The following is an 88,578-nucleotide window of genomic DNA, read 5'->3' as shown; positions in this document are numbered from 1 at the left end:
CCTTGATGACGGCCACGCCGCCGGCCAGCTTCGCCAGACGCTCCTGGAGCTTCTCGCGGTCGTAGTCGGAGTCGGTGATGAAATGCGGGGCGATGTATCCCTTGTCGAAGCGCATGCCCTCGGTGAGCTCGAGCTCGAGACCGAAGGTGTTGCTCTCCTCGACGGTGATGACGCCTTCCTCGCCGACCTTGTCCATCGCCTCGGCGGTCATCTCGCCGATCTGCGGGTCGCCCGCGGAGATGGAGGCGGTGGAGGCGATCCGCGCCTTCCAGGCCGACCAGTCCAGGCGTGTGGGACAGGCGCTGCGCTCGCGGCCCGCCGACGAGCCGCTCGGCCGGGCCGTCACCGCGGCCGTGATCGAGCTCTACGCCGATCCGGGGCCCGACAAGGCCGGCCTGCGCATGATCATGTCGACGCCCGAGCTGGAGGGCGAGGCGCTGAGGGCGTTCACCGTGGCGGAGGGTCCGCTCGCCGAGGCGATCGCGACGCGCACCGGCGCCGACCCCGGGCGTGACCTGTTCCCCGCCGTCACGGCCGCCGCGGTCGCCGGTGCCATCCGCGTCGCGGGGCGGCACTGGCTGGAGCCCGGCAACACCGAGTCCTTCGCCACCGTGCTGCGCCGCGCCCTGTCCTGCGTCCTGCCTGTCGCGCCGCCCGAAGGCGCGCCCGGTCACTGACCCGCCGGACGCCGGGTCCATCGTCACGGACCGGACGCCGGGTCCATCACCCCGGGCGTCGCGATCGCCGTTGCGGCCTCCGAGGCGACACACTTACCGGTGTGACCCAACCGGAGATGACCGCGGACGATGTCCTGGCGTTCCTGACCCTGACGGACGGCCTGGGCGTCCGCGTGTGGCTGGACGGCGGCTGGGCGGTGGACGCCTGCCTCGGTTCCCAGACGCGGCCGCACGCCGATCTGGACATCGCCGTGCAGGAGCATGACGTGCCCGCGGTCGTCGGCTCTCTCCGCGATCGCGGGTACCGGCCGGTTCCCCGGGACGACACCACCGCGTGGAACTTCGTCGTGGGAGACGACGAGGGACATCAGATCGATTTCCACGTCATCGTCCTGGACGCCGACGGCCACGGTGTCTACGGCCCGCCCGAGAACGGGCATCGTTACCCGGCGCAGGCCCTGGCCGGCGTGGGCCGGGTCGGCGGTCGTGCGGTGTCCTGCGTCGGTCCGGAATGGCTGGTGAGGTTCCACACCGGCTACGCCGTCGACGACGATGACTGGGCCGACGTCTCGGCGCTCTGCGAACGGTTCGACATCCCCGTGCCCGAGGACTACCGGCGGTTCCGGTAGCGGCCCCTCGGCCCGCCTGGCTCACCTTCGCACTCGAAGCCGTACGCCGGTACCGGCCACCGGGGGACGGGCTTCACGTCAAGGCCGGTGCGACCCGGTTGAACAGCCGGCCGGCGAGGTCGACCCCCACGACCGCGCCGTCGGCGTCGCGGGTGAAGAAGCCGCGCTGCCCCTGGAAGGCGCCGCCGGTGATGATGTACTCGTCCCCGTCGCCGGGCAGCAGGCCGAAGTCGAACGGCGCGTGGTCGGCGGGCAGCTCGATGTCCGCCGCGGCCCGGATCTCCGGCTTGATGAGGACCTCCAGCCGCAGCCCCGTCCCCCCGGCGGTGACGGTGAACGTCATGGCGTCGTTCTCGTAGCTTCCGGCGACCTGCCGGGCCCGCGCGTCGTCGTAGGGGAGCGGCTCGGGGTCGCGGTCGGTCACGCCCAGGTAGGTCTGGAGCGCCCAGCGGACGACGGCCTGGTTGAAGGGGATGCCGTCCGGGCCGGCGTTGGACAGTGAGACGACGGCGAAGTCGTGTTCGGGCACGATGAGGAGCTCGGCGAACTGGCCGTTGGCCGACCCGCCGTGCCCGACGGTGTGTACGCCGTCGACCTCGCGCAGGAACCAGGCGATGCCCAGGGCGTCGCCGAGCGAGCTGGCGCGCAACGCGACCGTGGGCTCCCTCATCCGCCGCAGCGACTCGGCGGCCAGGACGAGATCGCCGCTGCCGCCGCTGCCGGCGTGGCCGTCACCGAGGTGGAAGCGGGCCCAGCGCAGCTGGTCGGTCACCGAGGAGGCCAGGCCCCCGCCGGGATTGTCGGCGCGCCAGTGCTTCCAGGGCCGCGCGACCGACAACGTGCCGTCCTCGCCGCGGTCGTGTCCGGCGGCGAATCGCCGGGTCATCACGTCCGCGGGCGCGAAGAAACTGTTCGACAACCCCAGCGGCTCGAGGAGGAGGGAGGTGAGGGCCCGCTCGTAGGGCAGGCCCGTGACCTTCTCGATGATCCGTCCGGCGAGGTTGTAGCCGGCCTGGCTGTAGGAGGCCCGCTCACCGGGGCGTCCGATCATCTCCAGATCGGCCATCCTCGTCACGTAGGCGGCCAGCGCGTCGTCGCCCTCGCCGGTGTCGGCGATGACCCCCCAGTCCAGGCCCGCGGTGTGGTTGAGCAGGTTCAGCACGGTGATGTGCGACGCGGCCGCCTCGTCGGACAGGGTGAGCTCGGGAACGTAGCGGCGCACCGGTGCCTCCAGCTCGACCCGCCCCTGTTCGACCAGGCGCATCAGCGCGGTCGCGGTGTAGGTCTTGGTGACCGAGCCCAGCACGTGCAGCGTGTCGCGGTCGACGGGCAGCGGGTTCTGCACGCTCGTCACCCCGTGACAGGCGTAGATCTCCCGGCCGTTGGCCCACACCCCGACCGAGACACCGGGGATGCCGAACCTCGTGGCGGTCGCCTCGACGAACTCCGGCAGCGTCTCGTGTGACATGTCGTTTCCCTTCCACTTCGCCTCGCGCCCGACGCCGGGGGCTCTGGCCCTCACAGCGACTTGCACTATGTTCAAGTGGAACGATAGGGAAGACTTGAACATAGTGCAAGAACTTCTTGAACTATGTTCAAGACGTTCGGCGCGGTGATGTGAGCTTCAGGGCGCCGCGGGCCGCCCGCTGGGGGACGCCGGCTAACGGGTCACCTTCTGGAGGAAGTCGGTCACGTTGACCGCGGTCCTGTCGATCTTCTCCTCGAGCGTGAGCGACTCGGGCATCCGCCCGCCGGGCCCCGCGTCCTTCTTGCCGCGCAGATAGAGGGAGCAGGCCAGGTCGGTGCAGATGTAGGCGCCCACGGAGTCGCTGTTGCCGCCGGTGCGGCGGGCGGTCATCAGCGACACGCCGTCGCCGGTGTGGGTGGTCAGGCAGAGCGAGCACATGCTGCGCCGCATGTGCCCGGTGCCGGGGGTGGCCCGTCGCAGCGCCACCCCGACCAGCCGGTCGCCGTACTCGGCGACCAGGTAGGTGCGGCCGGGGGACGCGGGGTCCCGCCAGCCCAGGAAGTCGAGGTCCTCCCACGGCAGGGCGTCGAGGTTCCTGGGGACGGCGAGGCGCTTGACCTCGCCCTTGGTGCAGTTGACGAAAGAGGCACGGATCTCGTGCTCGGCGAGCGGTCTCATAGTCGAGAAGCTAGCTTTCATATAACCAGATCGCAAACTATTATGTGTTTACCTAGAGGTCCTAGGAAAAGGAGATGGTTCGTGGCGCGTGCCGGAGTGACCGTCGAGCGGCTGGCCGAGGCGGCGGCGGAGCTGGCCGACGAGGTGGGGCTGGAGAACGTGACCGTCTCGGAGGTCGCGCGCAGGTTCGGCGTGAAGGACGCGAGCCTGTACTCGCACATCAGGAACGCGCGCGAGCTGCGGGTCCGGGTGGCCGTGCTGGCGCTGGCCGAGCTCGCCGACCGGGGTGCGGCGGCGCTGGCCGGCCGCGCGGGCAAGGAGGCGCTGGTCGCCTTCGCCGACGTCTACCGCGACTACGCCAGGGAGCATCCGGGCAGGTACGCGGCGGCGCAGGTCGAGCTCGACCCGGAGACGGCGAGGGCGAGCGCGGCGCGGCGGCACTCGGACATGATGCGGGCCATCCTGCGCGGCTACTCGCTGGGGGAGCCCGACCAGACCGACGCGGTCCGGCTGCTGGGCAGCGCCTTCCACGGGTTCGTGAGCCTGGAGCGGGCGGGCGGCTTCCGTCACCATCCGCGCGGCGCGGACGAGTCCTGGGGCCGGATGCTCGACACGCTCGACGTCGCGCTCCGCAACTGGCCGGCGGACGCGGGCGATGCCGGGACGAGCCGCGCACCGTGAGGGCGATCGGGGCCGTGGCCGGCCGCGACAATACTTAAGTCTTGACTTATATAAGTTGTTGGTGAAATCCTCGGTGCCGTGCGGGACTTCGGGGCCCCCGGTGGTCCGGTGCGACGCCGGACGCCGGAGCCGCTCGCCGGCGGTGAGCGGAGCGCGGGTATCGGGACGCCGCCCGGGTGCGTACACCTCCCCGCGAAGAACTCGGCGAAGAACTCTGCGAAGAACTCAGCGAAGAACGAGGAAGACACGTGATCGACATCGTCAACCAGATCAACGCCACCCACCGGGAGATCGGCGACCTCGCGGTCGCCACCGGCGCGGGGCGGTCACTGCTCCTGCGCCGCGCCTACGACGCCTCGATCGAGGATGTGTGGAGCGCCTGCACCGACCCTGACCGGATCGGCCGGTGGCTGGCCCCGATCGACGGCGACCTGCGGCCCGGCGGCACGTTCCGGCTCAAGGACAACGCCGGCGGGACGATCCTGCGGTGCGAGGAGCCCCACCTGATCAAGGTGACCTGGGTCCTCGGGGAGGGCATGGACACCGAGGTCGAGGTCCGCCTCGCACGCGGCGAGGGCGGCGGAACCGTCCTGGAGCTGGAGCACGCCTCTCCCGCCGAGATCGTCGACGAGCTGGTGCGCACCTACGGGCCCGGCGGCACGATCGGGATCGGCGGCGGCTGGGACCTCACGCTGCTCGGCCTCGACCTGTTCCTGAACGGGACCGCGTTCGACCCCGGGACTTGGGAGGACACGCCCGAGGCGAAGGAGTTCGCCACCCGCAGCTGCCACGCCTGGGGGCCCGCGGTCCAGGCCGCCTGGGGGACCGGTGACGACGACCTCGCCGCGGCCGTCGCGTTCGGGGTGCGGCACTTCGCCCCCGAGGCCGCGGGGGAGGGCGACGGCTGATCGCCCGCCCGGCCCGAACCGGCCCCCGCGGTCGAGGATCAGGTGGTCAGGGCCGCTCGTCCAGCGAGATCGCACCCGTCGGGCAGACACCGGCCGCCTCGCGTACGGCGGCGTGCAGCGGTTCGGCGGGGGCCGGGTCGAGCAGGACGACGATGCCGTCGTCGTCCCCCTGGTCGAACACGTCGGGGACGAGCAGCACGCACTGCCCCGCGCCGCAGCACCTGCCGGTGTCGACGGTGACGTTCATCTGTGATCTCCTCAGTCGTGCAGGGAACCGCCGCCGTCGACGGACCAGGTCTGGCCGTTGATCCATCCGGCGTCGTCGGACAGCAGGAACGCGGCCGCGGCGGCCAGGTCGGAGGGCCTGCCCAGGCGGGTGCTGCGCGTGCCGGCCAGGCCGGCGGCCTTGAACTCCTCGCTCATCTGCGCCAGGCCGGTCTCCGACAGCACCATGCCGGGGGAGACGCCGTTGCAGCGGACGCCCTCCTTGCCCCAGCGGGAGGCGACGTGCCGGGTGAGGGCGTTGACGCCCGCCTTGGACGCGGCGTAGGCGGGACGCAGCGGCTCGCCGACGAAGGCGGCACTGGAGGAGGTGTTGACGATCGCGCCGCCACCGGCGGCCAGCAGCAGCGGGATCGCGGCGCGGCAGCTGTGGGCGTAGCCGATGAGGTTGACCTCGAAGGTACGCCGCCAGACGGCCACGTCCATCTCCGACAGGTCCCCGTCGCGGCCGATCGTGTCCAGGGACAGGTCGGCGCCCACGTTGAACACGCCGTCCACGCCGCCGAACTCGGCGACCGCCCGCTCGAACAGCGCCCTGACCGACGCCTCGTCGGACAGGTCGAACCCGGCGGCGACCGCCGTGCCACCCGCGGCGGCGAGGCGCTCGACGGTGGCCTCGGCGCCGGCGACGTTGACGTCGCCGACCAGGACGCGCGCGCCCTCCTCGGCCAGCCGTTCGGCGGTGGCGGCACCGATGCCGGTGGCGCCCCCGGCCACGACGATCCTCTTGTCCTTCAGTCCGCGCATGGGGGGTCCGTTCTCCGAGGTGGGGGATGTGCGGTGGAGGGGTCCGTTCTCCGAGGTGGGGGATGTGCGGTGACGGGGGCCAGCCAGAGGCCGGTCAGGGCGTCGATGAGCCCGACGGCGACGGCCTCCCAGCTCGCGTGGGGCGTCGACCCGCCCTCGTGCAGGGCGCGCTCGCGCTCGGCCAGGGTGTGCGCGAGGAGCAGGCGGGTCATGTCGCCGCGCTCGACGTGCACCTCCTCCGGCAGGTCGGGCAGGAACCGGAGCATGCCGTCCAGGGTGCGCCGCATCGACGGTGCCGCCACAGACTCCTCGGTGACGATCTGGCGCAGCGCGGGCACGGTGGTGACCTGGGCCAGGCAGCGGGCCCGCCAGCTCGGCACGCCCAGCGTGTCGAGGTGGTCGGTGGCGGGGCGCACCAGGCAGGAGATCCACGCGCGCAGGTCGGCGGAGCCGTTCCTGACGTCGCCGATCGCCTCCAGCATGCGCAGCCGCCGCTCCTCGGTCTCGGTGGTGTAGCGGCGGATGATCGCCCGTACCAGGTCGGCCTTGGTGCCGAAGTGGTAGCCGACGGCGAAGTTGTTCGCCTGCCCGGCGGCCTGGCCGATCTGCCGGTTGGAGACCTCGCTGACGCCGTGCTCGGCGAACAGCCGCTCGGCGACGTCCAGGATGGCCCCGCGCGTCTCCTGCGCCCGCTCCGTCCTGCCGGGCACGGTCGTGCCGGGCACGGTCGTGCCGGGCACGGTCACCATCGGACCGGAACCCTCTCCAGCCCGCCGACCACGAGACCCTCGCGGCGCCTGAGCTCGGCGACCGGGACGGCCAGCTCCAGCGTGGGCAGCCGCTCCAGCAGCACGCCGAGCACGGTCTGCAGCTCGGTGCGGGCCAGCGCCTGCCCCAGGCAGGAGTGCGGGCCGGCGCCGAAGGTCACGTGCGGGTTGGGCGAGCGGTCCAGCCGCATCTCGTCGGCACCCTCGAACTGCCGCTCGTCCCGGTTGGCCGAGGCCATGCTGCAGATGACCGTCGTGCCCGCGGGCAGCTCCTCCTCCGCCACCGTGACCCCCTCGCTGAGGTAGCGCGGCATGCCGAAGCCGGGATTGGCGTCGAACCGCAGCACCTCCTCCACCGCCGAGCGGATCAGCGCGCGGTCGGCCAGCAGCGTCTCCCAGCGGGAACGGTCGGCCAGCAGCATCGACACCATCTTGCCGATCATGTTGGCGGTGGTCTCGTGCCCCGCCACCAGCAGACCCTTGGCCGTCATCACCAGCAACTGCTCGGTCAGCCGCCCGTCCAGCCCCTCGACCAGCGCGGCCAGCTCGCTCAGCAGGTCCTCGCCCGGCTCGGCCCGCTTGGCCTCGACGTGCGCCACCAGGTAGGCGTCGAACTCGCCCTGGGCCGCGTCGATCTCCTCCTGGCCGAACCTGGTCATGCTGAGCATGGTGTCCGACCAGTACGCGAACCTGTCGCGGTCGGAGTCGGGCACCCCGAGCAGGTCGCAGATCGCCCACACCGGCAGCGGGAAGCCGACCGCGCCCACCAGGTCGGCGGGTTCCCCCTGGGCGGTCATCCGCTCGACCAGCTGCTCGGCCATCGCCCGGATCCTGGGCTGCATCGCGATGACGCGCTTGGCGGTGAACGCCTTGCCCACCAGCTGCCGCCACGCCCGGTGCGTGTCGCCCGTCATGCCGCCGCCGCTGTCACCGCTGCGGCCGAACACGCCGCCCGACTCGTTGGCCGTCACCCGCGCCGCGCCCTCGGCGTCGAGCTGGCGGGTGAAACGCGGGTCGGACAGGATCTCCTTGACGTCCCGGTAACGCGTCAGCAGCAGCGCGGTGTCACCGCTGGCCAGCCGGATCGGCGCGACCGGGCAGCCCTCCCGCAGCTCGGCCCACTCCCGCGGCGGCTCCAGCGCGCCGGGGTTACGGAAGGGGTATTCGGGCGCCTCGGCGCCGGGCTCGCTCAAGATCGTTCTCCCCTGAGTGTCGCGGTCAGCGTCATTTAAGTCGCATGACTTATTTAAGTCAAGCGACTCAAGCCGGCCGCCTGCCGGACATCGCCGGTCGGTGCCGGCGCGCCTTGTGGGGGGACCGCGCCCGCAGGCTCACTCCAGCCGGGTGACCAGGCGTTCGGGAGCGACGGCCCGGTAGGCGTCGGTGACGATCTCGGCGATCTCCGCCCAGTCCTGGGGGACGTCGAGGTACACGCCGAGCCAGCCGCGGTGACCGACGTACGGCGGGCGGAAGAAGCGCCCGGGAGACCCGGACGACAGGGCCTCCTGGACACCGGGCGGGGCGGCGCACCAGAAGGCGAGCCGGTCGTCGTGATGGTGGTCGGCGTACATCACGAACATCTTCCTGTCCTGGACGAACCAGGCGGGCTCACCGTGACTGAGCCGTTCGCCGGTCTCGGGAAGCGCGAGGCAGAGCCGGCGCAGTGACTTCAGCGGATCATCGGCCATGACCAGACGGTACTTCGCGATGCGAGAATCGTGGGTCGTGACCGACAACCGTATTCCTCCACCCTTCATCGGCGACGAGCGCGCCATGCTGAACAACTGGCTCGACTGGCACCGCGAGACCTTGGCCGTCAAGTGCGCGGGGCTCTCGGAGGAGCAGCTCCGGGAGCGCTCGGTGCCACCGTCGACCCTGTCGCTCCTCGGCCTGGTCCGTCACATGGCGCACGTGGAGCGCGCCTGGTTCCGCCGCGTGCTGAACGACGAGGACGTCCCCCTCCTCTACAAGACCGACGACCCCGACGCGGAGTTCAACGACGTGGACACCGCATCCGCCCAGGAGGCCTTCGCCACCTGGCAGGCCGAGATCGAGATCGTCCGCAAGCTCTCGGCCGACGTGCCGCTGGACGCCGTCGCGAAGCGGCAGCGCCACGGGCAGGACTGCTCGCACCGCTGGATCCTCGTCCACATGATCGAGGAGTACGCCCGGCACAACGGCCACGCCGACCTGCTGCGCGAGCGGGTCGACGGTTTCACCGGCGAGTAGGCGTCCTTTCCCGGAGGTCGCCCCGGTCCGGAGGCGACGGCGCGCCACCCGGACACCGGCACCCGCCGCCGGCCGGTGCGCGCCGGAACCGTGACGACACGCGAGGAGGAGACAGGCGATGAGATGGTCGAGGCCCTCGATCGGGCGGCACCTTCGGGCCCGGTTCGGTCCCGTGACCCGGCTGCGCCGGCTGGCCAGCAGCCCGCGCTCGCGCGTGTGGCGCGCCGAGCTGGCCGGAACCACCGTGGTGGTCAAGCAGATCGTCGGCGGCACGGACGCCGGCTCGCGCTTCCGGCGTGAGGTGACCGCGCTGCGGCTCGCCGCACGGGCCGATCCGCCGCTGGTACCCGAGGTCCTCGGCACCGATGCCGGCCACCGGATCCTGGTCCTGGAACATCTCGACGCCACGGACCCGGCCGACGACTGGGCGATCGGCTACGCGGCGGCGCTGGCCCGGCTGCACGCGACGACCGATGCCGCCGACGCCGACGCGCTGCCGCGCTGGTCCCCGCCCGGACGGGATGATCTCGACGCGTTCCTCCGCCTGGCCGGTCAGCTCGGTGTCACGGCGGAGCCCGCGGTCCGCGCGGAGTTCGACGGCGTGCTCGACCGGCTCGGCCAGGCACCGGGGAACGCCTTGCTGCACGGTGATCCCTGCCCGGGAAACGACCTGCACACCCGCGACGGGGTTCGTTTCGTCGATTTCGAGCAGGCCGCGCTGGGCAACGGGCTGACCGAGCTGGCCTACCTGCGCGTCGCCTTCCCGACCTGCTGGTGTGTCACCGCCACCCCTTCACCGCTGCTGCGCCGCGCCGAGGAGGCCTACCGCGCGGCCTGGCGTACCGCTACCGGCGCCGAGCCCCGGGGCGACCTCGCCGACGCGTGCGTCGGCTGGCTGCTGCGCGGCGACGCCCTCGTCGAACGGGCCCACCGCGACGGCACCGACCACCTGGCCAGGGTGACACGTCGTGACTGGCGCTGGGGTACGGCCACGGCCCGCGAGCGCCTGCTGCACCGGCTGGGCGTCGTCGGCGAGATCACGGCCGGCGACGCGGGCCTCGCGGGCATCGGCGGCCTTGTCGCGACGACGCGCGGCCGCATGCTCGATCGCTGGCCGTCACTGCGGCCGCTCTCGCCGGATCGCCCCCCGGGCGACCACGGCCGCCGGAGGATCATCGGCGGATGAACAGGATCATTGTCGCGAGGCGACTCCCGCGAACCGCATGACCGCGATGCGGGCACGAATGCCCGCGACCTGCGACCTGCGACCCGCGACCCGTGACCCGTGACCTGCGACCCGCGACTCCGCGACCTCGCGACTCCGTGACCCCGCGACCCGCGATCAGCCGCCGAGGCGCTCGTACACCGCCGTGGCGACGACCAGGTCCTGCCAGGACATGCCGGTGGATTTGAACAGCACCGGCCGGTCGAACTCCACCGACGCCGGGTCGGTCACGATCCGGCGCATCGGGATGAGGCGCGCCGCGTCGGTGTGGCCCTCCCCGATCGCCTGGATGATGTCGCCGGCCTCGCGCAGCGCGGTCGCGACGTCGTCGACGACGACGTGCGCCCGGGCCGTCAGCGCGCCGTCGACCTCGCGGGCACCGGGCTCGTGCGAGCCGACGGCGATGACGACGGCCCGGTCCCGGATCGAGGCCGAGTCGAAGAGCGGTTCGCGGGCGGTCGTGGCGCAGACGACGACGTGCGCCCGGGCGACGGCCCGCGCGGCCCGCGCGCCGCCGGAACCGGCGACCGTGACCGGCAGCGCGCCGTGGACGGGCACGTCGACGCGCCTCGGGTGGCGTACGAGATAGGTCACCTCGGAGAGGTCACGGTGCCCCGACAGGGTGTCGAGGAGGGTGTCGACGTGCCCGCGTCCCTGGGGGCCCGCGCCGAAGACGGCGACGCGCAGCGGGTCGCGTTCGCGGCGCAGCAGCGGCAGCACCGCGGCGACCGACACCGCCGGCGTGCGCAGCGTGGTCAGCGCGACGCCGTCGATCAGGGCGACCGGGGAGAGTCCCTGGGCGTCGAAGAGCAGGTAGAGGCCCTGAATGCGGGGCCGGCCGTGCGCCGGGTTGTCCGGTGCCACGCTCACGACCTTCACCCCCGCGTGAGCGCCGCTCTCGGCGGGCATCAGCAGCAGCTGCCCGCGGGCGACGGGGACGACGGTACGGGCGGGGTCGGCGGCCGGGTCGAGACCGCCCCGCAGCGCGGCGGCGACGGCCTGGACGGCCTGGCGGGGGCCGAGCAGCCGCCGCACGTGGTCACCGTTGATCACCGGAACGTGGTCGGTCATCGCAGGACGAACCCGGGGAAGAGCTCGTCGGCGGGGTCGGCCACGAACAGGTGCTCGCCGGTCCTGTGGGCGCCGCCGGAGACGACGGGGACGACCGCCGCCCGCCCGTCGGCCGTCACGTGCCGCAGGACCCGGGCGTGGAAGCGCGATCCCACGATGGAGTCGTGCACGAGGTGGCGGTCGTCGCGCAGGCGACCGGCGGCGCTCAGCACGGCGACACGGGAGGCCGTGCCCGACCCGCACGGGGACCGGTCGACCTCCCCGTCCGCGAAGATCGTGACGTTGCGCTGGTGCGGGTTGCCCTCGGCGTCCTCACCCAGGTCGTCGTAGAAGATCGTGCCGTAGACGCCGCTGAGCCGGTCGTCGCCGGGGTGCCGGGCGTACTCGCTGTCGTCGAGTGCCCACTTGATCTCGCGGCCGGCGGCGATGAGCCGGTCGAGGTCGCGCGGTTCCACGGCCAGCCCGACCGCCGAGGCCGCCACGTGCGCGTAGATGGCCCCGCCGTAGGCGACGTCCGCCCGGACGTCGCCGCGCGCGGTCGGCACGGCGACGTCCTCGGCGATCACGTAGCTGGGCACGCTGACGAAGTCGACGCCCCTCACCCGGCCACCTGCGGTGCGCACCCGCGCCGTCACCCGGCCGGACGGCACGTCGATCACGACATCCGTGACCCCGGAGGGATCGGCCTCGACCAGGCCCGACTCCACGGCCCACGTTCCGAGCGCGATCGTGCCGTGCCCGCACGCGGTGGAGAACCCGTCCTTGTGCCAGAAAAGGACGCCGAACAGCGCGCCGTCGTCGTCGGGCGGGGTGATGAACCCTCCGTACATGTCGGCGTGCCCGCGCGGCTCGAAGCACAGCATCCGGCGCAGCCCGTCGACGGCCGGGTCGGAGGCGGCGAGGACCCTGCGATCGGCCACCGTCCGGCCGTGGATGGCGACCGGCGGCTCGGCGACGATGCGGAAGGGCTCGCCGCCGGTGTGGTAGTCGACGGTACGGACATCGGACTGCGACATTGCGAGGCCCATCTGCCGGTGATCGGGTCCACCCGGATCGTACTGCCCGACCTCCGTCGTGATCTTCATCTCCTCCCCTGAACCCCGTCGACTGTCATCTTTGGTTGACGGCCAAGCGGCTCATCCACCTCAACTGGACGATCTCCGTCGAGGACGTCGCCGAGGCGGCCCGGACGCGGGCCGGGGGCACCGGGGTCGAGCAGGCCGGGGTGTTGCGGGCGTCGACCTGGGGCGACGAGCCCTGACCGGCGAGCTCTCGACCGACGAGCGGCGTTCCCGCCGTTCGCGGTTCGGTAGGGTACGGCGGACCCCGCCACTTGGCAGATGTGAGGTGACGCCATGCCCGCCCAGCGTGCGGACGCTCGTCGCAACTACGCACGCCTGCTCGCCGTGGCCGAGGAGGCGATCGCCACGCACGGCGCCGACGCGTCCCTGGAGGAGATCGCCCGCGTCGCGGGAGTCGGGTCCGCCACCGTGCGCCGGCACTTTCCCAGCCGCCACGCGCTGCTGGAGGCGGTCTTCCGCGAACGGGTCGAGACCCTGTGCGCCCGCGCCCGCGACCTGACCGGCGGGGCCGACACCCGGGCCGCGCTGCTGGAGTGGCTGGGCGCCGTCACCGCGGACGCCGCGACCATCCGGGGGCTGGCCGTCGCGCTGACCCGCGACCGGGCGGCGGGCCCCGACGTGGTGCACGAGCACTGCTGCTCGGCGCAGCTCACCGAGGCGGGCGACCCGCTGGTGCGCCGCGCCGTGGACGACGGCGCGCTGGCGCCGGGGGTGACCATCACCGACCTGCTCGCCCTGGTCACCGGGATCGCCCTGGCCACGGAGCACCACCCGGACCCCGCCGCCGAGGCGGACCGGCTGCTCGGCCTGACCGTGGCGGGGATCAGCCCTCACCGAGGGTGAGCGGGCGCGCCCACCGGCGTCGAGACGCCCGGCCGACGGCCGTCTACGGCGACCACGGCGACTTCACCGCCACGGCCGGGGATCCACGGCGGCGCGCCCCGGAGGGCGGACGCCCCGACCTCGCCGAGGCGTCGCCGCGCAGGACGGAGCGCGAGATGCGCGCCGACTTCCTGCCTGCCGACCTCCTGTCCGCCGGCCGGTGCCTGGAGTGACGGGTCGTCATGAACCACTCTTGATCACGACTTTTCCCGCTATGGATCCGGTGTGGAGGTTAATGCGGGAAAGACAAGGGCATCAGGGGCGTACGGCATGAGTTTCCGATAAATCCATATATGCCGGTTATATGACCACATCGTCATCGACAGTCGCGCCGTCACCGTGGCACGCGCCCCCACCGAGTCAGGAGTGAACCGGCCGCGCGACCTCACGACGAGACGTCCTTCCGGAAGACGAAGCCGCCGAGTTTCTCCCCGAATCCTTCATCTGAGTTTTTCTTCGCCATGGGAGATCGTGATGCAGCTTCCCGCGCCCCGAGGTCCCCTCACCGCCACGCTCTTCGAGCGCCTGAGGCGACCCCCGCACACCTTCGACCCGCCACAGGTACCGGCCGGGGAACCGGTCGTCGAGGACGAAGATCTCCAGCTGGCGCTCTTCGCCTGCTACGAACTGCACTACCAGGGCTTCGAGGAGGTACGGCAGGAGTGGGAGTGGGAGCCGTCGCTGCTGGCGGCCAGGAAGGCGCTGGAGCGGCGCTGGGAGGACGGCCTCGCACGGGTCGTGCCGCGCCCGCCACTAGCTCCGGAGATGCCCATGCGCCACGCCCTGGCCGAACTGATCGCCGCCGACGAGGGGCCCCGCCTGTCGGCGTTCCTGGCCAGGCGGGCCGACCTCGGGCAGTTCCGCGAGTTCGTCACGCACCGGTCGATCTACCACCTCAAGGAGGCCGACCCGCACACCTGGGCGATTCCCCGGCTGAGTGGCGCCCCCAAGGCGGCGCTGGTGGAGATCCAGGCCGACGAGTACGGCGGCGGGCGCGTCGAGCGGATGCATTCCGAGCTGTTCCGGGCCACCATGCGCGGTCTGGACCTGGACGACTCCTACGGCGCCTATCTCGACCGGGTCCCGGCGGTCACGCTGGCGGTCTCCAACGCCATGTCGCTGTTCGGGCTGCACCGGCGCCACGTCGGGTCGCTGCTGGGCCACCTGGCGGCGTTCGAGATGACCTCCTCGGCGCCCAACCACCTCTACTCCCTGGGCCTGCGCAGGCTGGGCGGGGACGATACGGCGAGGCGTTTCTTCGACGAGCACGTGCAGGCCGACGCCGTACACGAGCAGATCGCCGCGCACGACATGTGCGGCGGCTTCGCGACGCAGTACCCCTCGCGGGCCGGTGAGGTCCTGTACGGCGCGGCCTGCGCCCTGACCCTGGACCGGCTCTTCGCCGAGCACGTCATGGACCGCTGGGGCCGTGGCGCGTCCTCGCTGCGCGAGGTGGACGCGATGGCGGGGAGCAGGTGACAGAGCCGGACCCTGACCCGGACCCTGACCCGGACGTCGGCCTCGACTTCGCCGGCGGCAAGGTCACCGGGCCGGGCCGGGGAGCGGGCCGTCCGCGGCCGGACGGCCCCGGCGACCCGGCTCCGCGGGGCGGGATCTTCCGCGCCGGCCGCCGGACACAGGTCGCCGCGCACCCGTCCCGCCCGCTCAGGGCCCGCTCTCAGGCCGCCGCGCCGGGCTCGTCCGAGGCCGCGCGGAGATCGGGTTCGCCCGCGACCGGCAAGGTCGCGTCGGGCTCGCTCACGGCTGTCCGGAGGTCGAAGGCGTTCACGACCCGCGGAGCCGTATCGGTTTCGTTCACGACCCGTGGAGCCGTGTCGGCTTCGTTCACGACCTGCGGAGCCGCGTCGGGCTCGCTCGCGGCCCGGAAACCGGACCGCTTGTGCGAGCCGTCGCAGAACGGCTTGGACGAGGATCGGCCGCAGCGGCACAGCGCCACCGTCGCCCGGCCGGGCTCGATGACGGCGCCCTCCTGAGTGAGCAGCGTGTACGGCCCTCGGATCAGCAGTGGCCCGTTCTCGCAGAAGGTCACTGTGACCGAATCATCCATTTTTGGAGGCATATACACCTTTATGCCCGGCGTGCCCCCGGAGTAACGCCGATCGCCTTCCCCTCGGAGCTCCTTCGGGGCTCGGGCCTCGGGGCCCTCCGGCGCCTCAGGAGAGCTTTTCCTTGAGTTTGCCCAGCGGGCCGGTCTCGGTGCCGAGGGCGGGCTTGGCCGGCTCGCCCTGGGAGCCGTCGTAGGTGGCGTACAGCAGGGGGTCGGGGGGCGGCGCGCTGGCCGGGCCGCCGAGCGGCTGGGGGTCGAGGAGGTAGGAGAACTCGTGGCGGCCGTCCGGCTGGATGCCGGAGGCCCAGCCGCCCAGCGTTCCCTCGGTTCCCTCCGACAGGTCCCAGATCGCCGAGGCGTGCTCGGCGTACTCCTCGTCGAACAGGTCGTTGGGGACGATGACCTCCTCCAGGCCGTCGGTCTGGAGCTCCTCGATGGCCTTCAGCCACATGTTCTGGTGCAGGGTGTCGCGGGCCAGGTTGAACTTGAGCATGTCACGCACGCCCGGGTCGTCGGTCATGTGGTAGAGCCGGGCGGTCTGCAGGCGGCCCTGGGCCTCGGCGGCGACGTTGGCGCGGAAGTCGGCGAGCAGGTTGCCGCTCGCCACGATGTAGCGGCCGTTCCACGGATAGCCGTTGCTGTCGGCGGGCAGGGGGCCGCATCCCGCGACGATGACCTGCTGGGGGTCCATGCCGCCCAGCACGGCCCCGACCACGGGGTCGGCGGCGGCCATCTTCGAGGTCGCGGTGGCGGGCGCGCCCTCCAGGAGCCGGGCGATCATGGTGGCGATCATCTCGACGTGGCCGATCTCCTCGGTCGCGACGTCCATGATCAGGTCCTTGTACTTCCCGGGCATCCGGCAGTTCCAGCCCTGGAACAGGTACTGCATGGTGACGGTCATCTCGCCGTAGGCGCCGCCGATCAGCTCCTGGAGCTTGTGGGCGTAGGCCGGGTCGGGCTTTTCCGGCTTGGCCTCGAACTGCAGATGCTTGGTGTGCAAGAACATCGACCGCTCCTCGTGTCGGGCTCCGTGTCAGAGCCGCACGGAGACGCGCGTCGCCCGTCGACGAGAGAGCGCGACCCCGCTGGTGGATCTGGTGGGGGTCATCTGTGAATCCCACCAGACCCGTCGGCGAGGTCGCAGCAACGACACACCAGTCTTTATCGCCCACCTCCTAAAATCCCGGCCACAAACACACGGTCCTCGTCCGGTACGCCCGGAGCCTGGGCGACAGCGGAACGGTGACGACGCGCGGTGCGCACGCGAGGGCACGAACAGTTCCGTATCTCTCGGATGCGACACCAGCAGGATAGATGGTGTCGTGATTGCCAGCCGATCTGGCTTTCTGTGCCCGCATGCGCGAAGGTATCGTGGTGGTCCGTGACGACGTTTCCGATCGGTGAGGCCGCCGCGCCGGCGGGTGAACGCCGGGCGGTGTCGCCGATGAGCCGCCGGGCCACGGGCGGGCCGGGCGCGGTGGCGAGGACGGTCGCCGTGATCGGTTCCACCGGCGTCGTCGTGGAGATCGCCGACCTCGCTCGCGTGGCGAGCCAGTAAGGAGTCCTCGTTGTTCAGGCGCGTTTCCCGGTGGGCCGTCACGGTCCCCCTCGCCCTCGCCCTGGCCACCGGCCTGTCGGGCTGCGGCTCCAGCGCCCCGGCCACCCCCGCCTCCCCGGCGGAGCCGGGCGGGGCCACGACGCTGACGGTGTTCGCCGCCGCGTCGCTGACCGGCACGTTCACCGAGCTGGGCAAGACCTTCGAGGCCGCGCACCCGGGCACCACGGTGCGCTTCAACTTCGGCTCCAGCGCCACCCTGGCCCAGCAGATCGTCGCCGGCGCCCCGGCCGACGTCTTCGCCGCCGCCAGCCCGGCCACGATGAAGACCGTCACCGACGCCTCCCTGGCCGCCTCGCCGGCCACGTTCGTGCGCAACGGCCTGCAGATCGCCGTCCCGGCCGACAACCCGGCCAGGGTCGACGCCCTGGCGGACCTGACCGACCCGAAGGTCAAGGTCGCCCTGTGCGCCGAGCAGGTGCCCTGCGGCGCCGCCGCCGTCAAGGCCCTGGACGCCGCCGGGCTCAAGGTCACCCCCGTCACCCTGGAGCAGGACGTCAAGGCCACCCTCACCAAGGTCGAACTCGGCGAGGTCGACGCGGCCCTGGTCTACAGGACCGACGTCCTCGCCTCCGGCGGCAAGGTCGGCGGCATCGACTTCCCCGAGGCGGAAAAAGCGATCAACGACTATCCGATAGCCTCGCTGTCCAAGGCGCCCGCCCCCGAGGCGGCCAGGCGGTTCGTCGACCTGGTGCTGTCGCGGCAGGGCAGGGAGGTGCTCACCAAGGCCGGTTTCCTGGCTCCCTGAGACGCGATGACGGCATCCCTCCCGCCGGAGGGGGTGGCGAGCGAGCGGCGCGCGGAGGGCACGAGTACGGCGCGCGGGTGGCGCGGGGGCGACACGCGGAAGGCATGAGTGCGGCGCGCGGGCGGCGCGGGGACGACACGAGCATGGCGAGCGGGTGGCGCGGGGGCGACGCGCGGAAGGCATGAGCATGGCGAGCGGGTGGCGCGGAGGCGACGCGCGGAAGGCGCGGGCGCGAGCAGTGGCCTTTGTCGCCGCCCGGCAAACGGACTACCCTCGCCCGTGTCCAGTCCGAACGGGCCTTCGAGTCCAGGAGCCGCCGCGCGAGAATGACCACACCCGCCGCATGCCACGCCACCCCGACGGGCGCGTTTGTGCGAGCCACACAACTCCGGCCGCGAAACACGCTTAGTCCCCACCATTCCGGGATCCGGGGGCAGCCGAGAGTATGTACCCCGGTTGCGGCGGGGACGACCGCCGTCTTCACCGTCTTCGAAAGGCCCGCTCAGTGTTCAGTCGTGTCGCCATCGTCAACCGTGGTGAAGCCGCCATGCGGCTCATCCACGCCGTTCAGGACCTAGCAGCGGAGACGGGCACACAGATCGAGACCGTCGCCCTGTACACCGACTCCGACCGGACGGCCACGTTCGTCCGCGAGGCCGACATCGCCTACGACCTGGGGCTCGCCGCGAACCGGCCGTACCTGGACCACGCGGTCCTGCGGAAGGCCCTGGTCGAGACCGGTGCGGACGCGGCCTGGGTCGGCTGGGGCTTCGTGGCCGAGGACCCGGCGTTCGCCGACCTGTGCGCCGAGATCGGCGTGACGTTCGTCGGGCCGGGCGCCGAGGCGATGCGCAGGCTGGGCGACAAGATCGGCTCGAAGCTGATCGCCGAGGAGGTCGGCGTGCCCGTCGCGCCCTGGAGCCGGGGCCCGGTGGAGACGCTGGAGGAGGCGAAGGAGGCGGCGGAGCGGATCGGCTACCCGCTGATGCTGAAGGCGACCGCGGGCGGCGGCGGCCGAGGCATCCGGATGGTCGCCGACGCCGACGAGCTGTCCCGGGCCTACGAGCTGACGCGCCAGGAGGCCGCGCGCGCGTTCGGCAGCGGCGTCGTGTTCCTGGAGCGCCTGGTGACGGGCGCCCGGCACGTCGAGGTGCAGGTCATCGCGGACGGGCAGGGCACCGCGTGGGCGCTGGGCGTGCGCGACTGCTCCGTGCAGCGGCGCAACCAGAAGATCATCGAGGAGTCCGCCTCCCCGGTCCTCGACGCCGGGCAGGTCGCCGAGCTGAAGGCGGCGGCCGAGCGGCTCGTGCTCGCGGTCGACTACAAGGGCGCGGGCACCGTCGAGTTCCTCTACCACCCCGGTGAGCGGCTGTTCGCGTTCCTGGAGGTCAACACGCGCCTGCAGGTCGAGCACCCGATCACCGAGATCACCACCGGCGTCGACCTGGTGAAGGCCCAGCTGCACGTCGCGGCGGGCGGCAGGCTCGAAGGCGACGCGCCGGCGGAGTGGGGGCACGCCGTCGAGGCGCGCCTCAACGCCGAGGACCCCGACCGCGACTTCGCCCCCTCGCCCGGCCGGATCGCGCGGCTGGCGCTGCCCAGCGGCCCCGGCATCCGGGTGGACACCGGGTTCAGCGAGGGCGACACGATCCCCGCCGACTTCGACTCGATGATCGCCAAGATCATCGCGCACGGCCGCGACCGTACGGAGGCGCTGGCCCGCCTGCGCCGCGCGATGTCGCAGACGACCGTCATCATCGAGGGCGGCGTGACCAACAAGGGCTTCGTCCGCACGCTGCTCGACGAGCCCGCGGTGATCGACGGGTCCGCCGACACCGGCTGGATCGACCGCGTGCGCGCCCAGGGCGCCCTCGTCTCGCACCGGCACTCCGCGATCGCGCTGATCGCCGCCGCCGTCGAGGCCTACGAGGACGAGGAGGCCGTGACGCGGCAGCGCTTCCTGACCACCGCGCACGGCGGACGTCCCCAGTCGCAGCACGAGAGCGGACGCGCGCTGGAGCTCAAGCTCCGCGACGTCGGCTACCGCGTCCGGGTCGCCCGCACCGGCGGCCACCGGTTCCGCGTCGGCATCTCGGCGGGCGGCCCCGAGCACGCGGCCGACGTCGACATCGAGCGCTTCGACGAGCACAGCGGCCAGATCACCGTCAACGGTGTCCGCTTCAAGGTCGTCATGAGCACCCACGGCCCGATCCACCTGGTCGAGGTCGACGGCGTCACCCACCGGATCAGCCGCGACGAGGGCGGCATCGTGCGCTCGCCCGTGCCCGCGCTCGTGGTGGCCACGCCGCTGCAGGCGGGCGACGAGGTCGAGGCCGGGGCCCCGCTGCTCGTGGTCGAGAGCATGAAGATGGAGACCGTGCTGCGCGCGCCGTTCCGCGGCCGGGTGCGGGAGCTCGCGGTGTCGGTCGGCAGCCAGGTGGAGGCGGGCGCCCGCCTGCTGCGCCTGGAGCCGCTGGGCGACGGGGCGGCCGGTCCCGTGGCCGAGGTGCGTGAGGTCGAGCTGGACCTGCCCGCCGAGCCGGTGGGCGTGCCCGCGGCCGAGCGGGTCGCGCGCGGGCTGCAGGACCTGCGCAGCCTCCTGCTGGGCTTCGACATCGACTCGCGGGACGAGAAGCGCCTGCTCGACGGCTACCTGGCCGCGCGCGCCGAGCTCGCCGACAGGGGCGAGCACGAGCCGGCCGGCGAGGTCGAGCTGCTGCGCCTGTTCGCCGACCTGAGCGAGCTGAGCCGCAACCGGCCCGCCGGGGAGGAGTCGAAGCCCGACTCCTCGGTGCACAGCCCCCGCGAGTACTTCCACACCTACCTTCAGTATCTCGACCCCGACCGGGCCGGGCTGTCGGAGAGCTTCCGGCAGCGGCTCACGCACGTGCTGTCCCGCTACGGCGTCGAGGGCCTGGAGCGTACGCCGGAGCTGGAGGACGCGGTCTTCCGGATCTTCCTGGCCCAGCGGCGCGCGTCCACCGACGTCGCCGTGGTGACGACCCTGCTGAGCCGGTGGACGAAGGAGCCGCCGCCCGCCCAGGCGGACCGCGTCACCGTCGGCCTGGCGCTGGAACACCTGGTCGCCGCCACCCAGGTCCGGTTCCCCGCCGTCGCGGACCTGGCGCGCGGCGTCGTGTTCGCCTGGTTCGCCCAGCCGCTGCTGCGTCGCACCCGCGCCAAGGTCTACACGGCCGTACGCAAGCACCTGCGTCACCTCGACCGGCACCCGGACGCGCCCGACCGCGCCGAGCGGATCTCCGCCATGGTCGCCAGCGCCGAGCCGCTGGTCCGGCTGATCGGCCAGCGGATCGGCCGCGAGGGCACCGACCCGGTGCCGCTGCTCGAGGTGCTGAGCCGCCGCTACTACGGCAACCGCGCGCTCAGCGGCATCCGGGTGAGCAAGGTGGCGGGCTGCACGTTCGTCGTCGCCGACCACCGCACCGCGACCGGCGACGGCCGCGTCCTGGCCACCGCGGTCGACTTCCTGGCGCTGGCCGACGCGGTCAAGGCGGTCGGCGAGTTCGCCGGTGACGGCGAGCTGGTGGCGGACATCTACCTGACCTGGTCGGACGGGCCGAGCGACCCCGACGAGATGGCCGCGCGCCTGCGCGAGGTCATGGTCGCGCAGCAGCCGTCGCACCTGGTCGGCCGCATCGTCATGACCGTCGCGGGTGACAGCGGCGCCGTGATGCACCACCACTTCACCTTCCGGCCGTCCGCGGAGGGCTTCGTGGAGGAGCGCCTGCTGCGCGGCCTGCACCCGCGCATCGCCGAGCGCATGCAGCTGGAGCGGCTGCGCGACTTCGACCTCACCCGGCTGCCCGCGCCCGACGAGGAGGTCTACCTCTTCCGGGCCACGGCACGGCAGAACCCGTCCGACGAGCGCCTCGTCGCCCTGGGGCAGGTCCGCGACCTGACCCCGCTGCGCGACGACGAGGGCAGGCTCGTCGCGCTGCCCGCGGCCGAGGACGTCCTGGCCACGTGCCTCGACGCGATCCGCCGGGCCAAGAAACCCGGCGCGAAGGCGTCCGCCACGAACCGGATCGTCATCTACGTGTGGCCGCCGAACGACCTCTCGCCGGACGACCTGAACACCGTGGCGAGGCGCGTGCTGCCGACGACGGCGGGCGCGGGCCTGGAGGAGGTGCTGTTCCTCGGCAGGCGCCGCGACGGCGCGACCGGCGAGCTCGTCGACATCGCCGTCCGGATCGGCTACGACGTGGGCTCCGGCGTGCAGCTGTCCGTCGTGCCGCCGCCGACCGAGCCCATCGAGCCGCTGGACGACTACCGCCAGGAGGTGCTGCGCGCCCACAGCCGGGGCACCCACCACCCCTACGAGCTGACCGGCATGCTCGCCGGGCCGTTCGGCTCGTTCACCGAGTACGACCTGGACGAGCGCTCGGAGCTGGTGCCGGTGAACCGGCCCAAGGGGCGCAACACCGCCGCGCTCGTCGCGGGTGTCGTCAGCACGCCCACGCCGCGCCACCCGGAGGGCATGACCCGCGTCGTGCTGCTGGGCGACCCGACCAAGGCGCTCGGCGCGCTGTCTGAGCCCGAGTGCGCGCGGGTGATCGCCGCGCTCGACCTGGCCGAGCGGATGCGGGTGCCGCTGGAGTGGTTCGCGCTGTCCGCGGGCGCCCGGATCTCGATGTCGTCCGGCACCGAGAACATGGACTGGGTGGCGGCCGCGCTGAAGCGGATCGTGAACTTCACCCAGGACGGCGGCGAGATCAACATCGTGGTCGCGGGCATCAACGTCGGCGCCCAGCCGTACTGGAACGCCGAGGCCACGATGCTCATGCACACCAAGGGCATCCTGGTGATGACACCCGACTCCGCGATGGTGCTGACGGGCAAGCAGTCGCTCGACTTCTCCGGCGGGGTGTCGGCCGAGGACAACCACGGCATCGGCGGGTACGACCGGATCATGGGACCGAACGGCCAGGCACAGTACTGGGCGCCGGACATCCGCGGCGCGCGCGAGGTCCTGATGTCGCACTACGACCACAGCTACGTCGCGCCGGGGGAGAGCGGGCCGCGCAGGACGGTCACCGGCGACCCGGTGGACCGCGACGTGTCGACGTTCCCGCACGCGGCGCCCGACAGCGACTTCACGACGGTGGGCCAGATCTTCTCGGCCGAGTCCAACCCGGACCGCAAGAAGCCGTTCGACATCCGCACCGTCATGCGCGCGCTGTCCGACCAGGACCACCCGGTGCTGGAGCGGTGGGCGGGCATGGCCGACGCCGACACCGCCGCGGTCCAGGACGTCCACCTCGGTGGCCGGCCGGTGTGCCTGCTGGGCATCGAGTCCCGGTCCGTGCCGCGTCGCGGGTTCCCGCCCACCGACGGCCCGGACACCTACACCGCGGGCACCCTGTTCCCGCGCTCGTCCAAGAAGGCCGCCCGGGCCATCAACGCCGCCAGCGGCAACCGCCCGCTGGTCGTGCTGGCCAACCTGTCGGGGTTCGACGGGTCGCCGGAGTCGATGCGCAAGCTGCAGCTGGAGTACGGGGCGGAGATCGGCCGCGCGGTGGTGAACTTCAAGGGCCCCATCGTGTTCTGCGTGATCTCGCGGTACCACGGCGGCGCGTTCGTGGTGTTCTCCAAGGCGCTCAACCCGAACATGACCGTGCTCGCGGTCGAGGGCTCTTTCGCCTCGGTGCTCGGCGGCGCCCCGGCCGCCGCGGTGGTCTTCGCGCGCGACGTCGACAAGCGGACCGGCAACGACCCCCGCGTGCTCGCGCTCGCCGCCCGCGTCGCGGAGGCCCCGGCCGCCACGCGGGCCGCGCTCGCCACCGAGCTGGCCGAGCTGCGCTCGTCCGTACGGGCCGAGAAGCTCACCGAGGTCGCCACCGAGTTCGACCGCGTGCACAGCATCCAGCGGGCGGTCGAGGTCGGCTCGGTGGACATGATCATCAGCTGCGCCGAGCTGCGGCCGAGGATCATCGAGGCGGTCGAGAAGGGCCTCGCCCGGCAGGTCTGACCCGGTCCCGAGGCCGTTTTCAGGCGGGGGATCCCGGGGCGGCGCGTGTCGTGCCGCCCCAGGATCGCAGGGGGTACGAAGTGAATGCCGGGCCATGGACCTGACGTGATCCCGGCCGTAGCGTCAAGGGGTGATCCCGGAGCGGTTACGGCCGTGGACAGACATGATCGTCAGTCTCGGCGTCCTGGTTGTCTTCGTCGTCTACATGATCGTCATCATCGCGAGCCACTCGGTTCCCCTCGACTCCGGGTGGCGCTACTTCCCGGCCGTCGGGATGGCGCTGCTCGCCCTTCAGCTGCTGCGGCAGCATCGCGCCGACAAGCGCCCCTACCGCGCTTCCCGGCCGGTCCTCCCCCTGCTGCTCCTCCTCGTCCTTCCCGTCGCCGTCGCCACTCTGGTCATCGGTCTCGTCGGAACCTCCGACAGCATGTGCACCTCGGGCGCACCGTGCTCCCAGGCCACCGAGTGGCGCATGGACGACGGCGGTTACTCCTGGCACCGGACCGACGGCGACGCCGGCCGGGCGTGGGTTCCCGCGTCCGAGGAGGAGTACGTCGTCAAGGCGGGGCGGCAGATCCGGCAGGGTGCCGTCATCGGGGTGATCGCCTTCACCCTGGCCTTCCTCGCGAGCGAGGGCACCCGGCTCCTCCCGGGCAAGGACGGGTCCGCGGAATCCGACGGCAGGGAGGTCGGAGCCTAGGGCCGTGCCCGTTCGGTGAGTGCTCGCCGGATCCGCCGCCACGTACTCCGAGGGTCGTCACGACGACCGAGATCGCTCGCGGAAGGATGGTTCACGAGCGACGATTCCGCCTCGGGATGAAGGTCTCATCCTCTGACCCCCCTCACCGACTGTTGACCTCCGCGAGGACTCCCATGACCCACGACAGGACGCCGTCCGACATGAGTGATCCGCAACCGAAGGCGAATCTCCGCCGGGCGTCCGGCATCTGGCCGCTGATCCACGCCGAACGGGCGGCCCTCGCGGCCGACCTGGCGAACCTGACCGAGGAGCGGTGGACGACGCCGTCGCTGTGCGCCGGACTGACCGTGCGCGAGGTGCTGGCGCACCTGACCGCGGCGGCGAGCCTCACCCCGGTGCGGTGGCTGGCGGGCGTGATCCGCTGCCGGTTCGACTTCGACAGGCAGGTCGCCATGCGGCTCGCCGAACAGCTGGGCGCGACCGCGGCCGAGACGCACGACAGGTTCCGCCGCGTCGTCACGAGCACCACCAAACCCCCTCTGCCGGCCGTGGCGATGCTGGGCGAGACGATCGTCCACGCGGAGGACATCCGGCGCCCGCTGGGCATTCGCCGCGACTATCCGATCACGACCCTCACCCGCCTGGCCGAGTACTATCAGGGCTCGGACCTGGTTGTCCTCGCCAAAGGACGGATCGGCGGCCTGCGGCTCGCCGCCGACGACGGCCCCTTCGCGACCGGCTCCGGCGCTCTCGTGTCCGGGACCACCCTGGCGCTCATGATGGCGATGACCGGGCGCACGACGTACTGCGACGAGCTCGACGGCGACGGCGTCGCGATCCTGCGTGACCGCATGTGATGACCTTGCATGCGATGAGGCCGCGCGGCATGACGTCGCATGTGATGAGGCCGCATGTGATGAGGCCGCATGTGATGAGGCCGCATGGGATGACGTCGCATGGGATGACACGACCCGGGGCGACCGTGCGTCCGGTGGTCGCCGGCGCCGGCGTCGAGAAGCGATGATCATGGGGACGCGCGGAGATCCCTCGTACGGGTAGCATCCAGGCATGGAGCCGGTGATCATCGCTTCCGTCCTGACCCTCCCGGCGCTCGCGCTCCTGCTGATCTCGTTTCATGACGAATCCGGCGCGACCGACACCCGCAACCACCTCTCGGGCATCCGCACCCGGCAGACCCTCGCCTCCCGCGAGGCCTGGAACGCCGCCCACGCGTGGGCGAGGGCGCCGATGCGCCGGCTGGCGACGGCGATGGGGCTGCTCCTCGCGGCCTCCATCGCCGCCGGCGTCCTGTTCGACCTCCCGGAGACGGCCGGCTACGCGATCCTCGCCGTGCAGTTCGCGCTCCTCGTCGGCGGGCTGCTCCTGATCGGCCGGCGTGCCGACCGGGTCGCGGCCGAGGTCAACGGCCGCGGTGAGGCCCCGCCGCCCGCCGCCTGACCCGCGGGGGACGCCTCATGGCTGGTCAGCCGACGCTGGTGATGACGGCGAAGCGCGCGCCGTGGGGGTCGGAGACCACGGCGAAACGGCCGACGCCCTCGATGTCGGCGGCCGGTGCGACGAGGTCGCCGCCGAGCTCCCGGACCCGGTCCACGGACGCGTCACAGTCGGCCACCTCGAAATACGGCAGCCAGCGCGGCCTGTCGCCCGCCTGGAGCGGCTTGACGCCTCCCAGACCCGGGTTGTCGCCCTCGGAGGTCGACAGCAGGAGGTAGGGCATGTCGCCGAACGTGATGTCGTCGACGCTCCAGTCGAAGACCGCCCGGTAGAAGGGGCGGACGGTCTCCGGGTCGGGGACGTACAGCTCGAGCCAGGCCAGGGAGCCGTTCTGGGTGACGAGGTCCAGGCCGCTGGTCTCGCCCGGCTGCCAGACGGCGAACTCGGCGCCGCCGGGGTCGGTGAACCCGGCCATCCGGCCCTTGGTGAAGACGTCGTCCGGCGCGATGCGCACGGTGCCGCCCGCCTGCTCGACCGCCTTCGCCGTGGTGTCGGCGTCGGGGGTCTGGAAGTAGGGCGTCCACGCCGAGATCGCCCCGTCCTCGCTGAGCGGCCCGACGGCGGCGACGGTCTTGCCGTCGAGCTGGAAGAAGCCGTAGTCGCCCGCGTGGGGACCGGCCGACTGGAGGCTCCAGCCGAACAGGGGGCCGTAGAAGGCGGCGGAGGCCTCGGTGTCGGGCGTGCCCAGGTCGATCCAGTTGGGGGCGCCGGAGACGTAGGGGATGGTGAGCATGACCTCTTCCTTCGGTGCGTTCACGTGCCGGAGACCTGTCGTCCGGGCTTCCGCGTGCGGGGGCGAAACCATCGGACCGGTCGCCCGTCAGCCTGCCAGACCCCACCGACAGTTCCCCGCCGGCAGTTGCCCGCCGCCCGTACCCGCCGCGCGGGCGGCATCACGTCCCTCCGGCGGCACGCCTGCCCGTTTCCGGTGCGGCGGTGTCGAGGGGTGGCGCTGTCAGGAGGGTTCACGCCGCTGGTCGCCCGGCGGGCCTCGTACGGGCGCTCAGGTGAAGCGCCGGTAGGTGATGGGTGACGCGCCGGCCACGTTCTGGATCTTGACATGGTCGCCCGTCTGCGGGGCGGCGATCATCTTGCCGTCGCCCATGTAGACCGCGCAGTGGGTGGCCGGATCGCCGAAGAAGACGATGTCGCCCGGCTGCGGCGGGCCGCTGATCGGCTGGCCGCTCGCCTGGTACCCGGCGGCGGTGTTGTCCCCGATCTTGATTCCCGCCTCGTTCAGCGAGGCGTGCACCAGGCCGCTGCAGTCGAACGTGTCGGGCCCGTCGGTGCCGAAGACGTAGGGCTTGCCGAGGTGGCTCCGCGCGGCGGCCACGATGTCGGCTCCGGTGCCGTCGCCGGTGACCGTGTACGGGATCGCCTGGCCTCCGCCACTCCCGCTCCCGCCGCCCGATCCGCCGCCCTGGCCTCCGGACGACGGTCCGCCGCCGCCGTTGCCGTTGCCGCCCCCGCCGCCGTCTCCGCCGCCCTGCGAGCCGGAGTTCGTACCGGCGAGCGTGGTGCGGAACTCCTCCTCGGGCACCGGCACCCACCGGGTGGTGTGCCCGGGGCCGGGGACGAAGTCCTGGTCACCCGCGGCCGGGATGGCGGAGAACAGCGCGGTGTCGCCGAGATGCTTGTCGATCTCACGCCGCGCGGTGGACAGCGCGGTCTCGGCCGTGTCGACGTGCCCCTGTACGCGGGACACCGCCATCTCGACCTGCTGGCCGATGCTCGTCTTGAGCTGCTCCTCGGTCGCCTGCGGGTTGCGGCGCCGGTACTCCGCCACCCAGGTCAGCAGGTCACCGCAGACGCGGTCGGCGTTCGACTTCGCCGTCTCGACGGCGTAGGCGGCGAGGTCCAGGCAGCCCGCGCAGTCGCCCAGCGCGTCTCGCAGGGAGGAGCCCGCACTGTTGTAGCGCCGCATGTACGCCACGAACGCGTCGGCGGAGGCGCCCCTCCAGGCGACGTCCACCTGGTTGACCGCGTTGTTCAGGAGCCTGAACGGCTCGGTGGACGAGTCGGCCGCCTTGCGCCACCGGACGGCGATCGCCCGGATCGCGGCGGGGTCTCCGTCCGTCTTCTTCGCCAGCGCGACCAGGGCCTGCCCCCCGGGCAGCGCCGCGACGGCGCCCATGTCGGTCATATGGCTGGAAGGTGGCTCGTGGTGCCCCGCTCGGCCGAGGTCACGTTGTCCTCGATCGTGTCGAGAGCGCGCTCGACGCCGTCGAGACGGCTCTTCACCGTGCCGAGCTCGCTGTCCGCGTGCCCTTCGACCCGGCCGATCGCACCGGCCAGCTCCTGGGCGCCGTCCAGGGTCCCGAAGAGCGACGACCCCGCGCCGCCCGTGGCCGGGAAGTCGTCGCCGACGGTGGCGAGCTTTCTTCCCTGGGTGTTCACCGCGGTGCGCAGCTTGGCCAGCGCCTCGCGATTCAGATCAAGGTTTCCCACCGGAGCCGGCTCCCTCCGCCGCCGCCGAGAGACCACCTGCTCGGACGCCGGTCTGGCTCGTTGGCCGGTTTCCTGCCCACCGTCCGGCCATATCTACCAAGAAGTGATCATATCCACCGGACGACGGTTATCGCAGTACAAAAGCGCATCCGTCATCCAAGGCGGTGCTCGTACACCTTCCGCAGTTCCTCGACGCGGCCCTCGGGCCGGGGCCCGGGCTGGTCCTGGACGGCCGAGAAGAGTGTCTCCAGGTGCGCCTGCCAGGCGGCGAGCACCGTCGCGCGGAGATCGGCCAGTCGTGCGGGAACCGTCTGCGTCAGCACGACCCGGGTGCCCTGCTCGGGATCGTGCGCGAGCTCCCAGTGCACCCGCCCCGCGGGCTCACCGTCGTGAAGCCACTCGTACTCCAGGACGCGCGGTGCCCCGGCCTCGGTCACCGGGCCCGCGGGCACGTACGGGTTGGTGAACCAGGCCGGCGGCTCCGCGCCCGGCCGGGGGGCGTCCCGCCCGACGAGGATGTCCCACACCTCCTCGACGGGCTTCCACATCAGGTCGCGCGCGAACCTCACGAGGTGACCGTCGCCGCTCTCCCGGGTCTCACCCTCGGCGAGCCCGAAGGCCTCGACGTAGGCCCCGATGCGATCGGCCCAGTCCGAAGGCTGTTCGGAGGACTCGCCGTCCAGCCTGGCCAGCAGCGCGGTCAGGCAGACGTCCCAGCCCGCCGCGGTGCGGCCCGCGGTCAGCCTGCCGGTCCACCCGCCTCCCAGCGTGTGGGTGAGGACGAGCAGGCAGCCCGATCCGTCGGGGAGCAGCTCGAAGCGCAGCACGTCCCGGTTCCATCGGAAGGCGTACACCTTCGGAGGGTCGAGTTCCAGGATCCGGCCGTGGGTGAGGTCGTCCCCGCCCTCGAAGGTGAAGCGCATCTCGGCGCCGACGACCTGCTCGGTCTCCACCGCCGCCGGGAACCAGTGGACCATCTCGGCCGGGTTGGTGACGGCCCTCCAGACCTTCTCGGGGGAGTGGGCCAGCCGCCGCTCGAAGCGCAGCGTCGGCCGGCCGTCGACGGTCCGCAGGGTCGCCTCTCGCTCTTTCATATGCCACCTTTTCTGACGTTTCATCAGGTCTCTTCCGGCATGGTGTCGAGGTGGCGTTCCAGCGCGTCCAGGCTGGTCTCCCACATGCTCCGGTAGGGCTCGAGCCAGGCGGCCATCTCGGCGAGCGGTTCCGGTCGCAGCCGGTACCACCGGCGTTGGGCGTCGTGCCTGACCTCGACCAGGCCCGCCTCGCGCAGGATCCTCAGGTGCTTCGACACCGTCGGCTGGGTCAGCGCGAGCCGCTCCACCAGGTCGCCCACGGGGCGCTCGCCGGTGCGGAGCAGGTCGAGGATCTCCCGGCGCCGGGGCTCGGCCAGCACTTCGAATGTGGTTGCCACATCGGCAATATAGCCGGATTGGCATATAAGCTGTCAAGGAGCACGAAGACGGTGCGGGCGCCGCGCCTGGCACGGGAGGGAAGTGCCGTGGTCCGACCGGTTTCCGCACGGATGGCGAGGTGTCGACACGGGGGGTGACGGGGTGATCCGGGCCGTGGTCGCCGGGGGGTCAGCGGGAGAGGGTCTCGATCCTCCGCCGCCTGGCCAGGACCAGCACCACGATCGCGTAGAGGCCGAGCTGCACCACCGTTCCCGCCAGGGTCTGCCAGGGCACCGACCCCTGCTTCAGCGCCTCCGACAGGGTCCCGTCGGCGCCGCTGACCCCGAACGCCAGCACGTTGTTGACCACGTGCAGGGCGATGGCGGCCTCCAGGCCGCCGGTCCGCACCGCCAGCCAGCCCATCAGCGCCCCGAAGGCGAAGACGTCGACGATGCCCCAGTCGACGTAGGCGTGTACGGCGGTGAAGCCGACGGCGCTCAGCAGGATGCCCGGCCACGGGTTGGAGAGGAAGGCGCCGAACGCCTGGATCAGCCACCCCCGGAAGACGTACTCCTCGGCGGCGGCCTGGAAGGGCACCAGGAGCAGGGTGACGACCAGGGCGGGCAGGAAACGCTCCCAGCCGATCCAGCCGAACATGTCGCCGAGATCCTTCCCCGAGACGACGTAGGTGAGGGCGACCGCGGCCTGGCCCAGCGCCACGGCGCCGATCGCCACCGCCGCGCACCACGCCATCCACCGCCACCGCAGGCGGCCCGTGACCGAGGAGAGGGTGCCGGGCGGGCGCCGCTGGATCCACGCCACCACGCCGTACACGATCGGCAGGACGACCGCGATCGCGAGCAGGTTGATCCCCAGGTCGACCACAGGGTCGGTGAAGATCTGCCCGCCGGACCCGCCCATCTCGGCGCCCGCGACCACGCCGACCGTCGCGCCGCCGAGGATGACGGCGAGCCCGGCGATCATCAGGCCCGCGAGTCCCACGATCGTGCCCAGCACCGGCCGCCACCAGGCGTGCAGGCGGTTGCGCGCCAGCCGGTCGTAGCGGCTGCCGGGCGGCGCCGGCACCAGCCAGGGGTCACGACGGGGCGGGGGCGGGAAGTGCTCCATGGGCACGCCGAACGGGTGAGGGGTGGCGGGGACGCCGGGCGTGCCGGGAGGGCCGGACGGATGGGAAGCGCCGGGGGCGCCGGACGTGCCGCCGTGAGCGCCATGAGCACCGGGGGTGCCGGACGTGCCGGACGTGCCGGACGTGCCACCGTGAGCGCCGTGAGCGCCGGACGTGCCGCCATGAGCGCTGTGAGCGCCGGGAGGACCGGGCGGGTGGGGCGGCGGGCCGGGAGGCTGGAGGGGCTCCGCCCCGGGCCGGGGGTCCTGGGGGACGTGCATGGCTTCGTTCCGTTCCGATGGGTTCACGGAGTTCATGAGGTTCAGGGCGGGACGCGCCTCATCGAGCTCGATGCTCCACGCCGGGTTCCCCGTACCCCTCCCGGCACAACGACACCCGGTGCCGTTCGGTTCCGCGCGGCCTCTCCGGGGGTTCATGGGTACCCGGCGAAAGCCCCGGCCGCGAGCTCCCGGAATCCGGTTCGACCTGGTGCTTCGTGGATGGATCCCGCCGGGCGGGGTAGGTCGCCGATCAACGTCCACGACCGGCCGGCGACCCCGGGGCCGAGGCCGGCGGCTCCACACCGGAGGAATCGAGATGAGTGAATACGAGCGTTCCCGTACGATCGCCGCGTCGCCGGAGGCGGTGTTCGAGCGGGCGGGCGACCTGGACAGCCTCGACGAATGGCTCCCGCACGAACTGCACGTACGCCCGGGAGAGCTGCCCGCGGTGACGGTGCACGAGGACGCCACCGGGCAGGACGCCCGCGCGCTGCTGCGCACCGATCGCGACCAGCTCCGGATGGAGTGGGGCACCCGCGACGACGGCAGCTACGCCGGATGGCTCCAGGTGGCCGGCATCGGCGACACCGAGAGCGAGGTGACGATCCACCTGTCCTTCTTCGACGAGACGCACGCCCCGCCGGGCGACGCCGCCGACCGGGCGCTCGACGACAGCCTGGAGCGGCTGGCCGGCCAGGTGGGCCGGCGCGGCTGATCCCCGCCCGTCGCTCGCGGGCGGCTGACCGCGCCCGGCCGCGCGCCGGGCCGCGTCCGGCTCCGATGAGCCTTCCGGCCCCGCCCCGGAAGGCTCACGCCCCGCGGACGTTGGTCATGATCGCGTAGACCGAGGTGGAGGCCGTCATGAACAGCCAGTTGCGCTTGAGGCCGCCGAAGACCAGGTTGGAGGTCTTCTCGGGAAGCCTCAGTTTGCCGATCAGGGTGCCGTCCGGGGCGAAACAGTGCACCCCCTCGTGCGTCGCCCCCCAGATCCGGCCGGTGGCGTCGAGCCTGATCCCGTCCAGGCCGCCCGCCGAGCACTCCGCGAGCACCCTGCCGTTCTCCAGCGCGTCGCCGCGCACGTCGAAGACCCGCAGATGCCCGCGTTGGGTGTCGGCGACGTAGAGCAGGGACTCGTCCGGTGAGAAGGCCAGGCCGTTGGGGCGGGCGAAGTCGTCGGCCACCGCCGTGACCTCCCCGGTGGCGGGGTCGAGGCGGTAGACCTGGTCGTTGCCGATCTCGCTTTCCGCGCGGTGCCCCTCGTAGTCGCTGAGGATGCCGTAACGGGGATCGGTGAACCAGACGGAGCCGTCCGACCTGACCACCACGTCGTTGGGGCTGTTGAGACGCTTGCCCCGCCAGCTGTCGGCGATGACGGTGACGGAGCCGTCGTGCTCGGTGCGGGTCACCCGCCGGCCGCCGTGCTCGCAGGAGATCAGACGGCCCTGCCGGTCGAGGGTGTGACCGTTGGTGTAGCCCGCGGGAACGCGGAAGGGGCCGACGTTCCCGGTCATCTCATCCCATCGGAGGATCCTGTCGTTGGGGATGTCGCTCCACAGCAGGTAGCGGCCCGCCGCGACGTAGGCGGGACCCTCGGCCCATCGGCACCCGTGGTAGATCCGCTCGATCCGCTCGTCGCCCCCGACGCCGGCGAACCGCTCGTCGAGCACCTCGAACTCCGCTGCGATGGATTCGGTCATGTAATCCTCCTTGATCACAGAATATGATACGGCGATGGACAGGATTGACAAGATGTTGATCAGCCTCCTTCAGGCTGACGCCGGTCAGCCTTACGCCGAGCTCGGGGCCGCGGTGGGGCTGTCGAGCGCCGCCGCGCACGAGCGGGTGCGCAAGCTGCGCGAACGCGGGCTGATCCGGAGGACGACCGTCGAGGTCGATCCCGTCGCCGCGGGCAGGGGCGTGCTGTCGTTCGTGCTCGTGGAGGGGAGGGCGTGGATGGGCGCGTCGGGCGAGGCGCTGCTGGCGATTCCCGAGATCGAGGAGGCGCACGTCATCGCGGGCCCGGCGTCCCTGCTGGTCAAGGTACGCACGGCGAGCACGCGGGAGCTGCAGGAGGTGCTGCGCAGGATCTTCGAGATCGACGGGGTGGCCGGCACGCGGACCGTCATGGTGCTGGAGAGCTTCTTCGAGCGCGGCCTGCATCTCCCGCACTAGTGTGCGTTCCCGCACTTGGGTGCGTGAACACCGGGGTGCGGGAAACCCCCGAGGGCCGGAGGACCGCCCGGTCCGGGGCTCGCACGGCCGGGACCGGCTACCGGTACGCCCAGAGCAGGCGGCACCACGACGAGATGCTGCGCGAGCCGGCGTTCAACCGGCTGGAGTCCCGGTGTTTCGCCCGTACGGTCCGGCGGTCCGTCGACGACATCGTGGGATTGCAGCCGTCGTTCTCCTACTCCTCGCCCGCGCGCCTCGGCGAGCGCGTGCCCGCCTTCACCGAGGCGGTGCGCGAGGCACTGGCCTGGGCGAACCCGTCGGGGGAGTGACAGGAGGAGGTCGTCACCGAGATACGCGTCGCGCGCAGGCCCTGACGCGGGCCGTGGGAGGGGAGCGTGGTGACGGGAATTAAATCCGAGGCGTTCGGCGCGCCTTCACCGGTACGCTCCCCGGGCGTCTCCCCGCCGCCGGTGACGGCCCGCCCACGAGGAACCGGTGCGGAACCGGTGGGAGACCGGGGGAGAGTCGCGGGAAGGCCGCGAGACGCCGTAGGAGAGAAGAGGAACATCGTTGACCAGGATCGCCGTAACCGGTGTCACGGGAAATCTCGGACGCCTCGTCGTGGAGGACCTGCTCTCCAGGGTTTCTCCCCGCGATCTCGTCGCGCTCGCCCGCACCCCGGAGAAGGCGGGAGACCTGCCGGGCCGTGGTGTCGAGGTACGGCACTGCGATCATGACGATGCCGCGTCCGTCGACGCCGCGCTCGCGGGGGTCGACGTCCTGCTCCTGGTGTCCGGGCCGGACATGACGCCCGGGGTCCGCGTGCGGCAGCACCGCACGGTCGTCGACGCCGCCGCCCGGGCGGGGGTTCGCCGCGTCGTCTACACCAGCGGCGCGGGCGCGGAGGACGGCAGGGGACCCGTCGCCGATCACACGGCGACGGAGAAGGCACTCCACGAGGCAGGGCCCGCCTACACGGTGCTGCGCAACGCCCCCTACTCCGAGGCGTTCCTGGGGGTCGCGCTGGCGCAGGCGGGGCAGAGTGGTGAGATCACCTCCTCCACCGGCGGGCGGCCGCTCAACACCGCGAGGTTCCGTGACCTGGCGCTGGCGGCGAGCGCCGCCCTGACCGGCTCCGGGCACGAGAACGCGACCTACGAGCTGCGCGGTCCGCTCTGGACCTACCCAGAGCTCGCCGAGGTCCTCACCCGCGTGCTGGGCAGGTCCGTCGAGCACCGGGAGATCACCGACGCGGAGGCGGGCTGGCTGGGGGGCGTGTTCCCGGCGGTGCGCGCCGGAGCCCTCGCCGAGACCGGCTCCGATCTCGCGCGCCTGCTTGACCGGTCGCCGTCCGGGCTGGAGGAGACGGTCGGCGCTCTCATCGCGCGTACGGCCGTCTGAGCGGCACCGACTGGGCGATGGGGCCTGGGGGCCGGGGGCCGGAGGAACCGATCAGGTCCGGGTGGCCGGGGGACCGATCAGGTCAGATAGTCGCGCAGGGCCCGCGAGCGCGAGGGGTGGCGCAGCTTCGTCATGGTCTTGGACTCGATCTGCCGGATGCGCTCGCGGGTCACCCCGTAGGCACGCCCGATCTCCTCCAGTGTCTTGGGCCGGCCGTCGCCGAGCCCGAACCGCATGGCCACCACCCCGGCCTCGCGCTCCGACAGCGCCTCCAGGATCGTGTGCAGCTGCTCCTGAAGCAGCGCGGAGGCCACCGCGTCCTCGGGGGTGATCGCCTCGGAGTCCTCGATGAGGTCGCCGAACTCGCTGTCGCCCTCGGTGCCCAGCGGGCTGTGCAGGGAGATCGGCTCCCGTCCGTACCCCTGGACCTCGACGACCCGCTCCGGGGTCATCTCCAGCTCCACGGCCAGCTCCTCGGGGGTGGGCTCGCGGCCCAGGTCGGTCGTCATCTGCCGGTGCACGCGCGCCAGCTTGTTGATCACCTCGACCATGTGCACGGGGATGCGGATGGTGCGGGCCTGGTCGGCGAGCGCCCGGGTGATCGCCTGCTTGATCCACCAGGTGGCGTACGTGGAGAACTTGAAGCCCTTGGTGTAGTCGAACTTCTCCACGGCGCGGATCAGACCCAGGTTGCCCTCCTGGATCAGGTCCAGGAACAGCATGCCCCGGCCGGTGTGGCGCTTGGCCAGTGACACCACCAGGCGCAGGTTGGCCTCCAGCAGGTGGTTCTTGGCCCGGTGGCCGTCCTCGGCGAGCCATTCGAGCTCCGCGCGCACGTCGGGCTGGAGCAGGTCGCCGTCGTTGAGCCGTTCGGTGGCGAACAGCCCGGCCTCGATGCGCCTGGCGAGCTCGACCTCCTGCTCGGCGTTGAGGAGGGGGATCCTGCCGATCTGCTTGAGATAGTCCTTGACCGGATCGGTGCTCGCTCCGGCGGTCGCCTCCAGGGCTGCGGGCACCTCGTCGTCGTCGGTCAGGACGAGCTCTTCTTCCTCAGCCTCGACAACCTCAACGGTGCCTTCCACGGTGGCGGCTTCCATGGCGTTCACACCTTCCCCAGGTCTGGTCAGATACAACAACCCGTGCAGTTCAAGGTACGTCCCGCGACGGTGTGCTGCGGCGCCTGGCTCGCCGTCGCTTCCTTCGCTGGGAGCGGAGAGCCTTGCCGCCGGGAGCAGGAGAGCCCGGCCTCCGGACGTGGAGAGCCCGGCCGTGGGGAGCGGAGAGTTCCGCCGCCGGAAGCTCTTGGAAGCTCTTGGAAGCTCTCGGAAGCTCTCGGGAGGTCCCGGGAGCTCTCGGGAAGGGGGTGATCGTCCCGCCCCGCCGCCGGGCGGCCTTCCCCGGCTGGGAAAGGCCGCCCGGCGGATCTTCCGGCGACGCTGCGGGCGTTGCCATGCCGGTGTGCGTACGGGGGAGGGGGACAGGTCCGGATCAGGCGGGGAAGTCGTTCGGGTTGACGCCGGTCGTCGGGGCGTTGCCGCCCCTGACGCGGTTGAGGGTCAGGGTGTAGATGACCGAGCTGGTCGCGTTCGAGGTGTACCTCAGCCGGGTGGTGAAGCGCTGGTAGGAGGGGGCGCTGGTGAACCTGCCCCGGGAGTTGCTGAACCGGTGACCGGAGGTGAAGAAGATGGTGTAGGTGCCGTCCCTGACGTCGGTGATGGAGGCGGTGGACCGGGCGCGGACGTAGATGCTGATCGCCTTGGACCTGCCACGGACCAGTGTGACGACGGCGTCCCTGCTGCTTCCGTTCTTGACCTTCAGCTTGCCTCGCCCGCCGCTGATCCGGTCGTAGAGGATCTTTCCGTTGCTCGGTCGCGCGGCCGCCTCGGTCGAGGAGACGGCGACGGTTTCCCTGGTCGAGGCCGCCGCGGGGGCGGCGACGGAGCCGGCCAGCAGAATGGAAGCGAGGATCGCTCCCGCGAGGGGACGTAGATGAATCATTGCGCAAATATGGCCAATTCTTGGTGGCCGGTCAACGTGAATTCGTGCCCATGGCAGCCTTCCAGGCGTTTTGTGTAGGTATTCGACCCTTCAGTGATCGCTCGCATGATGCCCGGGCTCAAGGGGTTCCACGGGACTCCGCCTTTAGGGCTCCGGTGGCTCCAGGGACTCGGGGGACTCCGGGAGCCTCACGGAAGATTGTGGTCTCCGGACTCTGAGACACGGAAATTCCAAGGACGCCGGGGCTCGGGGCCCGAGGTTCTCCGGAGGCGGCCGGGCCGATGCCGCGCCTCACCGTTCTCCCGGGCCGGGCTTTCCCCGGCCTCCGGGCCGAGAGGTATCGCCCGGTTTCGGCGGTCAATGCCTTTCCCGGTGTTCTTGGGAGCCGAAGAAAGGTCAATACAATTCGTCTGATGTCGACGACGCCCAGGACGAACGCCGTGCCGCGACCGGTGCCCCGGCCCGCGCGGGCCGGGGCACCGGTCGCGCGGGCCGCCCGGCGCGTCGTCGGCCTGGCGGCGGGGGGCGTGACGGCCGTCGCCGAGCTCGGTTTCCTGTGCGTCGCGGGCGGGCTGTTCGCGGTCCTGGCGGTGTGGCCCGCGGGCCGCCGCGCCGCCCGGCGGTTCGCGGAGGCGGGAACGGCGCGGCTGGTCGCGCTGGAACGCGCCCGGCTGGCCGCCTGGTTCGGCCACGACACCGGCGGGGTGCCGGTGCGGGGCGGGTACGGCTACCTCGCGCTGCGGGCGGCGTTCGGCACGCTCGCGAGCTGCGTGCTCTTCGCCGGTCTCTTCGTCGGGCTGCTGTTCCTGTCCGGCGGCGTCGGGGAACTGCTCTCCGGGGGGTCGTCCCCGGTCCCGCTGCGTTACCCCGGCGTGCGCCTCACCGTCGACAGCGGGCCGCTGGGCACCGCGTACGGGCTGGTCCTGCTGGCACTGTCCGCGCTGTGGGGCGCGGCGACGGTGGCCGCGGAGCGGCGGCTGGCGGCGTACTTCGCCGGGCCGGGGGAGCGGGAGGCGATGCGCCGCCGCATCGCGGAGCTGACCGCCACCCGCAGCGGCATCGTGCGGGCCGTCGACGACGAGCGGCGGCGCATCGAGCGTGACCTGCACGACGGTGTCCAGCAGAGGGGGGTGGCCCTGGGGATGCTGCTGGGCCGGGCCCGGCACGGGACCGACCCGGCCGCGGTCGCCGCCCTCGTGGACCAGGCGTACGCGGAGTCACGCCGCCTCCTCGACGAGCTGCGCGGCGTGGCCTGGCGGATCTACCCCGCCGCGCTGGACGAGCTGGGCCTGCGCGACGCCCTGGCCGGGGTGGCCGAACGGGCGGGCGTGCGGGTGACCGTCCGGTACGACCTCGCGGAGCGCCCGGTGTCCGAGATCGAGACGGCCGTCTACTTCGTGGTCCGCGAGGCCATCGCCAACGCCGCGAAACACGCGGACGCCCGGAGTGTCCTGGTGGTCCTGAGCGAGGACGAGCACATGACGACCGTGGAGATCACCGACGACGGCCGGGGCGGAGCGGATCCCGCCGGTGGCGGGCTGTCCGGGCTGGAGCGGCGGGTTCTGGCGCTGGACGGCGCCTTCGAGGTGGACAGCCCTCCCGGCGGCCCGACCAGGATCACGGCGACGTTGCCCCTCGGCGGGTCCGAACGCCGGGAGCCGTCATGCGGCTGATCCTCGCCGACGACTCCGTGCTGTTCCGCGAGGGCCTGGTCCGCCTCCTGGAGGAGGCGGGGCATGAGGTGGTGGCGGCGGTGGGCGACTCCGCGGGGCTGATCGAGGCCGTGGACGAGCACCGGCCCGACGTGGCGATCGTGGACGTGCGAATGCCGCCGGGCCAGGCCGGTGAGGGGCTGCGGGCCGCGCTGACGATCCGGGAGCGCCGGCCGGAGGTGGGCGTGCTCGTGCTGTCGCAGTACGTCGAGACGGCCTACGCCGCACGGCTGCTCGCCGGGACGCCCGAGGGGCTGGGCTACCTGCTCAAGGACCGGGTGACCGAGCTGGGAGAGTTCCTGGAGTCGCTGGAGCGGGTCCGCGCGGGCGGGGCGGTCTTCGACCCGGAGGTGGTCCGGCGGCTGCTCGCCCGTACCACCCGCACCGACCCGCTGAGCAAGCTCACCCGGCGGGAGTCACAGGTGCTGGAGCAGCTGGCCCAGGGGCTCGTCAACGCCGCGATCGCCGAGCGCCTGCACGTGTCGCAGAGCACGGTGGAGAAGCACGTCAACGCGATCTTCGACAAGTTCGGGCTGTCCCGCACCCCCGGCTACAGCCGCCGTGTCCTGGCCATCCTGCGCTACCTGGACGGCTGATCCCCGGTACCTGGCGCGGGCTCCCGGCGCGCCCGTACCAGGTGGCCCATCCGTACCAGGACCAGGACCACGCAGGCGCCGGTGGCGAGGACGAGCCAGATCATGAAGGACAGGTAGAGATAGGCCACATGCGTCCAGGTGGTGTCCTTTCCCCTGGCCAGCACCCCGAAGACGTCGGTGATCGTCAGGCACAGCACCCCCGGCAGCGCGTACGGCAGCAGCCGCGCCGCCGTCCGCCACGCCGGGCGACCGGCACGCCGCGCCGCCCACCGGCGGGAACGGGCCAGCCCGCGGCCCGCCAGGAGGAGCGTCACGGCGGCGGCCAGCGCCATGGCGATGTCGACGACCAGGCTCGGGGGGACCGAGGGGGGCGCCTCGGGCTCCTCCCCCTCGGCCATGGCGACCAGCGCGTCCGCGACGGCGTCGCTGTCGCCGTACGCCGTGCCGGTGTTGGCCATGACCACGACGCCGTACCCCGACCGGGGCAGGAGCGTCTGCTGGGCCGTCGCGGTGAGCAGGTCGCCGCCGTGCCCGACGACCGGTGAGCCCTTCGCGGTCGTGCCGATCGCCCAGCCCAGGGCGTAGGAGTCGTTGATCCTGGACGGGGTGCGCATCTCCGCGACGCTCGCGGCGGAGACGACGCGGACGCCGCCGGGACCGGCCCCCTCGCCGTTCTGCATGATCATCCATTGGGCCATGTCCCTCGCGCTGCTGATCACCCCGCCGGAGCCGTTGCCGAACCCCGGGGGCTCGGGAAGGGCGAGCGTGGCGCCGAGCAGGTGGAGGTGGCCTCGCGCGCTCGCGGGGAGGTCGCGCTCGGTGTCGACGGTGGTGCTGTTCCGCATGCCGAGCGGGCCGAACACGTGCGTGCGGAGGTAGTCGGCGAAGGGTGTGCCGCTCGCCACCTCGACCAGCCGCGCGGCGACCTGGAAGTTGGTGTTGTGGTAGCTCCACCGCGTGCCGGGGTCGGCGGCCAGCCTCGCACCCCTGAGCCGCGCGACGGCCTCGCGGAGTGATCGGGGCTGGGGTTGGCTCCTCTCGGGAAAGGCCTCGTCGGCCATGCCCGAGGTCTGGTCCAGCAGCTGGCGTACGGTGACGCGGGCCGCTCGCGGGTCGGCCATCGCGAACTCGGGGAGCCGGACGCGCACCGGCTCGTCGAGCCTGACGACTCCCTTCTCCACCAGTTGCATGACAGCCAGGGAGGTGAAGGACTTGCTGAGCGAGGCGATCGCCATCGGGGTGTCCGCCGTGACGGGATCGCCGGAGGCGGTGCGGCCGTATCCGGCGACGTGGACGACCCGGTCCCCCTTGGTGACGGCGACCGCGACCCCCGGCAGGCCGGTCGCCTCCCGGTAGGCGTTCACGAAACGGTCGACGGACACGGGATCGATCTCCCGGGTGGCGTGACCCGTTCCCTCCGGTGACGTCGTCGCCGACGATGCCGCCGAGGAAGCCGCCGAGGAAGCCGCCGTCAAGGAGGCCGGCGGTGGCGCCGCCTCCGACGGCGCCGAGGAGAACGGGGGCGCCGCGAACGACGCCGGCGGGAACGAGGTCGCCGACGATGACGCCGACGCGAGCGGGGCCGACGGGAACGACGCCGACGCGAACGACGCCGGCGGGAACGCGGTCGCCGTCAGGAGGGCCGTCGCGAGTATGACGGCGCGGGCTCTCGGGCGGCCGACGGCGAGGCGCCGGGGGAGCGGACCATTTTCGATCTTGAATGCGGGCACCAGTCGACGCTACGAACACCGCCCCGCCCGGACCATTGGGAGATCCCTCCGCGTTCCCCTGCGAAAAACCACAGGTTCCCCAGCGCCGGAGCACCCGCCGCGCCGTACCTCCCGCCGGTGGCGGGCGACCCGTCACCAGCGGGAAACCCCCGGCGGCGGACAGCCTCCACGCGGCGGGGGACCCTCGGCGGCGGGCACTTCTCGCCGACGGGAACCCCCTCGGCGGCGGCGAGCGAAACATCGGACCGTTCCAAGATATGTATCGACCAGCGGCCCCCGACCGGCTCTCCTGTCGGTCTCTGCCGGTCGATCTATCACGCAAAGCCGCTCGACAAGCATATTTTTGCGAAAAGAAGTAGAAACATTGCGGACATCCAGCCGCCATCTTATGGTGTGCACAACGCCGTTCATCGATCTCCCCGGTGACGGCGGTAGCCTCTCCGCCCCCCACCCGGCTGGATCGTGATGACCGCATGCCCCGCCGGCCGCGGCGATCCGGCCCCGCGTGACGAAGGGTCAGCCGATGAAGACATCCGATCAATCTGTCAGCCGCTTACGCCATACCGGGCGACGCGTCCAGCTCGTCCTCGCGCTCCTGCTGGCCGCCCTGTGCTGGGCCGGAGCCCAGGCACCGCTCCCGGCGCGCGGCGCGGCCGTCCCAGAGCAGTCTTCCAACGTCCACCTGTTCTACTACTCCTGGTACGGCAACCCCCAGACGAGCGGTGAGTGGCGGCACTGGCAGCAGGGCGGCCACACCCCGCCGGGCGACGTGGGCGCCGACCTGTACCCCAGCCTGGGCGCCTACGACTCGGGCGACTACGCGGGCGCCGTCACCAGGCACATGCAGTGGATCAAGCAGGCCGGGGTCGGCGTCATCGTCTACAGCTGGTGGGGCCGCGACAGCTTCGAGGACAGGCTCACCCAGGGCGTGATGGACGCCGCCGCGCAGTACGGCGTCAAGGTCGCCTGGCACCTGGAGCCCTACGGCGGGCGCACGGCGGCCTCCACCGTTGAGGACATCCGCTACATCAACACCCGCTACGGCTCCCACCCGGCCTTCTACCGTGACGCCGAGCACGGCGACCGGGCGGCGTTCTACGTGTTCGAGAGCCTGAGGATCACCGACTGGGCCGCGCTCGACCAGGTCACCGCGGGCAACATCGTGCTCGCCCAGACCACCGACACCTCGAAGATCGCGCACTTCTCCGGCATGTACACCTACGACGGGATCGCCGGCGCCACCGCCCCCGGCTGGGCCAACGCGAGCGCGTACGCCAAGCAGAACAACCTGATCTGGGCGCCCTCGGTGGCCCCCGGCTACATCGACGACCGCGCGGTGCCCGGCAACACCACCCCGACCCTGGGCCGCGCGGGCGGCGCCACCTACGACCTGGAGTGGTCCAACGCCCTCGACCCGGCCAAGGGCGGCCTGCCGACCTGGGTCTCCATCACCTCGTTCAACGAGTGGCACGAGGGCAGCTCCATCGAGCCCGCGGACTCCACCCCGCCCGCCGGGTTCGGCTACCAGACGTTCGAGGGCGCGTACGGCAAGACGGGTGCCGCGGCGGAGAACGCGTACCTGGACCGGACGAAGTACTGGGCGACGGAGTTCGAGACCCGCAGAGCCGGCGGCACGCGGGACACCCAGCCCCCGACCGCGCCTGGCGCCGCGCGCGCCGTCCCGGCGTCCAGCACGAGCATCACGGTGGGCTGGAACGCGGCCACCGACAACGTCGGGGTGAGCGGCTACGACGTCTACCGTGAGGCGGGCGCCACCGACGTCAAGGTGGGCAGCACCGCCGGGACGTCGTTCACCGTCACCGGCCTCACGCCGTCGACCTCCTACAGCTTCTACGTGGTCGCCAGGGACGCCGCGCAGAACACCTCGCCGCCCTCCGGCACGGTGACCGCGACGACCGGGGCCCCGCCCGGCTGCTCCCCGGGCACCGGCGACCTGGCCCGCGGCAAGTCGATCAGCGCGAGCAGCACCACGCAGAACTACGTGGCGGCCAACGCGGTCGACGGCAACGCGAACACCTACTGGGAGAGCGCCAACCACGCCTTCCCCCAGTCGATCACCGTCGACCTCTGCGCGCAGGCCACCGTCGGGCGCGTGGTGCTGAAGCTGCCGCCGTCCAGCGCCTGGGGCACGCGCACCCAGACGCTGTCGGTGCTCGGCTCGTCCAACGGCACGACCTTCGACACTCTCGTGTCGTCGCGGGGCCTCACCTTCGACCCGGCCACCGGCAACACCGCGACCGTCACCTTCCCGGCGACGACGAAGAGGTACGTGCGGCTGAACATCACCGGCAACACGGGCTGGCCCGCCGGGCAGCTCTCCTCGTTCGAGGTCTACTCCTCCTAGCACCCCCCGTGTGACGCCTCCGGCCGGACCGGCACCGAAGCGGTGCCGGTCCGGCCGGAGCGCGCCCCGCCAGGCCGCTTCGAGGCCGGGCCGTGCCCAAGTCAGCCCGTGTCGAAGAGTCGGGCCGTGCCGGGATCAGGCCGCGTCGAGGCGGGCCAGCTCCTCGGCGGACAGCTTCACGTCGACCGCGCCGACCGAGTCGCGGATGGTCTCCGGGCGCGAGGAGCCCGGGATCGGGATCACCACCGGCGCCTTGGCGAGCATCCACGCCAGGCACACCCGCTGCGGGCTCACCCCGTGGGCCTCGGCGACGTCCGCGAACACGGCGAACCGCGAGCCCAGCTCGCCGGCCTGCGAGATCCCGCCCAGCGGGCTCCACGGCAGGAACGCGATGCCCAGCTCCGCGCACAGCTCCAGCTCGGGCTCGCTGGAGCGGAACGACGGCGAGAACTGGTTCTGCACGCTCACCAGCCGCCCGCCGAGGATCTCGTTGGCCAGCCGGATCTGGCCGGGGTCGGCGTTCGAGACACCCGCGAAACGGATCTTGCCCGCGTCCAGCAGGTCGCGGATCGCCCCGACCGACTCCGCGTACGGAACCTTCGGGTCCGGCCGGTGGAACTGGTAGAGGCCGATGGCCTCGACGCCGAGGCGCGCGAGCGACGCGTCGCAGGCCTTCCTCAGGTGGTCCGGCGAGCCGTCCAGCGTCCAGGAGCCGTCGCCGGGACGCACGTGGCCACCCTTCGTGGCGATCAGCACGTCGGACGTGTCGCCGCCGTAGCCGGCCACCGCGCGGGCGATCAGGGACTCGTTGTGGCCGACCTCGTCCGCGCCCACGTGGTAGGCGTCCGCGGTGTCGATCAGCGTCACGCCCGCCTCCAGCGCGGCGTGGATCGCCGCCACCGAACGCTGCTCGTCGGGGCGCCCCTCGATCGACATCGGCATGCCGCCGAGACCGATCGCACTGACCTGGACGTCGCCGATGCGGCGTGTCTGCATGAGAGTTCCTCCTCGGGATCGGTTGGTACAGCTTTCACCCTCTCCTGCCCCCGATTAAGCTGTCCAATAGAAGAAACTGATGTCTTTGAGCGGTCCTGGTGATGAATCGTGGAGCTACGGCAGCTGGAGTACTTCGTCGCCGTCGCCGAGGAGTGCCACTTCACGCGGGCGGCCAACCGGCTGCGCGTCGCCCAGTCGGGCCTGTCGGCCTCGATCCGCTCGCTGGAGCGCGAGCTGGGCGCCTCGCTGTTTTTGCGCAGCACCCGGCAGGTCGAGCTCACCCCCGCGGGAAGGGCGCTGCTGGTCGAGGCCCGCCGGGCGCTGTCGGCGACCGACGCGGCCAGGGACGCCGTCGCGGCGGTACGGGGCCTGCTGCGCGGCAGCCTGGCCATCGGCTCGCTGCAGTGCCTGCACGCGGTGCACCTGCCGGCCGTGCTCGCCCGATTCCTGGCCACGTACCCCGGCCTGGAGATCCGGCTGCGCCAGGGCGGATCCGGGGAGCTGGTCGAGCAGGTGCGCGCCGGACGGCTGGACCTGGCGTTCGTCTCCCGGCCGTTCCGCCGCGCCGACGACGTCGTGGTCGGGCCGCTCGCGGACGAGCCGCTCGTGCTCGCCTGCGCGCCCGATCACCCGTTCGCGGGCAGGGAGAAGGTCGAGGTGCCGGAGCTGCGGGCGGAGCGGTTCGTGGACTTCCAGCCCGACTGGGGCACCCGGGACCTGGTCGACGACGTGTTCGCCGCGGCGGGCGTCGAACGCCACGTCTCGCTGGAGGTGAACGACGTGCACTCGCTGCTCGACCTGGTCACCTTCGGGCTCGGCGTCGCGCTCGTGCCCCGGTCGTTCGCGGTCAAGACCGACCGGGTGCGCTTCGTCGGGCTCGCCGGGGCCGTACCGGCCTGGGAGACCGTCACCGTGACGGGCGACCCGACGAGCGCGGCGGCGGCCGCGCTGCTGCGCGAGGTCCACGCGGCGAGAGGCGGCCCGGTCGCGACCGAACCGGTCACTTGAGCGTGTAGTAGAGGCCGATCTTGCCCAGCTCCGCGGTGGGGCCGTCCGCGAGGACGCGCACGGCCTTCCCGCGCAGGTCCAGCAGGACGACCTTCGTGGTCTTCCCCTCGGTCGCGGTGCCGAGGAGGTGACGGTCGCCCATCCAGCCGCTGAGGGTCGTCCCCTTCGGGATCGGGACGACGGCCTTGCGCTTCGCCGTGGTGGCGTCCCACACGCAGATGTCCCGGCGCTCCTCCTGGCAGCGGGTCGTGAAGACCGTCCCGAGTGAGGTGGTCCTGACGTCGTCCCTGACCAGCTCGCCCACCTTCGGGACCGTTCGCAGCGGCGTGCCGTCCAGGCGGTAGAAGCGGACCGACCCGTCCGGCCCGGAGTGGAGGACCGAGGCCGCGTCGGCGCCCCAGACGTAGTCGGAGCGGTGGTCGTCGTCCCGCACCCGGAAGACGCGGGCCGTGCGCGAGACCGCGTCCACGATCACGAAGCCCCTGGAGCGCTGCTCCTCCTCGAATCCCTCGTAGATCGTCAGCAGGATCCTCGTCCCGTCGCGGTCCCAGTGGGGGCTGGAGGTCATCAACGGGGCGTCGACGGTCCTGATCCGGGTCTCCGGTTCCCCCTTCGGATCCACCAGCCGGATCAGGTCGAACCCCTCCAGCATGAACTTGTTGTCCGGGTTGACGGCGACGCGCGCCCCTCCCGGGGCGGCCACGGCGGTCATGAACGTCCCCAGGAACCTGAACTCCGCGGTGTCGCCCTTCCGGAGGAAGACGGGGGAGCCGCCGGCGTTCTCGCGCGAGTCCCGGTAGGTGGTGACCCACTCCGTGTCCGCGGGGTTCTCCCTCAGGGTGATCTTCGTTCCGGGGATCCGCAGGTCGGTGGTGGAGGTGGTGGGCATCGTTCCGATCGCCGGTCTCGCGGGCGGGGAGGGGGTGCCCTCCGCGCCGCCCGCGACCACCTTCGCGGGCTCCTCCGTCCCCGCCGCCCGGACCGCGAGGACCGCGCCGCCGGAGACCGCCGCGAGCGCCAGCGCGGCGAGGGCGGCGACCACCGGGCGCGAGGCGCGCCGCCGGGCCGGCGGGGGAGCGGCCTGCTTGCGGCCCTCACCGAGCACCTCCTGGCCCGATTCGTACGACGGCCGCTCGGCCGGATGGCCCAGCAGCCGCAGCAGCGCGGGCATGGCCGCCGGGCGCGCCCGCGGGTCCTTGGCCAGGCACTCGGACACCAGCTCGCGCAGCTCGTCGTCCAGGGAGTCCGGGGAGTCCGGGGAGTCCGGGGAACCGAGCACGGGCTCGGCGTTCAGGATCCGGTGGATCACCGCGGGCAGCGGGCTCGTCCCGAAGGGCGGTTCCCCCGTCGCCGCGCACACCACCGTCGCCGCCCACGCGAACAGGTCGGCCGACGGCCCCGCGTCGCGCCCGTCGAACTGCTCGGGCGCCATGTACGGAGGGGTGCCGACCAGGTGGTCGGAGGCCGTGGAGACGGCGTCCAGCGCGCGGGAGATGCCGAAGTCGATCACCCGGGGGCCGTCGCGGGCGAGCAGCACGTTCGCGGGCTTGAAGTCGCGGTGCACGACGCCCGCCCGGTGGATGGCGGCCAGCGCGGTGACGGTCCCGACCGCGAGCCTGCGCAGCTCCGCCCCGCGCAGCGGTCCCCGCTCGTCGAGGACCTGGGCGAGGCTGGGCCCGTCGACGTACTCGCTGACGATGTACGGCATGCCGTCGGCCTCGCCGTGCCCCAGCACCTGCGCGGTGCAGAACGCCTCCACCCGGCGGGCCAGCTCGATCTCGCGGTGGAAGCGCGCCAGGGTCTGCTCGCCGCCGCCCCTGCCGAGCACCTTCACCGCGACCCGGGCCCCGGCGGGGGACTCGGCGAGGTACACCGTCCCCTGCCCGCCGCGGCCGAGCCTGCCGGTGACCCGGTGCGGCCCGATCCGCTCGGGATCGCCGGGCGCCGGGGGGAGGACCCTGGTCATCCGGCCGTCACGGTGAAGCTCAGGAGGGCGGTGTCGCCCTTCTCGAGGTCGGCGAGCACCCGGACGGACTTGCCGTACAGGTCGACCACCTCGATCTTGGAGCCCTTCTTGACGGGGGTCTGCAGGAGCAGGTGGTTGTTGTTGAACCAGCCCACGAACCGGGTCTCCTCCTTGATGTCGAGCGTGTAGCGCCGGTTGCCGCTCACCGAGTCCCACACGCACATGGTGTTCCCCTTGGGGCATATCGTGGCGAAGAGCGCGCCCGAGGGGGAGAACCAGGTGGTGTTGAGGGGCTGGCCGACCCAGTGCATCGTCCGGGTGGCCTGACCGTTCGGGCCGTAGAAGTCGACCCCGTGGCTCTTGCCGTCGTAGTACCCCCGCGCGACCGAGCCGTCCGGCGCGAACGTGGAGGGAAGCGTGTCGGAGCCGACCGACTCGGTGCGCACGTGGGTGGCCCTGCGCGCCGCCACGTCCACCACCACGAACCCGTCGGACTTCTCCTCCTTCGTGTCCCGCACCGACAGCAGGACCTTGGAGCCGTCCTTCGACCACACGGGGTTGTGCCCCTCCTTGGGCCGCTCGACGGTCGGGACGTCGAACTGGGTGCCGTTCCTCAGGTCGTGGATCCTCAGGTAGTCGAAGGACGAGTCGGCGAACTTCCCGATCGGGTTCAGCGCCACCAGGTCGCCCTGCGGCGACAACACCGGTTGCATGGTGCTGGCCACCTGTTTGAACGTCGCCTTCCCCTTCTCCCTGGCGAACGAGGCGAAGGGCGCCTTGATGTTCACGTAGCCGCCCAGCTTGACCGGGTCCTTCGCGTTCTCGTGCAGGGTGATGCCCGTCCCCGGCAGCTCGTTGTCCTCGGTGGTCTTCTCCACCGACTCCCAGGGCGCCGTGGTGACGTTCGGGCTGAGCTGGGGCTGGGGGGTGAAGGCGGGGGCGAGCGCGCCCGGCGCGGTGCTCCCGGCCGGGCGCGGGGCGGCCGCGGGCTCCGGATCCCCCGACAGCGCCAGGTAGACCGCGCCACCGGAGACGAGGGCGACGGCCAGCGCGCCCGCGACCAGCAGCACGGGCCGGGCACGCCCCCGCAGCGGCTGGGTGGAGGGGGTTTCCGGCGCGGGGGCGGGGGGATCGGGGGGCGCCTGGTCGGAGGTGAGGAACCCGCCGACCAGGCGGAGCAGGGCGTCGCTCGCGGTCGGCCGCGGCGCGGGCTCCTTGGCGAGGCAGGCCGTGACCAGCCCGCGCAGGTCGTCGGGGAGCGCGCCGAGGTCGGGCTCGTCGTTGACGATGCGGTTGACCGTGCCCGACATCGTCCCCGCGTCGAAGGGGGAGCGGCCCGAGGCGGCGAAGACAATCGTCGCCCCCCACGAGAACAGGTCCCCCTCGGGCCCGGGGGAGGTGCCCATGAGCCTCTCCGGCGAGCTGTAGGCGGGGACGTCCACCTTGCGGGTCGTGCTGGACGCGGTCGCCTCCAGCGCCCGCGCCATGCCGAGGTCGATCACCCGCGGCCCGTCGGGGCCGAACACCACGGCGCCGGGACGCAGGTCGCCGTGCACCGTACCCGCCTGGTGCAGGGCGACCAGGGCGGTCATCGTCCCGACGGCGAGCCGGTGCAGCGAGGCCGCCCCCAGCACGCCCTCGGAGGCCACCGCCTCCTCCAGCGTGGGGCCGTCGACGTACTCGCTCACGATGTACGGCCTGTCGCCGTCCACCCCGCCGTCCAGTCCGCTGTCCAGCACCTGCGCCGTGCAGAAGGCGGGTATCTCGCGCAGCGGCTCCATCGCCTCCCGGAACCGCTCGGGACTCACGTCCGCGGGGAGCAGGCGCACGACCACCCGGTCTCCCGAGGGGGCCGTGGCGAGATAGACGTCCTCCCCGAGGCGCCCCACGATCTGGTACTCGTCCACGCGTTCGGGATCCCCCGCCCGTACGGGGGCGATATCGGGCATGGTCTGGCTTCCTCTCCGAGGAGTCCATTTGAGATCACCAATTATGAAGATTTACTCGCCTAAAGTGGAGAACTCTGGAGAAGAGATGCGGACTTCTCCGGGCGCCGCACACCGGCTCGCCGCGCGGAGTGCGTGTCTCACTGCGGGGAACGACCCGGACGTGAAAAGCTTGAACATTCACAGACCGGCCGGTCGCGGTTGAAGGGAGCGAACTTGCGCATTGTTCAGGCGATGGGCGAACAAGCCGATGGTCAGAGCCTGGATCACCGGCAGGCGGGGCCCACCGTGGTCCGCATGCTGGTGGGTGCGCAGCTCCGGCGGCTGCGGGAGAACGGCCACATCACGCGCGAGGAGGCCGGGGAGGCGATCCGCGCGTCGCATTCCAAGATCAGCCGTCTGGAGCTGGGGCGGACCGGCTTCAAGCAGCGCGACGTGGCCGACCTCCTCACCCTCTACGGGGTCGTCGTCGACGCCGAGCGAGCCCCGCTGCTGGCCCTGGCCGCGGAGGCCAACCGGCCCGGCTGGTGGCACGCCTACGGCGACGTGGTCCCCTCCTGGTTCGACTCCTACCTCGGGCTGGAACAGGCCGCCTCCCTCATCCGCGGCTACGGGGTCCAGTTCGTCCCCGAGCTGCTGCAGACCGAGGAGTACGCCCGCGCCCTCATCCGGCCCGCCTGCGCGGGTGCCCCGGAGTCCGAGATCGAGCGGCGCGTCGCCCTGCGGATGGAGCGCCAGCGGCTCCTCACCCGGACGGAGCCCGCCACCCTCTGGACCGTCGTCGACGAGGCGGTGCTGCGCCGCCCCGTCGGAGGCTCCAAGGTGCTGCGGGCCCAGCTACAGCGCCTCACGGAGATAGCCGAGCTCGGCCACGTCACCCTTCAGATCATGCCGTTCAGCGCCGGAGCGGCCGCCGCGGCGACGGGCCCCGCGACCATCCTGCGTTTTCCCGAGGGCGGCCTGCCCGACGTGGTCTACCTCGAACAGCTCACCGGCGCCCTCTACCTGGACAAGCTCACCGACGTCGAGCGCTACTGGCGCGTCATGAACCGCCTGGGGATCGAAGCCGAGCAACCGTCCGCGACGACGTCCTTCCTGCACCGCATCCTCAAGGAGACCTGACCTCCCGCGAGGCGGGCCCGCGTCACGTCCTCGGAACGTCCGCGAGGCGAGGGACGACTGCTTTCCCGCACCGCGTCCTCGAAGGGACCCCGACACCCGCGAGGCGGCGAGGAGCGCTCGCGCCGTTCCCCGGCGCCACGTGATGCCGCTTTCCCCGAGCGGGGGGATAATACGGAGGAGGACCGCCCGGGCAGTTCCGCGACGTCAGGGGTCGCGCCGGATGCGACGGCCGGTGACCTCGGTGGCGGCGATCCTCACGTACAGCTCCCGCTCACCCCCCGCCCACGGCCGGACGCCCAGCGCCGCCAGGGCGGCGCGGTCCTCATCGGAGGAGACGTGGTGGACCCCGCCGCGCACCAGCACGCTCCAGCCCTCGCGGCCGGCGTCGTCGATGCGGTCGACCTCGAAGGCCACCTTGGACTCGACCCCCTGCACCCCGGTGCGCAGGGCGTCGCCGAGCGGGCCGCCGAAAGCGGTGCGAAAGATCACCGAGATGCCGTGCAGGGCGTAGTTGACCGGCAGGATCACCGGCCCGCCGATCTCCTCGAAGGCGATCCGTCCCACCCCGCCGGGGGTGATGAGCCGCAGGCACTCGTCCCGGTCCAGCTTCTCCAGCTCGGGCCAGGAGCCCGACCGGCCCCGGCAGGGCGGCAGGTCGACGTTCCCGCCGAGCAGGTCCTCGGGCCTGGTGTCCAGGGCGGTGGCCACGCGGTTCACGGTGCCGGTGTTCGGCGAGGCCACGGCGTCCTCCAGGTAGGCGAGATAGCCCGGATCGATCCCGGCCCGCCTCGCCAGCTCGTCCCGGGTGAGGCCGAGGTCCTCGCGCCGCCTGGCGATCCGGCGGCCGAGGTCACCCGGGGCCGATACGCGTCCAGTCATGGCAATCTCCAGCTGAGAAGATCGATGTCGCTGCGAGTCCGGGGCTCCTCCGGCTCCCGCGCCCCTCGATCGGCATCACCTGAGGCCTCCCCGCAGTCGCGCGCCGCTAATCCGGGTCCCACCTGGGGGAACCCCGCGCCCTGGCGCGCGGGGGGTGGCGCGGCGTCTACGATGGATCTTCCCGGGAAGCGCTTTCCGGGCAGCGGTGAGGGAGCTTCGATGAAGTTGGCGTTCAGCACGCTCGGCATGCCGGGACAGGGCCTGCGCGAGGCCGTCGCGACGGCCGGGGAGTACGGATGCGCCGGTCTCGAACTCCGCCTCCACCCCGACACCGGCGTCCACGCCGGGCTCTCCCCGGCAGGGCGCGCGAAGGTCCGCGCCTTCCTCGCCGGGACGCCGGAGGGGCACCCGGCAGGCACGGGGGCGCCGGGTGCCCACCGGGAGGGCGCCGGGTCGCCGGGCGGTCGCCCGGGAGGGGGCGGCGCGTCCGAAAGCGCCCGGCCGGAGGTCTCCGCGCTCGCCGGGTACGTCAAGATCGCCATGGCGGGACCGGACGAACCCGTCGTGCGGGCGCTGCGGGACGACCTGGTGCTCGCCGCCGACCTGGGCGCGCCCGCCGTGCGGGTGTTCCCCGGGGGGGACGACGTCGAGACGGGTGCGCGGAGGCTGCGCGCGGTCGCGGACCTGTGCGTGGAGTCGGGGGTGCGGGTGCTGGTGGAGACCCACGACGCGATGCCGACCGGCGCCGCGGTCGGGCGGCTGCTGGACGCGGCGGGCGTTCCCGGGGCGGCGGGCGCGCTGTGGGACGTGCTGCACCCGTGGCGTCACGGCGAGGAGCCCGCGCGGACCCTGGAGGCGCTGGCCGGGCACCTGGCGTACGTGCAGATCAAGGACGCGGTCTCGGCCGCCGACACGACCCCGGTGCCGATGTGGACGGGCGGGGTGCCCCTCGACGAGTGCGGCGAGCTGCTGCGCGGTTTCGAGGGCTGGGTCTCCCTGGAGTGGGAGCGCACGTGGTACCCGCACGTGGCGCCGGTGGAGGAGATCCTTCCCGGCGCCCGCGAGTGGGTCGCCCGCTTCTCGGCCTGACCGCCCGCCGCGCCGTCTCTCGCGGCGAACCCGCGGTCCGGCGTGACCGTGCCCTTCCGGCGGACCCGTCAGCCCGTGCGAGGGGAGGCGGGCCACTCCGGGTAGAGGAGGGCGTTGATGCCGAGGGCCGCCGCGGCGTCGACGTTGACGGCCCGGTCGTCGAGGAAGGTGACGTCGCCGGGGGCGGCGTCGAGGCGGCGCAGGACCTCCTCGAAGATGGCGGGGTCCGGCTTGGACAGGGCCAGGCGGCAGCTGTAGAAGCGATGCTCGAACGCCGCCGCCCAGGGGGCGTCGTCGATGGCCGCCGCCAGCGGCTCGGGGGCGTTGGACAGCAGGGCGAGCCTGTGGCGTCCCGCGAGATCCTCGATGCCGCGCAGGGTCTCGGGGTTCAGGTGGAACCAGCTCTCGACGTCGGCCGCGTCGAGCTTGGCGACGAGCGGATCGTCGTCGGCGAGCGTCCTGCCGAGAACCGCGCCCCAGTACAGGTGGGAGGCCTGGCCGCGGTCGTAGGCGTCGCGGTGGTGCCAGTAGCGATCGTGGAAGGTCGCCCGCTCCTGGCCCATGAGCTCCGCCATGGCCGCCGTCGCGTCGGCCGGCTGCGCCACGGAGATGACCTCGCCGTAGTCAAGCAACATCCACGTGGTCACGGGCTCTCCTCGGAACGGTCCTGCGCCGGCGGCTCCGGTGTCACCCCCGACGCGGCGGGTGGGGCCCCGCCCGCCCGGCCCGGGCGCGTCTCGCGCTCGGTGGGACGAGGATGATCGACGATCGTTCGGGGCCCTTCCGGAACTCTTTCGTGTTCATTCGATCGTACTTCGTGTTTGATTTCAAGACGTAGATCTCGGCCACCATGGTGAGAACGGGTTCCCGGCCGTACGTCTTCGCTCCCGTCGCCGGTCAGTCGCCGTCGTCCCGGTTCGTCGCGCGCCGGTGGTGTCGCCTGGCCTTGAGGCGGTTGCCGCAGGCGGCCATCGAGCACCAGCGGCGGGTGTCGGCCCGGCTGCGGTCCACGAGGAACAGGTGGCAGTCGTCGTTGGCGCACGGGCGCAGGCGGCCGGGCAGGGTCTCCTGGAGATGTGCCCAGGTCAGCACGCACCGGAGGCCGAACGGGTCGGCGGAGCCGGTGTTCAGCTCCCAGCGCACGCCGTCGTCGCCGACCGACGGGGTCCGCACCACCCCTTCGAGGAAGGTCCCCAGCGTCCGGGCGGGCTCCTCGCCCCTGACGACGCGGGCGATCGCGTCCCGGACGCGGCGGGCCGAGGCGACGGCGGCAGGTGAGCTGGGCAGGCCGCGCTCGCCGAGCCACCGGGCGGCCTCGCGCCGATCCTCCAGCGCGTCCGTGGGGACGCCGTCGACCACGGGGGTGGTGTTGAGCAGGTCCAGGAGGAGATCGGCGTCCTCTATAACCACCTTGAGCATGTTGACAGGTTAGCAGGATGATGCTTCGCTGGCCATGATTAACTCCCCAAACGACTCGAAGAGGTTAGACGTGAACGAGACGGTCCACTACCGCACCGCCGTCGTACTCGGGCAGGAGATCTTCTATCGGGAGGCGGGGGACCCCGACGCGCCGGTCCTGCTCCTGCTGCACGGCTACCCGACGAGCTCCCACATGTTCCGCGACCTCATCCCGAGGCTGGCCGGCCGCTACCGGCTCATCGCCCCCGACCACCTCGGCTTCGGCTACTCCGCGGCCCCGTCCATGGACGACTTCGACTACACCTTCGCGAACCTGGCCGAGATCACCGCCGCGTTCACCGAGCGGCTCGGCCTGTCGCGCTTCGCCATGTACGTGCAGGACTACGGCGCGCCCATCGGCTGGCGGCTCGCCACCGCCCACCCCGGGCGCGTCACCGCGATCGTCACCCAGAACGGCAACGCCTACCTCGACGGCCTGGACGAGAACTTCTGGGCCCCGATCCGGGCCTACGGCACCGATCCGTCCCCGGCCAACGAGATTCCCGTCCGGCAGTTCCAGAGCCTGGAGGCGATCCGCTGGCAGTACACCCACGGAGTGCCCGACCAGAGCCTCGTCAGCCCCGACACCTGGCACCACGACCTCGCGCTGCTGCGGCGTCCGGGCAACATCGGGATCCAGCTCCGGCTCGCCCGCGACTACGTCACCAACATCGATCTCTACCCGGCCTTCCAGGAGTACTTCCGCGCGAGCCAGGTCCCGCTGCTCGCCGCCTGGGGTGCCTACGACGAGATCTTCGGGCCGGACGGCGCCAAGGCCTTCCGGCGAGACCTGCCCGACGCGGAGATCCACCTGCTTCCCGCGGGTCACTTCGCGCTGGAGAGCCACGGTGCCCAGATCGCCCGGCTCGTCGACGACTTCCTCGGCCGCAGGCTTCCCGCTGACCGCTGACCGCCGACCGCCGACCGCCGACCGCCGGCCACCCGCGGCGCGTCCGGGGGCCGGGAGGAGGGAGGATGGGGCGCGGTCATGTGACGCACGACGCCGTACGACGAGGAGAACCGATGATCCGCCGCTGGAATCCCCCGGGCCCGGCCGCGCCGCTCGGCCGCTACAGCCACCTGGCCGCCGTGCCCGCCGGTCACGAGCTGTTGATGATCTCCGGTCAGGTCGGCGTACTGGAGGACGGCACCCTCGCGGGCCCGGACGCCGAGTCGCAGGCGCGCCAGGTCTTCGCCAACATCGAGAGCCTCCTCCGCTCCGCGGGCGCCGGTCCCGAGCACCTGGTCAAGCTGTTCACCATGCTCTCCGGCGCCGAGCACCTGGCGGGCTCGCGCGCGGCGCAGGGCGAGGTGTTCGCCAGGTGGTACCCGCGGGGGGACTTCCCCGCGCACTCGCTGATCGTGGTCGCCGCACTCGCCGCTCCCGGCCTCGTCATCGAGGTCGAGGGCGTCGCCGCCGTCCCGCGCGGCTGACCCCGGATCGCCCTCCGGCCCGCTCCCGCCGTCCGGGCCCCAGGTGCTCCCCGCCCGGTATCAGGTGGTGATCGTCAGGTCCGCGCGGGCGCGGACCTGGTCGCGGGCGTGGAAACGCTCCTCCTGCGCCGCCCAGCGGTCCCAGTGCGGGGCGTAGAGATCGCCGTCGCGCCCCAGCGCGCGGGCCTTGCGCACCTCGTCGGCCGCCTCCAGCCACAGCAGGCCGCTCAGGTACGGCGCGGCGGCGAGGGCGCCGGAGCCGGTGCCGTCGAGGACCAGGATCCCGGTGTCCGGGACCTCGTGCCACTCCGCGTGGGCGCCGTCCGGCCAGTCGTAGCGCCGCCACCTCGCGGGCCGCTCCAGGCCCAGCGGTCGCAGGACCTGCTCGACCAGCGCGTCGATCCCCGCCGACAGGCCGTCCCACCCCGGGTAGAGATCGTCCATCCGCACGACCGGCGCGGCGAGTTCCGCGGCCACGGCGGCGGCGAGGGTGGACTTGCCCGACCCCGAGCGTCCCTCGACCGCCAGGACGCGGGTACGGCCCGCCCGGGCGGGGCGGGTGAGCAGCCAGCGCGAGACAAGCGGCACGTGGCCGTTCACGTCGGCGTCGTTCATGTCGGCGTCGTTCATGTCGGTGTCACAGGGGGCTTCGGCCGCCCGGAACACGCCGGACACGCCGGACACGCCGGACACACCGGAGCGCGGTCACGCGCTCCGGCGGGTGCGCCAGCGGGTCAGGATCTCGCGGTCGGAGTCGCGCTCCTCGACGTCGCGGCGGCGCTGCTCGTCCTCGTCCTGCGCCAGGGCAAGCCACTCGGAGTATTCGGGGTCGTCGCGGCCTATGTCGCGAGTGCCGTCGATCTTGGTGCCGTTGTCCAGCGTGGTCGTCGCGGGGACGCGGAGGGTGCCTCCCGGCAGCATGGTCACGTTCATGGCGTGGCCTTTCCGTCGTCTCTCTGACCGCTGTTCGCCCAGCATAGCTCCGGGGGTCGTGGCACGCCCACGGTCAGCCGATGCCGTACTGCCCGGACAACTGGTGATACACCCGTTCGGCCTCCGCCTCCGCGCCGATCAGGTCGAGCAGCCGGGTCGCCCTGCGGGTGAGCACGCAGGCGAAGGCCTCGGCGAACAGTTCGGTGACGTCGTCGCGGTAGGGCGGCCGGAGACGGACGCGGGTGCGGGCGTGCAGGCCGGTCCAGAACGGGGAGTGCGAGGGCAGCCGGTCCATGTGGTCGGTGGCGTGGCCGATCTCGTGCCCGCACACCGACACCGAGGGCGAAGGGGCGCTCCCCACCCCGATGCGCCGCCGCCGGGGGTCGTAGACGCCCGCGCTGCGTTCCCAGAGCCCCGCCTGCAGGGGCAGCGCGACGCCGCGCAGCCACTCGAAGCCGGGAAGGTCGGGCACCGATCCGGGCCCCACCACGATGCCGCCGCTCAGATGGGTGGTCAGGCGGGTGGCGAGAGCCTGCGGCACGGCCGCCAGCGTCAGTATCGCGAGGAGCGTCTCCGCCGGTGGGAACGTGCCAGGTTCCCAGGTGCGCGTCAGCCGCGCCTCCAGCGGGCCGACGTGCAGCCAGCCGGGTCGTCCTCTGCCGTGGTCGGCCAACGCAGCCGCTTCTCCTGGATCGGGGGGTGATCCGCCACGGCTTGCGGGCCGGGCCGGGCGATCCGGTCCGCGGGCCGCGACGGTGATCACGCGAGACTACCTCTCCCGCGCCCCGGCCCGTGCGGGGTACGCGTCCGCGGTCGCGGCGAGGGCGCCCGGCGGGTTGCGGTACGGGCCCGGCCTATCGGTGTCCGGCGGGTTGCGGTACGGGCCCGGCCTATCGGTGTCCGGCGGGTTGCGATACGGGCCCGGCCTATCGGTGTCCGGCCAGGGTGGCGTGGTGGTCGGCGCCCTCCCGGCCGTCCGGGTCGGCGTGCACGGTGGCGGCGCTCAGCCGGGGCAGGTGGTGGATCAGCCGGTGCTCGGCCTCCACCGCCACGGCGTGCGCCTGGAGCAGCGACAGGTCCTCGCCGACCACGATGTCCACCTCGGCGCGCAGCGCGTGGCCCACCCAGCGCAGCCGTACCGATCCCACCCGCCGCACGCCGTCGGTGGCGGCCAGGATGCGCTCCGCGTGGTCGACGAGTGCCGGATCGACCGCGTCCATCAGCCGGTGGTATATCTCGCGGGCCGCGTCCTTGAGGACGAGACAGATGGCCACCGTGATCAGCAGGCCGACGATCGGGTCGGCGATCGGGTAGCCCAGCGCCGAGCCGCCCGCGCCGAGCAGCACGGCCAGCGAGGTGAGGGCGTCGGTGCGGGCGTGCAGCCCGTCGGCGACCAGCGCGGCCGATCCGATCCGGCGCCCGACCCCGATCCGGTAGCGTGCCACCCACTCGTTGCCCGCGAAGCCGATCACGGCCGCGGCGGCGACCCAGCCGAGTGCCCGTACCTCCTGGGGGTCGACCAGGCGCCGCGCGGCCTCGTACCCGGCGAGCGCGGCGGAGGCGGCGATGACCAGGACGATGGCGATCCCGGCCAGGTCCTCGGCCCTGCCGTAGCCGTAGGTGAACCTGCGGGTGGCCGCCCGGCGCCCGAGGGAGAAGGCGATCGCGAGCGGGATCGCGGTCAGCGCGTCGGCGACGTTGTGCAGCGTGTCACCTAGGAGGGCGACCGAGCCGGAGAAGACGACGATCACCGCCTGGACGGCGGCGGTCACCATGAGCACGGCGAAGGAGACGGCCAGTACGCGCATCCCGCGGCTGCTGGACTCCAGGGCGGTGTCGGTCCTGCTCGCGCTGTCGTGGCTGTGCGGGGTGAGGGCGTGGCCCGCTCGCGAGAGCAGCCTTCCGAACCGACGGCCCACCGGACGGCGCCCCTCGTGCCCGTGCCCGTGACCGTGACCCTGGCCGTGCCCATGGCCATGCCCGTGAGCGGGCTCGGGTTCGTGTGGCGGGTCGTGCGGGGTCTCGTGGTCCTGGCCGCGGGGAGAACGGGAGCCGGTGGGTTCGTCGGGGGACGGAGAACCGGCGTCCTGCTGGTCGGACATGGCTACCTCGTTTGCTACCGGTGCCCTTTTCCCGGAGTATATGTAGCCATGTACGCACGCGACAACGCATCAGGTACCAACTCGTCGCAGGAGCAACCCACCGGCGCCCAGGTGGAGGCCGCCATCGAGGCCTTCCGGATGCTCAGTGACGCGACCAGACTGCGCCTGATGTGGCTGCTGTCGTCGGGGGAGTACGACGTCGGCTCGCTCGCCGAGACCATCGGGGTCGCGCGTCCCTCGGTCTCCCAGCACCTGGCGAAACTCCGTCTCGCCGGGCTGGTGCGCACCCGCAGGGACGGCCGCCGCGTGCTCTACCGGGCCCGTGACGCCCATGTCCGCGCGCTCATCGGCGAGGCCCTGTTCCACGCCGACCACGAGGTCTCCGGCATCCCGCGCCACGACTGACGGGAGCGCTCGACCGGCGTGCGCCGGCCGCCGGCTCCCCAAGGTCACGTCCGGCCGCGACGTCAATTGACAAATTAATTTGTCTAATGGTTCCATGTGGGTGTGCCCGCGACCGAGATGACCCTCATGGACGAGCCCGACCGTCTGCGTGTGGCGCTCACCCCGATCCGCCGACGGCTTCTCGGCCGCCTGCGCGAGCCCGCTTCGGCGGTCCAGCTCGCGGCCGAGTTCGACCTGCCGCGCCAGCGGGTCGGATACCACCTCAGGGTGCTGGAGGAGGCCGGGCTGGTCGAGCTGGTGGAGGAGCGCCCGCGGCGCGGTTTCGTCGAGCGCGTCATGAGGGTCACCGCGAACGCCTTCCTGGTCGATCCCGGCGTGCTCACCTCGTCGGAAGATGGCGACACGGCCGAGGAGGCCGGTGGCGGTGGCGGGGCCGCGGAGGATGCCGAGGTGGCGGAGGGGTTTCGTCGGGTCGCGGACCAGTACGCCGCCGAGCGTCTCGTCGAGGTGGCCGCCGGGACCGTCCGCGACGTCACCCGCATGGCCGCCGCCGCCGACCGGCGGGGCGTCCGGCTGCTGACGTTCGCCCTGGAGGCACGGGTGCGCTTCGCCGAGCCCGGTGACGTGCACGACTTCACCGACGCGCTCGCCGACGCCTTCTCGCGGGTCGCGGCCCGCTTCGACACCCCCGGAGGACGGCCCTACCGCCTCGTCGCCGGTGGACATCCGGCCCCCGGTCCGCGAGGCGGGGGCGAGCCCCGGGACCCCGGCGCGACGGGAACCGCCGGACACCCGGCCTCCGGGACGCCGGAGAACAGTGGTTGACATCCCTCCCGGGGCCGGGCCCCGGGACTACCGCGCCGGAGGCGTTCCATGACAGACGAGCCGTTCTTCTTAGAGGTCACCATCGCCGCGCCCGTCGGCGACGTGTGGAGCGCGCTGCGCGACCCCGAGCTGATCCGGCGCTGGCACGGCTGGCACTTCGACGGCCTCGACAAGGAGATCGAGGTCATCTACCACCGGGACATCGTGGAGTCGGCCGCCGAGCACCGGCTGGAGGTCCAGGGCGGAGACCTGTTCGAGCTGGCCGACCTCGGCGACCGTACGCGCCTGCGGGTGACCCGTGCCCCGCGCGGCGGCGACCCCGACTGGGACGCCTACTACGACGACATCACCGAGGGCTGGATCACCTTCGTCCACCAGCTCGCGTTCGCCCTGGAACGGCATCCGGACGACGACCGGCGCACGGTCTTCCTCTCGGGCGTGCCGGCCGCGCCGGTGCCGGAGGCCGCCGGCCTCGCCGCGGTGGCCGGGCTCTCCCCGGGGAGCCCGTACGAGCTGCAGGTCCCCGCGGGGGAGACGCTGTGCGGCGAGATCCGGTTCCGCACGGCCAACCAGGTCGGCCTCACCGTCGACGGCTGGGGCGACGGCCTGCTGGTCGCGGCCCGGACCCCGCCCTCGCCCGCCAACCCCGGGGGCGCCGCCATGATGGTGCTCACCACGTACGGCCTCGACGACGCCACGTTCGCCGATCTCGAATCCCGCTGGAGCGCGTGGTGGGAACGGAACCTCGCCGAGCCCTCCGCGAACGGCCGGGACGACGCCGCCGCGAACGGGTGAGACCCCCCGTTCACGGAGGCAGGATTTCCGTCCACGGAGACGAGGCGAACGGAGACGAGGCGAACGGAGACGAGGCGAACGGAGACGAGGCGAACGGAGACGAGGCGAACGGAGATGAGGCGGGGCGAGAGGACGGCTACGGGGTGAAGCCCTCGGCGGAGCACAGGCCGGGCAGGAAGAACTCGAAGTTGCCGACCTCCTCGATGTTGTGGCGCAGCCAGGCGGCGCCCTTGCCGCCGGGGAAGATACGCTCGCGCAACACCTCGTTGACCGGGCGCACCAGCCGCGCCCGGCGGCCCCGGCCGGGCAGGCCGAGGGTCAGCGAGTTCTCGTAGCGGGTACCGCCGGCGACGCGGGCGAAGGTGTAGTCCATCCGGGCGACCGGCAGCCCGTGCGTGCGCGGCCGGTGGGCGAAGCCGCCCTCGTCCAGCCGGGTGACGCGGGTCAGGACGTCGACCCGCCACTCCGGGTTGCGGCCGAGCACCTCGTGCAGGTGGAAGACGGCTCCGGGGCCCGCGCCGCCCGGCGGGAGCGAGTGGTGGCGGAACCCCACGTGGTCGAGCGGGTGCCAGACCCGGTAGCGCGGCACCTGCCGCCCGAGCAGCTCCATGTCGCCCTCCACGTTGCGGAACCACCACAGGAGCATGGCGGGGCTGACGCCGTGGATCAGGTCGTGCCGGATCCACAGGTGCAGCCGGCCGTCGTCCAGGACGTCGGCTCCGGACTCGGCCGACGCGACCGGTTTCATGGTCCAGGGGACCTCCAGAGGTTCGGGCAGAGCCCGTGCGGCGGGGTTCAGGGTGGTGGTCACGGTGTTTCTCCTCTCCTTCACGAACCTAGGGCGGGCGGGGGAGACGGCCCATGACCGTACGCGCCAACGGCGTATCAGAGGGCGCCAGGCCGGGGAGGGAACCGGTAGGGTCACGCCGTGCCCGCTCCCACCGTCCTCGCGGCCCTGACGATCGGCCTGGTGGAGGCCGCGCGGGCCGAGGGCGTGGAGATCGTGGCGGACCTGCCCGCCGATCCCGACGCGCGCGTCCCCCTCCCGAGGCACCTGGAGGTCTGGGAGGCCGTCGCCAGGCATCCGGTGGGGCTGGCGGTCGGTGCCCGGCTGGGACTGACCGGGCTGGGCGTGGTCGGTTACGCCATGCCGTACGGGGCGACCGTGGGGCAGGCCGTCGCCCTGCTGGGCCGCACCCGCGCGGTGGTCCACCCCGACGCCGTCCCCGATCCGCGACGGCGCGGGGACGAGCTGGTGTTCGCCCAGGTGATCCCGGCGCCCTTCGCCCGCCTGGTCGAGCCCGTCGACGCCCAGGCCGCCGCCACGCTGGCCGTGATGAAGGTGCTCGCCGGAAGGGAGACCCGTCCCCTCAGGGTCGTCCTGCAACGCTCCCGGCCCGGGGACACCTCGCGGCACGAGACCTACTACGGCTGCCCGGTCTCCTGGGGCGCGCCCGCGCTGGAGCTGGCCTTCGACGCGGCGCTGCTGGACCGGCCGCTGCCTCGTACGGACCCCCGGCTGTTCGGCTACCTGTCGCGCCGGGCCGCCGACCTGCTCGGCGGTCTCGACACCGGTTCCGGGGTGGTGGAGCGGGCGCGCAGGGAGATCGGCCTGGCGCTCGTCGACGGCGAGCCCGACCTCGCCTCCGTCGCCCGGAGCCTGGTCCTGTCGGCCAGGACACTGCAGCGGAGGCTCGCGGCCGAGGGCACGACCGTCGCCGAGCTGGTGGAGATCGCCCGCCGCGAGCGCGCGTTCGTGCTGCTGCGCGACCCGGGGCTGAGCGCGGCGCAGGTGGCCTCGCTGCTCGGCTACTCGGAGCCGCCCGCCTTCTTCCGCGCCTTCCGTCGCTGGACCGGCCTGACCCCGAGGCAGTGGAGGTCCTCGAACGGCGGTCCCTGACGTCCTCCGCCCGCTCTCACCGGGTACGGCGCCCCGCCCGGTCGTACAGGGCGGGAGCGAGTGCGGTGAACAGCACGGCGGCGGTGACGGCGAATCCCGCCGGGTAGCCCACCGACCCGGCCAGGAGCCCGAACCCGACCGCGCCGGCGCCGAGCCCGGCGTCGTAGGCGAGATTCCACGCCGCGCTCACCTGGCCGAAGGCGGATTCGGGGGCGCGCTCGAACATCAGCGCCAGGGTCGCGTTCTGGGCCATGCCGAACCCCGCCCCGAACAGGCCCATGCCGGCGATCATCGCGAGAGGGACGTCCACCCAGAAGAGTCCGGCCGTGCCGAGAGCGGCGGCCAGGACGGCGGGGACCAGCAGGCGGGCGGAGCCGTGACGGTCGCCGTACCGGCCCGCCGCCCAGCGCGCGAGCGGCGTGACGCAGGATTGCGTGAGCAGGGCCAGCGCGACCAGGTCGTGTGACCGCTCCGGCGCGGCCAGCGGGAGGAAGGTCAGCAGGACACCGGCCGCCGGTGTCACCATGGCGAAGACGATCGCGGGCCTGGCGACGCCGCCGTCGCGGAGGACGTCGAGGATCCCGCTCCGGGCTCCGCCCCGGAGCCCGTTCCGGCTTTCGCTCCGGGACCCGCCGTGCCGTTCGGTCCGTGCTCGCAGGGAGGGCAGGCCGGGTACGGCGGCCAGCGCGAGCAGCGCCGACGCGGCCCCGGCGACGAAGACGGGTCCGTGGCCGATGTGCTCGCTCAGCCAGAGTCCCAATGGCAGGCACGCGATGGAGGGAATCCCGACGGCCACCCCGTACACTCCCAGCCCCTCGCCACGACGGCCGGGCGGCACCAGTTCGGCCATCAGGGCCGCACCGGCCACCACCACGAGCCCGAGCCCGGCACCCCGCGCCAGGCAGATCCCCAGCACCGGGGGCATCGACGCCGACGCCGGCAGCAGGAGGGCGGGTGCGCCGAGCAGGAGCAGGCCCAGTCCCATGACCGCCCGGTAGCCGTACGCGCGCAGCAGGCCGGGTGCCGCGAACTCCGTCAGCACGGTTCCCAGCATCATGGTGCCGGTCGCCAGGCCGGCGCCCGCACCGCCCGCACCGGAGGTGGCCGCGTACAGGGGGACGATAGGCGCCAGCAGGTAGAAGCCGCCGAGGGCGCCGAGCGAGGCGGCCAGCAGCAGGACCACCGGGCGGTTCGGAATGCGAGGATCCGGAACGCGGGCGCCTTCCCCCTGTGCCCCCTCGCCGTCTCCCCGGATTTCCGTGGCGTCCCCTTGAGTCTCTCCGCGATTCTCCCGGGCCTCTCCGGCATCCTCCAGGGTTTCGTCGGCGGCGCTCTTCTGGTGAGTCATGGGCCGACCCTAGGGCGGAAACCGGCTCAGCGATAAGGTCCGGTTTCATGTCGATCGAGTGGACCGGTTCGGGGCCGGAACTCCTGTTGCGGGTTGACAGGAGCCGGCCGGAACCCTTGCGTGAGCAGCTGGAAGGCGGGCTGCGCGAGAGCATCCGCGCCGGTCGGCTGGCCGCCGGTGAGCGGCTCCCGTCCTCACGCGCCCTCGCCCGTGACCTCGGTGTCTCCCGCGGCTTGGTGACCGAGTGCTACGCGCAACTGCAGGCCGAGGGCTACCTCATCACACGCGGCGGCTCGGCCACCCGCGTGGCCGCCGCCCGCCCGCCGCTGGACGCGCCGTCACCGCCCGCCACGTCTGCCGGGTCCACCGCGCTCGCCGGGTACAGCGGGCCTGTCGGGATCGACTTTCGGCCCGGTGTGCCCGACCTGTCGAGTTTCCCCCGCGAGCGATGGAGCCGCGCCCTCCGGCGCGCCTGCCGCGACGTGCCTAGCGACCTGCTCGGCTACGGCGACCCGTACGGCGACCCGATGTTGCGCGACGTGCTCGCCGCCTACCTGCGGCGGGTTCGCGGCGCCGCCGCCGACGCGGCCCACACCGTCGTGTGCGCGGGGTACGCGCAGGGGCTGCAGCTCGTCCTGCGCGCTCTGGCGGGGGAGGGCGTGCGTGTCGTGGCCGTGGAGGATCCCGGCGACCCCGACCACCGCGCCGCCGCCGCGATGGCGGGCCTCGACATCGTCGCGGTGCCCGTCGACGAGCACGGTGTCGACACCGGTGCGCTCGCGGCCACCGGCGCGCGTGCCGTGCTGCTCACCCCCGCCCATCAGTCGCCCACCGGGGTCGTACTGGCTCCGGGCCGCAGGCAGGCCCTGATCGCCTGGGCCGTCGCCCGCGACGCGACGATCGTCGAGGACGACTACGACGCCGAGTTCCGCTACGACCGCGAACCGGTCGGGGCACTGCAGGGTCTCGCTCCGGACCGGGTGGCGCTCCTCGGCTCGGTCAGCAAGTCGCTCGCCCCGGCCCTGCGTCTCGGATGGATCCTCTGCCCGCCCCGGCTGTCCGCCGACGTCGCGCGTCAGAAGCGGTTCGCCGACCGCGGCTCGCCGGTCCTCGACCAGTTCGCGCTCGCCGACCTGCTGCGGTCAGGTCACTACGACCGCCACCTGCGCCACATGCGGGCGCGCTACGCCGCCCGGCGCGCGGCCCTCGTGGACGCGCTGGGGCGGTACGCGCCCGAGGTCGAGGTACGCGGGCTGGCAGCCGGTTTCCACGCCGTCGCCCAGCTGCCGCCGGGCACGGACGAGCGTGCCGTGGTCGAGGCCGCCCGCCGCCGGTCCATCGGGCTGTACGGGATAGGCGGCTATCTCCTCGACCCGCCGGAACGACGGACGTCTCCCGCACGGCTCGTGCTCGGGTTCGGCAACCTGACCCCGGACGCCATCTCCGACGGCATCGCTACCGTCGCGGACCTGCTGCGGGGCGGCTGAGCCATCACGGGGCCCCAGCCGGCCGGTGCCGTTCCTTCGCGGGAGTTCGGGCCCGCTTCGGAGTTGCCGCTTCGTCATGACAGCGCACGCCCGCTTCCGGACGGCGGCCTCGCCGTGAGAGGTCGCGCCCGCTTCCGGGTGACGGCTCCTGGACGGCGGATGCCGGACGGAGGCTTCCCCTGGCGGTGGCTTCGTCGCCGAGGTTCACACCTCCTTCAGGATGGCGGCCACCGACTCGCGCAGCGGGGTGGTGGGACGGCCGATGAGGGCGCCGAGCTCGCCCGGGGTGTGGGACAGGGCGCCCCCGGCGACGTCGAGGTCGATGTCGGCGTACATGGTCGCGGCCGGCTCGGGAAGGCCCGCGTCGAGCAGGACCTGCCGGTAGTCGGCGTGCGGGAGGTTCTGGTAGACGACCGGCCTGCCGGAGAGCGCCGACGTCTCGGCGGCCAGCTCGGAAAGGCTCCACGCGGTGTCGCCGGAGAGCTCGTAGACCTTGTCGCCGTCCTCCTCGCCGGTGAGCACGGCGACGGCCGCGGCCGCGTAGTCGGCCCGGGACGCGCTGGCGACGCGGCCGTCCCCGGCGGCGCCGAGGATCACGCCGTGCTCGACGCCCCGCAGGACGGACGTCGCGTAGACCTCGGTGTACCAGCCGTTGCGCAGGAAGGTGAACGGGATCCCGGAGGCGCGGATGTGCTCCTCGGTGCCCCGGTGCTCGACGGCCAGCCCCAGGGGCGTGGTGTCGGCGTGCAGCACGCTGGTGTAGGCGATGCGGGCGACCCCGGCGGCCCTGGCCGCGTCCACCACGGCCCGGTGCTGCCCGAGGCGTCGTCCGACGGCGTCGCCGGAGATCAGCAGGACCGTGTCGCCGGGGGAGAAGGCCCGCTCGAGCGTCTCCGGCCGATCGTAGTCGGCCTCCCTGACCTCGACGCCGCGCGCGGCCAGGTCGGCGGCCTTGCCGGGATTCCGTACGGCCGCCGCGATCCGGTCGGCGGGGACGCTCTCCAGCAGGCCGTCCACCACCAGGCGGCCGAGCTGGCCGGTGGCACCGGTGACAACGATCATTTCGCTTCTCCTCGCTTCAAGGGGTCGTCGGTCAGGTTAGTACTAACTAATCCACAGTGCCAACTAAAAGTTAGTGCTTTCTTCTGGTGAGTGCGGCGAGAAAGTAAGGTGGACGGATGGACGACCAGGCCGCGATCCCGCTGGACGAGTTCAGCCAGCTCACCTTCGACGTCTTCATGCGCGGGTGCGTCTCGCGCGAGACGATGGAGCACATGACCGGCCGCTGGGGCATCCTGGTCATGGTCGCGCTCCACGACGGGACCTACCGCTTCAACGCCCTGCGCCGCCGGGTCGACGGGGTGAGCGAGAAGATGCTCGCCCAGACCCTGCAGGCTCTGGAGCGCGACGGCCTGGTCCACCGCCAGGCCGAGCCGACCATCCCCCCGAAGGTCGAGTACAGCCTCACGCCGCTCGGCGGCCAGGCCGCCCGGCGCCTGCTCGACCTCATCGAATGGCTGGAGGGTGAGATGCCCGCGGTCATGGAGGCCCGCGCACGCTACGACCAGGCCAGAGAGAGCTGAGCCGGAGGCGGGCGCCGGACGGCGTAGGCCCGCCGCCCGCGCGCCGGAAATCGGCCCCCCCGCGGTGATTCTGGTGCCGTGTCGAGTGGCCCGCGCCGCCGAGTACAGGTTTGTCGGTCCGGGGCGTTAGCGTTCCGCGCATCACGGTCGCGGGTGACGAAATCCCCGCGGGCGTCGGCGATCCTTCCATGGTGAAAGGCGGGACCCTTTGGGCTGGCTGGCGGCGGGAGACGGATACGAGGTCGCCCTCGTGGAAGGCCGGGTGGCGGCGAGGGCCACCACGGGCCGGGCGGCGGGACGGCAGCTGAAATCGCTGCCCAAACAGGTGCGCGAGCACCCCGAGGTCGAGCGGCTGCGCCGCCTGGCCGAGTGGCTCGGCCGCCACGAGGCCACCTGCGTGGCGCGGGTGGACGCCTGGATGGTGTCGTCACTGCCGGTTCCCACCGGGCTGGTGGCCCGGGTGTGGCCGGACGAGGCGTGGCGGTCGGTGCTGCGCGACCTCGTGGTGGTCGGCGACGACGAGGCGGGCTTCCTGCGGGACGTCACCGGCTCCGGCGAGCTGCGTACGGTGAACCTGGACGGCGAGACCGTCCGGATGTCCCCCGAGACCGTGACCCTGCCCCACCCGGTGCTGCTCCCCGACCTGGAGGAGCTGCGGGAGTTCGCCGCGGAGCTGGGGGTGACCCAGCGCGTCGAGCAGATCCACCGGGCGACGTGGGAGAAGCCCGCCGAGCACGCGGAGAAGGCCACCGAGGTGACGGAGTTCGCCGGAGGGAGGTTCGCCTCCCGGTTCGGCCTCGCCGCCCGCGCGACCTCGCTCGGCTACCGCGTGTCGGGCGGCTACGCCACCTGCGCGGTGCGCGACGCCGGGCGGAGCGCCGAGGCGTCGGTCTGGATCGGGGAACCCTACTGGGACGGCGACACCGCGACCGGCAACCTGACCTGGCACGACCATGACGGCAGGCGGCTCCCCCTGCGGGAGGTCGGCCCGGTGGCCTGGTCCGAGGGAATGCGCATGGCCGCGGCGCTGTACGCCGGCCGCGACGTCGAGGAAGGAACGAACACGTGAGCGGCGCCACATCGTCGGCGAGCACCCCCGCGCTCCGGCCCGTGCCCGAAAGCCACGACCTGCCCGAGAGCCACGACCTGCCCGAGGCGGGTGACGGGGCCGGGACGCACGAGCCGTCCGGGCAGAACGGCGGGACCACGGCGCCCGAGGCGCTGGAGCTGCTTGAGGCCGGGGCGGTCCTTCCGCCGGGCACGGACGGCGGCGAGCGGGCGGTGCCGCTGACCGCGCGCGCCTACCGGCACCCCGGCCTGGAGGACCGGACGGTGGTGCGCCTGGTCGCCGAGGAGCTGGGCGCGGCGGAGGACGCGGCGGCGGCCTTCCTCGGGCTGGAGCCGGACGGCGAGCCGGCCGTCGTCGGGGTGGGCCTGCGACGCTCGCTCGGCTTCCCCGAGTGGGTGCTCGTGCACCACCCCGAGGACGGCCACCACGCGCTCGCCCTGGTCCCGGAGCTGGACCGCGCGGGCCGGCAGGCGAAGTCCAAGCCGAAGGCCGCCCTCGACGCCTACCAGCGGCTCGCCGCCCAGCTGGCCGGGGCCGTCCCGCACTTCCTGCCGACGTTCCTCGAACAGGCGGGCCGGGTGTTCCTCTCGGTGGAGAACGCCACCTACGCGGCGCAGATGTTCGTCCAGGCGCGCAAGGCCGAGACCGAGCACGGCCTGCCCGTCGACGAGGACCGGCTCGACGCGGTGTTCCTGGAGTTCGCGCTGGCCGGAGCCCTGCCGGTGAAGGCGCTGTCGGTGTACGCCAAGGAGCTGGCGGGCCGGGTGCCGGCCGACGAGGCCCTGCGCAGGATCCACCGGCTGTGCGTGCGCCGCACGGCGGGCGGGCTGTCGCCGTCCGCGCAGATGGCCGTCGAGCTGCGCCGCCTGGCCAGGGCCGCCGGGCTCGACGCGGACATCGAGGAACAGTCGTACCTGGTGGACCTGCTCGGCCTGCCCGCCACCTCGGGGGCGCCGCTGGGCTGGTGGAAGGCGCACCGCCAGGCCCTGGTGGCCCGCGCCAGGCGGGAGCCCGCCTTCCGCGGGACGCTGCTGAACACGATGCCCGTCAACGGCGACGACGACATGCCCGCCCTCTGGCTGGAGGTGCTGGAGGACTCGGGCGCCACCGCGGGCCTGGGAGAGGCCGAGGCGCCCGAGCACGAGCGTCCCGCCGACGGCACGGCGGGCTGGCTCGAGCGGTTCCTGGTCATCTGGAATCCCGGCTGGCGGGGAGACGCGAGGTTGCCCGGCCTTTACGCGCTGGTCGAGCGCGTGGCGGCACGGCTGCGCGCCGAGCTCGCCGCGACGGGAGGGAAGGTGCCGTTCAAGCCCGACCCCGACCTGGTCGACCTCCTGCTGTCGCTGGACGTGCCGGTCGCCGATCCGGGCGACGACGCGCGCCTGCTGCTGGAGCCCTGGGGACGAGCCGAGGAGGGGCGCGACCTGGTCGCGCTGGCCGCCGACCCCCGGTTCCGGCCCGCGTTCCACCGCGCCGCCGACGCGTTCGGCGACGACACCGACGGGCACCGGGCCGCGCGCCGCCTGGCGGCCTCGCCCGGCGGCCGGACGATGCTGGCGGAGTGGGTGGCCACCGTCGCCCGGCGCTCGGCCGCCACCGGCCTGCCGCAGATGCCCGAGGCCCTTCGCAGGCTGACCTGGCTGCCCGGCGAGGCGCTGGTCCTCGCCAGGCAGGAGGTCGCCGAGGCGGTGCGGGCCGACCTCGCCGCCGAGCTCGCCAGGACGCTTCGCGGCGGGCTCCTCGACGAGCTGGGCTGGCCCGCCTGGGAGGAGGCGGTCGCCGGCCTCGTCGCCCCGGAGAAGCTGGACGACGTCGAGACCTCCGACGCCTGGCCGGACCTGATCGTCTCCGGCCCCTCCCAGGCCAGGGTCATCGGCCCGGACGGGACCGTGCTCGTCCACGACCTGCGCCCCGCGCCGGACGGCGTCTGGGGCGACCCCGACTTCCACTACGTCGACGGCGAGCTGCTCGTCTACTGGGGCACCCATGGCGACGGGCTGCGCGGATACTGGCACTCCTCCGCCGGCAGGATCCTCTCGATGGAGGGGGAGATCAGCTGGTGGAGGCAGGACTCCGGCACGGTCACCCTGCCGCTGCCCGGCGGCGGGCGGACCACCGGCGAGGGTGTGCTGCACCCGGGTGACAGCGCGGTGCCCGCCAGGCGCGCCCTGATGGGTGACGGGACCTCGTTCTGGGTCTGGGACGGCGATGCCAAGGACTGGCGCGAGCACGACCCGGCCACCATGACGAACGGCAGGCTGAGCATGCCCGGCTTCCTCGCCGACGCGCCGCGCTCGGCACCTCCGGGTAGTACTTTCCACCAGGGCTGGGTGCTGCCCGCCTTCTCCGGCGAGGCCACCCCGGCCGGCGTTCCGGTGGACGGCCTGCTCGGCTGGCGGGTGGTCGAGCTGCCCGACGGATGGCTGCGCGGCGAGGACCTCGCCGGGCGCACCGTCACCCTGCGCGGCGGCCCGGACGGGCACGGCCTGCCGGTGCGCGCGGTGACCTTCCCCGGCGACGAGCTGCCGCGTGCCGTCGTCACGGGCTACCGCGAGGTCAAGCTCGTCGACCCGGAGGGCGTCGTCGTCGCGACGGCCTCGCTGCGGGACAGACCGGGGACCTTCGCCGAGGGCACCGCCCTGCTGCCGCCGATTCGCTACTGGCACCACATGCGGCCCCGCGACCCGGAGGGCTCGTCGGCCCTGCGCCGGATCGACGGGGAGACGGCGGCGGCCCTGCTGAAGGCCGCCGCGTCCGTCGAGTCCGCCGAGTCCGCCGCCCCCGGGCAGCCCCCGCGCTCGGCGCGGGAGGAGCTGCGCGACCTGGTCCGCTCCCTGCTGCCGCAGGTCACCCACGACGCGCTGATCGCCGGGATCGCCGGGGTGGTGGCGTTCGCCGCCGCCCAGCGGGCCACCCTGGACGCGGCGGCGGCCAGGCTCGCCGCCGCCCTCGCGGGCGAGGGGGAGGAGGCCGAGCCGGAAGGTCCCACCAACCGGCTGCTCGTCGAGGCACTCAACGGCCTCGGTTACGCGAACCACTACTGGGGATGGAGGGAGACGTCCCACGGCGCCTTCCAGCAGCTCAGGACGATCGGCCAGGAGAAGCGGACGCCCTCGGGCCGGACCGTCCGCGTCCACCTGGAGGGGCCGAGGCTCGCGAATTCGTCCCTGGAGTTGGAGTCGCTGCTCGCCCGGTCGGCCGCGCTGGCCTACCGGACGGCGTCGGCGTTCGACCCCGGTCAGGCGGGCGCGCTGCGCGAGCTGCTCTGCGAGTTCGAGGCGCTCGGGCTGGCCTCCGCGGCCGAACCGTCCTCGTGGCGCCGTTTCGTCCTGCACCTCGACGGCGCCTGGGTGGACAACGCCCGCGACAGCCGCCCCGGTGGCGGGCACAACGTGCTCCCGCTGGAGGACGGCGCCCTCATCGCGTTCCTGACCTCCGACTCCGAGGGCGGCGGCTACCGCTTCACCGCGCTCTTCCACGACCCGGCGGGCCGCTTCGCCGTACCCCACCCCTACACCGTGCGCTCCTCGGGCCCGGTCGGTGAGGCGCGGCGGGCGGGCTGGCTCGGGGAGTTCCTCACCGAGCTCGCCGGACGCGGCCCCGCGCCCTGGCGGCCGGAGAGCGCGGAGGAGTTCGCGCGGCTCACCGGGGTGACCGGGACGACGGCCCGGCTGGTCGTCGCCGGGCTGCCGTACGTGGACGCCTACGAGCGCGGGTTCCTGCCCGCGGAGCTGAGGGCCGTCCTCGGGGTGAAGGCGACCGACGCCGCCGTGGCCAAGGACGAGCTGCGGCAGCTGGACGCCGACGTACGGCGGGAGGTCGTCGGCGCGCTGCTGCCCGAGCGTCCGGCCGAGTTGTGGACCGAGGGCCCCGACGTCGCCGCCGCCGCGCGCGTGTGGAACGCCAGGGTGGGACGGCGGGCCGCCGTCCCCGAGGGGCTCATCGGGGAGGCGACCCGCGCGGTGCGCGCCGGGTGGGAGCCGAGCCGGGCGCTGCCCGCCCTGCTCGACCCGGCCTCGGCGCCGGAGCTCAGCGTGGACCTGCGCTGGCGGGTGAAGGGCGACCGGGTCCGCCCGGACGACGACGGCGGCACCGGATTCACCCAGTCCACGCTGATCTCCGCGATCGCGCTGAGCGCGTGGCTGGCCCACCGGCTGCCCTCTGGCGATCCGGTACGGGCCGCGCTGCCCGCGGTGCTGGCCACGGTCAGGGACCGGCTGGCCAATCCCGGCCTGCTGCTCGACCTGGGCGACTACGTCGACCTTCCCGAGTTCCGCAAGGTCGCCGGGGCCCCCACCGAGGTCGCCGAGGACTGGGAGCGCCACGGCGCCGTGGTCATGGCCACCTACGACGACCGGCCCGCGCCGGGCCTGCGGGTCGCCCTGCTCGACGCGTCGGGCGACGATCCCTACCTGCCCGCCCTTCGTGCCCTGGCCGGTCACCCCGAACGGCCCTTCGCCGCCGAGCTGGCGCTGCGCACCGCCCGCGATCCACGTTTCGAGGCGCTTCTGGCCGGCCCAGGGGACCCGGTGGCGGGGGAGCGGGCGGCCGACGGCACCTGGTGGCCGCAGGACCCGTCCCGTTCGGTGCCCGAGCTGCTGTCCCAGGTCGCGGGGGAGTACGAGCTGGGGCGGGACGCCGCGGCACTCTACCTGGCGCTGCTCGCGATGCCGGACCCCACCGACAAGAACGTCACCCGGTGGACCGGCTGGAAGCCCGCCCGGTTCAAGGCGGCCCGCGCCGAGCTGGCCGCCACCGACCTGGTGGTCGAGGCGAGCCGCACCCGCGCGGGCCGCTCCCTCTTCCTGCCCGGGGCCTGGACCGAACTCAGGGCTCCGAACGTCCCGCTCGAACGGTGGAAGCTCCCCCTGCTCGACCTGGTCGCCGGGGAGAGCGCGGTGCTCGGGGTGATCGTTCCCGCCGAGCCCGCCGCCGGCCTCCACACCAGGGCGTGGCAGCGGGTACGCGACGGCGACGTCCCCCGCTTCGAGGAGCTTCGCGTGCGGCGCGGCAGACGCCGCTGACGAGGGCGTCCTCTCCCCGAGGGCGCCCGCAACGGGTGCTCTCCACCAGACCCGGTCCGGTTCGGCCGGGGCGCGCGCTCGTCACGCGTCCCGGCCGGACCGGGCGTTCCCCGAACCGGGTCCCGGCGGTCTCCAGAGCGGGTGCCGACCGGGCCCGGCAGTTTCCAGAGCAGAAGGACCCCCGATGACCATGACCGAACAGGTGGCCCCCGCGGCCCTTCCCGACCGGCGTACGCTGCCGGCCGAGGAGCGGCACGCCACCGAACTCGCCTTCCTCGCCGCCTACGACGACGGCCCCCGCCCGCCCGGCTGGGCGCTGACCCCGCGCGCGGTCGTCACCTTCGTCTGCGGCAGCGGGGGCGAGACCCTCGAACTGCCCGGATCCCGGCGGGCGAAGGGCGGTGGCGGCAACGGTGGCGGCAACGGTGGCGGCAACGGTGGCGGCGACGCGACGCCCGCCCGGCTCGCCGTCGCCCCCAAGTTCGTCGGCGAGCGCTCCCTGGTGGAACGCTGCGTGGTCACCCTCGCCGGCGAGCGCGGCCTGCTGCTGGTCGGCGAGCCGGGCACCGCCAAGTCGATGCTCTCCGAGCTCCTCGCCGCCGCCGTCTGCGGCACGAGCGCCCTCACCGTGCAGGGCACCGCCGGTACCACCGAGGACGCCTTCCGGTACGGCTGGAACTACGCCCTGCTCCTCGCCCAGGGGCCGAGCCGCCAGGCGCTGGTCGACTCCCCGGTGCTGGCCGCCATGCGGGCCGGGCAGGTCGTCCGGATCGAGGAGATCACCCGCTGCCTGCCCGAGGTGCAGGACGCCCTGGTGTCGATCCTGTCCGACCGGCGCCTCAGCGTGCCCGAACTCGCGGGCACGCCCGACGCCCTGACGGCGGCCACCCCCGGTTTCACCGTGATCGCCACGGCCAACCTGCGCGACCGGGGCGTCTCTGAGATGTCGGCGGCGCTCAAGCGCCGGTTCAACTTCGAGACCGTCGCCCCCATCGCCGATCCCGCCGCCGAGGCCGCCCTGGTGCGCGGCCAGGCCACCGCCGTGGTGGGGCGGGCCGGCGCCGCCTTCGGCGTCGACGACGCCGTGCTCGACGCGCTGGTCACCGTCTTTCGCGACCTGCGCTCCGGCCGTTCGGCCGAGGGCTGGGACGTGGAGCGCCCGGGAACCGTGATGTCGACGGCCGAGGCGGTGCAGGTGGCGGCCTCCCTGGGGGTGGCGGCGGCCTACCTACCCGGCGGGGACGTCCTCGACCTGGTTCCCGGTCACCTGCTCGGCGTGGTCAGAAAAGACGACCCGGCCGACCACGCGCGGCTGCTCGGCTACTGGGACGGCCCGGTGCGACGCCGCGCCGAGGACGGCTCCGCGATGTGGCGCCGCCTCTGGGACCTGCGGGAGAACCTGCGGTGACGAGCGATCGACAGGCGAGCACCCCCGGCCCCGGGGACGCTCCCGGTGGGGATGTCCGGGTGACGGCCGATCACGGCTCCGGTTCTCCCGGCGGGAACGTTCGGGACGGTGCCGTCCGGGTGACGGCCGATCGTGGTTCCGGTCTTCCCGGTGGGGACGCTCCCGGTGAGGACGCCGGTGCCGATCCCCGGGACGCGGTGGACGCGCTCGCCGGTGCGGGCGGGGACGGGCGGCCCTACCTGCTCGGCGTGCGCCACCACAGTCCCGCGCTGGCGGCGGTCGTCCCGGCCCTGCTCGACGCCGCCGGGGCCGAGGTGGTCTGCGTCGAGCTGCCCGCCGACTTCCAGCCGTGGCTGGCCCACCTCGCGGACCCGGCCACCCTCGCCCCGGTCGCCCTCGCGGGTACGGGCGGCGACGGGCGGCTCGGCTTCTATCCCTTCGCCGACTTCTCGCCCGAGCTGGCCGCCATCCGCTGGGCGCGCGAACGCGGGGCCGAGGTTGTCTGCTGCGACCTCCCGCTCTCCGACCCCGCCTGGTCGGAGGGCGGTCCGGCCGGGTCCGGCGTGGAGACACCGCCGTCCAGGGCCTTCGCCGACGGCCTCGCCGCCTCCGCCACCGGCAGGGAGGGGGACGACATGTGGGATCGCGCCGTCGAGGTCCTCGCCCCCGGCTGCCCGCCCCAGGCGGTACGCCGCGCGGCGCTGGGCGTGGGCTGGGCGCTGCGGCAGGACGCGGAGGCCTCCGGGGGAGTGTCGCCCGGCGACCTGGCCCGCGAGGCGTACATGCGCGAGGTGCTCGCCGGGGCGGCCGTCGGCGGCCGGCGGGTCGCCGCGGTGATCGGCGCCTTCCACGCTCCCGCCCTGCTCACCCCGGATCCGGTTCCTCTCGATCCCGCCACCCCCGGCCCGGTCGCCTCCGGCGCGGGCGCGGCTTCCACCGCCCCCGGCCCGGCCGTGTCCGGCGCGGTCCCCCCGGAGCCCGGGACCCCCGTCCACGCCGCCTCCGGCCGGACCGCCGCGGGGCGTGTCTCCCCGGACAAGGGCGCCCCGGCACGCGGCACCGGCCCCGCCGGGCCGGGCGGCGGAGGTCCCCCGCCCGCCACGTCGCTCGTCCCGTACGCCTTCGACCTGCTCGACTCCAGGTCCGGCTACCCGGCGGGCATCCGTGACCCGCGCTGGCAGCAGGCGGTCCTCACCGCGGGCGGCGATCCCGGGAGGATCAGGGACGCCGCCGCCCGTACGATCACCGAGATCTGCCGTGAGCTGCGCGCCGCCGGGCACACCGCGGGCACCGGTGAGGCCGTGGAGACGCTGCGGCTCGCCTGTGACCTGGCCCGGCTGCGGGGGCTGCCCGCGCCGGGGCGCGGCGAGCTGCTGGAGGCGGTGACGACCGTGCTCGGCCAGGGCGAACCCCTGGGGCGTGGCCGGGCGCTCGCCCGCGTCCTTGAGAGCGTCCTCGTCGGCACCGAGCGCGGCAGGACCGCGCCGGGCACCCCCCGTTCCGGGCTCGGCCCGGCGGTCGAGGCCGAACTGGCGGAGTTGCGGCTGCCCCACCCCGGCGATCCCGGGTCCCGGGAGGTCCGCCTCGACCCGCTCCGCTCGGACCTGGACCGCCGCCGCGAGATCCTGCTGCAGCGCCTGCTGGTGTGCGGCACCGGCTACGGCCGGCCGGCCGAGGTGACGGGCACCGGAGACGGGACCGCCCTCACCACCCGGTGGCAGCTCTCGTGGACGCCCTCGGCCGCCGCGCTGCTGGACCTGGCGGGGGTACGGGGCGTCACCGCGGCCCTGGCCGCCGAGGGGACGCTGCGCGAGACCTTCCGCGGGAAGTCCGCCGAGGGCGGCCCCACCTGCGAGCTGATCCTCGCGGGCCTGCGCGCCGCGGCCGCCTGCGACCTGCGGGACCTGGTCGCCGACCGCCTGGAGGACGCCGCCTCCGTGCTTCCCGCCACCGCGGGGCTGCCCGAACTGCTCCAGGCCCTCGACCTGCTGGAGGCGCTGCGCCACGAGCACCTTCCCGGGACCACGCCGGAGAGCCGGGACCGGGCGGCGGAGCTGGCGGGCACCCTGCTGGAGGCGGCGGTGCGGTCGCTGCCCGGCCTGGCCGGCAGCGACCGGCCCGAGGACGCCGCCGCCCTGATCGCGCTCGTCACCCGCTCCGCCGAGCACCGGCTCGGCCTGGGGCTCGACGACGCGCTGGACACCCTCGCGCGCACCGGTTCCCCGCTCGTCCAGGGGACCGCGCTCGCGGCCCGCGTCCTGCTCGACCTGGACGCGCCGGACAGCCTCGGAGCCCGCGTCGCGGGATGGATCGACACCGCCACCGGGCCGGAGGGACGCCACCGGCTGTCCCGCCTGCTCACCGGCCTGCTGGTCGCGGCCGGCCCGCTCCTGCAGTCGGCCGCCGCCGCCCTCGACCCGCTGCTCGACCGGGTCGACGGCCTCACCGACCAGGGTTTCCTCGACCGGCTGCCCGCGTTGCGCGGCGGCTTCGACACGCTCGCCCCGGCGGCGCGAGACCGGCTGCTGCGGGCGGTGACCGACCGCCTCGGTGACCGGCTCGACCTGGCGCTGAGCGCCCCGCCCGAGCTCCTGGCGCTCTGGGCCGCCGCGGACGCCGCCGGGCGGGCCGCCCTGACCGGCCTGCGGCTCCCCGTGCCCGGCCTCTCCCTCCCGCAGGGCGGGCCGGAGGCGCCCGAGCGGCCCGCGCCACCCGCCCGGCACCGGCCGTCCACGGCCGCCGGGGAGCCGGACCTCTCCGTCGTGCCTTCCGGGGAGATGAGCGGGTACGAGCCGGAGCCTCCTGCCGCCGTACCGGAAGAGGACGCATTAAGAGAAGACGCACCGGGAGAGGAGGCGCCGGAAGGGGAGGCCGCTTCGCGGCGGCTCGCCCCGGCGGACCGGTGGCGCCTGCTTCTCGGGAGGGAGACCGGGCGGCTGCCCGCCGGGGCCAGGCGCTACGCGCACGCCCTGGACGAGCTGTACGGGACCGGCCGGGGAGAGGGGGCGGGCGACTTCGGGTACGGACCGGGAGACGGCGACGGCGGCGGGCAGGGTGCCTCCTTCCCCTCCGCCCGCGAGTGGGCCGAGGAGCTCGACGCCCTGTTCGGAGCGGAGGTGCGGGAGGAGGTGCTGGCCGGTGCGGCCGGTGCCGGGCGGACCGACGTGCTGTCCGAGCTCGACCCCGACTCGGTACGCCCGTCGATCGACCTGCTGACCTCCGTACTGTCGCTGGCGGGAGGGCTGCCCGAGCAGCGGCTCTCCCGGCTGAGGCCGCTGGTCCGCAGGCTGGTCGCCGAGCTGGCCAGGGAACTCGCCACCCGGCTGCGTCCCGCGCTGACCGGCCTGGCGACGCCGCGTCCCACCCGGCGCCCCGGGGGACGGCTCAACCTGCCCGCCACCCTCAGGGCCAACCTGGCGCACACGCGCCGGACGGGCGACGGCAGGCTCCTCGTCGTGCCGGAACGGCCGGTCTTCACCACCCGGGTACGCAACGAGGCGGACTGGCGGCTGGTCTTCGTGGTCGACGTGTCGGGCTCGATGGAGGCCTCGGTGATCTGGTCCGCGCTCACCGCGGCCGTCCTGGGAGGCGTTCCCACGCTCTCCACCCACTTCCTCGCCTTCTCCACCGGCGTGATCGACCTGACGGACCGGGTCGCCGACCCGCTGTCCCTGCTGCTCGACGTGCGGGTCGGCGGCGGTACGCACATCGCCGCGGGGCTCGCCCACGCGCGCTCCCTGGTCACCGTGCCGAGCCGCACGCTCGTCGTGGTGGTCAGCGACTTCGAGGAGGGCTACCCGCTGGGAGGGCTTCTCGGCGAGGTCCGCTCCCTCGTCTCCTCCGGTGTGCACCTGCTGGGCTGCGCGGCCCTGGACGACAGCGGGGCCCCGCGCTACTCGGTGCCCGTCGCCCAGCAGCTCGTCGCGGCGGGCATGCCCGTCGCCGCACTCAGCCCGCTCGCCCTCGCCCGCTGGGTGGGCGACCGTCTCCGAGGAGAAACCCGTTGAACCCCCCAGCCTCCGACGTCTCCCCGGCAGACGCGGCAGACGCGGCAGACGCGGCAGACCTGGCGAACCCGGCAGACCTGGTGAACCCGGTAGACCTGGCAGATCGCGCGGCCCCGGCAGGGCAGCTGCCGCCGGTGGAGCCGCACGTGGTCGCCTCCGCCGTGGAGGAGCTCACGCCCCGGCTGCGCAAGAAGCTCGACGCGGCGATCGAGCGGTGCGCCGGGCTCCCGGTCGTCGCCGACGGCCGGAGCGTCTCCATCAGCTGGGGGGAGGACGCGGTGGTCACCCTCACACCGGGGGCGCCGGGCACGATCGCCGACCCCGGCGCGGCCCGGTGCAGCTGCCTGCTCGCGCCCCGCTGCCTGCACCGCGCGGCCGTCCTCGGCGCCTGCCCGGTCGCGGACGCGGCCCTGTCGGTGGCCCCGGAGGCGGTCCCGTCGGTGGCCTCGGACGTGCCCGAGGGCGCGGACCCGGGCACGGACCCGGGCGCGGACCTGGGCGTGGACCCAGGCGTGGCCCTGGACGCGGGGACGAGCCCCGCCGCCCCTCTCCCCACCCCCACCCCCACCCCTGCCCCCGTCCCCGCGGCCGTTCCGGCCTCCGGTCCCAGCGCCGGGCAGAGGGCCGCCGCGGCCGGGTTGTGGAGCGCCGCCGCCGGGGTTCTCGCGGGAGGGGTGCCCGGTGCCGGAGCGGTGCCCCAGGCCGAACTGCTCCGTGCGGCCCACACCGCCCGGGTGGCGGGCCTGCACAGGGCCGAGGCCGCCGCCCTGCGCGTCGTCCGCGAGCTGCGGGCCGCTCGGGCGCGCCATGACGGCCACCGCCTCGCCGACCTGGTCTCCGCGCTCCGGGAGCTCCTGCTGACCGCGGGCCGGCTCGCGGCGGCCGACCCCGACCCCGCCCTGGTCGGAACCGTGCGCCGCGTCTACCGGCGAGGCGAGGGGCTGAGGGTGTACGGGGTCTGCAGGGAACCGGTGATCAGCGCCACCGGCTACGGCGGGGTGGTCACCCACCTCGTCGCCGAGGACGGCCGCCGGTTCTCCGTCGCCGACGTCAGGCCCGGGGGGTCGGCCAGGGCCCGAGGCGCGGCCACCGCCACCGTCGCCCTCGGCGCGGCGGCCCTCAACCACGCCCAGCTGGCCCGGGGAGGGCTGTTGATCTCCGGTGCGACGATCTCCCCGGACGGGCGCCTCGGCGCGGGCCGCGGCGTGCGGGCCAACCCCGTCGCGGGACTGTCCTGGTCGGAGGGTCCGCTGGCGGCCCTGTTCGCCCGGCCGCTCGCCACGGTGGCCGACGCGGTGTTCTCCGGGACCTCGTGGGGCGACCCGCAGGACGCCGGGGGAGCGGAGCAGCCGGTCGGATGCGACCTGGAGATCGTCGGCGCCGAGGGGGACAGGGTGCTCGCCCGAGAGTCACCGGCCCCCACGGAACGGGGACGGGAGGGGGCCGAACCGGCTCCGTCCGGACCGGCGGACGGGACACGGGGACCACTTATCCGGCTCGTGGCGGCCGACTCCCATCCCGAGCTGGCCCATGTCGCCAACCTGCGGCAGCTCGCGTCCAGGCCGGGGCTGCGGGTGCGGGTGATCGGCCGGTTGGACCCCGGCAGGGCCGCCACCCTGCGCCCGCTCGCGGTCGGGCCGGTTCCGGGCGCCGGGCCCACGCTGCGCCTGCCCGCCGAGTGGCTGGGCCGCGCCGACCTCGGGTACGACCGCCTGCAGAGGTCCCATCTTCCGTCCCGTGACGCCTGCCCGCCCCGGCGAGGGGTGGCCGAGGCCGCGGATCCCGTGGCGGGCTCGCCCCTGTGGCGGGCGGGCCGCCTCGTCGAGCTGGCCGTCTCCGGCGGGCGGCGGGCGGTCGCCGAGTCCGCCCGCGACGGTGACTCCCTCGCCCAGCGGGTCCCGCTCCGCCGCGCGGGCTTCGAGACCTCCGCGGACCTCGTCGCCGCGCTCGCCGAGGAGGCCGACCGCCGCACCCGCGACGTGTTCGGCCGCCTGGTCGACTCCGGTGACGACCGGTACGCCTGGGCGTGGCTCGCCGCGGCGGTCCACCTCGCGGTCGCCGAGCAGTCCCTGGTCCAGGCGTCCTGGCACGACGGCCGGACCCGTCGCGATCCCGGTGAGTGAGGTGATCGCGACCGTCGTCAGGGCACGAGGAGACCAAGGGGGGCCAGGCCGTGTTTCACGAGCCTCCGCATCGGTGTGGCCATGGGTGTCCGGCGGTGAGCGGAGCCCGATCCCGGCGGACCCGGGGTGACGTGCCGGACCGAGATGAGCGCCGGCCAACGGCAGCCGGTGGTCGTCCGCTTCGGCGCCGATGTGCTCCAGCTGGGCGTACGGGACGATGCCCGAGGACGAGACTCGACGGTCCCGTGCTTCCCGTGCTTCCCGTGCTTCCCGCGCTCGCGGGCGAACCGGTCGATGAGCGCTCGTGCCGGTCTCAGCCGTACCGCTCGGCGAGCGCGTTGCCGATCGAGGCCAGGTGGTCTCGCACACCCGGAGGGCCGGTCACCTCGAGCCATTCGACCAGCCCGGCGAGCTCGCCGGCGAGCGCGTACTCGTTGTGGCCGCGGATCACGACCTCGATGCGTCCGTCGGCCGAGGAACCCCCTACCTCGAGCCGATCGCCGACCACCATCCGGAGCAGGCCCATCCCGTGGGGCGCGCACACCGCCTGGACCTCGGTGGGCGTTCGCCTGCGGTCGACCTCGTCGGCGATCTCGCGCCAGCTCTCGGCAAGGTCGAAGTCCTCGGGCCGGTGCACGGGATCGCCGGTCGGGTCGGCGGACGACACGCGGTCGATCCGGAAGGTCCGCCGGCCGGCCTCGGTGTCGGAGACGAGATACCACGACGGACCTTTGGCGACGATGCCCAGCGGGTGGACGGTTCTCTCGGTTTCGGCGCCTTCGCGGTCGACGTAGCCGAGCCGCACCTGGACGCCGCGGATCACCGCGTCCTGGAGTTCGTCGAGGAGGCGGGGTGGCCGGCGCTCGACCCGGCTCGCCCCCCATCGCTGCGGGTCCACGACCAACGACGACGCCGCTGTCTCGGCCTGCGCCCGGAAGGGCTCCGGCAGGGCATGGACGAGCTTGCGCAGAGCCGCTTTCACGGCAGGCGTCACAGCCGACGCCTGGCCGATGACCAGGAACAGGGCGCGGGCCTCACTCGCGGTCAACCCGGACAGGTCGGTGCGGGCGCCGCCCACGAGGCGCCAGCCGCCGCCTCGGCCCTGCGTGGAGTACACGGGCACCCCGGCCATGGCCAGGGCGTCGAGGTCGCGGCGGGCGGTGCGCTCGGAGATCTCCAGCTCTCGGGAGACCTCCGCCGCTGTCACCTGCTCGCGCCGTTGCAGCAAAAGGAGGACGGCCACCAGCCGGTCGGTTCGCACGCCGACAACACTTTCGTACAAACCGGTCATGGGGTGACCGGTTTCGGTCGGCAAGATGGCCACACGGCGTCACCGACGAGTCCCGCCACCCACGACCGTATCGACCCTCGGCCTGTCAGGGGTGAGCCGACGCCATGCTCGGGACCTTCGTCGCCTGATCAACCCGAAACGATGAAGAGGAAACGCGATGTTCGATTCGATGGATTTTCCCAAGCCCACCCTTGTCCCGGTCAACGGTGTGGAGCTTGAGGTCTTCGAGGCCGGCCGGCGAAATGCGGGAAAACCCATTGTGCTCTGTCACGGCTGGCCGGAGCACGCCTTTTCCTGGCGTCATCAGGTGCCCGCCCTCGCCGCGGCGGGTTACCACGTCATCGTTCCGAACCAGCGGGGTTACGGCAACTCATCCCGTCCGGCCGAAGTAACGGAATACGACATTGAGCACTTGTCGGGTGATCTCATCGCACTTCTGGATCACTACGGATACGAAGACGCCACCTTCGTCGGTCATGACTGGGGGGCGGCTGTCGTTTGGGGACTGACCCTGTTGCATCCGGACCGTGTGAACAAGGTGATCAACCTGAGCCTGCCCTACCTCGAGCGCGGAGAAAAGCCCTGGATCGAATCCATGGAAGAGGTGCTTGGCGGCGACTTCTACTTCGTCCACTTCAACCGGCGGCCAGGCATCGCGGACGCCGTGTTCGAGGAGAACACACTTCGCTTCCTCCGCAACCTGTACCGGAAGAACGAGCCCCCCGCGGAGCCTCGGCCGGGTATGACGTTGATCGATCTCGCCAGAGCGGAGACACCGCTCGGTGAGCCCGTGATGAGCGACGGCGAACTGGCCGTCTTCGTCTCCGCCTTCGAGTCGTCGGGGTTCACGGGCAGCGTGAACTGGTACAGAAACCTTGACCGCAACTGGCACCTGCTGGCGGACGTGAACCCGATCATCCAGCAGCCCACACTCATGATCTATGGCGACCGGGACACGATCCAGAGGTCTGAAAGACTGACGGATTTCGTACCCGACGCGGAAGTGATCAGCCTGGATTGCGGCCATTGGATCCAGCAGGAAAAGCCGGAGGAAACAAACCAGGCGATTCTGAAGTGGCTGGACCAGCGGGACGCCACCTAGCGCGCCGCCGCGGGCAGTGCGGCGGGATCCGGCAGCGGATCCTCACTGCCCGCGAGCCCACGCCGGCGCGGCCGGGCTCACCGGCCGATGATCGTTTCAACGGGCACCTCGCATCCCACCTGATGGCGGTGGCGGCTCCGGCCGCCCCTGCTCCGCATTCGTCGGATCACCACGACCCGCACACCGAACGTCACCGGAACAACGTCCACTGTCAGGAGGTCGAGGAAACAGCACTCGGGAGGCACGATCGCCGCGCGCCCGGAAGAACCGGGAGCACCGGGAGCACCGGGAGCGCCAGGAGCACCGGAGGAAACGGATCAAGAAATGTCGCCGGAGACCTATAGCGTGAGCGGTATGAGCGACGAGATCACCGATTCCCCCACCGCCTGGGTCTCCAAACACCTTCGCGACTACGTCGAGTCGAACGGCGCGAAGGGCCACCTCTATTACGGCAGGCCCACCCTGCTGCTGACCACCGTCGGCCGCAGGTCCGGGCTGAGGCGGCGAACCCCGTTGATCTACGGTCGCGACGGCGACGCCCACGTGGTCGTCGCCTCCAACGGCGGGGCCGACGACCACCCGCTGTGGTACCACAACGTGCTGGCCCTGCCGCGGGTCGAGGTGCAGGTGCGGGCCGAGGTGTTCACCGCCGTCGCGCGGACCGCGACGGCGGAGGAGAAGCCCGCCCTGTGGGAGCAGATGGTGGGGATCCACGGTGAGTACGCCGACTACCAGCGCAAGACCGCGCGCGACATCCCGGTGGTGATCCTCACCCGTGCCTGAGGTGCTGACCCGGCGCGCGCTCAACCGGGCGACCCTGGAGCGGCAGTCGCTGCTGGAGCGGTCGGCGCTGCCGGTGCCGGAGATGGTCGAGCGGGTCGCCGGGCTCCAGGCGCAGACACCGCACACGTGGTACGTCGGCCTGTGGTCGCGGATCCGGGACTTCGACCCCGGGGCGGCGGCCGGGCTGCTGGAGGACCGGACGCTGGTGAGGATCGCCCTGATGCGGTCGACCATCCACCTGGTCACCGCGCGTGACTGCCTGCGCTGGCGGCCGCTGGTCGAGCCGGTCATCGGCCGCGTCACCCAGGGCGCGTTCGGCAGGCGTCTGCGGGACCTCGACCTCGACGCGGTCGCCGCGGCGGGCCGCGAGATCCTGGACGAGCGGCCGCTGACCTTCGGCGCGCTCGGCAAGGAGCTCGCCTCGCTGTTCCCCGGCCGCGACGCCGCCGCCCTCGCCCAGGTCGTACGGGCCAGGGTCGCGCTGGTCCAGATCCCGCCCCGGGGCATGTGGGGCAGGAGCGGCCCGATCGCCCACACCAGCGCCGAGCGCTGGCTCGGCGCGCCGCAGGAGACGAACCCCTCCGTCGAGGACTTCGTGACCCGCTATCTCGCCGCGTTCGGGCCCGCCACCGTCATGGACGCGCAGGCCCACTGCGGGCTCACCAGGCTGCGCGAGGTGATGGAGCCGATGGACCTGCGGATCTTCCGCAACGAGGAGGGCAAGGAGCTGTACGACCTGCCGGACGCGCCGCGGCCCGCCGAGGACACCCCGGCCCCGGTCAGGTTCCTGTACGACTACGACAACGCGCTGCTCTCCTTCGCCGACCGCAGCCGCATGGGCGTCCTCGATCCCGAGCAGGTCAGGCGCGCCTGGCCCGAGCACGGCCCGGTCCCCGGTCCCGTTCTCGTCGACGGGACCGTCGCGGCCACCTGGGCGACCGCCCGCGAGCGCGGTACCACCGTCCTCACCGTCACCCCCTTCGCCGCCCTCACCACCCGTCACCGCGACGAGGCCGAGGCGGAGGGCGCGCGGCTCCTGCGCCTGCTCGCCCCCGCCGACACCCACGACGTCCGCGTCGCCGACCCCTGGTGATCACCGCCCCTTGGTGAGCACCGCTCTCCGGTGAGCGGCCCTCTCCCCGCCCGATCTTGACCTCGCCCGGGGCGCGCGCGGGAGGCGTAGGGGACGGAGCCGGACGCCTGGGCGCGCGGCGGCATGCCCTCGGGCCCCGGCGCCGGCCCGCCCCCACGGCCGGGCGCGAGGTGCCGGACGCGCCGTGGCGCCGGGGGTGTTCCGGCCGGGGCCGCCCGGGGAGCCGGGCGCCGACACGCCGGGAAAAGCCTGGTCGTAGCATGAGGATGGCCGCCGGTGGTCGTACGACATCGGCCGGATGGGGCGGCGGTGGAGGGCGACGGCGACGGAGCGATGATCCGTCGGTCCGTCGCCGGATCTCGACGTGGGCCGGTTTCGTCCCGAGGATCGTGGCAGGGAACCGGGTTTCGTCCAGGTGGTCGCGTCAGGGAGCCGCCCCGCGTGGGATTGGAGACGCTGATGGTGCCGTTCGACACGGATGTGCTGGTTGTTGGTGCCGGTCCGGCTGGTCTGCTGGTCGCGGGCGACCTCGCCGCGCAGGGTGTCGCCTGCACGGTCCTGGAACGGGACCCCGAGCGTTCGACGCTCGCCAGGACCTTTCCCCTGCACGCTCGTACGCTGGAGCAGCTCGACGCCCGGGACGTCGCCGACGAGCTGATCGACACCGGCACGATCACCGAGACGGTGCGGCTGTTCAACGGCCTGGATCTCGATCTGTCCCGCCTGCCGTCGCGGTTCCCGTTCCTGCTGTGCACCCCCCGCCACAACGCCGAGCGCGTGCTGGAGGAGCGGGCCACCCGGCTCGGAGCGGAGGTCGTGCGCGGCGCCGAGGTGGTCGGGCTGTCCCAGGACGCGGCCGGGGTGGACGTCGAGGTACGCGCCGACGGCATGATGCGCACCTGGCGTGCCCGGTTCGCCGTGAGCGCCGACGACCTGCGCAGCGTCGTGAGGGACGCGCTGGGCATCCCGTTCCCGGGGCGTTCCGCCGTGCGGTCGGTCATGCAGGCCGACGTCCGCCTGGGCGAGAAGCCGGAGCGGGAACTGAGCTTCGTCGCCAACGATGAGGGCTTCTCCTTCATCTCCTCCCACGGCGACGGCTGGTACCAGGTCGTCGCCTGGGACCGGCGGCGGCAGCTTCCGGAAAGCGCCAAGGTCAGCCTCCGTGAGGTGAGCGACGCCACCCGCCGCATCATGGGCAGGGACCTCGGCATGTACGACGCCCGCCGGCTGCTGAGGACCCACAACGACGAGCGGCAGGTGGTCCACTACCGCGTCGGCAGGGTGTTCCTGGCCGCCGACACCGCGTACGTGCACTCGCTGGCGTGCGGGCAGGGCACGAACACCGGCCTGCAGGACGCGGCCAACCTCGGCTGGAAGCTCGTCGCCGGGGTCCAGGGCTGGGCGCCGGACGGCCTGCTCGACACCTACCACGCCGAGCGGTACCCGGTCGGCAGGAGGGCCCTGCGGATGAACAGCACCTTTCTCGCCGTCGCCATGGGCCTGACCCGGCGGTCGCGGGCCGCCCGCTCCGTGTTCCCGGCCGCCGCGACCCGGATCCGCCCTCTCGGCCGCTGGCTGGGCGAGGCCATGTCGGGCCTGAGCATCTCCTACCCCGCCCTCCCGGGAGCGCACCGGCTGGCCGGCCAGCGGGTGCCCGACATCCACCTGGCCGGAGAGCCGGTCCGGCTGTACGAGGCGCTGCGGGCCGGGCGTTTCGTGCTCCTGGCCCGCGAGGGCGGTCCGGCGGAGGCGGCGGGCTCACCGTACGGGGATCGGGTGATCCACGCCGTTCCCGCGTGCGCCGACCTCCCCGCCCTGCTGATCCGTCCGGACGGGTACATCGCCTGTGCCGTGGACGAGAGGAACCCCGCCTCCCTGGAGATCGCCCTGCGCGCGGCCCTGGCCGGATGGTGCGCCGCCCGCCCTCCGATGGCATCCACCACGAAACCCGGGTGAAACGGTCTGCCGCTACCGCCCCGCCGGCCTCGAAGGGCAGTACGATCTACTGTAATTGACAGTAAACCGTGCGTAAGGAGTGGGACGTGGATCTCATCGTGCCGCCGACGGAACGGCTCTGGTGATGGCCGGTCAAGCAACCATCGGTGACCGCATCCGTGGATTGCGGTTGAGCAGGCACATGTCCCAGGCGCAGTTGGCCGGGCCTGACCTGTCTGACAGTTACGTTTCGCTCATCGAGTCCGGGAAGCGGACCCCCACCCCGGTCGTCACCCGCCTGCTCGCGGATCGGCTCGGCTGCGGCATGGAGTTCCTGCTGCACGGGATCGAGCCGCACCAGCGCGTCGACACCGTGCTCGCCCTGCGGCAGGCCGAGCTCGAACTGTGCCACGGGGATCCGGCCGTCGCGGCCGAACTCTTCGCGGCCACGGCCAGGGCCGCCGGGGAGGAGAACGCCTCCCTCGCCGCGCAGGCGCGCTTCGGCCAGGCGCGCGCGCTGGAGGTCCAGGGGCACACGGCGCGGGCGGTCGAGGCCTACGAGCTGCTTCGCCGCGAGGCCGCGGCGCACCCCGAGCACCTCGCCGACCTCCCGCTCGTGGTGGCGCTCTGCCGCTGCTACCACCGTGCAGGTGACACGCTGCGCGCCAGGGATCTCGGGACGCAGGCCCTGGCCCAGGCCGACCGGCTCGGGCTCGACCAGGGCGACCTCGCCCTCGACCTCGCCGCCGTGCTCACCGAGGTGGAGACCGACCTCGCGTACGTCGAGCGCGTGCTGACCGCCTCCTCCCTGCCCGAGGCCGCCGACCGCGACGCGGAGGTCCTTGGCCTGTGGCGGGCCAGCACGGCCGCGACGGAGAGTGACCCCGCGCTCGCCGCGCGGCTCGCGGCGGACGCCGTCGCCGCCGGCCGGCCCGCGCGGATGGCCGTCCGCTACGCCCGGAGCGCGATGCGCTGGGCGTGGACCGCCACCGTGCGTCCCGAGGAGGCGGACCTCGGCCGGGCGGGCGAGTTCGCCGCCTCCGCGGCCGAGATCCTCTCTCGGCTGTCGCCGGGGACGATCGAGCACGCCCGGAGCCTGGTCGTGCTCTCCCGCGTGCGGTCGCGCTCCGGTGACGCGGACGCCGCCGCCGAGCTGGTCGAACAGGCCGTCGGCCTGCTCGCGGGCGTGCGCGGGACGGTGCCGGCGATGGCGTACGTGGTTTCGGCCGAACTCGCTCTGGCACGCTCCAAAGACGGCGGACCGGCGCTGGCGAGGGCGGAGGAACTGCTCGCCGACCCGGTCGCCCCGGCGGCCCCGGTGGCCTCCTTCGTCGACCGGGAGTCGGCCAGGCTCTGGCGCGAGATCGGTGACCTCTGGGGCCGGGCCGGGTCGCCGGAGAGGCAGACGAACGCCTATCGCAGCGCGCTGGAAACCGTCGGGGTCGGCTCGCGCGCGGAATCGCCGCCCGGCGCGACGTGGCCGGAGGCGGCCGTCCCGGCCGTCCCGGCGCACCTTGACGTCTCGCAGGAGTCGAGGGCGGGGTGACGTCCCTCCGTACCCCCTGACCTCCCGCCGTGTGCCGTGCGCCGTCCGTGACGCGGGCGGCGCACGGCCGCCGGGGGCCTGATGCTGGTGCTCATGTGGGCCGCCGCGCTCCCTCTGGACACCAACCCCTTCCTCGACGACCACCTCGTCCATGCCGTCGTACTGGCCGGGCTGGCCCTGGTGGGCGCCGGTGACACCCTCGGGGCGGGCGCCCGGTGGGCCCGCACCCCGCTGGTGCGGCGCCTGCCGATCCTGAGGTGAGCGGCGAGCCGGTACGTGAGAGCCCACCCGGGTCCGGGTGGGCTCTCACGCACCCGGGCCCGGCACCGGTGATCACACGCCGATCACCCCGGCGGCCCGGGGAGCGCGTACCAGGGTGCAGACTCGGGGGTATGGCGAAGGGCGAGTCAGGGCCGCTGATCCCGCACATGAGGCTGGACGAGTTGCTGGAGGAGCTGCGAGAGCGTCTGGAGGCGGTGCTGGCCACCCGTGACCGGGTGCACGCGCTGCTGGACGCGGTGGTCGCGGTGGGCAGCGACCTGGACCTGGAGACCATGCTGCGCAGGATCGTGGAGACCGCGACCACCCTCGTCGACGCCACCTACGGGGCGCTGGGCGTGGCCGGGGACCGCAACACGCTCATCCAGTTCGTCCCGGTGGGGCTGAGCGAGGAGGAGATCGCGCGGATCGAGCACTGGCCGCACGGCCTCGGCCTGCTC

The 88,578-nt window shown here is 73.2% G+C and carries 79 protein-coding genes and 3 pseudogenes; 46 read left to right on the top strand and 36 right to left on the bottom strand.

Annotated elements, in window-relative coordinates:
• Positions 1-268: pseudogene (gene groEL, locus AC5L38_RS38850) on the bottom strand (chaperonin GroEL); the annotation flags it as partial.
• Between groEL and AC5L38_RS38845 the strand changes: the two are divergent.
• A complete protein-coding gene (locus AC5L38_RS38845) occupies positions 189-677 on the top strand; it encodes an acyl-CoA-like ligand-binding transcription factor (protein WP_495247813.1) in 489 nt (162 codons plus the stop codon). The pseudogene groEL and the gene AC5L38_RS38845 sit on opposite strands and share 80 nt — an antisense overlap.
• A gap of 101 nt (positions 678-778) precedes the next feature.
• Positions 779-1,306, top strand: coding sequence for a nucleotidyltransferase domain-containing protein (locus AC5L38_RS38840; protein ID WP_495247812.1), 528 nt, complete (start codon positions 779-781; stop codon positions 1,304-1,306).
• A gap of 73 nt (positions 1,307-1,379) precedes the next feature.
• Here the strand turns inward: AC5L38_RS38840 and AC5L38_RS38835 are convergent, their stop codons facing one another.
• Both AC5L38_RS38835 and AC5L38_RS38830 read right to left on the bottom strand, forming a co-directional pair.
• A complete protein-coding gene (locus tag AC5L38_RS38835; protein ID WP_495247811.1) occupies positions 1,380-2,774 on the bottom strand; it encodes a serine hydrolase domain-containing protein in 1,395 nt (464 codons plus the stop codon).
• Positions 2,775-2,966: 192 nt separating this feature from the next.
• Complete coding sequence (locus AC5L38_RS38830; protein WP_495247810.1) at positions 2,967-3,452, bottom strand: FBP domain-containing protein; 486 nt, start codon at positions 3,450-3,452, stop codon at positions 2,967-2,969.
• Between the two features lie 81 nt (positions 3,453-3,533).
• Between AC5L38_RS38830 and AC5L38_RS38825 the strand changes: the two genes are divergently transcribed.
• Both AC5L38_RS38825 and AC5L38_RS38820 read left to right on the top strand, forming a co-directional pair.
• Positions 3,534-4,133 carry a TetR-like C-terminal domain-containing protein gene (locus tag AC5L38_RS38825; RefSeq protein ID WP_495247809.1) on the top strand — a complete coding sequence of 200 codons (600 nt, stop codon included), beginning with the start codon at positions 3,534-3,536 and terminating at the stop codon, positions 4,131-4,133.
• A 248-nt stretch (positions 4,134-4,381) separates the two neighbouring features.
• Positions 4,382-5,041: an SRPBCC domain-containing protein gene (locus tag AC5L38_RS38820; RefSeq protein WP_495247808.1), complete on the top strand. Its 660-nt coding sequence runs from the start codon at positions 4,382-4,384 to the stop codon at positions 5,039-5,041.
• Positions 5,042-5,087: 46 nt separating this feature from the next.
• Here AC5L38_RS38820 and AC5L38_RS38815 read toward each other — a convergent pair whose 3' ends face one another.
• From AC5L38_RS38815 to AC5L38_RS38795, 5 genes are all read right to left on the bottom strand, one after another.
• Complete coding sequence (locus AC5L38_RS38815) at positions 5,088-5,288, bottom strand: ferredoxin (RefSeq protein WP_389910719.1); 201 nt, start codon at positions 5,286-5,288, stop codon at positions 5,088-5,090.
• Between the two features lie 11 nt (positions 5,289-5,299).
• A complete protein-coding gene (locus tag AC5L38_RS38810) occupies positions 5,300-6,070 on the bottom strand; it encodes an SDR family NAD(P)-dependent oxidoreductase (RefSeq protein WP_495247807.1) in 771 nt (256 codons plus the stop codon).
• Positions 6,058-6,819 (bottom strand): TetR/AcrR family transcriptional regulator, encoded by a 762-nt coding sequence (locus AC5L38_RS38805; RefSeq protein WP_495247806.1) that lies wholly within the window; start codon positions 6,817-6,819, stop codon positions 6,058-6,060. Before AC5L38_RS38805 ends, AC5L38_RS38810 begins: the two co-directional genes overlap by 13 nt.
• Positions 6,813-8,030, bottom strand: coding sequence for a cytochrome P450 (locus AC5L38_RS38800; RefSeq protein ID WP_495247805.1), 1,218 nt, complete (start codon positions 8,028-8,030; stop codon positions 6,813-6,815). Before AC5L38_RS38800 ends, AC5L38_RS38805 begins: the two co-directional genes overlap by 7 nt.
• A 138-nt stretch (positions 8,031-8,168) precedes the next feature.
• A complete protein-coding gene (locus AC5L38_RS38795; RefSeq protein ID WP_495247804.1) occupies positions 8,169-8,525 on the bottom strand; it encodes an MmcQ/YjbR family DNA-binding protein in 357 nt (118 codons plus the stop codon).
• Positions 8,526-8,562: 37 nt separating this feature from the next.
• Here AC5L38_RS38795 and AC5L38_RS38790 point away from each other — a divergent pair, with 37 nt between their 5' ends.
• A complete protein-coding gene (locus AC5L38_RS38790; protein WP_495247803.1) occupies positions 8,563-9,066 on the top strand; it encodes a DinB family protein in 504 nt (167 codons plus the stop codon).
• 118 nt (positions 9,067-9,184) lie between these two features.
• Positions 9,185-10,252 carry a hypothetical protein gene (locus AC5L38_RS38785; RefSeq protein WP_495247802.1) on the top strand — a complete coding sequence of 356 codons (1,068 nt, stop codon included), beginning with the start codon at positions 9,185-9,187 and terminating at the stop codon, positions 10,250-10,252.
• A 156-nt stretch (positions 10,253-10,408) separates the two neighbouring features.
• Here AC5L38_RS38785 and AC5L38_RS38780 read toward each other — a convergent pair whose 3' ends face one another.
• Positions 10,409-11,362: an ornithine cyclodeaminase family protein gene (locus tag AC5L38_RS38780; protein ID WP_495247801.1), complete on the bottom strand. Its 954-nt coding sequence runs from the start codon at positions 11,360-11,362 to the stop codon at positions 10,409-10,411.
• Positions 11,359-12,447 (bottom strand): proline racemase family protein, encoded by a 1,089-nt coding sequence (locus AC5L38_RS38775; RefSeq protein ID WP_495247800.1) that lies wholly within the window; start codon positions 12,445-12,447, stop codon positions 11,359-11,361. The genes AC5L38_RS38780 and AC5L38_RS38775 overlap by 4 nt, the downstream gene beginning before the upstream one ends.
• Before the next feature lie 35 nt (positions 12,448-12,482).
• Between AC5L38_RS38775 and AC5L38_RS38770 the strand changes: the two genes are divergently transcribed.
• From AC5L38_RS38770 to AC5L38_RS38755, 4 genes are all read left to right on the top strand, one after another.
• Entirely contained in the window at positions 12,483-12,623 is a 141-nt protein-coding gene (locus AC5L38_RS38770) for a hypothetical protein (protein ID WP_495247799.1), read from the top strand.
• A gap of 94 nt (positions 12,624-12,717) precedes the next feature.
• Positions 12,718-13,287 (top strand): TetR/AcrR family transcriptional regulator, encoded by a 570-nt coding sequence (locus AC5L38_RS38765; protein ID WP_495247798.1) that lies wholly within the window; start codon positions 12,718-12,720, stop codon positions 13,285-13,287.
• On the top strand, positions 13,284-13,499 hold the full coding sequence (locus tag AC5L38_RS38760) for a hypothetical protein (RefSeq protein ID WP_495247797.1): 216 nt from the start codon (positions 13,284-13,286) through the stop codon (positions 13,497-13,499). Before AC5L38_RS38765 ends, AC5L38_RS38760 begins: the two co-directional genes overlap by 4 nt.
• 301 nt (positions 13,500-13,800) lie before the next feature.
• Entirely contained in the window at positions 13,801-14,805 is a 1,005-nt protein-coding gene (locus tag AC5L38_RS38755; protein WP_495247796.1) for an iron-containing redox enzyme family protein, read from the top strand.
• A gap of 199 nt (positions 14,806-15,004) precedes the next feature.
• On the opposite strand, the gene AC5L38_RS38750 is transcribed toward AC5L38_RS38755, so the two are convergent.
• Together AC5L38_RS38750 and AC5L38_RS38745 are read right to left on the bottom strand one after the other, a co-directional pair.
• On the bottom strand, positions 15,005-15,394 hold the full coding sequence (locus AC5L38_RS38750; protein WP_495247795.1) for a CDGSH iron-sulfur domain-containing protein: 390 nt from the start codon (positions 15,392-15,394) through the stop codon (positions 15,005-15,007).
• Between the two features lie 106 nt (positions 15,395-15,500).
• A complete protein-coding gene (locus tag AC5L38_RS38745) occupies positions 15,501-16,400 on the bottom strand; it encodes a manganese catalase (protein WP_495247794.1) in 900 nt (299 codons plus the stop codon).
• A gap of 375 nt (positions 16,401-16,775) precedes the next feature.
• On the opposite strand from AC5L38_RS38745, the gene AC5L38_RS38740 reads away from it, so the two are divergent.
• From AC5L38_RS38740 to AC5L38_RS38715, 6 genes are all read left to right on the top strand, one after another.
• Positions 16,776-16,952 carry a hypothetical protein gene (locus tag AC5L38_RS38740; protein WP_495247793.1) on the top strand — a complete coding sequence of 59 codons (177 nt, stop codon included), beginning with the start codon at positions 16,776-16,778 and terminating at the stop codon, positions 16,950-16,952.
• 10 nt (positions 16,953-16,962) lie between these two features.
• A complete protein-coding gene (modA, locus tag AC5L38_RS38735) occupies positions 16,963-17,757 on the top strand; it encodes a molybdate ABC transporter substrate-binding protein (RefSeq protein ID WP_495247792.1) in 795 nt (264 codons plus the stop codon).
• Positions 17,758-18,262: 505 nt separating this feature from the next.
• Positions 18,263-23,746 carry an ATP-binding protein gene (locus AC5L38_RS38730; protein ID WP_495247791.1) on the top strand — a complete coding sequence of 1,828 codons (5,484 nt, stop codon included), beginning with the start codon at positions 18,263-18,265 and terminating at the stop codon, positions 23,744-23,746.
• 163 nt (positions 23,747-23,909) lie between these two features.
• Entirely contained in the window at positions 23,910-24,446 is a 537-nt protein-coding gene (locus tag AC5L38_RS38725; RefSeq protein WP_495247790.1) for a hypothetical protein, read from the top strand.
• A gap of 200 nt (positions 24,447-24,646) precedes the next feature.
• Entirely contained in the window at positions 24,647-25,303 is a 657-nt protein-coding gene (locus AC5L38_RS38720) for a maleylpyruvate isomerase family mycothiol-dependent enzyme (protein WP_495247789.1), read from the top strand.
• Between the two features lie 211 nt (positions 25,304-25,514).
• On the top strand, positions 25,515-25,904 hold the full coding sequence (locus tag AC5L38_RS38715) for an SdpI family protein (protein ID WP_495247788.1): 390 nt from the start codon (positions 25,515-25,517) through the stop codon (positions 25,902-25,904).
• A gap of 25 nt (positions 25,905-25,929) precedes the next feature.
• Here the strand turns inward: AC5L38_RS38715 and AC5L38_RS38710 are convergent, their stop codons facing one another.
• The 6 genes from AC5L38_RS38710 to AC5L38_RS38685 form a co-directional block, all read right to left on the bottom strand.
• Positions 25,930-26,694: a VOC family protein gene (locus AC5L38_RS38710; RefSeq protein ID WP_495247787.1), complete on the bottom strand. Its 765-nt coding sequence runs from the start codon at positions 26,692-26,694 to the stop codon at positions 25,930-25,932.
• 270 nt (positions 26,695-26,964) lie between these two features.
• Positions 26,965-28,104 (bottom strand): bifunctional WXG100 family type VII secretion target/C40 family peptidase, encoded by a 1,140-nt coding sequence (locus tag AC5L38_RS38705; protein WP_495247786.1) that lies wholly within the window; start codon positions 28,102-28,104, stop codon positions 26,965-26,967.
• Positions 28,101-28,409 (bottom strand): hypothetical protein, encoded by a 309-nt coding sequence (locus AC5L38_RS38700; protein ID WP_495247785.1) that lies wholly within the window; start codon positions 28,407-28,409, stop codon positions 28,101-28,103. Before AC5L38_RS38700 ends, AC5L38_RS38705 begins: the two co-directional genes overlap by 4 nt.
• Before the next feature lie 152 nt (positions 28,410-28,561).
• Positions 28,562-29,503 (bottom strand): SRPBCC family protein, encoded by a 942-nt coding sequence (locus AC5L38_RS38695; RefSeq protein ID WP_495247784.1) that lies wholly within the window; start codon positions 29,501-29,503, stop codon positions 28,562-28,564.
• A 23-nt stretch (positions 29,504-29,526) separates the two neighbouring features.
• A complete protein-coding gene (locus AC5L38_RS38690; RefSeq protein ID WP_495247783.1) occupies positions 29,527-29,841 on the bottom strand; it encodes an ArsR/SmtB family transcription factor in 315 nt (104 codons plus the stop codon).
• 169 nt (positions 29,842-30,010) lie between these two features.
• Positions 30,011-30,949 carry a CPBP family intramembrane glutamic endopeptidase gene (locus AC5L38_RS38685; RefSeq protein ID WP_495247815.1) on the bottom strand — a complete coding sequence of 313 codons (939 nt, stop codon included), beginning with the start codon at positions 30,947-30,949 and terminating at the stop codon, positions 30,011-30,013.
• Between the two features lie 595 nt (positions 30,950-31,544).
• On the opposite strand from AC5L38_RS38685, the gene AC5L38_RS38680 reads away from it, so the two are divergent.
• A complete protein-coding gene (locus AC5L38_RS38680) occupies positions 31,545-31,943 on the top strand; it encodes an SRPBCC family protein (RefSeq protein WP_495247782.1) in 399 nt (132 codons plus the stop codon).
• A 94-nt stretch (positions 31,944-32,037) separates the two neighbouring features.
• Here the strand turns inward: AC5L38_RS38680 and AC5L38_RS38675 are convergent, their stop codons facing one another.
• Complete coding sequence (locus AC5L38_RS38675) at positions 32,038-32,925, bottom strand: SMP-30/gluconolactonase/LRE family protein (RefSeq protein WP_495247781.1); 888 nt, start codon at positions 32,923-32,925, stop codon at positions 32,038-32,040.
• Positions 32,926-32,959: 34 nt separating this feature from the next.
• Here AC5L38_RS38675 and AC5L38_RS38670 point away from each other — a divergent pair, with 34 nt between their 5' ends.
• The 3 genes from AC5L38_RS38670 to AC5L38_RS38660 all read left to right on the top strand — a co-directional run bounded on the left by AC5L38_RS38670 (position 32,960) and on the right by AC5L38_RS38660 (position 34,801).
• Positions 32,960-33,400, top strand: a complete 441-nt coding sequence (locus AC5L38_RS38670) for an Lrp/AsnC family transcriptional regulator (protein ID WP_495247780.1) — start codon at positions 32,960-32,962, stop codon at positions 33,398-33,400.
• 23 nt (positions 33,401-33,423) lie between these two features.
• The gene (locus AC5L38_RS38665; RefSeq protein WP_495247779.1) at positions 33,424-33,729 is read left to right on the top strand and encodes a hypothetical protein; all 306 of its coding nucleotides are present in this window, start codon (positions 33,424-33,426) and stop codon (positions 33,727-33,729) included.
• Positions 33,730-33,970: 241 nt separating this feature from the next.
• Complete coding sequence (locus AC5L38_RS38660) at positions 33,971-34,801, top strand: NAD(P)H-binding protein (RefSeq protein ID WP_495247778.1); 831 nt, start codon at positions 33,971-33,973, stop codon at positions 34,799-34,801.
• 77 nt (positions 34,802-34,878) lie between these two features.
• On the opposite strand, the pseudogene AC5L38_RS38655 reads toward AC5L38_RS38660, so the two are convergent.
• Together AC5L38_RS38655 and AC5L38_RS38650 are read right to left on the bottom strand one after the other, a co-directional pair.
• Positions 34,879-35,853, bottom strand: a pseudogene (locus AC5L38_RS38655) (RNA polymerase sigma factor); the annotation flags it as partial.
• Positions 35,854-36,289: 436 nt separating this feature from the next.
• Positions 36,290-36,799, bottom strand: coding sequence for a hypothetical protein (locus AC5L38_RS38650; protein ID WP_495247777.1), 510 nt, complete (start codon positions 36,797-36,799; stop codon positions 36,290-36,292).
• 413 nt (positions 36,800-37,212) lie between these two features.
• On the opposite strand from AC5L38_RS38650, the gene AC5L38_RS38645 reads away from it, so the two are divergent.
• Complete coding sequence (locus tag AC5L38_RS38645; RefSeq protein ID WP_495247776.1) at positions 37,213-38,472, top strand: sensor histidine kinase; 1,260 nt, start codon at positions 37,213-37,215, stop codon at positions 38,470-38,472.
• A complete protein-coding gene (locus tag AC5L38_RS38640; protein WP_495247775.1) occupies positions 38,463-39,107 on the top strand; it encodes a response regulator transcription factor in 645 nt (214 codons plus the stop codon). The genes AC5L38_RS38645 and AC5L38_RS38640 overlap by 10 nt, the downstream gene beginning before the upstream one ends.
• Here the strand turns inward: AC5L38_RS38640 and AC5L38_RS38635 are convergent.
• A complete protein-coding gene (locus tag AC5L38_RS38635; protein ID WP_495247774.1) occupies positions 39,092-40,489 on the bottom strand; it encodes a serine hydrolase domain-containing protein in 1,398 nt (465 codons plus the stop codon). The genes AC5L38_RS38640 and AC5L38_RS38635 overlap by 16 nt on opposite strands.
• Positions 40,490-41,360: 871 nt before the next feature.
• Between AC5L38_RS38635 and AC5L38_RS38630 the strand changes: the two genes are divergently transcribed.
• Complete coding sequence (locus AC5L38_RS38630; protein ID WP_495247773.1) at positions 41,361-43,202, top strand: discoidin domain-containing protein; 1,842 nt, start codon at positions 41,361-41,363, stop codon at positions 43,200-43,202.
• Between the two features lie 135 nt (positions 43,203-43,337).
• On the opposite strand, the gene AC5L38_RS38625 is transcribed toward AC5L38_RS38630, so the two are convergent.
• Positions 43,338-44,198, bottom strand: coding sequence for an aldo/keto reductase (locus tag AC5L38_RS38625; protein ID WP_495247772.1), 861 nt, complete (start codon positions 44,196-44,198; stop codon positions 43,338-43,340).
• Positions 44,199-44,306: 108 nt separating this feature from the next.
• Between AC5L38_RS38625 and AC5L38_RS38620 the strand changes: the two genes are divergently transcribed.
• Positions 44,307-45,206: a LysR family transcriptional regulator gene (locus AC5L38_RS38620; RefSeq protein WP_495247771.1), complete on the top strand. Its 900-nt coding sequence runs from the start codon at positions 44,307-44,309 to the stop codon at positions 45,204-45,206.
• On the opposite strand, the gene AC5L38_RS38615 is transcribed toward AC5L38_RS38620, so the two are convergent.
• Both AC5L38_RS38615 and AC5L38_RS38610 read right to left on the bottom strand, forming a co-directional pair.
• The gene (locus tag AC5L38_RS38615) at positions 45,199-47,172 is read right to left on the bottom strand and encodes a protein kinase domain-containing protein (RefSeq protein ID WP_495247770.1); all 1,974 of its coding nucleotides are present in this window, start codon (positions 47,170-47,172) and stop codon (positions 45,199-45,201) included. The two genes, AC5L38_RS38620 and AC5L38_RS38615, sit on opposite strands and share 8 nt — an antisense overlap.
• The gene (locus tag AC5L38_RS38610; RefSeq protein WP_495247769.1) at positions 47,169-49,121 is read right to left on the bottom strand and encodes a serine/threonine protein kinase; all 1,953 of its coding nucleotides are present in this window, start codon (positions 49,119-49,121) and stop codon (positions 47,169-47,171) included. Before AC5L38_RS38610 ends, AC5L38_RS38615 begins: the two co-directional genes overlap by 4 nt.
• Positions 49,122-49,352: 231 nt before the next feature.
• Here AC5L38_RS38610 and AC5L38_RS38605 point away from each other — a divergent pair, with 231 nt between their 5' ends.
• Positions 49,353-50,240, top strand: coding sequence for a Sco1979 family transcriptional regulator (locus AC5L38_RS38605; protein WP_495247814.1), 888 nt, complete (start codon positions 49,353-49,355; stop codon positions 50,238-50,240).
• Between the two features lie 204 nt (positions 50,241-50,444).
• Here AC5L38_RS38605 and AC5L38_RS38600 read toward each other — a convergent pair whose 3' ends face one another.
• Positions 50,445-51,119 carry a pyridoxamine 5'-phosphate oxidase family protein gene (locus tag AC5L38_RS38600; protein WP_495247768.1) on the bottom strand — a complete coding sequence of 225 codons (675 nt, stop codon included), beginning with the start codon at positions 51,117-51,119 and terminating at the stop codon, positions 50,445-50,447.
• A 219-nt stretch (positions 51,120-51,338) separates the two neighbouring features.
• Between AC5L38_RS38600 and AC5L38_RS38595 the strand changes: the two genes are divergently transcribed.
• Positions 51,339-52,208, top strand: coding sequence for a sugar phosphate isomerase/epimerase family protein (locus AC5L38_RS38595; protein ID WP_495247767.1), 870 nt, complete (start codon positions 51,339-51,341; stop codon positions 52,206-52,208).
• A 68-nt stretch (positions 52,209-52,276) separates the two neighbouring features.
• Here AC5L38_RS38595 and AC5L38_RS38590 read toward each other — a convergent pair whose 3' ends face one another.
• Positions 52,277-52,855, bottom strand: a complete 579-nt coding sequence (locus AC5L38_RS38590) for an HAD-IA family hydrolase (protein ID WP_495247766.1) — start codon at positions 52,853-52,855, stop codon at positions 52,277-52,279.
• 250 nt (positions 52,856-53,105) lie between these two features.
• Entirely contained in the window at positions 53,106-53,627 is a 522-nt protein-coding gene (locus tag AC5L38_RS38585; protein ID WP_495247765.1) for a CGNR zinc finger domain-containing protein, read from the bottom strand.
• A 70-nt stretch (positions 53,628-53,697) separates the two neighbouring features.
• Here AC5L38_RS38585 and AC5L38_RS38580 point away from each other — a divergent pair, with 70 nt between their 5' ends.
• Together AC5L38_RS38580 and AC5L38_RS38575 are read left to right on the top strand one after the other, a co-directional pair.
• Positions 53,698-54,576, top strand: coding sequence for an alpha/beta fold hydrolase (locus AC5L38_RS38580; RefSeq protein ID WP_495247764.1), 879 nt, complete (start codon positions 53,698-53,700; stop codon positions 54,574-54,576).
• Between the two features lie 113 nt (positions 54,577-54,689).
• A complete protein-coding gene (locus AC5L38_RS38575; RefSeq protein WP_495247763.1) occupies positions 54,690-55,100 on the top strand; it encodes a RidA family protein in 411 nt (136 codons plus the stop codon).
• A gap of 60 nt (positions 55,101-55,160) precedes the next feature.
• Here the strand turns inward: AC5L38_RS38575 and AC5L38_RS38570 are convergent, their stop codons facing one another.
• From AC5L38_RS38570 to AC5L38_RS38555, 4 genes are all read right to left on the bottom strand, one after another.
• Positions 55,161-55,730: a nucleoside/nucleotide kinase family protein gene (locus tag AC5L38_RS38570; RefSeq protein ID WP_495247762.1), complete on the bottom strand. Its 570-nt coding sequence runs from the start codon at positions 55,728-55,730 to the stop codon at positions 55,161-55,163.
• Between the two features lie 75 nt (positions 55,731-55,805).
• On the bottom strand, positions 55,806-56,033 hold the full coding sequence (locus AC5L38_RS38565) for a hypothetical protein (RefSeq protein WP_495247761.1): 228 nt from the start codon (positions 56,031-56,033) through the stop codon (positions 55,806-55,808).
• A 73-nt stretch (positions 56,034-56,106) separates the two neighbouring features.
• A complete protein-coding gene (locus tag AC5L38_RS38560; RefSeq protein WP_495247760.1) occupies positions 56,107-56,706 on the bottom strand; it encodes a hypothetical protein in 600 nt (199 codons plus the stop codon).
• A gap of 253 nt (positions 56,707-56,959) precedes the next feature.
• Complete coding sequence (locus tag AC5L38_RS38555) at positions 56,960-57,952, bottom strand: cation diffusion facilitator family transporter (protein WP_495247759.1); 993 nt, start codon at positions 57,950-57,952, stop codon at positions 56,960-56,962.
• Between the two features lie 231 nt (positions 57,953-58,183).
• Here AC5L38_RS38555 and AC5L38_RS38550 point away from each other — a divergent pair, with 231 nt between their 5' ends.
• The 3 genes from AC5L38_RS38550 to AC5L38_RS38540 all read left to right on the top strand — a co-directional run bounded on the left by AC5L38_RS38550 (position 58,184) and on the right by AC5L38_RS38540 (position 60,160).
• Complete coding sequence (locus tag AC5L38_RS38550; protein WP_495247758.1) at positions 58,184-58,540, top strand: ArsR/SmtB family transcription factor; 357 nt, start codon at positions 58,184-58,186, stop codon at positions 58,538-58,540.
• A 102-nt stretch (positions 58,541-58,642) separates the two neighbouring features.
• A complete protein-coding gene (locus AC5L38_RS38545) occupies positions 58,643-59,365 on the top strand; it encodes a helix-turn-helix domain-containing protein (RefSeq protein WP_495247757.1) in 723 nt (240 codons plus the stop codon).
• Positions 59,366-59,413: 48 nt separating this feature from the next.
• Positions 59,414-60,160: an SRPBCC family protein gene (locus AC5L38_RS38540; RefSeq protein WP_495247756.1), complete on the top strand. Its 747-nt coding sequence runs from the start codon at positions 59,414-59,416 to the stop codon at positions 60,158-60,160.
• A 136-nt stretch (positions 60,161-60,296) separates the two neighbouring features.
• On the opposite strand, the gene AC5L38_RS38535 is transcribed toward AC5L38_RS38540, so the two are convergent.
• Positions 60,297-60,971 carry a hypothetical protein gene (locus tag AC5L38_RS38535; RefSeq protein WP_495247755.1) on the bottom strand — a complete coding sequence of 225 codons (675 nt, stop codon included), beginning with the start codon at positions 60,969-60,971 and terminating at the stop codon, positions 60,297-60,299.
• Positions 60,972-61,088: 117 nt separating this feature from the next.
• Between AC5L38_RS38535 and AC5L38_RS38530 the strand changes: the two genes are divergently transcribed.
• Complete coding sequence (locus tag AC5L38_RS38530) at positions 61,089-62,060, top strand: AraC family transcriptional regulator (protein WP_495247754.1); 972 nt, start codon at positions 61,089-61,091, stop codon at positions 62,058-62,060.
• 16 nt (positions 62,061-62,076) lie between these two features.
• Here the strand turns inward: AC5L38_RS38530 and AC5L38_RS38525 are convergent, their stop codons facing one another.
• Positions 62,077-63,243 carry an MFS transporter gene (locus tag AC5L38_RS38525; RefSeq protein ID WP_495247753.1) on the bottom strand — a complete coding sequence of 389 codons (1,167 nt, stop codon included), beginning with the start codon at positions 63,241-63,243 and terminating at the stop codon, positions 62,077-62,079.
• Positions 63,244-63,524: 281 nt separating this feature from the next.
• On the opposite strand from AC5L38_RS38525, the gene pdxR reads away from it, so the two are divergent.
• Complete coding sequence (gene pdxR, locus AC5L38_RS38520) at positions 63,525-64,895, top strand: MocR-like pyridoxine biosynthesis transcription factor PdxR (protein ID WP_495247752.1); 1,371 nt, start codon at positions 63,525-63,527, stop codon at positions 64,893-64,895.
• Between the two features lie 204 nt (positions 64,896-65,099).
• Here the strand turns inward: pdxR and AC5L38_RS38515 are convergent, their stop codons facing one another.
• Positions 65,100-65,957: an NAD(P)H-binding protein gene (locus AC5L38_RS38515; RefSeq protein ID WP_495247751.1), complete on the bottom strand. Its 858-nt coding sequence runs from the start codon at positions 65,955-65,957 to the stop codon at positions 65,100-65,102.
• Between the two features lie 116 nt (positions 65,958-66,073).
• On the opposite strand from AC5L38_RS38515, the gene AC5L38_RS38510 reads away from it, so the two are divergent.
• From AC5L38_RS38510 to AC5L38_RS38485, 6 genes are all read left to right on the top strand, one after another.
• Positions 66,074-66,478: a winged helix-turn-helix transcriptional regulator gene (locus tag AC5L38_RS38510; protein WP_495247750.1), complete on the top strand. Its 405-nt coding sequence runs from the start codon at positions 66,074-66,076 to the stop codon at positions 66,476-66,478.
• Positions 66,479-66,686: 208 nt separating this feature from the next.
• Positions 66,687-67,547 carry a DUF4132 domain-containing protein gene (locus tag AC5L38_RS38505; protein ID WP_495247749.1) on the top strand — a complete coding sequence of 287 codons (861 nt, stop codon included), beginning with the start codon at positions 66,687-66,689 and terminating at the stop codon, positions 67,545-67,547.
• Positions 67,544-72,571: a DNA-binding protein gene (locus tag AC5L38_RS38500; RefSeq protein WP_495247748.1), complete on the top strand. Its 5,028-nt coding sequence runs from the start codon at positions 67,544-67,546 to the stop codon at positions 72,569-72,571. Before AC5L38_RS38505 ends, AC5L38_RS38500 begins: the two co-directional genes overlap by 4 nt.
• 184 nt (positions 72,572-72,755) lie before the next feature.
• Complete coding sequence (locus AC5L38_RS38495; RefSeq protein WP_495247747.1) at positions 72,756-73,979, top strand: ATP-binding protein; 1,224 nt, start codon at positions 72,756-72,758, stop codon at positions 73,977-73,979.
• Positions 73,980-74,098: 119 nt separating this feature from the next.
• Complete coding sequence (locus AC5L38_RS38490; RefSeq protein WP_495247746.1) at positions 74,099-77,986, top strand: vWA domain-containing protein; 3,888 nt, start codon at positions 74,099-74,101, stop codon at positions 77,984-77,986.
• Positions 77,983-80,109, top strand: coding sequence for a hypothetical protein (locus AC5L38_RS38485; RefSeq protein ID WP_495247745.1), 2,127 nt, complete (start codon positions 77,983-77,985; stop codon positions 80,107-80,109). The genes AC5L38_RS38490 and AC5L38_RS38485 overlap by 4 nt, the downstream gene beginning before the upstream one ends.
• 313 nt (positions 80,110-80,422) lie before the next feature.
• On the opposite strand, the gene AC5L38_RS38480 is transcribed toward AC5L38_RS38485, so the two are convergent.
• Entirely contained in the window at positions 80,423-81,370 is a 948-nt protein-coding gene (locus tag AC5L38_RS38480; protein WP_495247744.1) for a helix-turn-helix transcriptional regulator, read from the bottom strand.
• 187 nt (positions 81,371-81,557) lie between these two features.
• Between AC5L38_RS38480 and AC5L38_RS38475 the strand changes: the two genes are divergently transcribed.
• From AC5L38_RS38475 to AC5L38_RS38445, 7 genes and pseudogenes are all read left to right on the top strand, one after another.
• A complete protein-coding gene (locus tag AC5L38_RS38475; RefSeq protein WP_495247743.1) occupies positions 81,558-82,502 on the top strand; it encodes an alpha/beta fold hydrolase in 945 nt (314 codons plus the stop codon).
• Between the two features lie 354 nt (positions 82,503-82,856).
• On the top strand, positions 82,857-83,285 hold the full coding sequence (locus AC5L38_RS38470; protein WP_495247742.1) for a nitroreductase family deazaflavin-dependent oxidoreductase: 429 nt from the start codon (positions 82,857-82,859) through the stop codon (positions 83,283-83,285).
• Entirely contained in the window at positions 83,278-84,378 is a 1,101-nt protein-coding gene (locus AC5L38_RS38465) for a winged helix DNA-binding domain-containing protein (protein WP_495247741.1), read from the top strand. Before AC5L38_RS38470 ends, AC5L38_RS38465 begins: the two co-directional genes overlap by 8 nt.
• Before the next feature lie 441 nt (positions 84,379-84,819).
• Positions 84,820-86,334 (top strand): FAD-dependent monooxygenase, encoded by a 1,515-nt coding sequence (locus AC5L38_RS38460; RefSeq protein WP_495247740.1) that lies wholly within the window; start codon positions 84,820-84,822, stop codon positions 86,332-86,334.
• 124 nt (positions 86,335-86,458) lie between these two features.
• Positions 86,459-87,859, top strand: coding sequence for a helix-turn-helix domain-containing protein (locus AC5L38_RS38455; protein ID WP_495247739.1), 1,401 nt, complete (start codon positions 86,459-86,461; stop codon positions 87,857-87,859).
• A gap of 81 nt (positions 87,860-87,940) precedes the next feature.
• Complete coding sequence (locus tag AC5L38_RS38450; protein WP_495247738.1) at positions 87,941-88,120, top strand: hypothetical protein; 180 nt, start codon at positions 87,941-87,943, stop codon at positions 88,118-88,120.
• 131 nt (positions 88,121-88,251) lie between these two features.
• Positions 88,252-88,578 (top strand): annotated as a pseudogene (locus AC5L38_RS38445) (histidine kinase); the annotation flags it as partial.

Source organism: Streptosporangium nanhuense, assembly GCF_059358815.1.
Note: the sequence above shows the minus strand (reverse complement) of the source record. Positions and strands in the feature narration are given on the sequence as shown.

What these genes read in the sequence shown, in the direction of transcription:
- AC5L38_RS38835 (WP_495247811.1), bottom strand. Translation starts at nt 2,774, where the DNA reads ATGTCACACGAGACGCTGCCGGAGTTCGTCGAGGCGACCGCCACGAGG.
- AC5L38_RS38830 (WP_495247810.1), bottom strand. Translation starts at nt 3,452, where the DNA reads ATGAGACCGCTCGCCGAGCACGAGATCCGTGCCTCTTTCGTCAACTGC.
- AC5L38_RS38815 (WP_389910719.1), bottom strand. Translation starts at nt 5,288, where the DNA reads ATGAACGTCACCGTCGACACCGGCAGGTGCTGCGGCGCGGGGCAGTGC.
- AC5L38_RS38810 (WP_495247807.1), bottom strand. Translation starts at nt 6,070, where the DNA reads ATGCGCGGACTGAAGGACAAGAGGATCGTCGTGGCCGGGGGCGCCACC.
- AC5L38_RS38805 (WP_495247806.1), bottom strand. Translation starts at nt 6,819, where the DNA reads ATGGTGACCGTGCCCGGCACGACCGTGCCCGGCACGACCGTGCCCGGC.
- AC5L38_RS38795 (WP_495247804.1), bottom strand. Translation starts at nt 8,525, where the DNA reads ATGGCCGATGATCCGCTGAAGTCACTGCGCCGGCTCTGCCTCGCGCTT.
- AC5L38_RS38785 (WP_495247802.1), top strand. Translation starts at nt 9,185, where the DNA reads ATGAGATGGTCGAGGCCCTCGATCGGGCGGCACCTTCGGGCCCGGTTC.
- AC5L38_RS38780 (WP_495247801.1), bottom strand. Translation starts at nt 11,362, where the DNA reads ATGACCGACCACGTTCCGGTGATCAACGGTGACCACGTGCGGCGGCTG.
- AC5L38_RS38775 (WP_495247800.1), bottom strand. Translation starts at nt 12,447, where the DNA reads ATGAAGATCACGACGGAGGTCGGGCAGTACGATCCGGGTGGACCCGAT.
- AC5L38_RS38765 (WP_495247798.1), top strand. Translation starts at nt 12,718, where the DNA reads ATGCCCGCCCAGCGTGCGGACGCTCGTCGCAACTACGCACGCCTGCTC.
- AC5L38_RS38755 (WP_495247796.1), top strand. Translation starts at nt 13,801, where the DNA reads ATGCAGCTTCCCGCGCCCCGAGGTCCCCTCACCGCCACGCTCTTCGAG.
- AC5L38_RS38750 (WP_495247795.1), bottom strand. Translation starts at nt 15,394, where the DNA reads ATGGATGATTCGGTCACAGTGACCTTCTGCGAGAACGGGCCACTGCTG.
- AC5L38_RS38745 (WP_495247794.1), bottom strand. Translation starts at nt 16,400, where the DNA reads ATGTTCTTGCACACCAAGCATCTGCAGTTCGAGGCCAAGCCGGAAAAG.
- AC5L38_RS38725 (WP_495247790.1), top strand. Translation starts at nt 23,910, where the DNA reads ATGATCGTCAGTCTCGGCGTCCTGGTTGTCTTCGTCGTCTACATGATC.
- AC5L38_RS38720 (WP_495247789.1), top strand. Translation starts at nt 24,647, where the DNA reads ATGAGTGATCCGCAACCGAAGGCGAATCTCCGCCGGGCGTCCGGCATC.
- AC5L38_RS38715 (WP_495247788.1), top strand. Translation starts at nt 25,515, where the DNA reads ATGGAGCCGGTGATCATCGCTTCCGTCCTGACCCTCCCGGCGCTCGCG.
- AC5L38_RS38710 (WP_495247787.1), bottom strand. Translation starts at nt 26,694, where the DNA reads ATGCTCACCATCCCCTACGTCTCCGGCGCCCCCAACTGGATCGACCTG.
- AC5L38_RS38705 (WP_495247786.1), bottom strand. Translation starts at nt 28,104, where the DNA reads ATGACCGACATGGGCGCCGTCGCGGCGCTGCCCGGGGGGCAGGCCCTG.
- AC5L38_RS38695 (WP_495247784.1), bottom strand. Translation starts at nt 29,503, where the DNA reads ATGAAAGAGCGAGAGGCGACCCTGCGGACCGTCGACGGCCGGCCGACG.
- AC5L38_RS38685 (WP_495247815.1), bottom strand. Translation starts at nt 30,949, where the DNA reads ATGGAGCACTTCCCGCCCCCGCCCCGTCGTGACCCCTGGCTGGTGCCG.
- AC5L38_RS38680 (WP_495247782.1), top strand. Translation starts at nt 31,545, where the DNA reads ATGAGTGAATACGAGCGTTCCCGTACGATCGCCGCGTCGCCGGAGGCG.
- AC5L38_RS38675 (WP_495247781.1), bottom strand. Translation starts at nt 32,925, where the DNA reads ATGACCGAATCCATCGCAGCGGAGTTCGAGGTGCTCGACGAGCGGTTC.
- AC5L38_RS38670 (WP_495247780.1), top strand. Translation starts at nt 32,960, where the DNA reads ATGGACAGGATTGACAAGATGTTGATCAGCCTCCTTCAGGCTGACGCC.
- AC5L38_RS38650 (WP_495247777.1), bottom strand. Translation starts at nt 36,799, where the DNA reads ATGATTCATCTACGTCCCCTCGCGGGAGCGATCCTCGCTTCCATTCTG.
- AC5L38_RS38645 (WP_495247776.1), top strand. Translation starts at nt 37,213, where the DNA reads ATGTCGACGACGCCCAGGACGAACGCCGTGCCGCGACCGGTGCCCCGG.
- AC5L38_RS38640 (WP_495247775.1), top strand. Translation starts at nt 38,463, where the DNA reads ATGCGGCTGATCCTCGCCGACGACTCCGTGCTGTTCCGCGAGGGCCTG.
- AC5L38_RS38630 (WP_495247773.1), top strand. Translation starts at nt 41,361, where the DNA reads ATGAAGACATCCGATCAATCTGTCAGCCGCTTACGCCATACCGGGCGA.
- AC5L38_RS38625 (WP_495247772.1), bottom strand. Translation starts at nt 44,198, where the DNA reads ATGCAGACACGCCGCATCGGCGACGTCCAGGTCAGTGCGATCGGTCTC.
- AC5L38_RS38615 (WP_495247770.1), bottom strand. Translation starts at nt 47,172, where the DNA reads ATGACCAGGGTCCTCCCCCCGGCGCCCGGCGATCCCGAGCGGATCGGG.
- AC5L38_RS38610 (WP_495247769.1), bottom strand. Translation starts at nt 49,121, where the DNA reads ATGCCCGATATCGCCCCCGTACGGGCGGGGGATCCCGAACGCGTGGAC.
- AC5L38_RS38605 (WP_495247814.1), top strand. Translation starts at nt 49,353, where the DNA reads ATGGGCGAACAAGCCGATGGTCAGAGCCTGGATCACCGGCAGGCGGGG.
- AC5L38_RS38600 (WP_495247768.1), bottom strand. Translation starts at nt 51,119, where the DNA reads ATGACTGGACGCGTATCGGCCCCGGGTGACCTCGGCCGCCGGATCGCC.
- AC5L38_RS38595 (WP_495247767.1), top strand. Translation starts at nt 51,339, where the DNA reads ATGAAGTTGGCGTTCAGCACGCTCGGCATGCCGGGACAGGGCCTGCGC.
- AC5L38_RS38585 (WP_495247765.1), bottom strand. Translation starts at nt 53,627, where the DNA reads ATGCTCAAGGTGGTTATAGAGGACGCCGATCTCCTCCTGGACCTGCTC.
- AC5L38_RS38575 (WP_495247763.1), top strand. Translation starts at nt 54,690, where the DNA reads ATGATCCGCCGCTGGAATCCCCCGGGCCCGGCCGCGCCGCTCGGCCGC.
- AC5L38_RS38570 (WP_495247762.1), bottom strand. Translation starts at nt 55,730, where the DNA reads ATGAACGACGCCGACATGAACGACGCCGACGTGAACGGCCACGTGCCG.
- AC5L38_RS38565 (WP_495247761.1), bottom strand. Translation starts at nt 56,033, where the DNA reads ATGAACGTGACCATGCTGCCGGGAGGCACCCTCCGCGTCCCCGCGACG.
- AC5L38_RS38550 (WP_495247758.1), top strand. Translation starts at nt 58,184, where the DNA reads ATGTACGCACGCGACAACGCATCAGGTACCAACTCGTCGCAGGAGCAA.
- AC5L38_RS38540 (WP_495247756.1), top strand. Translation starts at nt 59,414, where the DNA reads ATGACAGACGAGCCGTTCTTCTTAGAGGTCACCATCGCCGCGCCCGTC.
- AC5L38_RS38515 (WP_495247751.1), bottom strand. Translation starts at nt 65,957, where the DNA reads ATGATCGTTGTCACCGGTGCCACCGGCCAGCTCGGCCGCCTGGTGGTG.
- AC5L38_RS38510 (WP_495247750.1), top strand. Translation starts at nt 66,074, where the DNA reads ATGGACGACCAGGCCGCGATCCCGCTGGACGAGTTCAGCCAGCTCACC.
- AC5L38_RS38495 (WP_495247747.1), top strand. Translation starts at nt 72,756, where the DNA reads ATGACCATGACCGAACAGGTGGCCCCCGCGGCCCTTCCCGACCGGCGT.
- AC5L38_RS38475 (WP_495247743.1), top strand. Translation starts at nt 81,558, where the DNA reads ATGTTCGATTCGATGGATTTTCCCAAGCCCACCCTTGTCCCGGTCAAC.
- AC5L38_RS38470 (WP_495247742.1), top strand. Translation starts at nt 82,857, where the DNA reads ATGAGCGACGAGATCACCGATTCCCCCACCGCCTGGGTCTCCAAACAC.
- AC5L38_RS38455 (WP_495247739.1), top strand. Translation starts at nt 86,459, where the DNA reads ATGGCCGGTCAAGCAACCATCGGTGACCGCATCCGTGGATTGCGGTTG.
- AC5L38_RS38450 (WP_495247738.1), top strand. Translation starts at nt 87,941, where the DNA reads ATGCTGGTGCTCATGTGGGCCGCCGCGCTCCCTCTGGACACCAACCCC.